The 115,343-nt window shown below is 37.3% G+C and carries 108 protein-coding genes (2 of these 108 cut by a window edge); 84 read left to right on the top strand and 24 right to left on the bottom strand.

The features are described 5' to 3' along the window. Positions 1-1,003: the 3' portion of a citrate/2-methylcitrate synthase gene (locus CLO1100_RS03080; RefSeq protein WP_014312294.1), read on the top strand. 350 nt of this gene lie to the left of the window's left edge; only the last 1,003 of its 1,353 coding nucleotides appear in the window; its start codon lies off the left edge, out of view; the stop codon is at positions 1,001-1,003. Between the two features lie 41 nt (positions 1,004-1,044). Here the strand turns inward: CLO1100_RS03080 and CLO1100_RS03085 are convergent, their stop codons facing one another. Further along, positions 1,045-2,415 (bottom strand): sodium-dependent transporter, encoded by a 1,371-nt coding sequence (locus tag CLO1100_RS03085; protein WP_014312295.1) that lies wholly within the window; start codon positions 2,413-2,415, stop codon positions 1,045-1,047. A gap of 244 nt (positions 2,416-2,659) precedes the next feature. On the opposite strand from CLO1100_RS03085, the gene pyk reads away from it, so the two are divergent. The 6 genes from pyk (at position 2,660) to CLO1100_RS03110 (ending at position 9,387) form a co-directional block, all read left to right on the top strand. After that, positions 2,660-4,402: a pyruvate kinase gene (gene pyk, locus CLO1100_RS03090; RefSeq protein WP_014312296.1), complete on the top strand. Its 1,743-nt coding sequence runs from the start codon at positions 2,660-2,662 to the stop codon at positions 4,400-4,402. Between the two features lie 102 nt (positions 4,403-4,504). Then, positions 4,505-6,847 (top strand): endopeptidase La, encoded by a 2,343-nt coding sequence (gene lon / locus CLO1100_RS03095; protein WP_014312297.1) that lies wholly within the window; start codon positions 4,505-4,507, stop codon positions 6,845-6,847. Next, positions 6,848-7,351 carry an isocitrate/isopropylmalate family dehydrogenase gene (locus CLO1100_RS03100; RefSeq protein ID WP_347456027.1) on the top strand — a complete coding sequence of 168 codons (504 nt, stop codon included), beginning with the start codon at positions 6,848-6,850 and terminating at the stop codon, positions 7,349-7,351. Beyond that, entirely contained in the window at positions 7,344-7,592 is a 249-nt protein-coding gene (locus CLO1100_RS21345) for an isocitrate/isopropylmalate family dehydrogenase (RefSeq protein ID WP_347456029.1), read from the top strand. Before CLO1100_RS03100 ends, CLO1100_RS21345 begins: the two co-directional genes overlap by 8 nt. Positions 7,593-7,773: 181 nt before the next feature. After that, entirely contained in the window at positions 7,774-8,580 is an 807-nt protein-coding gene (locus tag CLO1100_RS03105; RefSeq protein ID WP_014312298.1) for a hypothetical protein, read from the top strand. 39 nt (positions 8,581-8,619) lie between these two features. Next, on the top strand, positions 8,620-9,387 hold the full coding sequence (locus tag CLO1100_RS03110; protein WP_014312299.1) for a PRC-barrel domain-containing protein: 768 nt from the start codon (positions 8,620-8,622) through the stop codon (positions 9,385-9,387). 48 nt (positions 9,388-9,435) lie between these two features. Here the strand turns inward: CLO1100_RS03110 and CLO1100_RS03115 are convergent, their stop codons facing one another. Then, positions 9,436-10,050 carry an adaptor protein MecA gene (locus CLO1100_RS03115; RefSeq protein WP_014312300.1) on the bottom strand — a complete coding sequence of 205 codons (615 nt, stop codon included), beginning with the start codon at positions 10,048-10,050 and terminating at the stop codon, positions 9,436-9,438. A gap of 296 nt (positions 10,051-10,346) precedes the next feature. On the opposite strand from CLO1100_RS03115, the gene CLO1100_RS03120 reads away from it, so the two are divergent. The 15 genes from CLO1100_RS03120 to CLO1100_RS03190 all read left to right on the top strand — a co-directional run bounded on the left by CLO1100_RS03120 (position 10,347) and on the right by CLO1100_RS03190 (position 23,508). Continuing rightward, positions 10,347-10,928, top strand: coding sequence for a Maf family protein (locus CLO1100_RS03120; protein ID WP_014312301.1), 582 nt, complete (start codon positions 10,347-10,349; stop codon positions 10,926-10,928). 130 nt (positions 10,929-11,058) lie between these two features. Further along, positions 11,059-11,748: a DNA repair protein RadC gene (gene radC, locus CLO1100_RS03125; RefSeq protein WP_014312302.1), complete on the top strand. Its 690-nt coding sequence runs from the start codon at positions 11,059-11,061 to the stop codon at positions 11,746-11,748. A 27-nt stretch (positions 11,749-11,775) separates the two neighbouring features. Continuing rightward, entirely contained in the window at positions 11,776-12,798 is a 1,023-nt protein-coding gene (locus tag CLO1100_RS03130; RefSeq protein WP_014312303.1) for a rod shape-determining protein, read from the top strand. A 43-nt stretch (positions 12,799-12,841) separates the two neighbouring features. Further along, positions 12,842-13,702 carry a rod shape-determining protein MreC gene (mreC, locus tag CLO1100_RS03135; protein WP_014312304.1) on the top strand — a complete coding sequence of 287 codons (861 nt, stop codon included), beginning with the start codon at positions 12,842-12,844 and terminating at the stop codon, positions 13,700-13,702. Further along, positions 13,699-14,211 carry a rod shape-determining protein MreD gene (mreD, locus tag CLO1100_RS03140; protein ID WP_014312305.1) on the top strand — a complete coding sequence of 171 codons (513 nt, stop codon included), beginning with the start codon at positions 13,699-13,701 and terminating at the stop codon, positions 14,209-14,211. The genes mreC and mreD overlap by 4 nt, the downstream gene beginning before the upstream one ends. Before the next feature lie 18 nt (positions 14,212-14,229). Then, on the top strand, positions 14,230-16,329 hold the full coding sequence (gene mrdA / locus CLO1100_RS03145; RefSeq protein ID WP_014312306.1) for a penicillin-binding protein 2: 2,100 nt from the start codon (positions 14,230-14,232) through the stop codon (positions 16,327-16,329). A gap of 41 nt (positions 16,330-16,370) precedes the next feature. Beyond that, positions 16,371-17,060, top strand: coding sequence for a septum site-determining protein MinC (minC, locus tag CLO1100_RS03150; RefSeq protein WP_014312307.1), 690 nt, complete (start codon positions 16,371-16,373; stop codon positions 17,058-17,060). Positions 17,061-17,181: 121 nt separating this feature from the next. After that, positions 17,182-17,982: a septum site-determining protein MinD gene (gene minD / locus CLO1100_RS03155; RefSeq protein WP_014312308.1), complete on the top strand. Its 801-nt coding sequence runs from the start codon at positions 17,182-17,184 to the stop codon at positions 17,980-17,982. Between the two features lie 14 nt (positions 17,983-17,996). Further along, complete coding sequence (gene minE / locus CLO1100_RS03160; protein ID WP_014312309.1) at positions 17,997-18,281, top strand: cell division topological specificity factor MinE; 285 nt, start codon at positions 17,997-17,999, stop codon at positions 18,279-18,281. Between the two features lie 24 nt (positions 18,282-18,305). Then, positions 18,306-18,698 carry a methylglyoxal synthase gene (locus tag CLO1100_RS03165; RefSeq protein ID WP_014312310.1) on the top strand — a complete coding sequence of 131 codons (393 nt, stop codon included), beginning with the start codon at positions 18,306-18,308 and terminating at the stop codon, positions 18,696-18,698. A 153-nt stretch (positions 18,699-18,851) separates the two neighbouring features. Next, positions 18,852-19,745: a M23 family metallopeptidase gene (locus tag CLO1100_RS03170; RefSeq protein WP_014312311.1), complete on the top strand. Its 894-nt coding sequence runs from the start codon at positions 18,852-18,854 to the stop codon at positions 19,743-19,745. A 4-nt stretch (positions 19,746-19,749) separates the two neighbouring features. Further along, positions 19,750-20,649, top strand: coding sequence for a site-2 protease family protein (locus tag CLO1100_RS03175; RefSeq protein WP_014312312.1), 900 nt, complete (start codon positions 19,750-19,752; stop codon positions 20,647-20,649). A 145-nt stretch (positions 20,650-20,794) separates the two neighbouring features. Beyond that, positions 20,795-21,640 (top strand): sulfide/dihydroorotate dehydrogenase-like FAD/NAD-binding protein, encoded by an 846-nt coding sequence (locus tag CLO1100_RS03180; protein WP_014312313.1) that lies wholly within the window; start codon positions 20,795-20,797, stop codon positions 21,638-21,640. After that, on the top strand, positions 21,633-23,027 hold the full coding sequence (gltA, locus tag CLO1100_RS03185; protein ID WP_014312314.1) for an NADPH-dependent glutamate synthase: 1,395 nt from the start codon (positions 21,633-21,635) through the stop codon (positions 23,025-23,027). The genes CLO1100_RS03180 and gltA overlap by 8 nt, the downstream gene beginning before the upstream one ends. Positions 23,028-23,067: 40 nt before the next feature. Further along, the gene (locus CLO1100_RS03190) at positions 23,068-23,508 is read left to right on the top strand and encodes a flavodoxin family protein (protein ID WP_014312315.1); all 441 of its coding nucleotides are present in this window, start codon (positions 23,068-23,070) and stop codon (positions 23,506-23,508) included. A 34-nt stretch (positions 23,509-23,542) separates the two neighbouring features. On the opposite strand, the gene CLO1100_RS03195 is transcribed toward CLO1100_RS03190, so the two are convergent. Next, entirely contained in the window at positions 23,543-24,544 is a 1,002-nt protein-coding gene (locus tag CLO1100_RS03195) for a hypothetical protein (RefSeq protein WP_014312316.1), read from the bottom strand. Positions 24,545-24,728: 184 nt separating this feature from the next. On the opposite strand from CLO1100_RS03195, the gene CLO1100_RS03200 reads away from it, so the two are divergent. Together CLO1100_RS03200 and CLO1100_RS03205 are read left to right on the top strand one after the other, a co-directional pair. After that, complete coding sequence (locus CLO1100_RS03200) at positions 24,729-25,451, top strand: hypothetical protein (RefSeq protein WP_014312317.1); 723 nt, start codon at positions 24,729-24,731, stop codon at positions 25,449-25,451. Between the two features lie 169 nt (positions 25,452-25,620). Then, entirely contained in the window at positions 25,621-26,766 is a 1,146-nt protein-coding gene (locus CLO1100_RS03205; RefSeq protein ID WP_014312318.1) for a metallophosphoesterase, read from the top strand. On the opposite strand, the gene CLO1100_RS03210 is transcribed toward CLO1100_RS03205, so the two are convergent. Then, a complete protein-coding gene (locus CLO1100_RS03210) occupies positions 26,750-27,928 on the bottom strand; it encodes an AI-2E family transporter (protein ID WP_014312319.1) in 1,179 nt (392 codons plus the stop codon). The two genes, CLO1100_RS03205 and CLO1100_RS03210, sit on opposite strands and share 17 nt — an antisense overlap. A gap of 79 nt (positions 27,929-28,007) precedes the next feature. After that, positions 28,008-29,321, bottom strand: coding sequence for a M15 family metallopeptidase (locus CLO1100_RS03215; RefSeq protein ID WP_014312320.1), 1,314 nt, complete (start codon positions 29,319-29,321; stop codon positions 28,008-28,010). Between the two features lie 140 nt (positions 29,322-29,461). On the opposite strand from CLO1100_RS03215, the gene CLO1100_RS03220 reads away from it, so the two are divergent. The 14 genes from CLO1100_RS03220 (at position 29,462) to CLO1100_RS03285 (ending at position 44,611) form a co-directional block, all read left to right on the top strand. Next, positions 29,462-29,833, top strand: a complete 372-nt coding sequence (locus tag CLO1100_RS03220) for a sulfite exporter TauE/SafE family protein (protein WP_014312321.1) — start codon at positions 29,462-29,464, stop codon at positions 29,831-29,833. Between the two features lie 29 nt (positions 29,834-29,862). Then, positions 29,863-30,234, top strand: coding sequence for a sulfite exporter TauE/SafE family protein (locus CLO1100_RS03225; protein WP_014312322.1), 372 nt, complete (start codon positions 29,863-29,865; stop codon positions 30,232-30,234). A 67-nt stretch (positions 30,235-30,301) separates the two neighbouring features. Next, a complete protein-coding gene (locus tag CLO1100_RS03230; protein WP_014312323.1) occupies positions 30,302-31,246 on the top strand; it encodes a MoxR family ATPase in 945 nt (314 codons plus the stop codon). Positions 31,247-31,254: 8 nt separating this feature from the next. After that, positions 31,255-32,337 (top strand): DUF58 domain-containing protein, encoded by a 1,083-nt coding sequence (locus CLO1100_RS03235; RefSeq protein WP_014312324.1) that lies wholly within the window; start codon positions 31,255-31,257, stop codon positions 32,335-32,337. Continuing rightward, the gene (locus tag CLO1100_RS03240; RefSeq protein ID WP_014312325.1) at positions 32,337-33,593 is read left to right on the top strand and encodes a hypothetical protein; all 1,257 of its coding nucleotides are present in this window, start codon (positions 32,337-32,339) and stop codon (positions 33,591-33,593) included. The genes CLO1100_RS03235 and CLO1100_RS03240 overlap by 1 nt, the downstream gene beginning before the upstream one ends. Before the next feature lie 71 nt (positions 33,594-33,664). Then, a complete protein-coding gene (locus CLO1100_RS03245; protein WP_242836665.1) occupies positions 33,665-34,366 on the top strand; it encodes a TrmB family transcriptional regulator in 702 nt (233 codons plus the stop codon). Between the two features lie 66 nt (positions 34,367-34,432). Then, positions 34,433-35,683 (top strand): diaminopimelate decarboxylase, encoded by a 1,251-nt coding sequence (lysA, locus tag CLO1100_RS03250; RefSeq protein ID WP_014312327.1) that lies wholly within the window; start codon positions 34,433-34,435, stop codon positions 35,681-35,683. Positions 35,684-35,719: 36 nt separating this feature from the next. Further along, positions 35,720-36,709, top strand: coding sequence for a diaminopimelate dehydrogenase (locus CLO1100_RS03255; RefSeq protein ID WP_014312328.1), 990 nt, complete (start codon positions 35,720-35,722; stop codon positions 36,707-36,709). A gap of 83 nt (positions 36,710-36,792) precedes the next feature. After that, the gene (locus CLO1100_RS03260; RefSeq protein ID WP_014312329.1) at positions 36,793-37,095 is read left to right on the top strand and encodes a hypothetical protein; all 303 of its coding nucleotides are present in this window, start codon (positions 36,793-36,795) and stop codon (positions 37,093-37,095) included. A gap of 167 nt (positions 37,096-37,262) precedes the next feature. Further along, on the top strand, positions 37,263-37,619 hold the full coding sequence (locus tag CLO1100_RS03265; protein ID WP_014312330.1) for a hypothetical protein: 357 nt from the start codon (positions 37,263-37,265) through the stop codon (positions 37,617-37,619). 78 nt (positions 37,620-37,697) lie between these two features. Beyond that, positions 37,698-38,936, top strand: a complete 1,239-nt coding sequence (locus CLO1100_RS03270; protein WP_014312331.1) for an RICIN domain-containing protein — start codon at positions 37,698-37,700, stop codon at positions 38,934-38,936. A 179-nt stretch (positions 38,937-39,115) separates the two neighbouring features. Continuing rightward, entirely contained in the window at positions 39,116-40,705 is a 1,590-nt protein-coding gene (locus CLO1100_RS03275; RefSeq protein ID WP_014312332.1) for an IS1182 family transposase, read from the top strand. A gap of 249 nt (positions 40,706-40,954) precedes the next feature. Next, a complete protein-coding gene (locus tag CLO1100_RS03280) occupies positions 40,955-41,587 on the top strand; it encodes a class I SAM-dependent methyltransferase (RefSeq protein WP_050814133.1) in 633 nt (210 codons plus the stop codon). 186 nt (positions 41,588-41,773) lie between these two features. Then, positions 41,774-44,611 (top strand): hypothetical protein, encoded by a 2,838-nt coding sequence (locus tag CLO1100_RS03285; RefSeq protein ID WP_014312334.1) that lies wholly within the window; start codon positions 41,774-41,776, stop codon positions 44,609-44,611. Positions 44,612-44,617: 6 nt separating this feature from the next. Here the strand turns inward: CLO1100_RS03285 and CLO1100_RS20615 are convergent, their stop codons facing one another. From CLO1100_RS20615 to CLO1100_RS03295, 3 genes are all read right to left on the bottom strand, one after another. Next, positions 44,618-44,758 carry a hypothetical protein gene (locus tag CLO1100_RS20615; protein ID WP_187288905.1) on the bottom strand — a complete coding sequence of 47 codons (141 nt, stop codon included), beginning with the start codon at positions 44,756-44,758 and terminating at the stop codon, positions 44,618-44,620. A 221-nt stretch (positions 44,759-44,979) separates the two neighbouring features. Then, positions 44,980-46,752, bottom strand: a complete 1,773-nt coding sequence (locus tag CLO1100_RS03290) for an MFS transporter (protein WP_014312335.1) — start codon at positions 46,750-46,752, stop codon at positions 44,980-44,982. Positions 46,753-46,797: 45 nt separating this feature from the next. Further along, positions 46,798-47,358, bottom strand: a complete 561-nt coding sequence (locus tag CLO1100_RS03295) for a TetR/AcrR family transcriptional regulator (protein ID WP_014312336.1) — start codon at positions 47,356-47,358, stop codon at positions 46,798-46,800. Between the two features lie 140 nt (positions 47,359-47,498). Here CLO1100_RS03295 and CLO1100_RS03300 point away from each other — a divergent pair, with 140 nt between their 5' ends. From CLO1100_RS03300 to CLO1100_RS03405, 22 genes are all read left to right on the top strand, one after another. After that, positions 47,499-47,864 carry a hypothetical protein gene (locus tag CLO1100_RS03300; RefSeq protein WP_014312337.1) on the top strand — a complete coding sequence of 122 codons (366 nt, stop codon included), beginning with the start codon at positions 47,499-47,501 and terminating at the stop codon, positions 47,862-47,864. A gap of 508 nt (positions 47,865-48,372) precedes the next feature. Continuing rightward, positions 48,373-50,415 carry a methyl-accepting chemotaxis protein gene (locus CLO1100_RS03305; RefSeq protein WP_014312338.1) on the top strand — a complete coding sequence of 681 codons (2,043 nt, stop codon included), beginning with the start codon at positions 48,373-48,375 and terminating at the stop codon, positions 50,413-50,415. A gap of 157 nt (positions 50,416-50,572) precedes the next feature. Beyond that, entirely contained in the window at positions 50,573-51,706 is a 1,134-nt protein-coding gene (locus tag CLO1100_RS03310) for a serine hydrolase domain-containing protein (protein WP_014312339.1), read from the top strand. Between the two features lie 250 nt (positions 51,707-51,956). Further along, positions 51,957-52,217, top strand: a complete 261-nt coding sequence (locus CLO1100_RS03315; RefSeq protein WP_014312340.1) for a hypothetical protein — start codon at positions 51,957-51,959, stop codon at positions 52,215-52,217. After that, positions 52,214-52,756, top strand: a complete 543-nt coding sequence (locus CLO1100_RS03320; RefSeq protein ID WP_014312341.1) for a helix-turn-helix transcriptional regulator — start codon at positions 52,214-52,216, stop codon at positions 52,754-52,756. The genes CLO1100_RS03315 and CLO1100_RS03320 overlap by 4 nt, the downstream gene beginning before the upstream one ends. Positions 52,757-52,973: 217 nt before the next feature. Continuing rightward, positions 52,974-53,984, top strand: a complete 1,011-nt coding sequence (locus CLO1100_RS03325; RefSeq protein WP_014312342.1) for an ATP-binding cassette domain-containing protein — start codon at positions 52,974-52,976, stop codon at positions 53,982-53,984. Continuing rightward, positions 53,959-54,747 (top strand): ABC-2 family transporter protein, encoded by a 789-nt coding sequence (locus tag CLO1100_RS03330; protein ID WP_014312343.1) that lies wholly within the window; start codon positions 53,959-53,961, stop codon positions 54,745-54,747. The genes CLO1100_RS03325 and CLO1100_RS03330 overlap by 26 nt, the downstream gene beginning before the upstream one ends. Positions 54,748-54,750: 3 nt before the next feature. After that, positions 54,751-55,587, top strand: a complete 837-nt coding sequence (locus CLO1100_RS03335) for an ABC-2 family transporter protein (RefSeq protein WP_014312344.1) — start codon at positions 54,751-54,753, stop codon at positions 55,585-55,587. Positions 55,588-55,615: 28 nt separating this feature from the next. Further along, complete coding sequence (locus tag CLO1100_RS03340) at positions 55,616-57,187, top strand: 5'-nucleotidase C-terminal domain-containing protein (RefSeq protein WP_014312345.1); 1,572 nt, start codon at positions 55,616-55,618, stop codon at positions 57,185-57,187. Between the two features lie 25 nt (positions 57,188-57,212). Beyond that, entirely contained in the window at positions 57,213-57,464 is a 252-nt protein-coding gene (locus CLO1100_RS03345) for an acyl carrier protein (RefSeq protein ID WP_014312346.1), read from the top strand. A 25-nt stretch (positions 57,465-57,489) separates the two neighbouring features. Beyond that, on the top strand, positions 57,490-58,629 hold the full coding sequence (locus CLO1100_RS03350; RefSeq protein ID WP_014312347.1) for a BtrH N-terminal domain-containing protein: 1,140 nt from the start codon (positions 57,490-57,492) through the stop codon (positions 58,627-58,629). 16 nt (positions 58,630-58,645) lie between these two features. After that, positions 58,646-60,160 (top strand): class I adenylate-forming enzyme family protein, encoded by a 1,515-nt coding sequence (locus CLO1100_RS03355; protein WP_014312348.1) that lies wholly within the window; start codon positions 58,646-58,648, stop codon positions 60,158-60,160. 15 nt (positions 60,161-60,175) lie between these two features. Further along, a complete protein-coding gene (locus CLO1100_RS03360) occupies positions 60,176-61,333 on the top strand; it encodes a nucleotidyltransferase family protein (protein WP_014312349.1) in 1,158 nt (385 codons plus the stop codon). A 44-nt stretch (positions 61,334-61,377) separates the two neighbouring features. Further along, on the top strand, positions 61,378-62,487 hold the full coding sequence (locus CLO1100_RS03365; protein ID WP_014312350.1) for a hypothetical protein: 1,110 nt from the start codon (positions 61,378-61,380) through the stop codon (positions 62,485-62,487). Positions 62,488-62,573: 86 nt separating this feature from the next. After that, complete coding sequence (locus CLO1100_RS03370) at positions 62,574-63,266, top strand: thymidylate kinase (RefSeq protein WP_014312351.1); 693 nt, start codon at positions 62,574-62,576, stop codon at positions 63,264-63,266. Then, entirely contained in the window at positions 63,241-64,362 is a 1,122-nt protein-coding gene (locus tag CLO1100_RS03375; protein ID WP_014312352.1) for a BtrH N-terminal domain-containing protein, read from the top strand. Before CLO1100_RS03370 ends, CLO1100_RS03375 begins: the two co-directional genes overlap by 26 nt. Position 64,363: 1 nt before the next feature. Beyond that, positions 64,364-65,074, top strand: coding sequence for a thioesterase domain-containing protein (locus tag CLO1100_RS03380; protein ID WP_014312353.1), 711 nt, complete (start codon positions 64,364-64,366; stop codon positions 65,072-65,074). 9 nt (positions 65,075-65,083) lie between these two features. Next, positions 65,084-66,334, top strand: a complete 1,251-nt coding sequence (locus CLO1100_RS03385) for a type III PLP-dependent enzyme (protein WP_014312354.1) — start codon at positions 65,084-65,086, stop codon at positions 66,332-66,334. A 5-nt stretch (positions 66,335-66,339) separates the two neighbouring features. After that, a complete protein-coding gene (locus tag CLO1100_RS03390) occupies positions 66,340-67,689 on the top strand; it encodes an ATP-grasp domain-containing protein (protein ID WP_014312355.1) in 1,350 nt (449 codons plus the stop codon). A gap of 20 nt (positions 67,690-67,709) precedes the next feature. After that, positions 67,710-67,958 (top strand): acyl carrier protein, encoded by a 249-nt coding sequence (locus CLO1100_RS03395; RefSeq protein WP_014312356.1) that lies wholly within the window; start codon positions 67,710-67,712, stop codon positions 67,956-67,958. Between the two features lie 33 nt (positions 67,959-67,991). After that, positions 67,992-69,542 (top strand): hypothetical protein, encoded by a 1,551-nt coding sequence (locus CLO1100_RS03400; RefSeq protein ID WP_014312357.1) that lies wholly within the window; start codon positions 67,992-67,994, stop codon positions 69,540-69,542. After that, positions 69,539-70,207, top strand: a complete 669-nt coding sequence (locus CLO1100_RS03405; protein WP_014312358.1) for a CYTH domain-containing protein — start codon at positions 69,539-69,541, stop codon at positions 70,205-70,207. The genes CLO1100_RS03400 and CLO1100_RS03405 overlap by 4 nt, the downstream gene beginning before the upstream one ends. On the opposite strand, the gene CLO1100_RS03410 is transcribed toward CLO1100_RS03405, so the two are convergent. Then, positions 70,204-70,404, bottom strand: coding sequence for a hypothetical protein (locus CLO1100_RS03410; protein ID WP_014312359.1), 201 nt, complete (start codon positions 70,402-70,404; stop codon positions 70,204-70,206). The genes CLO1100_RS03405 and CLO1100_RS03410 overlap by 4 nt on opposite strands. Positions 70,405-70,753: 349 nt before the next feature. On the opposite strand from CLO1100_RS03410, the gene CLO1100_RS03415 reads away from it, so the two are divergent. The 3 genes from CLO1100_RS03415 (at position 70,754) to CLO1100_RS03425 (ending at position 74,924) form a co-directional block, all read left to right on the top strand. Further along, entirely contained in the window at positions 70,754-72,586 is a 1,833-nt protein-coding gene (locus tag CLO1100_RS03415; RefSeq protein WP_014312360.1) for a diguanylate cyclase, read from the top strand. Between the two features lie 154 nt (positions 72,587-72,740). Next, positions 72,741-73,673: a DUF2935 domain-containing protein gene (locus CLO1100_RS03420; protein ID WP_014312361.1), complete on the top strand. Its 933-nt coding sequence runs from the start codon at positions 72,741-72,743 to the stop codon at positions 73,671-73,673. Between the two features lie 126 nt (positions 73,674-73,799). Then, on the top strand, positions 73,800-74,924 hold the full coding sequence (locus tag CLO1100_RS03425) for an aldo/keto reductase (protein ID WP_014312362.1): 1,125 nt from the start codon (positions 73,800-73,802) through the stop codon (positions 74,922-74,924). Between the two features lie 18 nt (positions 74,925-74,942). On the opposite strand, the gene CLO1100_RS03430 is transcribed toward CLO1100_RS03425, so the two are convergent. Further along, entirely contained in the window at positions 74,943-76,487 is a 1,545-nt protein-coding gene (locus CLO1100_RS03430) for a glycosyltransferase family 39 protein (RefSeq protein WP_014312363.1), read from the bottom strand. A gap of 318 nt (positions 76,488-76,805) precedes the next feature. Here CLO1100_RS03430 and CLO1100_RS03435 point away from each other — a divergent pair, with 318 nt between their 5' ends. From CLO1100_RS03435 to tlp, 4 genes are all read left to right on the top strand, one after another. Continuing rightward, entirely contained in the window at positions 76,806-77,804 is a 999-nt protein-coding gene (locus CLO1100_RS03435; RefSeq protein ID WP_014312364.1) for a 2-hydroxyacyl-CoA dehydratase, read from the top strand. Then, complete coding sequence (locus tag CLO1100_RS03440) at positions 77,804-78,562, top strand: acyl-CoA dehydratase activase (RefSeq protein ID WP_014312365.1); 759 nt, start codon at positions 77,804-77,806, stop codon at positions 78,560-78,562. The genes CLO1100_RS03435 and CLO1100_RS03440 overlap by 1 nt, the downstream gene beginning before the upstream one ends. A gap of 127 nt (positions 78,563-78,689) precedes the next feature. Beyond that, entirely contained in the window at positions 78,690-79,016 is a 327-nt protein-coding gene (locus tag CLO1100_RS03445; protein WP_014312366.1) for a hypothetical protein, read from the top strand. Between the two features lie 32 nt (positions 79,017-79,048). Beyond that, entirely contained in the window at positions 79,049-79,279 is a 231-nt protein-coding gene (gene tlp / locus CLO1100_RS03450; protein WP_014312367.1) for a small acid-soluble spore protein Tlp, read from the top strand. A gap of 40 nt (positions 79,280-79,319) precedes the next feature. Here tlp and CLO1100_RS20430 read toward each other — a convergent pair whose 3' ends face one another. The 3 genes from CLO1100_RS20430 to CLO1100_RS03460 all read right to left on the bottom strand — a co-directional run bounded on the left by CLO1100_RS20430 (position 79,320) and on the right by CLO1100_RS03460 (position 82,011). After that, positions 79,320-79,424, bottom strand: a complete 105-nt coding sequence (locus tag CLO1100_RS20430) for a MetS family NSS transporter small subunit (RefSeq protein WP_004621141.1) — start codon at positions 79,422-79,424, stop codon at positions 79,320-79,322. Then, positions 79,425-80,933 (bottom strand): sodium-dependent transporter, encoded by a 1,509-nt coding sequence (locus CLO1100_RS03455; protein WP_014312368.1) that lies wholly within the window; start codon positions 80,931-80,933, stop codon positions 79,425-79,427. Between the two features lie 262 nt (positions 80,934-81,195). Further along, positions 81,196-82,011: an alpha/beta hydrolase gene (locus CLO1100_RS03460; RefSeq protein ID WP_014312369.1), complete on the bottom strand. Its 816-nt coding sequence runs from the start codon at positions 82,009-82,011 to the stop codon at positions 81,196-81,198. 139 nt (positions 82,012-82,150) lie between these two features. Here CLO1100_RS03460 and CLO1100_RS03465 point away from each other — a divergent pair, with 139 nt between their 5' ends. Together CLO1100_RS03465 and CLO1100_RS03470 are read left to right on the top strand one after the other, a co-directional pair. Continuing rightward, complete coding sequence (locus CLO1100_RS03465) at positions 82,151-82,780, top strand: hypothetical protein (protein ID WP_014312370.1); 630 nt, start codon at positions 82,151-82,153, stop codon at positions 82,778-82,780. Between the two features lie 13 nt (positions 82,781-82,793). Beyond that, the gene (locus tag CLO1100_RS03470) at positions 82,794-83,348 is read left to right on the top strand and encodes a hemerythrin domain-containing protein (RefSeq protein ID WP_014312371.1); all 555 of its coding nucleotides are present in this window, start codon (positions 82,794-82,796) and stop codon (positions 83,346-83,348) included. A gap of 26 nt (positions 83,349-83,374) precedes the next feature. Here CLO1100_RS03470 and CLO1100_RS03475 read toward each other — a convergent pair whose 3' ends face one another. The 4 genes from CLO1100_RS03475 to CLO1100_RS03490 form a co-directional block, all read right to left on the bottom strand. Further along, positions 83,375-83,974 (bottom strand): nitroreductase family protein, encoded by a 600-nt coding sequence (locus CLO1100_RS03475; protein WP_014312372.1) that lies wholly within the window; start codon positions 83,972-83,974, stop codon positions 83,375-83,377. A gap of 123 nt (positions 83,975-84,097) precedes the next feature. Then, positions 84,098-84,343, bottom strand: coding sequence for a phage tail protein (locus tag CLO1100_RS03480; RefSeq protein WP_014312373.1), 246 nt, complete (start codon positions 84,341-84,343; stop codon positions 84,098-84,100). Positions 84,344-84,371: 28 nt separating this feature from the next. Further along, the gene (locus CLO1100_RS03485) at positions 84,372-84,626 is read right to left on the bottom strand and encodes a phage tail protein (protein ID WP_014312374.1); all 255 of its coding nucleotides are present in this window, start codon (positions 84,624-84,626) and stop codon (positions 84,372-84,374) included. A gap of 70 nt (positions 84,627-84,696) precedes the next feature. Then, positions 84,697-84,939: a tail fiber protein gene (locus CLO1100_RS03490; RefSeq protein ID WP_014312375.1), complete on the bottom strand. Its 243-nt coding sequence runs from the start codon at positions 84,937-84,939 to the stop codon at positions 84,697-84,699. A gap of 186 nt (positions 84,940-85,125) precedes the next feature. Here CLO1100_RS03490 and CLO1100_RS03495 point away from each other — a divergent pair, with 186 nt between their 5' ends. Beyond that, positions 85,126-86,469 carry a cadherin-like beta sandwich domain-containing protein gene (locus CLO1100_RS03495; RefSeq protein WP_014312376.1) on the top strand — a complete coding sequence of 448 codons (1,344 nt, stop codon included), beginning with the start codon at positions 85,126-85,128 and terminating at the stop codon, positions 86,467-86,469. Positions 86,470-86,544: 75 nt separating this feature from the next. Continuing rightward, entirely contained in the window at positions 86,545-91,557 is a 5,013-nt protein-coding gene (locus tag CLO1100_RS03500; RefSeq protein ID WP_014312377.1) for a Calx-beta domain-containing protein, read from the top strand. Positions 91,558-91,635: 78 nt separating this feature from the next. On the opposite strand, the gene CLO1100_RS03505 is transcribed toward CLO1100_RS03500, so the two are convergent. Next, positions 91,636-94,347 (bottom strand): M4 family metallopeptidase, encoded by a 2,712-nt coding sequence (locus tag CLO1100_RS03505; RefSeq protein ID WP_014312378.1) that lies wholly within the window; start codon positions 94,345-94,347, stop codon positions 91,636-91,638. A gap of 429 nt (positions 94,348-94,776) precedes the next feature. Then, a complete protein-coding gene (locus CLO1100_RS03510) occupies positions 94,777-96,471 on the bottom strand; it encodes a DEAD/DEAH box helicase (RefSeq protein ID WP_014312379.1) in 1,695 nt (564 codons plus the stop codon). 189 nt (positions 96,472-96,660) lie between these two features. On the opposite strand from CLO1100_RS03510, the gene CLO1100_RS03515 reads away from it, so the two are divergent. Next, positions 96,661-97,326 carry an MtnX-like HAD-IB family phosphatase gene (locus CLO1100_RS03515; protein ID WP_014312380.1) on the top strand — a complete coding sequence of 222 codons (666 nt, stop codon included), beginning with the start codon at positions 96,661-96,663 and terminating at the stop codon, positions 97,324-97,326. 30 nt (positions 97,327-97,356) lie between these two features. Continuing rightward, the gene (locus CLO1100_RS03520; RefSeq protein ID WP_014312381.1) at positions 97,357-98,418 is read left to right on the top strand and encodes an iron-containing alcohol dehydrogenase family protein; all 1,062 of its coding nucleotides are present in this window, start codon (positions 97,357-97,359) and stop codon (positions 98,416-98,418) included. Positions 98,419-98,472: 54 nt separating this feature from the next. Here the strand turns inward: CLO1100_RS03520 and CLO1100_RS03525 are convergent, their stop codons facing one another. Further along, positions 98,473-99,423: an L-lactate dehydrogenase gene (locus CLO1100_RS03525; RefSeq protein WP_014312382.1), complete on the bottom strand. Its 951-nt coding sequence runs from the start codon at positions 99,421-99,423 to the stop codon at positions 98,473-98,475. A 188-nt stretch (positions 99,424-99,611) separates the two neighbouring features. Between CLO1100_RS03525 and CLO1100_RS03530 the strand changes: the two genes are divergently transcribed. From CLO1100_RS03530 to CLO1100_RS03545, 4 genes are all read left to right on the top strand, one after another. Then, positions 99,612-100,757, top strand: coding sequence for a GGDEF domain-containing protein (locus CLO1100_RS03530; protein ID WP_014312383.1), 1,146 nt, complete (start codon positions 99,612-99,614; stop codon positions 100,755-100,757). 91 nt (positions 100,758-100,848) lie between these two features. Then, a complete protein-coding gene (locus CLO1100_RS03535) occupies positions 100,849-101,241 on the top strand; it encodes a bacteriohemerythrin (protein ID WP_014312384.1) in 393 nt (130 codons plus the stop codon). A 135-nt stretch (positions 101,242-101,376) separates the two neighbouring features. Beyond that, positions 101,377-102,711 (top strand): FAD-dependent oxidoreductase, encoded by a 1,335-nt coding sequence (locus CLO1100_RS03540; RefSeq protein ID WP_014312385.1) that lies wholly within the window; start codon positions 101,377-101,379, stop codon positions 102,709-102,711. 132 nt (positions 102,712-102,843) lie between these two features. Next, complete coding sequence (locus CLO1100_RS03545) at positions 102,844-104,325, top strand: MFS transporter (RefSeq protein ID WP_014312386.1); 1,482 nt, start codon at positions 102,844-102,846, stop codon at positions 104,323-104,325. Position 104,326: 1 nt separating this feature from the next. Here the strand turns inward: CLO1100_RS03545 and CLO1100_RS03550 are convergent, their stop codons facing one another. The 3 genes from CLO1100_RS03550 to CLO1100_RS03560 form a co-directional block, all read right to left on the bottom strand. Beyond that, complete coding sequence (locus tag CLO1100_RS03550; RefSeq protein WP_014312387.1) at positions 104,327-104,950, bottom strand: HAD family hydrolase; 624 nt, start codon at positions 104,948-104,950, stop codon at positions 104,327-104,329. A gap of 62 nt (positions 104,951-105,012) precedes the next feature. Continuing rightward, positions 105,013-106,518 carry a stage V sporulation protein B gene (gene spoVB / locus CLO1100_RS03555; RefSeq protein WP_014312388.1) on the bottom strand — a complete coding sequence of 502 codons (1,506 nt, stop codon included), beginning with the start codon at positions 106,516-106,518 and terminating at the stop codon, positions 105,013-105,015. A gap of 105 nt (positions 106,519-106,623) precedes the next feature. Further along, positions 106,624-106,890 carry a DUF1294 domain-containing protein gene (locus CLO1100_RS03560; protein WP_014312389.1) on the bottom strand — a complete coding sequence of 89 codons (267 nt, stop codon included), beginning with the start codon at positions 106,888-106,890 and terminating at the stop codon, positions 106,624-106,626. Between the two features lie 265 nt (positions 106,891-107,155). On the opposite strand from CLO1100_RS03560, the gene CLO1100_RS03565 reads away from it, so the two are divergent. Genes CLO1100_RS03565 through CLO1100_RS03575 form a run of 3 tightly spaced genes read left to right on the top strand, consistent with a single transcriptional unit; the run spans position 107,156 to position 110,252 of the window. Continuing rightward, entirely contained in the window at positions 107,156-107,584 is a 429-nt protein-coding gene (locus CLO1100_RS03565) for an FHA domain-containing protein (RefSeq protein WP_014312390.1), read from the top strand. A 27-nt stretch (positions 107,585-107,611) separates the two neighbouring features. After that, entirely contained in the window at positions 107,612-108,811 is a 1,200-nt protein-coding gene (locus CLO1100_RS03570) for an FtsW/RodA/SpoVE family cell cycle protein (protein ID WP_014312391.1), read from the top strand. Between the two features lie 25 nt (positions 108,812-108,836). Beyond that, entirely contained in the window at positions 108,837-110,252 is a 1,416-nt protein-coding gene (locus CLO1100_RS03575; RefSeq protein ID WP_014312392.1) for a penicillin-binding protein 2, read from the top strand. 91 nt (positions 110,253-110,343) lie between these two features. On the opposite strand, the gene CLO1100_RS20170 is transcribed toward CLO1100_RS03575, so the two are convergent. Next, positions 110,344-110,520: a YjfB family protein gene (locus CLO1100_RS20170; protein ID WP_014312393.1), complete on the bottom strand. Its 177-nt coding sequence runs from the start codon at positions 110,518-110,520 to the stop codon at positions 110,344-110,346. 211 nt (positions 110,521-110,731) lie between these two features. On the opposite strand from CLO1100_RS20170, the gene CLO1100_RS03580 reads away from it, so the two are divergent. From CLO1100_RS03580 to CLO1100_RS03595, 4 genes are all read left to right on the top strand, one after another. Continuing rightward, a complete protein-coding gene (locus CLO1100_RS03580; RefSeq protein WP_014312394.1) occupies positions 110,732-112,489 on the top strand; it encodes a bifunctional homocysteine S-methyltransferase/methylenetetrahydrofolate reductase in 1,758 nt (585 codons plus the stop codon). A gap of 2 nt (positions 112,490-112,491) precedes the next feature. Beyond that, a complete protein-coding gene (locus CLO1100_RS03585; RefSeq protein ID WP_014312395.1) occupies positions 112,492-113,277 on the top strand; it encodes a dihydropteroate synthase in 786 nt (261 codons plus the stop codon). Between the two features lie 84 nt (positions 113,278-113,361). After that, positions 113,362-115,080, top strand: coding sequence for an AMP-binding protein (locus CLO1100_RS03590; RefSeq protein ID WP_014312396.1), 1,719 nt, complete (start codon positions 113,362-113,364; stop codon positions 115,078-115,080). Continuing rightward, positions 115,073-115,343, top strand: partial view of an inositol monophosphatase family protein gene (locus CLO1100_RS03595; RefSeq protein WP_014312397.1) — the start only. It continues 515 nt past the right edge of the window; the window shows 271 of its 786 coding nt (coding positions 1-271); it begins with the start codon at positions 115,073-115,075; the stop codon falls past the right edge of the window. The genes CLO1100_RS03590 and CLO1100_RS03595 overlap by 8 nt, the downstream gene beginning before the upstream one ends.

A 115,343-nucleotide genomic window follows, 5' to 3' on the forward strand; every position in this document is an offset into this window, starting at 1 on the left:
GTTGGGAGGATTAAGAGCATTACCCAATGGCTTTACCGAGGATATGATATTAAAGGCACCCAGCTCGGACATTATGAATAAGCTGGCAAGAAGTGTACTTGCGTCTTATTCATATGATGAAGTACCCGACGGTATAGACCCAAAAAATCTTTTGAGGCAGAGCATTGAACTGATTGCAAGATTTCCAACAATGGCAGCTTACGGATTCCAGGCAAAGTCTCACTATTACGGAGGGCAAAGCCTTTATATTCATAGCCCTGTTCCTGAACTGTCAACTGCTGAAAATATACTTTATATGATAAGGCCGGACAATAAATACACTCAGACTGAAGCTGAAATACTTGACCTTGCTCTGGTACTTCACGCAGAGCATGGAGGAGGAAACAACTCTACATTTGCTGCAAGAGTAGTATCTTCTACTGAAACAGATACATATTCAGCCATTGCTGCTGCAGTCGGCTCTCTGAAAGGGCCAAAGCACGGTGGAGCAAACATTAAAGCAATGAATATGCTTACAGATATAAAGGAACACGTTGAAGATTGGGCTGATGATGATGAAATTAGAAATTATCTCATAAAGATAATCAACAAGGAAGCCTTTGACGGAGCAGGCCTCATATACGGAATGGGCCATGCCGTATATACCTTGTCAGACCCGAGAACAATACTGCTAAAGGAAAAGGCGCATCAACTGGCAATAGAAAAGGGAAGGGAAAGAGAATTCCTGCTGTATGATGCTGTTGAAAGAATCGCACCTGATGTTTTTGCACAGGCAAAGGGTACAACTAAAAATATTTGTGCCAATGTTGACCTTTACTCAGGATTTGTATATGATGCACTGGGAATTCCAACCGAGCTGTTCACACCATTATTTGCAGTTGCAAGAATAGTTGGCTGGTGTGCTCACCGAATTGAAGAGGTAGTATGCATGCAAAAGATAATAAGACCTGCATACAAGAGTATTTCAAAACCACACAAATTCTTGCCGATGGAAGAAAGATAATTATTCTTTTTAATAAGAGATGGGGAGACGCTTTAGTAGCGTTATCCCCAAACTCCTATCATACTCATGAAAACAATAAACAGAAGAACCGGTGTAATATACCTTACCAAAAAGGTATAAATTCTTATAAGTGTCTGATTTTTCAACTCCCCATAATTGGAAAGTTCTGTTTTTATATCCTTTTTATTTATAACATAACCTGCGAACAATGCAATGAGTAGTCCGCCAAGGGGTAACAAAACATTTGAAGAAGCCTGATCAAAGAAATCAAATAAGTTTAAACCGAAGGGTTTTATTTTGCTTATGGGGTTAGCACTGTTCTGAGACAGGGTAACAAATGTTCCTATAATAAGAACTATGGAGGAACATATCAATACTGCTTTTCTTCTGGATACTTTCTTTTCTTCTACAAAGTAGGTAACCACAACTTCAAGCATTGAGAGCATTGCGGTTGTTGCTGCAATGGCCGACAATACAAAGAATAGAACTATTAGTACTCCTCCAAAGGGTACTTTTGAAAATACCAACGGAATAGTTTTAAACAACAGTCCCGGGCCTTGCTGAGGAGTCATGCCAAAGGAGAAAACAGCTGGAAAAATTGCAATACCTGCCAGAAGCGAAACAATTGTATCTGACACGGCAACCCTTCCGGCGGTAGCAATCATATTATTGTCAGAGGTAAAGTAGCTGCCGTAGGTAATAATGGTTCCCATTCCCAAAGACAGTTTGAAAAAAGAAAGTCCTAATGCCATTAAAATAACTTCTTTTGTGACACTGGAAAAGTCTACTTTAAAAATAAAAGCTACTCCTTCCATAGCACCTGGCAATGTCAGCGCACGTATATCACAAATTACGATAAGAATCAGCAACACGGGCATCAACAGTTTGGTCATTCGCTCAATTCCTTTTTTTACACCCAGCACCAGAATTGACGCTACTACTACAATAGCAACAAACTGCCATATTATAGGGGCAACCGGAGAAGAAACGGTTTGATTGAATATGTTGTCCATTTCTTTATAAGAACTGTTTGAAAAAATTCCTGACAAACCCTTGAAAATGTATGAATAGACCCAGCCTGCCACAGAGCTGTAGAAAAAAAGAATAAAAAAAGCCGACAGTATACCCATATATCCAATTATTTTCCACGGCCCTCTGGGTTTGATAGCAGATATAGCACCGATAGGGTTTTTTCTGGTTTTTCTTCCGATATACATTTCACTTATCATAACAGGCAGTGCTACAAGAACAATACATATAAAATATATCAGGAGAAAAGCTCCTCCTCCGTAATTGCCTGTAAGATAAGGAAATTTCCATATATTACCGAGACCTACGGCTGAACTTAATGTTGCAAAAAATACTGCTAATCCTGTTGAAAACCTTTCTCTTTCCTGCGATTTTTTTTCCATTAATTTAAAGTACCTCCAGTGCTTTAGTGATAATTATTTTTTACAGTTTGATAATAATAATACAGATATGTAATTTTAATGAGGTTAAAAATGTGAAACATGGGTATAACCAAAATAACAAAATAATTACATGTGTAGACAAGGAGCAAAAAATAAAATATCATAAATTAGATACTTATGCAATAAAACCGTAGCAATAATAATATATTTAAATCAAAATAAATGGTATATATGGAGGACGAAAATGAGAAGAACAAAAATAATTTGTACATTGGGGCCTGCTTCTGATAATGAGGATGTATTAAGGGATATGATGCTTGGCGGAATGAATCTGGCAAGATTGAATTTTTCCCACGGAACACATGAAGAACATAAAAAGAGGGCAGACTTAGTAAAGAAAATAAGAGAAGAACTTAATCTTCCAATACCTTTATTACTTGATACAAAAGGGCCTGAAATAAGAACTGGTAAATTTAAGGATGGGCAGGTCATACTTGAAGAAAATGATGAGTTTACACTTGTTAACAAGGATATAATAGGTGATGAAACGAAATGTACAATTACCTACAAGGAGCTTTACAAGGACGTTTCAAAGGGAAGCAAGATACTTATTAACGATGGTTTGGTTGAACTTGAAGTTACCGAAATAAAGAACAAGGATATATGCTGCAGGGTTCTTAACGGTGGGGCAGTAGGAAATCACAAGGGAATAAATGTACCCGGTGCGGAAATTAAATTGCCTGCCCTAACAAAACAGGATATTGATGATATCAAATTCGGTATAGAGAACGACTTTGATATTATAGCAGCCTCATTCGTCAGAAAAGCTTCCGATGTTGTAGAAATAAGGAAGGTCCTTGAAAAGAATGGCGGCAAGGATATATTGATAATAGCAAAAATAGAGAATAGAGAAGGTATAAAGAACTTCAATGATATTCTTAAGGTTTCTGACGGGATAATGGTAGCAAGGGGAGACCTTGGCGTAGAAATACCTGTAGAAGAGGTTCCAATTGTTCAAAAGAACATTATTGAAAAATGTTATCAGACCGGTAAACCTGTAATAACTGCTACCCAAATGCTTGACTCTATGATTAGAAATCCAAGACCTACAAGAGCCGAAGCAAGCGACGTTGCAAATGCTATCTTTGATGGAACAAGCTGTGTAATGCTTTCAGGGGAAACAGCTGCAGGTAAGTACCCTCTTGAAACCATTGAAGTAATGGCAAGGATTGCCGAGAAGGCTGAAAGATCCATGGATTACTGGAAGAGATTCACAACTGCACGTTCCGAATTTAATTCCAGTGTCACAAATGCTATCAGTCATGCAACCTGTACCACTGCCCTTGATTTAAAGGCTTCTGCTATAATAACGGTTACACAGTCGGGACACACCGCAAGAATGATAGCCAGATTCCGTCCAGCATGCCCGATTATTGCAACAACAGCAAATCCAAAGGTGCAAAGACAGTTGAATTTGTCCTGGGGAGTACTACCGTATCTGGTAGGAATTGCAAATACTACAGATGAAATGTTTGATAACGGTGTTGAAAAGGCATTGGAATCCGGCCTTGTAAAGAATGGTGATCTGGCGGTAATAACAGCCGGTATGCCTGCCGGGATAAGCGGAACAACCAATACACTTAAAGTGCATATTGTGGGAAAAGTGTTGGTTCAGGGTGTTGGAATCGGTACAGCTTGTGCAACAGGGGAATTATGTGTTGCCCAGAATGCTAAAGAAGCAATGGATAAATTCAGTGACGGTAATATATTAGTTGTTCCATTTACAGATAACTCTATGCTTCCTATAATAAAGAGGGCATCTGCCATAGTTGTGGAAGAACACGGACAGTCATGCCATACTGCAACAGTAGGCTTGGCACTGGATATACCTGTAGTAGTAGGGGCTGAAAATGCTACTAAGATATTGAAATCAGGCTCTGTAGTAACAGTTGATTCTGAAAGAGGCCTCATAATCAGATGTAATTGATAAATGCCTAAAAAAGGGATTTATCAGTTGAACTGGAAAGTCAATAAGGTTATAATAATTAATGCTAATTGGTATATTTTATGGAAAAATGAGAGGATAGACATGGCTGACAAAAGTGAAAAAAAACAGAAAAAGCAATTACCGCTGCTTCCGCTCAGGGGACTAACGGTTTTCCCTTTTATGACCTTGTACTTTGATGTAGGAAGGGATAAATCCATAAAGGCACTCGAAGAGGCAATGATCAATGACCAACTGATTTTTCTTGTTGCACAAAAAGATGCTTCGGCTGATTCTCCCGGTGCTGATGATATTTATTCAATCGGTACTGTATCAAAGGTTAAGCAGTTACTTAAACTTCAGGGTGATACAATAAGAGTTCTTGTTGAAGGCATAAACAGGGCAGAAATAAAGAAAATTGTACAGGATGATCCTTTTTTCATTGCAGAAGTGGTTGAGACAACTATAGAAGAAGAGGACTTCGTCGAAAATGAAGTGGAAGCTTTGAAAAGAAGGTTGGTTTCGGCCTTTGAGGATTATGTAAAACTAAGTGGAAAGGTTTCTCCGGATACAGCCCTTTCGGTTGTGGAGATTAGCAATATAAGTCAAGTTTCTGATATAATAGCAAACAATATACCTCTGAAGGTTGAGCAGAAGCAGGCCATACTTTCAGAATTCCACCCGCTGAGAAGGGTTGAAAAACTACTGGAAATTCTATATCAGGAAACAGAAATACTTGAGATTGAAAAAGATATAAATTCAAAAGTAAGAAAACAAATAGATAAACTTCAGAAAGAATATTATCTTCGTGAACAGATGAAGGCAATTCAAACTGAGCTTGGTGACAGAGAGGGAGTTGCCGGTGAGGTTGAGGAGTATAAGGAAAAACTAAAATCAGCCGGGCTTCCGGAAGAGGTTGAAAAGAAGGTTCAGAAGGAATTGGACAGGCTTTTGAAGATGCCTCAGGGCTCTGCTGAAGGCGGTGTAATAAGAACCTACCTTGATTGGATATTTGATTTGCCTTGGAATAAGTCAACACAAGAGCATATAGATCTGAAAAGTGCAGAAGAAATTCTGGAGAAAGACCATTACGGTCTTACAAAAGTAAAGGAAAGAATAATAGAATATTTGGCGGTTCAAAAGCTGAAGAATAGCCTCAAAGGCCCTATTCTTTGTCTTGTAGGACCACCCGGAGTCGGTAAGACATCCATTGCAAAGTCTATTGCAAAAGCACTGAACAGGAACTATGTACGTATTTCTCTTGGCGGTGTAAAGGATGAGTCGGAGATAAGAGGACATAGAAGGACATATGTTGGTTCCATGCCCGGAAGAATAATATCAGCATTAAAACAGGCGGGCTCAAACAATCCTTTGATACTTCTGGATGAAATAGATAAAATGAGCAGCGATTTCAGAGGCGACCCGGCTTCTGCAATGCTGGAAGTACTGGATGCAGAACAGAACTTTGCTTTCAGGGATCACTATATGGAGCTGCCGTTTAATCTATCAAATTCATTGTTCTTGACTACTGCCAATACTTTGGATACAATACCGAGACCACTGCTCGATAGAATGGAGATAATTAATCTTTCCAGCTATACCGAGGAGGACAAGGCAAATATAGCTATGAAATACCTGCTTCCAAAGCAGATCAAGCTTCATGGACTTACAGCAAAAAGTATAAGATTAGACGAAGGCACTGTGAGAGATATTATCAATTACTATACCCGTGAAGCAGGAGTAAGAAATCTTGAAAGAGAGATAGGTTCTGTTTGCAGAAAGGTTGCAAAGGTTATTGTATCCGAATCAAAAAAATCTGTAACCGTAAACAGAAATAATCTGGAGAAATTTCTTGGAGTTAAGAGATTCAGGTTTGATTATGCAGGGGAAAAGGATGAAATCGGTATTGCCACTGGTCTTGCATGGACTCCTGTAGGCGGTGATACACTTTCAATAGAAGTAAACCTTATGCAGGGTAATGGTAAGTTGGAGCTAACGGGGCATTTGGGCGATGTTATGAAAGAATCTGCAAAGGCTGCTATGAGTTTCATAAGGTCAAGATGCACGGAATTGAAGATAGATGAGAAATTTCACGAAAAAAATGACATACACATACATGTTCCTGAAGGTGCAATTCCTAAAGACGGACCTTCAGCCGGAATTACACTTGCAACTGCAATGGTATCCGCCTTGTCAGGATTACCGGTAAACAGAAAAGTAGCTATGACAGGCGAAATTACACTCAGAGGCAGAGTCCTTCCCATAGGCGGACTCAAAGAAAAGGTGCTGGCGGCGCATAGAGCTGGAATTGAGACAATAATTCTTCCGGTAGACAATAAGAAAGATATAGAAGAAATACCTGAGAATGTAAGACAGTCTTTAAATTTCATATGTGCTTCTGATATGCAGACAGTATTGGAAAATGCACTTGTTCATAAAAAGGAATAGTTGATAAAACTCCTTGAGGGTGCGGAGTGTCCTATAAAGGGAGTAGACCGTAGCCGGATTGACATGATTGTAGTAAGAGAAAACAGTGAGGGCGAGTATGCCGGTGCTGGAGATTGGCTGTTCAAGGACAAGCCTGAAGAAGTTGTACTTCAAACAGGAGTTTTTTCACGCAAAGGCTGCGAGCGAGTTATCAGATACGCATACGAGCTGGCCAGAAAAGAAGGTAAAACTCTCACAAGTATAAGCAAGGCAAACGCTCTCAACTATTCAATGGTATTCTGGGATCAGATTTTTGAAGAGGTAGGAAAAGAATATCCGGATGTAAAAACATATTCATATCTTGTAGATGCTGCATGTATGTTCTTTGTAAAGCAGCCTGAGAGATTCCAGATAGTAGTAACATCCAATCTGTTTGGAGACATTATTACAGATTTGGGTGCAGCAATATCAGGAGGAATGGGACTAGCTGCCGGTGCAAACAAGGACTTTCCCATCTATGTTTGAACCCGTACACGGTTCGGCACCAGACATAGCAGGACAAGGTAAAGCAAATCCTCTGGCGGCAATATGGTCAGTAAGCCAAATGCTTGATTTCTTCGGTTATGAAAATTGGGGAAGTAAAGTATTAAATGCAATAGAGCAGGTAATGGTAGAAAAGAAGTATTTGACTCCGGATATGAGCGGAACTTCAAAGACAAATGATGTTGGAGATGCGGTAATTGAAGTACTGAAAAGATTAGCTTAAAAAACTATAAAAGAACATAATAACTTTAAAACAGCTATGTTGGATGATATTCCCAAATAGCTGTTTTTTCTTTGAAAAAAAATTAAAATAAGAAGGAATTTTATGTATTTATGGCGAATATAATATTTTGGGATAATTATGTTGACAAATTTATAATTAAGAGTTTTATCTGGAGGGCCCTATGACATATAGTATAATAGCTGCTGCAACTATACTAATTACAGCTCTGTTGGCTTTTTACTATCTATATAAATCAAGAGAGCTTGATTTAGGTACTTTTATGTCGATTTCATTAGGAGCGGCTATTCTTGGCATTACTTTCAATCCGGCTTATAATAAAATGTTTGGATACATAGGGAGCTTTAAGAATATTAACCAGAAGGTTGAAATTTTATTTTTTATTATCATAGCTTCTATTTTCTTTTTAATCCTGGTTTTTACCATAAGTATAATAGTTTCTGTTTGCCTTCCTGACAGGCTGAGTTCCATAAATTGCAGCATTGCACTTGAACGATTTTTTGGAAGGACAAAAAGTCATTTTAAACCTGAAATATCGGAGGATAAGACACCTGAAGTTTCCGAGAACGATGAAAACCTTGAGGATTTGTCAGCTGAGGGAGATTGTGAATTGATATCAGCTATCGAAGAAACTGTTGCTTGTGATGAAATTTTGGAAGATACTCCTGAACAAGAAGTTGCCGAAGACACTTGTGCACCTGTTAATGAATCAGAAATTCTTGTATTAAAAGCTTTTGACTGTAAAGTTAAAGGCCAAAAAGAACAGGCTGTTCAGTACTATACAAAGGCTTTGGACTATGGCAGCCTTAGCAATGATATGGTTTTTTGGGTAGTATTGGACATTTGTACCCTGTATAAGGAATTGGGACTTAATGAATTGGCCTGCAGCATCTTGAACAGTGTTGCAAAAAGGTACGGTAATGAATTGAAACCGGAAATCAGAGCGGAAATTATCAAAAATCTAAAATAAGGGAAGATTGTTTTACATTTTTCAAGGAGGTCAGCTTTAATGAAAAAAACTGAAGAGGTAATAGGTTTACCTATAATTAGTATTTGTGACGGTGAAGAAGTTGGTAAGGTAAAGGGAGTTATAGTTAATGCTGCAAAAGGTGCGGTTGACTATGTTGTAGTAGAAAACGGAATACAGATTCTAAATGCAAAAGTTATTTCTGCAAAGGATGTAATAGGAATCGGTGAATATGCACTGACGATTGAAAATGAAGCTGTTATAAATGATATTAGCAAAATACCAGCTGCCATAGACCATCTACAAAAAAATATACCCGTTAAAGGCACAAGAGTTATGACCAAAAAGGGAAGCTTAATAGGTGAAATAGGGGATATCTATGTAGATGAAGATAACAGTTGTTCGATATTTGCGCTGGAGTTCATTTCAATTAAAGACCAAAAAAATATAAGACTAATTCCAAGAGAAAGTGTTATAACCTTTGGTAAAAACCTAATAGTTGTACAGGAAAATGTTGAATCTGCACTCGCTGATGATATTTCAAAGTTAGAATCAGGGATAGAAAACGATGGTTCAGATACAATCCAAACAAACAATACAATTATCGACGAAAATATTGAATCAGGTTCAATGAGTGAGCTTATGGAAAAGAAACACCGTGATTTTCTTAATGGCAAAAGAGTATCGAAAACCATATATGACAATGAGGGAAAAGTATTGATAGAAGAGGATACTCTCATTGACGAGGATGTATTTGATCTGGCAAAAGCATATGACAAGGTAATTGACTTAGTAATGAATAACAAATAAATATAAAACCGGCTGTAGCGAAAGCTGCAACCGGTTTTAATGATTTTATTAAAAGTAAACGTTTAAAGTTTCTAAAGCGTTTTCATGGATAATCCTTTCTCCGTATTCATTCAGATAGCCTTCGAAAAAGTTGGCATTTCCCACATGAGCAGAATACTCATCCATAATTATCTCCAATTGAGGAGAGGATGAAGACCCGGCAAGTAGAAGGTAATAACTGCTTTTAAACCTATAAACAGTACTTTCACCGTTGTACAATGGATAAATCCTTTTTGCCAATTGGCATAAGTCTTCAATTGAATCAAAACAGTATATGTTCAAAGTGGAGCAAACCTTGCTTTTTTTCTTTTTCTGCCTCAAATCAGAATTCTTATATTTGCTTTTGATATATTTTTGAATAGATTCAAATTCGCCGTCTGAGTCAATCTTTGTAATAGTTACAACAAATCCGTCCTCATTTTCCGGAGAGGCTTCAAATACCAGCTGAGAATCAGCGGATGCGAAACCGTACTCTTCTTCGGCACGTTCCATCATATCCCAGAATAATTCCTGGGCGGCAGGTGAATTATAATTCAGAGAAGAAATATCAATATTTCTTTCTTCCAGGTCATTTAATGTGATTGTGACCCTCAGTACATTTTCATTAACTTTTTCTATTCTCATTCAATCACCAACTTACTTTAATTAATTTAATCTGGAAAACCTGCTGAACATTAATTTTTAATAGTTTACTATATTATACTTCGAAAATAAATAGTTGAGAAGTAATATTTATCAATAATATACTTTACAAAGACATGTAATATCTATAAATACAACCATATAATACAATTACTATTATTATACTACAAAGTAAATAATACATTAAAGGTTCATTACAAAGCTACAATACATTTGAAATAATACCTATAAAAATATATAATATTTAAAAATATATGCAATTATAAGAGGAATAATAAATGAGAAATATAGTTTTGGCATCATCGTCACCAAGAAGAAAAGACTTACTGAGACAAATAAAATTACCATTTGAAATTATTCCAAGCGAAATTGATGAGAATATAAGTGAGTTGACAGGTACTCCGGCCCAAAAAGCAGAACAACTGGCATATCAAAAAGCAAGAGATGTTTCTAACAGAGTAAAAAAAGGTTTGGTTTTAGGCGCAGATACAATTGTAGTAATTGACGATGAGATTTTAGGCAAGCCTAAAGACACCGAAGATGCTTATGAAATGCTTAAAAAGCTTAGCGGAAAGGAACATGAGGTAATCACCGGAGTATGTCTGATTGACCTAGATAACAAGATTGAGCTTATACAACATGAAACAACCATCGTACAATTTATAGAGCTGGATGATGAAAAAATCAGAGCGTATATTAAAAGCGGTGAGGCATATGATAAAGCGGGTTCTTATGCAGCTCAGGGTGTCGGGGCAATATTTGTAAAGGGAATAAAAGGATGTTATTCAAATGTTGTCGGGCTTCCGTTAACCAGACTAAGTGATATGTTGGAAAAGCTTCAGGAAAGCGTTATTAAATAAAATTCTATAATACCAGGTTCTTAAAATTACGACTCTAAAACACATAATGACGATGTAATTGGAATAAAAACATGGTATAATGAAAGATATGTGAGTTAGTTAGATCGCTGGAAAATTAACGAGGGAAACAATGGATAGGTTAAAGATAAAAGAGCTTCCCATATGCGAGAGGCCTTATGAAAAAATGTCGGAAGTGGGGGCAGACTGCCTGTCAAACGCCGAATTGCTTGCTATAGTAATTAAGACAGGAACCAGAGCTTACACAGCTGTAGAGCTTGCACAGAAGGTTTTAAAGCTTTCTCAGGACGGAAGACTTTCCTCCCTTAACAACCTCTCTATTGAACAGCTTATGAAAGTAAAGGGAATTGGCCGTGTAAAGGCGATTCAGATAAAAGCTGTGCTTGAGTTTTCAAAAAGAATAGCAACGAGCAACGGAGTTGTACGCCATTTTGTCAAAAGTGCCGATGATGTAAGTAATCTGATGATGGAAGAAATGCGATACTTGAAAAAGGAAATGTTCAAAGCTATTCTACTGGATACAAAAAATAAAGTATTAAAAATAGTGAGTATTTCAACAGGCAGTTTGAATGCTTCCATAGTTCATCCCAGAGAGGTTTTCAGCGAAGCTGTGAAATGCGGCTGCAACAGTATTATATTTGTACATAATCATCCCAGTGGGGATCCGACACCCAGTAACGAAGATATACGTACTACTGACAGACTTGTAAATGCGGGAGACATATTGGGGATAAAGGTATTGGACCATATTGTACTGGGTGATGGAAGATATGTGAGTTTAAAAGAACAAGGCTTTATTTAGCCAAAATACACAGGAGGTACTTTTTAAATGAGTTTTTTTGCAAGAGATATTGGTATAGATTTGGGAACTGCGAATACATTGGTACATGTTAAGGGAAAAGGAATCGTCGTCAGAGAGCCGTCTGTTGTAGCAGTTAACATTAAAAATAACGAAGTATTGGCGGTAGGAGAAGCCGCAAAAGAAATGATTGGACGTACGCCGGGCAATATTGTAGCAATCAGACCGATGAAAGATGGTGTTATAGCTGATTTTGACATAACTCAGAATATGATAAAGTACTTCATAAAAAAGGCTATGTCTCAAGGCAGGTTCAGTAAGCCAAGAGTTGTTATATGTGTTCCGTCAGGTGTTACAGAGGTTGAAAAGAGAGCTGTTGAGGATGCGACTCTACAGGCAGGTGCAAAAGAAGCCTACCTTATTGAGGAACCAATGGCAGCTGCAATTGGTGCGGAATTACCTGTAGAAGAACCGTACGGAAGCATGGTTGTTGATATAGGAGGGGGTACTTCGGAAGTTGCAGTAATATCTCTCGGAGGTATCGTTACAAGTAAGTCACTTAGAATTGCAGGAGATGAATTGGACGAATCAATCGCCCACTACATTAAAAAGGAATACAGCCTTATGATAGGTGAGCGTTCTGCTGAAGAAATCAAGGTTACAATAGGAAGTGCTTTTCCTAAGGCGAAAGAAGAAAAAATGATGATAAGGGGAAGAGACCTTATTACAGGTTTACCTAAGAACATCGAAATAACCTCCACAGAAATAAATGAAGCGTTGAAGGAGCCTGTCAATGCCATAATAGATTCCATAAAATATACCCTTGAGAAAACTCCGCCTGAGTTAGCTGCCGATATTATGGACAGAGGAATAATGCTCACAGGAGGAGGGGCGCTTCTTGATGGTTTGGATAAGCTGATAAAGCAGGAGACAGGTATGCCTGTTTCAATAGCTGAAAATCCTCTTGATTGCGTTGCTTTGGGAACAGGTAAAGTCCTGGAGGAAATAGAGACACTGAAAAAGGTTCTTTTATCGCCACAGAGGTTAAAATAACTAAAAGCTTTAAGTAGGTGGGTTAAGAGAGGAGAAGTATTCCTTGAAGTATTTTAAAAGTAGGGCGTTGGTAGTTACAATAATAATATTAATTCTTATTGTGTGTATAGGCTTGACCGTAAATCCGGCAAGTAACATAAACTGGATAGGGAACTTGATTTCAGTACCCTTTACATCTGTTGAAAAAGCATTTTCGTATACAGGACAGAAGGTTGGGGATGGAATAAATCTTTTTGACAATGTTCAAAAGCTGCAAGCTGAAAACAAGGAGTTAAGAGAAAAAATTGATAAGTTAAATAACGAAAGAACCGAGTATTTAAGGCTGAAAAGGGAAAATGAAGACTTGCGGAAAGTTTTTGATTTGAAAGATCAGCTGGCAGACTCTGATTTTGTTGGTGCCAATATAATAGCTAGAGATGGCGGAAATCTCTTTAATATCTTTTTAACGGATAAAGGGTCTGCTAACGGAATTGATTACAATATGCCGGTTATTACCAGCAAAGGCCTTGTGGGAAAAGTAGTGTCTGCACAACCTTTTTCTTCCAAAATTATAAGTATCATTGAAGATGGAAGCTCTGTAAGTGCCATTGTTGCAAAAAGTGGCGACTATGTTGTTGTAAAGGGAGACATTAAGCTGGAAAAGGAAGGTTTGTGTAAACTGGAATATATTCCCGCAGAGCTTGACCTGATTCAGGGAGATGTAATTGAAACATCCGGAATCGGAGGTATTTATCCAAAGGGTATTACCATAGGAACAGTCAAGGAAATAAGATCAGGAGAAAGCGATCTTGACAAATATGCAATTATTCAGCCTGCAGCCGATTTAAAAAGACTAAATCAGGTGGTAATACTCAGAAATAAAGAAGCACAATCAAAGTCGGAAATGGAAAATGCAGACAAATGAGAAATAAAGTAATTTTATATGCTATACTTATATTCATATTTGTAACTGCACAGGTTACATTATTGAATAACTTTGCAATTTTTGGAGTATCTCCGAATCTTGTTATTATTTTAATAGTGAGTATTTCACTGCTGAAAGGCAAGACGGACGGTGCGGTTGTTGGCTTTTCTGCGGGATTATGCATGGATGCCGTAATAGGTGTTGCCTTAGGGTATCATGCTCTTGTGGGAATGCTTCTCGGACTTGCATTGGGCAATATAAACAAAAGGCTTTTTAAGGAAAATATACTTGTAATGGCTTTTTGTACTTTTTTATCTACATATATTTTCGAGTCTGCGATTATATTTGCATCCTACTTACTGGGCCTAAAAATCGAGTTTATTGCAACCCTCAAAACTGTGATTTTACCGGAGTCGCTGGTGAACTGTGTTTTGGGTATCGTTATATTTGTAATTATCATATTGTTGGACAGAAAATTTTTAGAGGTTGAAGAAAAAAACAGGTACTAAATGAGGTTTAGAGGTTAAATGAAACAGTTTTTTAAAGACAGATATACCATTGTGGGAATAGCTATAGTTCTGATGTTCTCTGTAATTGTCTACCAGTTGGCGAACATGCAGCTGGTTCAGGGCGAAAACTACTATACACAGTCCCAAAGTAAAATAATGAGATCAACGACCATTCTGGCTGAACGTGGGAATATACTTGACAGGTATGGCGTTCCTGTAGCTGTTAATTCCACCAGTTATTCCGTTATATTGATGGATACCGGGCTTGGGTCTAAAAAGCTCAATGAAATGATGTATAAAATTCTTAAGGTTCTTGAAAAGAACGGAGACTCTTACAACAAAACTTTCTCAAAGTATCTGACCTACCCGGTGGGTTTCGGAACTATGCTGAAAAATAATGAAAACCGGAAAAAAACCCTTAAGATTATGACAGGATATGATTTCAAGGGCTTTGATCAGGATTCTACACCGGAAGAAGTATATGAATATGTCAAGGACATGGTGTTCAAGGTTGATGACAAGTACTCCGAAAAGGATGCTTATGATATTATGACACTCAGGTTTCAAGGAATTTCAATGGATCCTGTCCTTGCAGATTCAATCAGTACCAAAACAATTGCAGAGCTGGAGGAACGGAGCGACGAATTTCCGGGAGTAATTATAGAGAGTGTTCCCAGCAGGAAATATGTTGATGCGAAGTATGCAGGGCAGTTAATTGGTCACGTAGGGCCTATAGATGCTGAAGAACTGGCTAAGAACAGCGATGCAGGCTATAAAATGACGGATATTATAGGTAAGTCAGGAGTAGAACTGACTACCGAAGGGTATCTGAGAGGTACTAACGGTTACAGACGTGTTGAAGTAGATGATAACGGAAAGCCAAGAACAGTCAGTGAGGAAGCAGTAAAGCCCGGTAGTGACGTAGTGTTGACTATCGACATGGGACTTCAAAAGGTAGCAATGGATTCCCTTGCAAAAAATATAAAACTTATACGTGAGTCTAGTGATAAAAAAAATCGTCATGACGCATTCGCAGGAGCTGCAGTTGCCATAGATGTGAATACCGGAGAAGTACTTGCACTTGCAAATTACCCAAGTTATGACCCGTCCATATTCATTGCAGACCCTGACGATAAGGTGGCAAATAAAGCAAAAGCAGCCTTGGGAGACCCTAAAAATACAACTACCTCGGAGTATAACAGGGCCATTGCCGGAATTTATACACCGGGTTCAACCTTTAAGCCCTTAGTTGGAATTGCAGCATTAGAGGAAGGAAAAACAACTCCATTTGAAACATATTTTGATAGAGGATACGAGACATTCGACGGTTTGATGCTAAAGTCAATTGAGTACAACCAATACCGTGCCGGTCTTGGAACAGTTAATCTCATAACTGCAATACAAAAGTCGTCTAATCCTTATTTTTACAATCTTGGTAATAAAGTTGGAATTGATAATTTAGTAAAATGGGCAAAAAGGTTCGGTTTGGGCCAAAAGACAGGAATTGATCTCCTGGGTGAAAGTAAGGGGATTATTTCCTCCAGAGAGTATAAAAAGAAAGTTGAGCCATATCCCTGGACTGCTGCTGATACAGCACAAACATCAATAGGACAGATGTATAACAGCTTTACCCCAATACAGCTTGCAAACTATGCAGCTACCATCGCAAATGGAGGTAAGCATTTAAAACCTCACATTATAAAGAGGGTTGTAAAGTTTGATGGCTCTATCGTAACTGAAACAAAGCCTGAATATGAAATAATTCCGGTTAAGAAGGAAAATATGAAAGTAATTCAGCAGGGCATGATTGCGGTTGCCAATGCCACAGATGGAACTGCTGCCGATAAATTCAAGGACTTAAAGCCTATAACGGTTGCAGGAAAAACAGGTACTGCCGAAACAGGAAGGGAAGCAACTCAGTCCTCAAATGCACTGTTTATATGTTACGCTCCGGCCGACAAGCCTCAGATAGCAGTAGCCGTAGTAGTTGAAAGAGGAATTTTTGGTGCTTATACTGCACCCATTGCAAAGGACATACTTAAATATTACTTTGATTCAAACGGAACAGGCAATAAGGATTATACTGTTAAAGCAGATATAGTCCAATTGACCAAGTAAAGTATTTATGCCGCAGGGTAAGGCAGGTGGAGGTTAAAAGTATGGATGAAAGTTCAGTAACTTTTAAAGGGACTGTAAACGGATTGACAATCATTTTAAAGCATGAGCCGGAATTTAGTGAAATTCTACAATGTATGAGGGATAAAGTAAATTCTGCAGGTAAATTCTTCAGAGGTGCGAAACTGGCGGTAAAATATAAAGGCAGAAGCCTCAATGAAGAAGAAAAGTCCCAGTTGTTGGAAATACTTGTAAGAGAAAGCGGAGCCAGGATAGAATCATTTGAAGAGGATAAGGAACAGGTTCAGGCGGTAGCTAATAATGTTTCAACGGACAAGCCTGTTGAAAGAAAGAATCAGATAAAAAAGTATATGTTCTTTAAGGGTATAGAAGAAGGACAGACAAAGTTTTACAGAGGAACTGTACGCTCAGGACAATTGGTAAATTTTGATGGTAATTTGGTAATACTTGGCGATGTTAATCCCGGTGCAGTAATTGAGGCTACCGGAAATATAGTTGTAATGGGCTTGCTCAGGGGAGTTGTTCATGCAGGCAGCGACGGAAACAAGGAAGCTATAGTGGCAGCCTTGGGTTTGAATCCCACACAGTTGAGAATAGCAGACATTATAACACGTCCTCCTGATGAAAAAGGAGGAGTTGGGAATCCTATACCTGAACTGGCTTATATAAAGGATGACACCCTTTACGTAGAACGTTTTTTACCAGCCAGATAGCCCGGTTCAAAAAGGCAGCAATATTGACAAATTGAAAAAACAAATATATAGTTTAATGTGTATAAGTTTGAAATAATTCTCTTTTAATATATTTTCTTCTTAGAATTGGAGGCAATGCTGTATGGGCGAGGTAATTGTAATTACATCCGGAAAGGGTGGAGTAGGTAAGACTACAACAACTGCCAATATTGGTACTGGCCTGGCACTGGCAGGTAAAAAGGTAGTACTTATAGATACTGATATAGGACTAAGAAATCTGGATGTTGTAATGGGCTTGGAAAACAGAATCGTATACGATTTGGTTGACGTTATTGAAGGAGTTTGCAGAGTTAAGCAGGCCCTGATAAAGGATAAAAGGTATGAAGGCTTGTACCTCCTGCCCGCAGCACAGACAAGAGACAAGTCAGCAGTAGCACCTGAGCAGATGATTAATCTTGTAAATGAATTAAAAAATGAATTTGATTACATAATAATAGATTGTCCGGCAGGAATTGAGCAAGGCTTTAAAAATGCTATTGCCGGAGCAAACAGAGCAATAGTAGTAACCACACCGGAGGTTTCAGCCGTAAGGGATGCTGACCGTATTGTAGGGTTGCTTGAGGCAAATGAACTGAGAAATCCAAAGCTTTTAATAAACAGGGTAAGAATTGATATGGTTAAGCGCGGAGATATGATGACCATTGACGATATCATTGATATACTTGCGATTGACTTGATAGGTGTTGTACCTGACGATGAAAAGATTGTTGTCTCTACAAACAAAGGTGAGCCTGCGGTAACTGATGAAAAATCACTTGCAGGACAAGCATACAGGAATGTAACCAGAAGAATACAAGGTGAAGATGTACCCATTATGAACCTTGAAACTGATGAAGGATTTTTGAACAAGTTTAAAAAATTACTGGGATTTAAAAATACATAAGGAGGGTTAGTAGTATGCTGATAGATTTCTCTAAAATCTTTGGCAGATCCAAGCCGTCTAAGGATGTAGCCAAAGAAAGGCTTCAGTTGGTGCTGATTCATGACAGAGCTAACGTTTCTCCTGAATTTTTAGAAATGGTTAAGGGTGAAATAATAAAGGTAATACAACATTACATGGAAATCGACGAGAGTGCACTTGATATACAATTAACCAGAACCAAAAGTGAAGAAGGTGACAGAGTGGTTCCGGCTCTCATTGCAAATATTCCAATAAAAAATGTAAAAAATGCAGGCAAATAAACTCAAAGGCAAGTGATTGGTTAGATGAATATAGCATTTATAGCTCATGATAACAAAAAAGAATTAATGGCAAGCTTTTGTATAGCTTACAAGTCAATTCTTCATGAACATCATATAATAGCGACACGATCTACAGGTATTATGATCAATAAAGCCACAGGGTTGAATGTCAATCTTCTTGCATACGGCAGTCTGGGTGCACAGCAGTTATCTGCCAGGATTGCTTGCGACGAAATTGATTTACTGATTTATTTCAGGGATGCAAATAGTGAAGAGGACCACAATAATTACCTGTTATTCAAGCATTGTGATGTGAACAACATTCCTTTTGCTACCAATATAGCATCTGCCGAGGTCCTTATAAAAGGTCTTGAACGTGGAGACCTTGCGTGGAGGGAACTGCTGAGGCAGGATTAAGAAAAATTTAAAACAGAGTTTTTATTTTAGAAGATATCCTATATATTCCAGGGTATCTTTTTTGTTGGCTATAAAACGCTATCTGGAATATTCCTTTAAATTGGTAAATATAATTTATATAATTATTAATAAGCCAAAGAAAGGGTGGAAGTAATGGACGAAATTATTGAAAGACCGAAATACTCCCGACCGACCGGTACTCCCCGGAGAAACAGAAGAAATACAAACAATGACCTCATTTCAACAATTGCAGCCGCAAAAATGCTGATTGTAGTGGTTTTTTTATCTGCAATAGCCTTGTGCAAGGCAGCGAATACACCTGCAACAGATACCTTTATATCAAAGGTTAAGTCAATTACAACTGTAAACTATGACGTAAATAAATATATTATTAGTGCGGCTACTACATTAGGTGTAAGACTGCCTGAAGGGGGCGGTAAGCTTCAGAAACTGGTGGGAGGCGGAAATAGTACAGATGGTAATGATATTCAGACTTCATCAGTTATAGATAAAACAGATTCAGGTGGTGGGGTTAATCCGGCATCCGGCACAAGCAGCAGTTCTGTTTCTACAGACAGTAAATCAGTATCAGGAAGTGATATGCAGGTGTTGGACGATATTGAAATAAAGAGTATTGCAGATAAATACTCATTTATTGTTCCTATCAAAGGAGAAATAATTTCACCCTTTGGAACAAGGACCGACCCACTAAGCGGAAATCCTCAGTTCCATACAGGTATTGATATAGAGGCAAATATGGGAACATCTATCAAAGCAGCATTGTCAGGAGAGGTTACTGAGGTGGGCTCAAATCCCGAATATGATAAATATGTAAAGATAAAACACAATGACGGTATAATGACTCTTTACGGGCATTGTTCAATCCTGGTTGCAAAAGTAGGACAAAAGGTTAATCAAGGAGATATAATTGCGAAGGTTGGTAACTCGGAGGATGAGGCAAGTTCAAATCTGCATTTTGAAGTATGGAAGGACAACAAGTTGATTAACCCGGGAAAGCTCTTTGACCTTATTAACGGAGGTAACTAAAGTATTGCCACATATCGATTTCCGGCTCAAAGGAACAAGGATTCAGATAGATTTATTGATTATTCCTGTATTTCTGGCGGCAATGATAGGAAAACTTCTTGTTGCATATTCTATGACCTTGGGTTTCATTATTTGTCATGAACTTGGTCATATTGCTACCGGAGCTATGTGCGGGGCCGGACTCAGCAGCTTTAGGCTCTTACCTGTAGGCGTTAATGCAGCTATTGATGATTTTCAATGCAGTAAGTCTCAAAAACTTCTGATATATATTTCAGGCCCTTTGGTAAATGTTGTTTTTGCAATAATCATATATTGTGTACATATGTGGAAGACTCTTGCAGGAGGATTTTTAAATGTAGATATTATGCTGGCCATAACAATAAATTTATGGCTGGCTATTTTTAATTTGATTCCTATCCCTCCCCTTGACGGTGGTAGAATCGCAATAGAACTTCTGGCTGATAAAGTGGGTTTATTCCGTGCAAACAGACTTATGAATATATTTTCATTGTTTTTTTCAATTATGATTATATGTATCGGAACTGTGGTATTAATTAAAAGTAGGTACAATGGGAGTCTTGTTTTAATTGGAGTTTACATTATTTTTCTTTTAAAGAAAAACAAAAAGGAGGCTGCCATCTTAAATATGAAGAACTTCATTTTAAAACGTTCGGCTATTATTAGAAAAGGTATTTTTCCTGTGAGAGAAATTGCGGTATTGGAAGATGTTAAGGTACTGGATTTGGTAAAATCAATGGACTATTCCAATGTATTTCATATAATTAAGGTACTGGATAATGACTTGCATGTTATAAAATCCATAACAGAACAAGATATCCTGAATACACTCATGAAAGGTGTTTCAGATATTACAGTAGGGGAAATACTGACAAAAAATATATAATATTCAAAAGACTTGGTTTACGATAAATGGTATTATTTAAACCTATCGTTTGTGTTGACTTTTAGTACATCATAATTATACAATTACAATTAGAATGTCTTATAGAATGTTATAAAACCATAATATCAAATGGGGGGGAATTTGGATGTTTAAAATAGTAAAAAAACAAGTATTGAATCCTTCAGTAGTTTTAATGTCTATAGACGCACCATTAATAGCAAAGAAAGCTGAGCCGGGACAATTCATCATTTTGAGGATATCCGAAGGGGGAGAAAGAATACCCCTTACTATAGCTGATTATGACAGGGAAAACGGTACTGTTACGATTATATATCAGATAGTCGGTAAGACCACAAGAGAGCTGGCTGAAATGAATGAGGGAGATAGTCTCCTTGATTTTGTAGGGCCTTTGGGAATTGCATCACATCTTGATGGCTATAAAAAGGTTGCTGTTATCGGAGGCGGTCTTGGAAGTGCCATAGCCTATCCTCAAGCCAAAAAACTTCACAGTCTTGGCGCAGAAGTTCATGCAATTACAGGTTTCAGAAATAAAGACCTTATTATTCTTGAGGAAGAAATGGAAAAGGTCAGCAGCAAGCTAATTGTAGCAACTGATGACGGTTCAAACGGAAATAAAGGTTTTGTTACTAATGTGTTGAAGCAACTCATAGATGAAGGAAATAAATATGATTTGGTTATTGCTATAGGGCCACTTGTAATGATGAAGGCTGTCAGCAACCTCACCAGAGAATATGGTATTAAGACATTGGTAAGCATGAACCCGGTTATGATAGACGGAACAGGCATGTGCGGAGGCTGCAGGCTGACAGTCGGAGGAAAAACTAAATTTGCTTGTGTAGACGGGCCTGACTTTGACGGACATGAAGTAGATTTTGACGAAGCAATGAGAAGACAGAATATGTACAAAAAACAGGAGAAAGAATCCACTGATATACATGTATGCAGACTTGGGGGTGCAAATAATGCCTAATATGTCATTAACTAAGGTAAAAATGCCTGAGCAGGAGCCAGACATAAGAAACAAGAACTTTAAAGAGGTTGCACTGGGTTACGATGAGAAGATGGCTATTGAAGAAGCACAGAGATGCCTCAACTGCAAACACAAACCATGTGTTTCCGGCTGCCCTGTTAACGTAAAGATACCTGAGTTTATCCAGCTAGTAGCAGAAGGAAAATTTGAGGAAGCTTATAATAAAATAAGAGAAACCAACAGCCTGCCTGCTGTCTGTGGAAGAGTTTGTCCACAGGAGTCCCAATGTGAAATGGTATGTGTAAGAGCAAAAAAGGGTGAGTCTGTTGGAATAGGCAGACTTGAAAGGTTTGTAGCAGATTGGTACATGCAGAACGTAAAGGCTTCCGTTAACAAGCCTGAAGGTAATGGTATAAAGGTGGCTGTTGTAGGGTCAGGTCCTGCCGGACTTACCTGTGCAGGAGACCTTGCAAAAATGGGATACGAAGTAACAATTTTTGAAGCATTCCACGTCCCAGGTGGAGTTCTTATGTATGGAATACCTGAGTTCCGTCTGCCAAAGGCTTTGGTTCAGCAGGAAATCCAGACAGTGAAGGACCTGGGAGTTGATATACAGACAAATATGGTAATAGGTAGGGTACTTTCCGTTGAGGATCTGAAAGAAGAAGGCTACAAGGCAGTATTTATAGGCTCCGGTGCCGGTCTGCCAAGTTTTATGGGGATTCCAGGAGAAAACTACAACGGAGTGTACTCTGCAAATGAGTTTTTAACAAGAATAAACCTTATGGGTGCATACAAATTCCCAAGTACCGATACCCCGGTATTTGTCGGGAAAAATGTTGCAGTTGTAGGAGGCGGTAATGTTGCTATGGACGCAGCCAGAAGCGCAAAGCGTCTCGGAGCCGAGAATGTTTACATTATATACAGACGTTCAGAAGCAGAAATGCCTGCAAGGCTTGAAGAGGTTCATCATGCAAAAGAAGAGGGGATAATTTTCAAGGTTCTGACCAATCCTAAGCAGATTCTGGGAACAGAGGACGGTTGGGTAAAAGGAATGGAATGTGTGGAAATGGAGCTTGGCGAACCTGACAAGTCAGGAAGAAGGCGTCCTGTAGAAAAGAAAGGTTCAGAGCATATAGTAGACCTTGAAACAGTCATAATTGCAATAGGACAATCTCCAAATCCTCTTATATCATCGACTACACCCGGACTTGACATACAATCGTGGGGCGGTATAATAGTTGAAGAAGAGACTGGTGCAACAAGTAAGAGTGGAGTTTATGCCGGTGGTGATGCTGTTACCGGTGCGGCTACTGTTATATTGGCAATGGGTGCCGGAAAGAAAGCAGCTGAGGCTATAGACAGGTATATCCGGCAGAACCAATAAGTCTTTTACAAACATAACAATATTTGTAGAGGAGATTGCAATGAAGACATGGGTTTTGTATTACAGTAAAGGTGGAAATACCAAGAAGATTGCGGATGCAATTGCAGATGAGCTGGATGATGTATTGAAATCAGAACAGATTCCCCCTGCATATCCGCCTGAAAACGTTGCCTTACTGTTTCTCGGTACAGGTGAATACGCAGGCAAACCTGATTCGAAATTACTGGAATTTGTCAGAACTTTAAACAAGGACAGAGTTAAAAATGTAGCTGTTTTCGGAACTAACGGAAAGGGTGTAGCAGGTTCGGCAATTAATACAATTAAATCTCTTTTAAAAGAAAAGGGTATAAATATTGTTGATGAATCATTCTGCTGCAAAGGAAAGTATTTTATATTTGCAAACAGAAAGAGTCCTGATGCAAACGATATAAAAGCTGCAAAAGAGTACGCAAAAAGAGTTTACAATAGCATTAAAGCATAGCAATCAGAGGCATAACAACTGTTAATTACAGCTGTTATGCTTTTTCTTTTTTCATTTTTTCAAGACACTTGTTAACATCAATGTTTACAGGAACCCAGGCACCGTCTTTCTGTATAAGTGTATTTATTAGAAAATCTGTACCATTGGTCAATTTTGCAAACTTGAACATATATTTATCTCCATTTACTCCGTCAACGACAATTTCCTTAGTAAAATCATTTTGCTGAGGCGGATATTGTTTTTTAATCAAACCGCACCAATTACCGTATACAATTTCAACATAGGATTCTGCATTTTGTGACCAGCCGTGATATGCAGCGCAGAAAAAATCCTCAGGAGTCAGGAAGAGAGAATCAATATAATACCTGTTCTTTGCGTTTATAAGTGAAATCTCTGCAAAAAAATAGTTAAAGGCTGTTCCCCCGGTATTTGTTCCTTCAAGAATCTCCAATTCCAAAAAATATTTGATTTCCTTTAGATTTTCAGTTATTACCGGTATTACTTTAATGAGGTTTATATGTCCTATACCCTGAAAGGAATCCAGATAATCATTGTAGGGCATTGATTTCTTATTACTTTCAGAAAGAAACTGGTATGCTATCGGGTATGGTTCTTTTGCATAACCCACAGTACCGCAACCTCCTGTTTTTTCATCTGTAAGGTTTTCAGCCTGCTGAAGCACACTGAAATAATTGACAATTGTTTTAACTGGAGTATCCATTAATTCTCTCGGAACCGTTCCTCCCTTGAAAGTTTCTGTAAAGGTGTTAAAGTCAATAAAATTGTTATTCAGTGACTTTAGGGAAGATGGCCTGAAATAAGTTTCATTGAAATTATTCCGTTTTTCTTTCATAATGGATACTGTTTGTCTGGATAATACCTCATCAGTTTCTTTAATTTGTGCTAATTCCTTGAAAGACCCTCCGATTATATTTGTTTTGTGATTCTGATTATCTACTCTTATACAAATTGTAGTTATGGCAAGAATTATAAAGAACAATGACACTATAATTCCTGACTTGTATATGTATTTCATAAAAACCCCCAACCGATTATTATTATAAATATATTCAAAATATGCTTATACATTCTTTAAAATTTACTTGTTACATCCTGTTCAAATTTTGTTAACAAAAAGCTCACAATAACTACACAGAGGATGGCTATTCTATAACCATGGATATATTATCCGAAAAAAACAACTGAAGGAGTGATTTTTGTTGAGTAATGCAAAAAAATTAATCGGAATGAGTTTAGGTCTGGCTATTTTAATCAATTCAATGAGTTTTGCTTTTGCTGCTAGTTCCGAAAAATCATCAGATACAGCAAAACCGAAATACCAGAACTCTCAAATGTTTAAGGGAAAGGGTGGATTTAAAAAACCGGCCATTTTGGATAGTCTGGTAAAGGCAGGAACAATAACATCCGACCAACAGAAGGCAATTTGCAAGGCGCTCAAGCCCTCCAAAGACACTCAGAATACAATTAAAGAGAGTCTTGACAGTCTAGTGAAGGCAGGAACTATAACACAGGCTCAGGAGGATGCAGTAGTCAAAGCATTTGATGATGCAAGGGCACAGAAACCTGCCGGCAAAAAAGGTACTTTCAAGGGAAGAAATCAAAAGCATATTAATGTATTAGATAGCCTTGTAACAGCAGGGACAATAACCTCCGATCAACAAAAGGCAATTTGTGAGGCACTAAAACCTTCAAAAGACACTCAGAATACAATTAAAGAGAGTCTTGACAGTTTAGTGAAGGCAGGAACCATAACACAGGCTCAGGAGGACGCGGTCGTTAAAGCCTTTGATGATGCAAAAGCCAAAATGGAAGCCGAAAGAGAAAAGAAGCTGGAAGAACTGGCTGCAAAAAAAGGAATTACAGTAGATGAACTCAAGTCGCAAATGGAGCAAGGAAGAAAAGCTTTCAAAAAGCAAATCTAAATACTTGTGTATAAAAAACCCTGTTTCCTTTTAAAGGAGCAGGGTTTTTTATGCTTGAAAATATGTTTTATATATGTAAAAATTACTATTAATATATTAAGTAGCAGTATTGTTTTTAAAAATAAAGGTAATTATTCTAATAAACATATGAAACAGAGAGGAGAAAAAAATGAGACTAATAACAGCAGGTTTTGCACTTCTTACATATGCTTTTCTGAATTATTACATCGGGTTGAGAGGACTAAAATCCATAAATACAAAGGTTCCTGTAAATAAGTATGCATATTGGGTTATTATTGCAATACTTGCATCTACGTATTTTGTGGGAATGATAGGAGGCAAATACCTACCGGACAGGCTTGGACGTGCAGTTAACACGGTGGGAGGCTACTGGCTGGCAGCATTTGTATACTTTATAGGGATTGTTGTCTTACTGGATGTTTTCAGAATTCTTGGAAAAAAGCTGAATATTCTTCCGGGTTTCCTAAGAGACAGAACCTGGCTTGTGGCAGCGGCGGTAGTATTATTTGTAGGGATTATACTTGCTGTTGGAACATACAATGCTTTTATGCCAAGGATAGTATCATATGAAGTCAATGTCGATAAAAAGGCAGGAGATATGGAGCAACTGAAATGTGCCATGATTTCAGACGTACATCTTGGAGATACTATAGGCAGGGACAGGCTTCGTACGGCAGTAGAGAAGATTAATTCCTTAAATCCGGATATAGCTGTTATAACAGGGGATTTAATTGACAGAGAAATAGAACCTGTAAAAAAGGCAAATATGCTGGAGGAACTAAAAGGACTTAAGACCAGATTCGGTGCTTATGTCATAATGGGAAATCATGAATACTATTCAAATGATGTTGAAGAGATAACCAGAATGTATGAGGAAAGCGGGTTGGTTGTTCTCAGAGATAAATATATTAAGGTTAACAACAGCTTTTATCTGGTAGGGCGTGAGGATTATATGGCTGATACCAGCGGTTACCATAGAGAAAAACTTAGTAACCTTTTGGAGGGTGTAGATAAAAGCCTGCCCGTTATAATGCTTGACCATCAGCCGAAGGACCTATCGGAATCAAGGGCGGAAGGTGTAGATTTACAGCTTTCAGGCCATACTCATGGGGGGCAGTTCTTTCCCGTAAGTCTTGTAACCGGTGGCATTTTTGAAGAGGATAACGGCTACCTCAAAGACGATAATTTTAATCTTATAGTATCCTGCGGATACGGAACATGGGGCCCCACAGTCCGCATCGGAAGCAGGTCAGAAGTCCTCGATATAAATATTAATTTTACTTATTTTTCTTGAAATTGAACTTTGCTGTTTTTTGAGGCTTTTCAGGTTCATTGGGCATGTCGAGGTTAAGTGCTTCTGCGTATTTAGGGTAGTACATTTCAATTATATTTTTAATTGTAATCTTGATTGCGGAATACAGAGGAATAACTATAATCAAACCTATGAATCCAAATATAGGTATTATTCCCATTAATAGCAGAATGACTGTCAGAGGGTGGATGTCCATACTCTTTTTCATTACCTGAGGTGAAATAAAATTATTATCTATCTGCTGAACAATAGTCATTACTATAAATATCTTTATTGCCATGAAAGGGTTGTCTGCCAGTGACAGAAGTATGGCAGGGATGATTCCAATCCATGGGCCGAAGAATGGAATAATACACGTAATCATGGCGAATATTGCCAATAATAGGGAGTATTTCAAGCCTATAATCAGATAGCCGATATACATCAGAAGCCCTATAAAGAAAGCTACCAGAAGCTGACCTGCAATATAATTTGACAGTACAAAATCTATATCCATTAAAATCTTTCTCATATTGTCTTTTTGTGAAGCAGGGAAAAATCTAACTACACTAGGCATGAACTTGTGTCCGTCTTTTAAGAAATAAAACAAAATGACCGGCAAAATAATAATTACTGAACCGATATTTGTAATAGCTCCTATAAAGTTAATTGTGTTTTTTCCTACACTCTTGGCAGCACTTTGCAGAAAATTGGAAACTTTATCTGCTATGTCAGAGGTCTGAAAATTTGAATCATTAAAATAACTTAGCAAATTGCTTGTAAGAAGATTATTTACAGTATTTTCAGCCCTTTCATACAAGAACGGCAGACTTTTTGCAAAGTCGTTAAACTGGGATTTAATAATTGACCCGGTATAGGAACTTAACAGTATCAATGCAGAAAGAACAATAACAAAAGCAAGAACTATTGCCCAAATGTGAGGAATCCTGCCCTTTTCAAGCATTAAAACTATTGGACGCAGGATATAATATAGCAGCCCTCCGAAAAGTATTGGAAAGATTATTGAGTAAACAAAGCTTTGAAAGGGTGAGATAAAGAAATTTATCTTCCCGAACATATATATAATTATTAAAGCAAGAAGCAGGTAACAACCGTATCTGAAAAACTTGCTCCTTAGAACACTGCTGTTATTGTTTGAATCCATAAATTATACCTCTCAAAATATAGTTTTATAGCCTGTCACAGATACATAAATTATAAAATTAAATATATTATTATTCAACCTAAAATTTGGCTATCTCGTACAGAGGCCCTTGCAGTATCATGGGACTTTTATCCTTATCCAACCATTTTACGATTTTTAACAGATTTTGTCTGTCTGCTGAAACACAACCATTTGTATATTTTATAGAGACGGTGGGATTGGCTATATGAAAAAATATCGCACTACCCTTGTTTTTAACTCTGTCGTTATTGTACTCAATATTAAAAAATACATCATAGATACCATTCTTAACTTTGCTGAAGTTTTCAGAGGATTTCCATCTCCCGTTAACAGGCTCACGTTGGTGTGTATTATAATATTTTGACCCCGGATCGTCTACCCATACATCCTTTGAGTCATATTTATAAATATTAAGTCCTGTTTCAAGGTTTGAAGTTTTTGAAAAGCAGGTACCTATATGAAAAGCACCAACGGGTGTTTTTTTATCCCCCTCCTGCTTATTTAAAGAAAAGCCCTTCAAACCTATGTATGCCGGAATTCCCTTATATATGTTTACCCAAACATTGTTTTTCTTTTCATATGTACTGATTACTGCATTTGAAGAATTAATTAATTGGGAGGTTACAACTATTAGCTGAGAAGTACCGCTTTCCTTGATAAACCTGAGATTTTCAATCTTATTTTTGTCAAAGGTATAATTTACTTTGTCAAATTTGCTTAGAGATACATCCTGGGTTTTATAGTTTTTCCAGTCTGTGTCCTCATAATGCCACCACTCGGTACTTATGGTTTTAAAGCCTGAAGAGGTCATAGCCTTGGAGAGAATGGTAAGATTCTTCCTTTGTTCAGAAGTCATTCCCTTGTAGTTGGGAGAAGCCTTTTCGGTGAAATTATCAAAGCCTGTAGGCATTTTCAGCTCCTTTCCCTTACTGTCTACCAGTGTGACATCAACAGCAGCACCTTTGTTATGTTTTGAGCCGGAGCCATAGGGGTTTGCCACGTATTTCTTATCAGGTGTGGCATCCCACATGATTTTCTGAACAGATAGAGGACGGTATGCATCCCAGATTTTTATTTTGTAACCCTGCTTCATAACAAGGGTATTTGCCTTGATAAGTTTATCAAGAGTACCTTTGGTAAGAACGCAGGTGGGAGACGGATAAAGGGTTTTGCCTGTAAAATTGTTACAGGTAGCATATTTCATATCTATGACGAAGTTTTTGGTATGGTCCTTTACAAGAACCAGGTCTTTCTTTGTGACATTTTGACCGGCAGTTGTAGATTGAACATTAATAGGATAAATAAAAATAAATGAAAACAACAATAAAAGAGAAATAAGTGAGCGTATTATGTATGGCTTATGTTTTGTCATATGTAAGGCTCCTTCCATTAATTTATTTTATCATAGGTTGAACAGGGAAAATATCTAATTAACGAATTTTTACCAGTTTATAATCAAATATATTATAAAACAATAACAATGAGAAGTAATTCATTTTTGGAGGTTGTTAAATGGCGTTCTCAAGCAGGACCGCAAGATATCTGAAATACATCCTGATAGGCATAGCCGCAGGAGTGGCAAACGGCCTTTTTGGATCGGGAGGTGGAACTATAGCTGTTCCCGCAATGGTATTCCTGCTGGATGCAGACGAACACAAGGCACATGCTACTGCATTGCTTATTATTCTGCCATTGACAATTGTAAGTGCCTATTTCTATTTGTCTCATAATTATGTTGACTGGAACATAACATGGAAGGCAATGGTGGGAGGTGTTGTGGGAGGTGCTATAGGGGCTTTTCTTCTGAATAAATGTCCTTCAAATATTCTTCGTAAAATATTCGGAATATTTATGATACTCGCGGCAATAAGAATGATTTTTTAGGAATAAACTTAAATCGGAGGGCAAATGCTATGGTAGTTATTTTAATAGGTCTGGCAGCAGGAATAATAAGCGGTATGGGAATAGGCGGAGGAGCTATCCTTATACCTGCTCTTGTAATTTTCGTTAAACCCGAGCAGCACATAGCACAAAGTGTAAACCTGCTTTTTTTCATACCTACAGCTATTGTTGCACTTGTAATACATATAAAAAATAAAAATGTCAACTTCAGAATGGGTATACCAATAGTAATTTCGGGACTTGGGGGAGCAGTGCTGGGCTCAAAGCTTGCACTTTCAATGAACGGGGCGACTTTAAAGCACATTTTTGGAATATTCCTTCTTGTAATGGGTTTATATGAGATATTTGGAAAGGGTAAAGGGAAAAAGGTAAACAAGGCCTGATAATATGTAACCACTTTATAAGATGTGATATAATTATGTGAAAATCTAGAAAAGGTGGTTAAAATATATGGAGCTTGGAGATATTGGACTAATCGTACATAAAATAAAAGAAAATGTTTCAAAAGTAATTGTAGGTAAGGAAGACATAATAGATTTGTCGTTAATTTGCATAATTACGGGAGGGCATATGCTTCTGGAGGATGTTCCCGGAACAGGTAAAACGGTTTTTGCAAGAGCATTGGCCGCTTCCCTTGATTGCAGCTTCAGACGTATACAGTTTACACCTGATTTGTTGCCTTCAGATGTTACAGGTATAAATTTTTACAGCCAGAAGGAAAGTAATTTTACTTTCAGGCCGGGCCCGGTATTTTCCAATATCGTCCTTGCCGATGAAATAAACCGTGCCACTCCCCGTACTCAGTCCTCAATGCTGGAATGTATGGAGGAAAAACAGGTGACAATCGACGGTGAGACCAGAAAACTTGCTACTCCGTTTTTCGTTATAGCTACTCAGAATCCGGTAGAAATTCAAGGAACGTTTCCGCTGCCTGAAGCCCAATTGGACAGATTTTTGATTAAAACTTCAATGGGATATCCCGATACCAAGTCTTCAATAGATATTCTAAAAAGGTTCAAGGAAAACAACCCTCTTGCGGAGTTAAAGTCAGTTGTAACCGCTACTGAAATATGTGAAGCATCGGAGATATACTCAAAAGTAAAAGTTTCAGAGGATATAATGGAGTACATAATAAATATTGCAGAAGCAACAAGGAAACATTCTGGGGTTCATTTGGGTGTCAGCCCAAGAGGTACTTTGTCACTTATGAAAGCCTCACAGGTTCATGCTCTGCTTAAAAACCGTACATATGTTACACCCGATGATATTAAGGCAATGGCAGTTCCTGTTCTTGCACACAGAATAATACCAAAAGGCCTTACAGCTGACAATAGCAATCCAGGTGAGAAAATTATCAATAATATTTTAGAACAGACAGCGGTTCCGCTTGAATAGGAGGAAGTATGTTATTTTTGCAGATTGCACTTGCTCTGCCGCTGCTGATTCTCATTGAAACTATCCTTTTCAAGCGTTTTTTGCTTAAAGGAGTCGTTTACCGCAGAACTATTTCTGAAACCTCAGTTTTTGAGGGTGATAAAATATCAATGATTGAGGATATAGAAAACAATAGTTTTCTGCCCATTGCATGGATGAAAGCAGAATCAAGGATAAGCCCAAACCTTGAATTCAGTGCTATTAAAAATATGCAGGTGTCTCAGGGAGGCTATCACAGAAGTGTTTTTTCCATAATGCCTTTTTATCGGCTGAAAAGAACCCATACAGTCACCTGTCTTAAACGAGGGGAATACAACGTTGGGAATGTGACATTAACGGCCGGGGACATTCTAGGTTTTGTTACAAAGATATTATCATATGACAATGAGGTGAGACTTCTTGTCTACCCAAGTCCTCTTTCTGAAAACAGAATGGTGGAGTGCTACCGTTCTCTCCAAGGGGATGCAGTTGTAAGGAGGTTCATAAACCCAGACCCGTTTCTTGTAGCAGGAGTGAGGGAGTATCAGGCTGGGGATCCTGTCTCGTCAATCAGTTGGAAGTCAACGGCAAGAACCAATTCACTTCAGGTATATAAGTATGACTATTCGGCAGATACAAAGCTCTTGATTCTATTTAATATTGATTCCAGCAGCAGTCAGGACAATTATCCGAATGAGAGGGAATGTGAAAAAATAGAATTGGGTATTCACTTTTGTGCTTCAATTATAGATAAGACAATCAAACAGGGGATATCTACAGGGTTTTGCTGTAACGGGCACTTCAGAGATCAAAAAGAAATTGTCAATATCCCTTCTCGTTGCAGTCAGATTCAGCTTTTTACTATTTTTGAGGCCATGGCGAAACTGCAACTTCACAGAGTGTTATCCTTTTATACAATGATAAAAAACATAAAAAACACTATTCCAAAGGATACAGATATACTTATTGTTTCTCTCTACAATGACGAAAAGATTCAGGAACAGGTTCGTGAACTGAAACGTTCCGGGCATGATGTTGAAACCTGGATTATTTCTGAAAGCGAGGTGGAATAATGTCAAAATTGTTTCTGCTCTCTAATGTATTGCAAGGTTTTGCCTGGATGCCCTTTAATTTTTTTATTATGCAGCTTGTACTTCCTGCGGAGACTGCGGTCGTTTTATCAGTTCTCATGGTGGTGCTTGCCATTCTGGCATCATTGATATGCAGCTTAAATATAAAAGCCTATTTGTATAACCCTGTCTCATTGGCTGTATCAATTTTTATCGGAGTTGCCGGTGCCGGTACTGTCCTTGGCAGGCTTATTGTGACCATAATGTGTATGGTTGTTTTTATCAGTATATGGTATAGCTTAAAAAAAGAAAACGATTTCTCTATGCAGACCGCAGTATTTGCACTTATCATAAATGTCATCTACGGGGTAATGAACAAAGTGGCTGATATAAGTGATAGTGTACGATATGGGAATGCAGCTATATGTATTTCAGTTATCTCCGCAGTTATACTTTTGATAGTAAGGCAGGTAGATGACTCCAGAAGCTTTGGAAAAGCCACCATGGACATAAGCAGAACCCAACGAAAGAATAACCGGATTTTCGGTGGGGTAATACTTTTGGTGCTTGTACTAATGGGTACTTTGGGAAGAGTGTCTGAAATTTATAAGTTTGTATTGAGCTTAATCGGAAAAATATTTAAGTTTTTAGGTATGCTGCTAAGTCCCGGAGCAACTCACGCAGAAGAAAACCAAATGCAACAATTCCCCGGAGTAAAACCAACCTCAAGCCTCTTTGAGCAAATACTGAAGGTAGTCCTTGATGTATTGGCTATAGTTCTGATAGCAGCTTTTACGATTTATCTTTTGTACACAATTTCAAAATTGATAATCAAGCTTATACGCAGTATCGCCGGATGGCTTGCAAACAGAGAAGCGGCGGCCATAATAATAAACGAAAACGGACTCATTGATGAAAAGCAGAGTCTTTACGGTAAAAATATTAAGAAAATCACCAACGGATTCCTTAACAGGGCAAGAGGACTATTTAACAGGGAAGTACCTTATAACAAATTACCTGATGGGAAAGCTAAACTAAGAAGACTGTTCAGAAACTTTGTTGATAAATCGATGCAAATTGGAGTTACCATAAAAAAATCTTCAACCGCAGACGAGATATCAAGGGGTGCTTCGGCTGCAGTACCTTCTGAAACAGAGCTTAACAGTTTAATGTCTGAAAGCTATAATGCTGTTCGTTATGGTGATATGGAGCCATCTCCAGGGGATTTAGAGATTCTGGAAGAAAAGTTTAATAATTAGGTATCCGTTGACAAAAAACTAGAAATAATATATAGTGGTTTTATATAGAACCACTATTTTTATGAAGAGAGATGTTGCAGGTGGATATTATTGACGCTCTAATGCAAGCGGGTTTCACCAGACATGAGTCTGTTTTGTATGTTACTCTCTGCAGGGAAGGTGAGCTGACAGGATACGAAGCATCCAAGCTCACAGGGATTCCACGGTCAAATGCGTATCTTGGCCTTGCCGGCTTGTGCGACAAGGGCGGCGCTTACAAAATAAGCAGTGAAACGGCTCAATATGGTGCGGTGCCTGTTAATGAGCTTGTTGAAAACCTCAAAAGAAGGTTTTCACAGACTATAAAGGTAATTGAGGAGATTCCAAAGGTTAATATACCCAAGGATACTTTTGTAACCATTAACGGAACTGAACAGATAGTTAACAAAATGAAAAACCTGATAAATGAAGCTCAATACAGGATATATATATCAATAGCCAGAAATCAGCTGGAACTTGTTCTCAAGGAACTTATCAGTGCAAAGGAGAGAGGACTCAAAGTAGTTCTGATAACCTCTGATTGTACCGGCATGGAAGGCTTTACATGTTATAGGTCCCAAAAGAAGCCCGGAAGCGTCAGGCTTATTACAGATTCCTCCAACGTTCTGACAGGACATTTAAGTGAATTTGATGCTACAGGATTATTTTCAATGAATAAAAATATGGTTGATGTTATAAAAGATTCTTTAACTAACGAAATCAAACTGATAAATATTGAAAATAATCAGAATTGAAAATAGAACCTATATATCAAAAGAGGTTTATAAATATTACAAATTAAATTAAGAGAGGTGTACATTATGACAGAATACTATTCAACAAAAACAAACTTTTTCGGTAATTCAAATCCGGATAAACTAATAAAGGAATATGGGAGTCCCTTGTATGTCTACAATGAAAAAATATTGAGACAAAAATGCAGAGATATGAAGAATCTTGTGGATTACAAAAACTTCATTCCCAACTATTCTATAAAGGCAAATTCAAACCTTACTATTCTAAAAATTGTCAAGGAAGAAGGCCTTAGAGCTGATGCCATGTCTGCAGGAGAAATCCAGCTTTTGCTTCACGCAGGGTTTAAGCCTGAAAATCTGTTTTTTGTGCCAAACAACGTATCAGAATCAGAATTAAAGTATGCGGTTGACAATGGTGTACTGGTAAGTGTGGATTCACTTTCACAGCTTGAAATGCTCGGTAAAATTAATCCGGGAGGAAAAGCCGCTGTAAGGTTTAATCCGGGAGTTGGAGCAGGACACCATGAAAAGGTTGTAACAGCCGGAAAGAAAACAAAGTTCGGAGTAAACATTGACTGCGTGGATGAGGTTAAGGCAATTGCCAAAAAGTATAATATGAAAATCTGCGGTGTAAACCAGCACATAGGTTCATTGTTTATGGAAGGCGATTCATATATAGAAGGGGTAAAATCCTTACTTGCTGTAGCAGAACAGTTTGAAGATATAGATTTCGTTGATATGGGCGGAGGTTTCGGAATACCTTATAAAAAGCAGGAAGGCCAAGAGCCCCTTGATTTGGCAAGCTTTAAGGAAAAGCTTACACAGGTTCTTGAGCAATGGACTGACAAATATGGAAAGAAGATACTGTTTAAAACCGAGCCGGGCCGTTATATAGTTGCTGAAAGCGGAGTATTACTGGGTAATGTTTATGCCACAAAGGCCAACTATGGAAACAAGTATGTTGGTACTGACATTGGATTCAATGTACTGGCAAGGCCCGTTATGTACGATTCACACCACGACATAGAAGTGTACAGAAACGGAAGTCCTTTAAATGACAGTCAGGTAGAAGATGTAACAGTAGTAGGTAATATCTGCGAGAGCGGTGATATTATTGCAAAAAGCAGAGAACTCCCTGTTATACAGGAAGGAGATATTCTTGGAATAATGGATGCGGGTGCCTACGGTTTTGCAATGAGTTCAAACTACAATATGAGGCTAAGACCTGCAGAAGTACTTATCAAGGAAAACGGTGAGCCTGTTTTGATAAGACGCAGGGATACTTTTGAAGACTTGATAGCAAACTTCAATATATAATAAAAATACAAACTATAGATGGAAAAGAGGATAATAATGAACAAGGTAAGAATAGGTATCGTAGGATATGGAAATATCGGTAAGGGCGTTGAAGCGGCAATAAGACAGAATAGTGATACAGAACTGGTTGCCGTATTTACCAGAAGAAATCCTGAAAGTGTAGTTTTAAAGACTCCCGGAGTCAAGGTAGTAGAGATAAAAGACGCTGATAAATATAAAAACGATATAGATGTTATGATTCTTTGCGGAGGTTCTGCAACAGACCTTCCTGAACAAGGGCCTGAATTTGCAGGTATGTTCAACATTGTTGACAGTTTTGATACACATGCAAAAATTCCTGAGTATTTTGCAAAAGTAAATAATTCTGCTGGGGCGGCAAACAAAACTGCCGTTATATCCGTTGGATGGGATCCCGGGTTGTTCTCAATGATAAGAATGTTATCAGGTGCTATTCTGCCGGAAGGCAACGATTATACATTCTGGGGTAAAGGAGTAAGTCAGGGACATTCCGATGCAATCAGAAGGGTAAGCGGAGTAAAGAATGCAATTCAGTATACTATTCCTATAAATGATGCGGTTGAAAGTGTAAGAAACGGAAAAAATCCTGAACTGTCCACAAGACAGAAGCATTTGAGAGAGTGTTTCGTTGTGGCAGAGGAAGGTGCAGATAAGGCAAAAATTGAGGCTGACATAAAGAATATGCCAAACTATTTTGCAGACTATGATACAGTAGTACATTTTGTAAGTGAAGAGGAACTGAAAAGTAACCATTCCAAAATGCCCCACGGTGGATTTGTATTCAGAAGCGGTAAGACTGGTATAGATACCGTTAACAACCACATTATAGAATTTTCACTCAAATTGGACAGTAACCCCGAATTCACTGCAAATGTATTGGTTGCATATGCAAGGGCTGCTGCACGCATGAACAGTGAAGGCAGCTACGGAGCAAAAACAGTATTTGACGTACCACTGGCATATCTGTCTGCAAAGAGCCATGCCGAGCTTATAAAGGGACTTTTATAATCAGATTTAGAACCAAAACTCATTATCTGCCATAGTATGTAGTATTATTTTTATGGCTGCAGCTATGCGGGTAGGAGGTAGTAATGAGGGGTTCAGCATTAGACAATGTTACTTGGAAGGGCAACAGCAGAAAAATGTATAAAACAGTAATGTCTGCAGTTCCTTCAATTTTCAGATCCATGATAAGACGTGAGATTGAGAGTTGGATTGTGGAGCACAAAGTCAAAGTTGTTACTGAAGAGTTACTTTTGAAAATGTTTTATGAAAAAGCTCCGAAGGGCTATAAACAAAAGCTTGGCCCGAAACTGGAAGCAATGAAAACAACCCGCGGAGAAACACGAGGAGAAACAGAAGAAGAAAATACTGATTCTGAAGATGAAGAATAATTTTACTAATTAAATGGTAGGTATAGCGCACCCATAAGGGGTATGCTGTATCTGCCATTTTTTTGTCCCATACTTGTCCCCAAGCAACCGGTTGTAAATAGTGTCACCAATTTGCCTTATTTTTTAGAAAGCAAATAAGACATTGTTTAAATGGGAGGTAAGTCTTTATGCAGGAAATTTTCACTGAGTACTGGTTTGTTGTATTAATTTTCATAGGGTTTACAGGGTACGTTATTTACCTTATAACAAAACACCGCTGGACAAAGTTAAGAGAAATGGCGTATAAAATGATTGTACAGGCAGAGCAGGTTATTACGGGTACAAAGAAGGGACAGGAAAGGTTCAATGCCGTACTTAATCAGCTTTATAATGTTATGCCTTTGTGGCTAAGGATTTTTATTCCTAAAAACCTTCTTGAGAAAAAACTGCAGGAATGGTATGAACTTATAAAGGATTCACTGGATGACGGAGAAATAAACCACTCCACAGAACATAGAGAAAGTAAGGATATAGATAATTTATAGTTCTTATGGGGCTTATTGATTAACTTATAAAAGCTTGATATTATACCATTAAATGGGAAACGAAGAAAAGGAGATGGTATGCTAATGAAAATCAAGGGCTTGATAGTTGTTTTTACACTGCTTTTGACAGTGGTATTTAATTCAGGTATCTCTTCAGCTGACGGGACGGTGCCGGGGACTTCGCTAATCTATGGTGACTACAACAGTGACGGTAGCGTTAATGCATTGGATATGGTAGGGTTTAAACAATATCTGATGGATTCAGAACGCACATACAATAGTTGTATGGATCTCAATCTGGATAATACCGCAGATTCAGTGGATTATGCTATTTTGAAACAGTATTTGCTGGGCATAGTAACTACACTGCCTATAAATGCTCCGACAACAAATATTAAGACAGGTGTTAATTACAAGATAATAAACCGTAACAGCGGTAAGTTTCTGGAGGTATCCGGCTCATCTGTTGCCGATGGTGGAAATGTCATTCAATGGGGGCTGACAGGTGGGACAAACCAGCAGTGGAGTTTTACGGATGCAGGGGGAGGATACTATAAAATAGTTAACCGTAATAGTGGAAAGCTTCTGGAAATACTTAACTCGTCTGTTGACAATGGCGGTGATGCTATTCAGGGAACAGACAATGGAAGTAGCTCGCAAAAATGGAGATTGGTTGATATCGGTGGAGGATATTATAAAATAGTTAACACGGGAAGCGGAAAGCTTCTGGAGGTGTTAAGCACATCTACAGCCAACGGCGGTGATGTTGCCCAATGGACTGACAATGGAGGTAAAAATCAACAGTGGTATCTTGTTGCTCAAACAACAGGTAACATTACATATACATTGGTTAGAGAACAAAATCCGACAGCTGATCAATCGGATGCATATTCAAAAATAAAAGCCGCTATGGATTCTGCAGTTATGTACTATAATAATCTCACTAGTATCAGTAAGCAGTTAACTGTATATTACAATACATCAGTTTCCACAGCGGATGGAAATATCAACGGAACTATAAGGTTCGGCTCATCAAGAAGTTATATGGATACTTGCACCGCTATGCATGAAATTGCTCATACTGTAGGCGTAGGTCAGAGTTCAGGCTGGTTCTCTTTAGTCAAAAATGGAATTTTTACAGGAACATCTGCCACAGAAGAATTAAGAAATATCACAGGTGTTTTGACAGATGTTTTGCATGGCGACAGTCAGCATTTTTGGCCTTATGGACTGAACTATTCCAGTGAGGTAAAGACTGACGCAGATTACATAAATCATTGTAGAATTGTAAACCAGTTTAAAAAGGATGGGGTATAAGGCCCCATTATTATAACGGTACCAAGTACTCCGTATCCTTGGCTGTATTATCTAAGGGGCTGTTGCACAATGAATAAATTTATTCACTGTGCAACAGTCCCCTTTTTGTCCCTAAAATAGTAAAATGCGGGTCCCGTAGGGCCCGCAAGTGTTGTATAATTTAATTTGTGAAAAAACTTATGCAACATAAAAATTATACCGAATTTAACGGATACTATCAATTAGTTTTGCCTTTAAATTTGGAGATGTTAATACCTGAAGATGATTCTGTCAGACTGTTAAGCCAAATATTGGAGGGATTGAATTACACAAAGTTGTATAAGGCTTACTCTTCTACTGGAAGAAAACCGGCAGTTGACCCAAAGACCATGTTTAAGGTAATAACATATGCAAACTCAAATAACATATACTCAAGTAGAAAAATTGAAACTGCATGTAAAAGAGATATTAATTTCATGTGGTTGCTCCAAGGGGAATCAAAGCCAGATCACTCAACTATAGCCAGATTCCGTAAGGATTATCTTCCAGAGGCAATAGAAGACCTATTCTATCAAATGGTACAGCACCTGCATTCTATCGGAGAAGTTAAATTCGAAAACCTTTTTGTGGATGGTACTAAAATTGAGGCAAATGCAAACCGCTATACCTTTGTATGGAAGAAAGTAGTCAATAAAAACGAAGCAAAGATGTTTGAGAAAATAAAAGCTTGCTTAGAGGATATAAACCAGTCATATTTGACTAACTTTTCAGTATCAAAAGATAGCATATTGGCGGATTTAGAGCAAGTTCTTGAATATTTAAAGGACAAGCAAAAAGAAGATAACATAGAATTTGTTCATGGAATCGGAAAACGTAAAACTCAATTACAAAGATTCACAGAGCAGTTCAAGGAATTTAAAGAACGTCAGGAAAAATACAATGCCCATAACCAGCTGTTCGAGGGGAGAAACAGTTATTCCAAAACGGATACTGATGCAACATTCATGCATATGAAAGATGACCACATGCGTAATACTCAGCTAAAACCTGCCTACAATGTTCAGATTGGAGTTGAAAGCGAGTATGTTACTGGCATTGGAATTTTTCAGGATAGGAATGACATTGCTACACTAATCCCATTTCTAAAAAGTATGGAATCAAACTTAGGTAGATGTTATGAAAACGTAATTGCAGACTCTGGCTATGAGAGCGAAGAAAACTATCTGTATTTGGAAGAAAAGCATCAGAAAAGCTATATAAAACCTCAAACATACGAGATATGGAAGAAGAAAAGCTTCAAGAAAGATATCAGCAAGCGTGAAAATATGCAGTATGATGAAGAGAAAGATGAGTATACGTGCCATAATGGAAAACAATTAAAAATGTCAGGAACAACTCATAGAAAATCAGCAACAGGATATCGTTCCGAGATTAGCATATATGAATGTGAAGATTGCAGTAATTGCCCCTATAAGTCTAAGTGTACAAAAGCCCAAGGAAATCGCAAAATGCAGGTATCTAAGACATTTGTAAAAAAGAGACAAAAATCTTATGAAAACATCTTGACGGAGAAAGGCATTCTTCTAAGGGTAAATCGTTCCATCCAAGTTGAAGGAGCCTTTGGAGTTCTAAAAAGTGATTACAATTTCAGCCGTTTTTTAACACGAGGGAAAAACAGTGTTAAAACCGAATTTATCCTGCTGTGTTTTGGCTATAACATAAACAAATTACACTCCAAAATTCAAAATGACCGATGTGGAAAAGAACTTCATGAAGTAAAAGCCTGCTAAAATTCCAACGAAATCTAATAGGCCTATTAAAGTGCGCTCAAATTCCACAAAATAGGGAATTAACTACAGAGTAATCAACAATTTAACAACAAAAAATATTGGAGCAAAAGAAGGGAGCACCGCTGACTACTTTTTAAGTAGTTTTGCGACACTCCCTTTTTTATGAAAAATAATTCTACTATTACTTGAAAGAATGAAATAAATGTAATAAAATACCATAAAAGGATTAGCATGGGAAGGGGCGAATATATGTTGAAAAATGCACTTCAATCAGGAATAAGAGGTATGTATAAAATCACAACAGCACCTTTTAAAGAGCAAGGCCCACATATAACAAGGTTTTATATGTATGAAAAAATAAAAGACTCGGTAGATGTAAAAAATAAAGGCAGGGTTTTGTCTATCAGTCATTCTATCCCGTTATGTGAATACCTGAGTATGGATGAACTGGAGATTGTGGAAGCAAACTATCCTGAACACAACTTATTAAACCTCGAGGCATTTCAGGAAGATGATTTTGATTATGTTATCTGCGATCAGGTCCTGGAGCATGTTGAAGGAAGTCCGCAAAAGGCTGTAGATGAATGCTACCGTGTCTTAAAGCCGGGGGGAACACTGGTTTTAACAACATGTTTTATCAATCCGATTCATATGGATAGTGATTTTTGGAGATTTACTCCGGACGGGCTTAAAATTTTATGTAAACAGTTTTCGGGGATTGTTACCAGCGGTGGCTGGGGAAATTCATATGTTGGGTTCTTGGAACGGATGGGGCTTCGTTTTGTCAGTATACCAAAATCAACACGTCATCCCATGCACAAATTCGCTACTATTAACCACAAGAAGATTCCTACTGTTACATGGATAATTGCAAAAAAATAGATTCAGTACTTATTAATATAAAAGGCGACTTCAGAAGGAAGGCCCGTAATTTTCGATGGCCTTTCTTCTTTTATTTCAAAATACATATGTTGAAAATGTTGGAAATATATACTAATATGTAAATGTATGTTTCAACCATTCTTCGTAAGAAAGATTCCAAACAAGTATGTAAAGGGGGAATTAGAAGTGAAAGTAAAAGGTATTTTTTCTGTAAAACGGTTTTGTTTAATGATAGTCTTAGCTGCGATTTTCAGCCTGTTCTTTCAGGTAAATCTATATGCTGATGGTGATCCCGGAAATGATGCCACATTGAGTACAGCGTCAACTATAAAAGGGGTTACAATAGCAGACTTGGGAATCCCGTCGGGGTCACTGGAGGGTTCTGTTACACCCGGAAAAGTGCTGTTAAATGGGATTCAGGCAGCGGACACATCAAATGTAGGAGCGTTCATTACACTATTTGCTCAAAATGCCCCGGGGGCAAAGGTAAAGGCAGTCAAGTATAAAGATGGAACATGGACACACTACTTTGAAACGGATGCAGCATATGCAAATGAACCTATATCAAACAATGACTTTTTTATAGTAAAGGTAACATCATCGTACAATACACAAATAAGATACTACAAAATAATTGTGACAGTTGACGCACAGGCACCACAACTGGGGTACTATCCCATGGAAGGCCAGATTCAAGCCGCAGGAACAAAAAAAGCAGAGGTACTTGTAAAGGCTGACGATTCGGGGATGATATACTATATAGTTAGTAAATACGCTCCAAAACCTACTGTCGGGCAGATAATGGCAGGAAAAGACGGATATGGTGACCCGGCTTATGCCTCGGGCAGTACAACTATAACAGCCAACAAAGAAAAGAGTATTATAATAGATAACCTTCCGGAATACTCTACCACATATGATATCTGGTTAGTGGCGGTCGATTCAATTGGTAATATGACTGTACCATACAGGACGGATATCAGAACACCCGGAGAAACTGCCGGCAGCGAAGCAAAATTGGACTACAAGTCTACAATAAAAGGTAACACAATCGGTTATTATAATACTGGAACACCCGCTTCCACTATAGGGAAAATAGTACCCGGATCTGCAGAACTAACTTTGGCTCAGGCAATTAATGAGACCAATATCTGGCCGTATATCACATCTCTAAGAGCAACCTATGCAGAAGCTGATGTTAAGGCAGTTAAGTATGCAAACGGAGCATCAACGGCAAATTTTGAATCAGACCCGGCATATGCAAATGAACCTATAACCAACAACGACTTTTTTATAATTAAGGTGACATCAGAGGATGGTTCTACAGTAAGCTATTATAAAATTATTGTAAAATCAACACTCTTGACTTACAAACTGCCACAGGTGACAAATGTAACATTAGACGAGACAGGTACAGCCAGATGGGATGATCTTGCAAATGAATCAGGCTATGTTGTACAACTATTTAGTGATTGCGGGGAATTAGGTTCACAGATAAATTTGCCATCCGGCACAACCTCCTACAACTTTTTAACAGCTATGAGAGCAGCAGGGGAAGGCAATTACAACGTAACTGTAATGGGAAAAGGAGACGGTATATCATATACAGACGGACCCTGGTCAACTCACTCTGTAGCGCAGACGGTGATTCAACTCTCCACAGTATCTGAGGGTCTCAATTGGGACGGGGACGTGGCAAAGTGGAGCCAAGTACCCTATGCCGTTAGTTATACCGTTCAGGCCTACAGAGACGGAAAGGCATGGATAGTTCCTGTAACTGTGCCTGCTGAAAAAGCATCAGCAGGATTTGATTTCGGGCCATCAATAACTGCTGCGGGACCAGGCAAATATACTTATAAAGTAACGGCAAAGGGAAACAACACACTTATTCTGGATGCGATAGCTGCATCACCGCTATCCAATGAAAACATAAAGTTGTCACCAATCAGCAGTACAATATTAAGTACAGCCTCAACAATAAAAGGTGCGACAATCAGCGACCTGGGAGCTCCAAATACTGATCAAAACCTTGTAACACCGGGAAAGGTAACCATAAGTGCAACCAGAGCTGCTGATACTTCTAATGCAGGATTATATATAACCTTATTTAAGCCAAACGACCCAAAATCAAAGGTGAAGGCAGTTAAGTATGCCAACGGAGCCTCAACGGCAAACTTTGAAAAGGATTTAGCATATACAAACCAGACTATCAAAAATAATGACTTCTTTTTGATTAAAGTAACAGCGGAGGATAATGTAACAATAAGTTACTACAAAGTTGCCGTAACTGTTGAGGGAACAGTACCTAGCATGGGGTACTATCCTGACGCTGGGCCTATACAGGCAGCAGGCACAAAGAAAGTTGAGCTGATTGTAAAAGTCAATCAATCGGGAAGGGTATACTATGTAGTTACAGGGGATGTTGATTATTACGATCCGACTCCTACAAAGGAACAGGTATTGGCCGGTAAAAATGGAAGAGGCGGAGCTGGATTAGCTTCGGGCAGTGTACCGATAACAGCTAATTTAGAGGAGAGAATTATAATAGATAATCTTCCATGGTATTCCACCACGTATAATGTATGGGCAGTGGCTGTTAATGAAGAAGGAAATATGTCTCCACCATACAGAACAGAGGTAACAACACCCGGACTGGCAGCAGGCAGTGAGGCTAAATTAGACTACATGTCAACAATAAAAGGAAATGCCATAGGTTATTATAATGTTGGGACACCTGCATCAACAATAGACGGTGTAACAGCAGGTACAACAGAGCTGACTGGTACGGCTGCGGCAGATGAAACAAATGCCGGATCATATATTACTTTATTCAGAGGAACTTATGCAGAAGCAGAAATAAAAGCAGTCAAGTATGCAGAAGGAGCTTCCACACGAAACTTTGAAACAGATGAAGCGTACGCAAACACTCCTATAGCAAACAATGACTTTTTTATATTAAAAGTAACTTCGGAGGATAAATCCAAGGTAAGCTACTATAAAATCATAGTAACGGTAAAGCCTTGATAATTTTTAGCAAAGTGGCTTTGCAAAAACAGAAAGTTTTTCTGTTTTAACATCGGTACTCCCGTATAAAATTATATCAATGATTGCTTCCAAGATATTTGCAAGAGTTTCTAGCGGCTCATCATAGGATATTTTACCGTCGCTCACATTCATCTTCCATGATTCATTGTTTCGCTAAAACCTACACGATGATATGCTCCCTGTCAAGTAGACAGGGAGCATATCATCGTGTAGGTTTCCCGGTAAAATATCCATGTTCGCCTATAAACATCTGCAAATATCTTTAACCAAGCTTCCATTGATACAAATTATACTCTGAGTACAGGTTAAGAAAGATTTAAATTAATTTTGCAACTGCCTCTAATACTTTATTCAGATACCGTTTTCTTTTTGTTTTTTAGAAGCAGGGCTGCAACCAGTCCTATAATAGCAATAACACCTGCTGTTATAAACATATTTCTGTAGCCTGTGCTTATTGCAGTCTGAAATGTGTTTTCAATATTTGCTCTTGCGCTTTCAATCTTGTTAAGATAATCCAGTTTCCAATCACTGAAAATTTTATCAAAATTGATTTGTGAAGCAGCCCCTTTAGGTGCTGATGACATTGCAGCAAGTATTTTGTCCTTGATTGTTGGTATTACTTTATCAAGCATATTTGAGGAAAAATCTTTCAGAACATCTACAACATTAGTAACATCAGCTGATTTTAGTTTTTCTATGGCATTGCTTGAAATACCGCCTCCGCTTGTCATCTTGGACATGTCAAAGTATCCCGATACATACTGGGAACCGGGGAACGTAGGTGCGGTTGGTTCAGGCATTACTGCCATTACTTTACCCTGAACACTCTTACCGGCTTCAGCTATAAAGTTAATCATTATATTTGGAGAAACGGCAATTCCGATTGACCTTACCAAAGACAAGGTGGATAACGCTGAAGCGGATTCACTTTCACTGACAAATGACAGCATAAGGTAATTAAGCGGAGTACCCATGGTGAAACCCATACCAAAACCTACAAAAACAAGTCCTATCATTATTGAAACAAAGCTTGGGTAAGCTGTAGTAAAAAACGCCAGGAATAAAGTTCCAAAGGCGGTACAAATCATACCGAGAACTGTTACGAGCTTAGCAGAGTACTTGTCAATGAATTTTCCACCAAGTGGTGCACTGATGCCTGCGAAAACCGACATTAATGTAACCAGATATCCGCCGTTTCCTGTCTTAATCTTTAGAATGTTTTCAGCAAATTGAGGGATAAAAACAACCCCCATAAGGCCAACACCTGTTATAAAACCCAGAATAAGAGTTAAAAGAATCTGACGTTCCTTAAAATATCTCAGGTTTAAAATAGGATCCTCCGCTTTAGTTTCTATGAGGATAAACAAAGGTAAAGAGATGATAAATAAAATCAGGAACGGATAAACATCCAAATCCCTTATACTTTGAGTAAAGTGGAAGTAATCCAGGTTTGTAAGGGCATACATAAGGCTTAAAATCATAATACTCAGTACCAGACTGCCTTTTAAATCCATCTTTTTCCCGGTGTCGCCCAGATTCTCATTAAGATTATAGCTTAATGCCAGAATTAACAAGCTTATAGGAATGTTTATAAAGAATATCCATCCCCAATGGTCAACTCCTGCAATATCCAAAATGGATGAACCCATGGTAGGTCCAAGGATTGTGGCAATACCATAAACTCCTCCTACAAAACCCAGTGCTGTTCCTCTTTTTTCAGGAGGAAAGCTGTTCCCTATAAAAGCATTTGCTATAGGCATTATTCCGCCTCCGCCGATAGCCTGAATAACTCTTGCTATAAGGAAAAATGTGAAATTCCCATAAAAATTTGATAAGCCGCATAGAAAGGAACCAACCGCAAAAACAATTATGCTGGTCAGATAGACCTTCTTACGCCCATACCTGTCTGATAGCTTACTAACTATCGGCATAGCTACTGCATATGCCAAAGTGTAAATGGTAACCATCCAGACACTTAAAGACTCGCTGATACCAAAGCTGTTTTTAATTACAGTTCTCGCCGGGGAGACAATACCGCTGTCTATAGCCCCCATAAAAATACCCAACAAAAAAATTGCCAGTACAACAATTCTTTTTTTATTGTCGTTCTTAGTATTCATTTTTTTCCCCTTTCTGAACATTGTTCACTTAATATTAAAAAAATTTTAAATATTCATATGACTATACAATTCGTCAAATGATATATACTTGGTTTTGCTTAGGTATATCAAGTTTGAGACAATAAAATGAGACAAACTGTGCGGTGAAAGCATCGATTTTATTGTTCCGTTTGACTTTTCAATATTTAAAATTCCTTCAACCATGGTATATAGATCTTTCATATCATCGTCTCTTTCAGGACTGTAGCCTTTAAGCATTGAAATTTCGTAGAAAATGGAAAGATACTTATCTACAAAGCCATCCAGATAAATGTATATCTCTCTGATTTTATCCTTTAGGGGTACATTTAAAGATTTAAGGTTTTCCGACAATGCTATAATCTTTCTCCAGTCGTCCATAAATATTTCATGTACAAACTTTTCTTTGTTTTCAAAGTAGTTGTAAAAGGTACCTATACCGATACCGCAATTTTTGGCAATATCCCGTATGTTCAGTTCCTTGTAGCTCTTTTCAATAAGAGTTTTTCTGCCTTCCAATATTAAGTTTTCCTTTATATTCTCAATTATCTTTGGCACATAATCACCTTTTATATGAACGATGTTCATATTATAACACCCGGTAGAAAAAAATAAAAGTTTAAAATTGCACAAAATTAATGTTAATTAACCGGGTATAACTTATTGTATTGCAGGAAATTCATTTTAATACATAGAATATGTGTAGTAGAAAGGGGATGAGAACATAAGTGGAGCAAATAAACGAAAAATACCCGGAAAAGCCCTGGGAGCTTAAACCATGTAATTTTGAAGATTTGGAAAACAAAACAAGGCAAATGATGGGTAATGAATACTGGGAGAAAAACAAAGAAGATTTAATAGAAAAGTGGAAGGAATCCGTAAACATAGAAAACAAAAGGATAAAACTGCTGCGTTTTCTCTCTGAAAAGGATAAGGTTACCTTAAATGAAATTTATGAGGCTATGGGAGAAAATAATACAAACGAAGTTCTTAAAATATTGGCAGTCATGAAATTTCAAAAACTTATAGAAGGTATTGATAATAGGTTAATTACGATTAGTGACCTCGGAAAAGAATATTTAAAAAATTCCTAAAGAAGAGCCAAATGGTTCTTCTTTATTTTTTATGGTTAACGATAAATTTGGAATATATAGTTGAATAACTTGATTTTAATTTAAAAATCATTTACAATATAAACATTAAATGGCAAATAATTCATTAGTTTGGCAAATATATTATTTATTATAAACTTTTCAAAAAAATGTAATATGAAATATCGAATAAATACTTTTTTTGTTTTATTATAGTACAAAAGCCAAATGTCTTAGTTTTAGACATACCTTATAAGCATAAAAGAACTAGTACAAGCTCGGATAGATATAGAAGAGAATGTATCATCAGATAAGATTATTTAAATGCCTTATGTTCATAGCTTTTTAAAGTACAACAATGGTACAACTTTATATTAATTGCAATATGATGTATTAAAGTTTTATAAAGTTACAAAAAGAACACCAAGGATGGGAGGTTTGAAATAATCTATTTAGGTAAGAGTTTAGAGTACTATATTTTAATCTTAATTAGGGGGGCGTGTACTAAAAAATGAAAATAAAATCAAAAATATACATTATATTTTCAGCACTAATTATATCTTATTTGATCGGGGCCATTGTGTTTCTTGGCATATCAAACGGCATATTAGAGGACAACTTCAATAGTCTCACAAATACTTTAAATAAAGATGCAAATCAAAAGGTAAAAGGTCAATTAGAAAACATAACAAGTCAAATAAGCTTGAGTATAGAATCAATAGAAAACCAGGTTGATGAATCAATGCTCAATGCTGCTTATGCACTTCAAGAAATGGATTCTCAGAAAACACTTACAGACAGCGAGCTTGATGCAATTGGCAAGAAGCTGGGAATGAGCGATCTGTACTTGACAGACCAAAATGGCGTATTTATAGCTTCAACCGAAAAAGCTGCAAAAGGGTTATCGTTGTTTTCCATATGGGAAGGATATAAAGACCTTCTCAACGGAAAAGCGCAGATATTACCGTCTACTTTAAAAATTAAAGAAGAAACAGGACAAATATTCAAATTTACGGCAATACCTAGAAGTGGTAATAAAGGTATTATTGAAACTGCATGTGAATCCGGTGTTGTAGAAAAGGCACTAAGCATGTATGTTGACAATAGCAACAGCAACGGAATTAACTCAATTCAGATAGTTGACAGTGCAGGGGTAGCCCTGACACAGAACCTTAAGCAGGGAACCAAGGCGGAATGGCCTAAAGGCAAAAAAGTCGAGAATAATTATGTAAAGCAAGTTTTTAAAGATGGAAAAGCCGTAATTAATATTAGCGGCAAAAACGGTGATATTTATGCTCCTGTCAAATTCGGAAGCGAAATCAGATATGTAATGCATGTTAAACTGGACACCACAATCTACTACAGCAGTGTAAGCCTTGCAAAACAGAGTCTGAATTCCACCGAAAAAAAGGTCAGTTCAAATCTTATAGTATACACTCTTGTTTCATTCCTTGTACTATTATTTTTCCTATTAATGCTTTTCCAATACTTGAGATTTGTACTTAAATCGTTGAATAAATTTGCAAATGTCCTGAAATCCATGGGTAAGAGTAAAACCAATACACTGGAAACCGTTAATGTAAAAGAGGCCGAACTCAATGAAATTCAGGATGGCATAAATGTTGTTACAAAAAGCTATGAGGAAATTATTAAAACCATTAAAACTAGTATTGGTAATGTGTCAGGCTTGCAACAAGAGTACAGTAAAAATATGAACCATGCATTTGATACTATAAAACAGATTTCACAGGCTTCAGGTGAAATGGCAGCCAATAACGAGAAGGAAATGAAGCATGTAGACGAAATTACAAAGGTTATGGGAACCATGATTAATACCTTGAATAACGTAAACAGTGCTACACATTCTCTTAAGGATATGTCCAACAAGACTCATGAGTATGTAAATACAAGTGATGAGGGTCTGAGTAAAATAACAAATGCTATGGAAAGAGTTGAAACGGAAGTTATAAACAGTCACGAAAGTATAAAGCAGCTGATTAACAGTTCAAACGAAATAAGTGGAATTGTTGAGTTTATAAACAGCGTGACTTCACAAACAAATCTGCTGGCACTTAATGCAGCGATAGAGGCAGCAAGAGCAGGAGAAGCAGGAAGAGGCTTTGCGGTAGTTGCCGAACAGATAAGAAAGCTGGCAAATGACAGCTCCGAAGCGACCAGCAGGATAGTCGAAATATTAGGTAACATTAAAAAGGACATACAATCCACTACCGAGGGTAACGAAAAACAGATTGTTGTTATAAATGACAGTAAGTCTGAAATTGACTCGGCAAAGATTGCATTAAAAGGACTGATTGATTTCACTATCAAATCAAGAGAGCAGGTTGAAGAGGTTACAAACAATGTGGAACTTCTCAGACAAAATGAGAAAACAGTGGAAGAGGTTGTAGAAGTAGTTAACCAGGCTATTGAGTCTAATGCCGCAAGCAGTGAAGAACTACAGGCTACAATAGAAAACCTTCTTGGTTCTATGGAATATCTGTCAACATCTCAAAACAGTATAACATCTGAGTTGAAAACACTGGATAAACTATAAAATAATATAAAAAATATACTTTAAGGCTGTGAGTGAACCTTGGTTCATACACAGCCTTTTTCTTGGCCTTTTCACTACTGGAATATATTTTAAATAAATAAGGTTTGATGTAAAATAGATATAAAATGCAAAATAAAAATTTAGGAGGATATTTATTTTGGATAAATCAATATTAGCAGATTATCTGAATTCACTGGAAGCAAAAGGTATACCCGGCTGTGACTGTGTTATTTTTCACAATCACAAGACGGTTTTCCGCCACACTACCGGTTTCGCAGACGCAAAAAAAACAAAGCCCTTAACTTCTGCAAATACATACTGGTTATTTTCGGCAACAAAGCTTATAACATGCACTGCGGTTATGCAGCTTGTTGAAAAAGGGAGAATTTCATTGGATGCTCCCGTAGCTGATTACCTGCCGGAATACAAACATTTAAATGTAAAGTGCGGCTCTGAAGTGGCACCTGCTAAAAATACACTTACTATCAGACATCTTCTTTCCATGCAAAGCGGGTTAAACTACAACCTTCAGGCTCCATCCATCGTGAAGGTGCTTAAGGATACAAAAAATGAAGCTACTACGAGAGAAGTTATACGGGAATTGGCAAAAGAACCTTTAGAATTCGAACCCGGTACCCATTTTCTGTACAGCCTTAGCCATGATGTACTTGGGGCAGTTATTGAAGCAGCTTCCGGACAAAAGTTCGGTGAATATCTGGATGAACATATACTAAAACCACTTGGGATGAAAAATACCGGCTTTGAATTAACACCTGACAGAGAGGCAAATATGTCTGAACAGTTTGAATTCGATATGGATACTATGACATCAAAACCCATGTCCTTAGTCAACTGCTATAAGCTTTCTAATAAATATGAAAGCGGAGGGGCCGGTCTGATATCGACAGCAGACGATTATATCCTGTTTTTAGATGCAATGTGTAACGATGGGGTGAGCGCAGATGGATACAGAGTGCTTACAAGAGAGTCTATAGATTTGATGCGTAAGGATCAGATGAACGACATTTCTAAAAAGGATTTTGATGAATTTGGCAGAATAGGATACAGTTATGGACTTGGTGTACGTACTCTTATTGAAAGGGAAAAGTCAGGAGTTAAAAGCCCCATTGGAGAATTTGGTTGGGATGGTGCTGCAGGAGCCTATGCAGTAATTGATGTTGAAAACAATCTTGCTATTTTTTATGTACAGCATGTACGTAACTGTGGTTATGCATACTCAGATATTCATCCAAAGATCCGAGATCTTTCCTACGAAATGTTAGGGTTATAAATAAATTAGTTATTTAGATAAGCATATTAGCCATAAAAACTACACAAAAGTGTAAGTGGCTAATATGCTTTTTTTATCCGATTACAGAATTAATACATTATGTTAATTATTAAGTTAATCTGGTTAATATTATTAAAAAACTGGTAAACATAACCATTATCACCTTTTATATTGTAGGTATGGTAATATAAGTATATTACATTATAAGTTTTTTGCCGATTTAAAAACTGAATACAGGGGGGATATATGTATGAGATTACAACCAGTAGAAGAAATACTAACGTCATGGAGAAGATGTATTAATTCTGGTTTGATTAATTCAGCTGCTGCTGCGAGTACGTATATTGGTGAAGATGCTTTACAAACTGCATTAAGCGAAGGCAAGCCGTTAATATCATTATTTGATGAATTATGGAGGGAGTTGGAAAACCTTACGGTAAACAAGAATTTAGTTTTTTTATTAACCAGTCCTGAAGGAATCCTTTTAAAAAAAAGTGTTGCAGAGAATTGAACAAGAAAATTGAAAAAATCGGGATTAAAATTGGGATGTCTTTTGCCGAAAGGTCAATAGGAACCAACGCAATAGCCTTATCCATAAAAATGAAAAAACCGGTTTATACCACACCGCTGCACCATTATTGTGACCTACTCAGAGAATTTTATTTTTATTCAGTACCGCTAGAAATCAAAAAAAGCGATATAGGCTATTTGGCTATATGCAGTCTAAATGAGCCTGTTAAGGTTGAACTTGGAGTTATCGCTGACCTTACAGCCTACAAAATTATCAATGAGCTGAAATCAAGTAAAATAAGTTCAATTCTGCCTGACAAGAAGGATTGTTTGTTAAACAAGAAGCAGTTGGCGATTCTAAAGTTAATCGCCATGGGTGTACCCGACAAAACTATAGCACTTGAAGAAGGGATAACCATAAATACTGTTAAGTACCACAAAAAAAGCATTTTTAAGAAGCTTGAAGTAGAATGTTCGGCACAAGCCGTAATTAAATGTTTAAAGCTTAATCTTATGTCTATAGACGAGATTGATTGTTGAAAAAAAGCAAAAGGGATTGACTACCTTTTAAGGTAGTTTGTCCCTTTTTTTATATTTTACTACACTAAGACACAATAGTAAAATCAGAAAATATTATATAAAATGACAATTAATACATCATATTGAATAATTTTCTGATTTTAGTTTAATTGCTAGTACGGTTCTAATTTGTTTCTTTTTGCATTTTATAGTAAAAAACGAGAGAAGGATGCCAAAAATGCCATTTATTGAAGTAAACAATCTGGTAAAGGATTACAAGCTCAATGTAAGGAAAAAAGGGTTATTAGGTTCACTTCAAAGTCTGCTTGTTCCTGAGTACAAAATGAAGCGTGCTGTTGATGATATCAGTTTTTCCATTAACAAAGGAGAAATGGTAGGTTTCATAGGCCCCAACGGTGCCGGTAAATCTACCACGGTAAAAATGTTAACGGGAATACTGGTACCTACTTCAGGCTCCATAACAATTGACGGTCTATGCCCCTATAAGGAAAGAAAAAGAAATGCTATGCGCCTCGGGGTAGTTTTTGGCCAAAGGACCCAACTGTGGTGGGATTTGCCTGTAATTGATACCTTTGAACTACTGAAATACATTTACAAAATACCTGAACCCAGATATAAGAAAAATATGGAATTATTCAATGAATTATTAGACATCAATTCATTTATAAGTCAACCGGTAAGACAGCTCAGTCTTGGGCAAAGGATGAGGGCGGATATTGCAGCTGCTTTGCTGCATGACCCTGAAATCATATTTTTTGATGAACCGACTATAGGACTTGATGTTATTGCCAAAGAAAAGGTACGAGAGTTTATCAGGTACATAAACAAAGAAAAAGGTACAACGATGCTCTTTACTACTCATGATATGCAAGATATCGAAAAGACCTGCCAGAGAATGATAATCATTGACCAGGGTGTAACAATATATGATGGCACGGTAGAAGAAATAAAAGAAAAGTACGGCACCAACAGAACCCTACAGGTAGATTTTTCTGAGAATGTTGAAAAAATAGATATACCCGGAATACAGGTAATTGAAGAGAAGGGAAGCAAAAAGAGATTTAAATTCCGTAAGGATGAAATCCAAATATCCAGTCTTATAAATGAATTAACTCAAAAATATTCTATTGTGGACCTGACAGTTCAAGAACCTGAAATTGAAGGGATAATCAGAGAAATCTATCAGGGGGGGATCAAGTTCGATGAGAGCCTATGTGGAGTTCGCTAAAAAAGCATTCCAGAATAATATTGCATACAGGGCAGATTGTGTAGCAGGCATAATTAATGCCATAATCATGATATTTGTCAATATATGTGTCTGGAAAGCAATCTATGAGGATGAACAGACTGTAGACGGTGTGCAGTTCAAAATGCTGATAACCTATGTTGTTCTTGCTTTCCTCATGCAGTGTATTTATGCCATGGATGAATACCGCATTGAAAACAAGGTACGATCGGGCTCTATTGGCTTGGATTTACTCAAGCCTATTAATTTCAGCGGTTATGTTTTTTCATATAATGTAGGTATCTTAATTTTCAGAGTTGTCATGCAGCTCACACCCGCACTAATTATATCCATAATTCTTTTCAAAATGCTTCCGCCTTTTTCATTAACAATGTTTGCACTTTTTCTGGTTAGTATGATTTTGGGTTATCTTGTATTGTACTGCTTGAATTTCATAGTATGGATAAGCTCATTCTGGTTTTATTGGACATTCAGCCTTGTAACAATTAAGGACGCAGCTGTAATGATATTGTCAGGTGCGTTGCTTCCACTGTGGTTTATGCCTCAGGCAATGGTAAATTTTATAAATCTTACTCCCTTTGCTTCAATATATTATGTACCCATAACAATCTATCTGGGGCAAATGCCAATGGAGGAAATTGCTTTTGCACTTTTAAAACAGCTCATATGGGTTCTTGGTCTGTTTATAGTTGGCAGACTCTTATGGAGATCAGCATTAAAAAAATTGGTTGTTCAGGGGGGATAGTCAGTGAAAAAGAAACCGTTATACAGTCCTATTGAAATGATTATTTTGCTAATAAAGTATGCAAAACTCAGTATAAAATCAATTCTGGAATATAAATTTGACAGGGTATTTATCACAATAGCAATTTTTTGCAGAGAAATGATATCCGTTGTAGTTATGTTTCTCATACTTGCAAGATTTGTACGGATAAAGGGCTGGGAGTATAATCAGATGTTCTTCCTGTACAGCTTTTTGTTTTTATCCTACAGCATATTTGTGTTATTTTTCGCTGGTATGAGAGATTTTGACAATATGATTTATTCAGGGGAATTTGACAGGTTCCTGACTAGGCCTCTTGGGCTTATGTATCAGATAGTTGCGTCAAGGATAGATTTGAGCGCAGCTCTCGGTCACGGAATAGTGGGTATAATCTTATTTGTGAACACTGCATTTTCAGTAGGAATAGACTGGAATGCAAAAAATATTATTTATTACATAGTGGTTCTATTGACAGGGGCAGTTATACAGGCCTCAATATTCTTGTTTTCTGCCTGCTTCAGCTTCTGGACATACAAGGTTGACAATCTGAGGAATATGATATTCTTTAATGCCAGAAGAATTTCCGGCTATCCGTTGAGCTTTTATCCGGGTATCATACAAAAACTGCTCATGTTTGTAGTTCCTTTCGCTTTCGTAAACTTTTTTCCTGCACAATATTTCTTAAAAAAAAGTGAAATGTCTTCATATTGGAACGGTTTTCTCTATATGACACCGGTGGTTGCCGTAATAATGTTTTTACTTGTATATGCATTTTGGAAAAAAGGTGTAAGCCGGTATTCCAGTACAGGTACAGCGATGTGATGAGATAGACTAAAGGGGGATTATTGTTTTGAAAAGCTATAAAAATCTGATTGTTATAGGAGTACTTGTATTCGGGATAGCAGCATTTCTTACGGTAAAATATGTTAACTTTAATGATTTGCTTAAAAGCGTAGGCTATTACGATGAAAAAGTAAGCGTCGTCAGTACCGCAGATATACACGGGCATATTATCTTCGATGAGGAAGCAGGGGGATATTACTCTCTGGATGACGTAAGCGTAATGATGGGTATGCCGTTAATGAAACATTTGATAGACGGTATAAAGGAGAAAAATAAGAATACATTGGTTCTGGATTCCGGAGATATGTTTCACGGAACCAACGAAGCCAATATAAATAAGGGTGAAGGAGTTGTACAAGTAGCCAATTTAATGGGCTTCGATGCAATGACACCGGGTAATCATGATTTTAACTTTGGTTATGACAGGCTGGTTCAAATCAAAGACGAACTCAAATTTCCAATTCTTTCAGCAAATATTTACAAAGATGGAAAACCTGCATTTCAAGAGTACAAAATTGTAGAAGTTGGGGGCAAAAAAATAGGCTTATTCGGAATGACGGAACAAAATGCCCTTATAAATACAAATTCACGGGATACTGAAGGTGTAACCCTTGAAGACCCTGTAAGAATTGCAAAGAATATGGTAACAACACTCAAGGATAAGGTGGATGCAATAGTACTTATATCACATCTTGGGGATGACATAGACAGAGAAGTAGTAAAGCAAGTTGACGGCATAGACTTAGTTCTGTGCGGACACCACCACTTTTTATATGAAAAGGCTGAAAAGGTCAACAATACATATCTGGTTGAGGCCGGAGGATACAGTACCCACGTAGGGTTGGCAGATATGTACTTTAAAGATGGAAAGCTGGCAAAGGTAGTATGGAGCGTTAAAAGAACCAAAGAAAAGGAAAAAGTTGATCCGGTTGTAAATAAGGTGGCAGAGAAATATCATGCAATAGCCCTTGAAGCCTCCAAAGAAGTTGTAGGAAAGACCAAGGAAAAGCTTGACGGTTTCAGAAATAACGTGAGGAGCAAAGAAACAACTTTAGCTAATTTGCTTTGCGATGCAATGCGTGAAACCGCCGGTGCGGAATTAACCCTTATGAATGGGGGAGGAATACGAGAAAGTATTCCAGCTGGAAACATAAATCTGTACACGATTGGAAAATCCCTACCATTTGTCAATTCACTTGTCACAATAGAGGTAAAGGGAGAAAACATATACACCGCAGTTGAAAGAGGTATAAGGCTGTACCCTGACGGAGGTTCCAATGGAGGCTTCCTGCAGGTTTCAGGTATAAAGTATACGTTTGACGCATCAAAACCTGCCGGTAAAAGGCTTGTAAGTATTACACTGAACGGTAAACCGCTGGACAGAGAAAAGTATTACAAAGTTGCAACAAATGACTATCTGTATAACGGCGGAGACGGATACGATGAATTGAAGGAAGGAAAGCTGCTAAGCAAGGGCGAGCTTCTGAAAGATGTTCTTGCTAAATACATAAAAGAAAAGGGTGATGTTTCAGCGAAGGTTGAAGGCAGAATAAAGGTAGTAAATGAGAGGTACAAGTAAAATATTTTAAAGGAGTATAAAACTTATGCAGAGACAGGAAATAGAAAGCAAGGTTTGTGAGGTTGTAAGCAGAGTTGCACAATTTAATAACGAAAATGTGGTGGCAGACAGTGATTTAAGAGACAACTATGGAGTTGACTCAATAGTTCTTGTAGAGCTGCTGGTTGAAATCGAGGATATTTTTGGAATAACCTTTGATAGCAGCTCTCTAACCTATGAAACCTTTTCAACAGTGAATTCTATAACTGATTATGTTGATAATATATTGAATTCCTGAATACACAGTGATAGGACAGGTGACTATGATAAAACAAATGGGCAATGTACCCAGATACTTTGAGCCGTATGTAAATGATTGTTTCCATAATGCTTATTCTGCCGTGCTTTTACATATGGGAATGAATCCCAACATTATTCTTGCTGATTATCTATCGTTCATGTATGACTGTAAAAACGGATATGTTGGAGTGAACTATTTTTACAGGCCCAATACAACGGTTGAGTTTACAGAAGATGAACTGAATACATCCCTTGAATTTGTATACCTGCCACCAACAACCTTATACAGCCAGGCAGCAGTAAAAAATGTTGATATAAGGTACAAAGACAGGGTTCACATCAACATGTACATAGAGGACAAGTCTGATGTGGCATATCAAAGATTGAAGGAACTCCTGTATAACGGAATACCCGTAGTTGCGGCTGTTGATTTGTACTATATGAATTATCACAGGGCATACGGAAAGGAACATGGTTTGCACTGTGTGGTATTTACCGGATATAACGAAGAAGAAGGTTATTTTCACCTGTTTGATAAGTATAAGCTGTCAAGCAGTGAATTTGACGGGATACTGCCTATAGATGAGGTCAACTTGGGGAGAATGTCGGATAATCCCTTGCCGGGAGTAAATGCGACACAAAAAAGACCGGTTCGTAATCTATGGATGGAAATAAGCTCAGATCAGGAATTCAAAGTTACAGAAGAAAAATTACTGAATGTTATAAGTGAAAGCTGCCAGAGAATGAAAGGCCAAAAAGAAGTTCTCGGACATAAATGCGGCTTGGATGCAATTAAGCTATTTTCAAATAGTTTATTGGAAAAGAAAAATGAAAAGCTTGATGATGAAAAAGTGTACTGGTACAGGGTGTATCTGAATGGCAGCCTGAAAAATATTTCAAGAAGCAGGAAACGCTTTAGTGTATTTATTAAAGAAATCAGTTCTCTGTTACCGCAACAAACTGTACCGGGCTTGCATGTTTCATTGGAGGAATCTTCAAAACACTGGGATATCTGTTCCAGTATTGCTTTAAAGCTTGGCATAAGGAAGTCGCTGGATATGATTGATGATTTGGTAAATCAACTTGATATTATCCGTGAATTGGAGAGCAGTATTGTGGAAAGGCTGGAAGGCTATCTGCAAGGCAGAAGCCTAAATAAATAGAAGGGAAGCGACTTAAGTGAAAGAAATTGAATACTCACCATGGAATCTGTTTAACGAGAGCTGTGAGAAGTATAGAGATAATATATTACTTATATATAATGACAATAAATTTACTTATGGCCAGATATACCAAAAGGTTTTGGACTTTTGCACAATTATTGAAGGTTGGGATTTCAAGATCGGCGGAATCTACTTACCGAATTGTACCGAATTCATTACAAGCATGTTGGGTTTAAACCGGCAGAAAAAGGTTTTTGTATCACTTTCGTATCAATTCAAGGGAGATACCCTTACAGATCTTATAAACTACACAGATGTTGAACTTCTGATAACAGATCCCAAAGGGTATAACTCTATTCAAGATGGCATTGAAAAGATGAACATAAGGATAGTACTTGTTTTACAGGAAAACGGTACATTTGAAAAACATGAGTTCAAAAAGGATAAACGTGAGCTTACTGATGTAAAAGAAGATACTTTCGGTATATGCTTTACGTCAGGCTCTACTTCAAGACCAAAGGGAATAGTACTTTCAAATCATGCAATTGTAGGAAATGCACTTGCGGTTGCAGAGCATCTGGGTTTCACCAGTGATGAACGGACTATCCTGCCAAGGTCCCTTGCACAGGCAAGCCCAATATCAGGCGACGTGCTCATGGCAATAAGCCGAGGAGGAGGAATTATCCTTCTGAACAATGTGTTCCATCCGGCAATATTTTTGAAGGCAGTTCAGGAGTATAAGGCAACTAATTTTTACATAGTGAGAACAATGCTTTTACAAATTCTCGAGTATTCTCAGTTAAAAAATTATGATATCAGCTCAGTTAAAAGAGTTCTCATCGGTGGAATGGTAAATCCAATGACAATTTACCGCCGTGCAGCTGAAGCATTCCCGGGAGCAAGAGTTTTCAATGCCTATGGCACATCTGAGGCATCAGCCAGAGTAACCTTCGGTGAACACGAAGATGTAACAACTCTGCCTTGTGTAATCGGAAAGCCTATGAGAGGCTGTGGGGTAAAAATCTACAGGGAAGACGGAAGTGAAGCCCAAGTAGGCGAAATCGGGGAACTATACATAACCAGCGATTACATGATGGATGGCTACTATAATTCACCTGAGCTAACAACAGAAGTTCTTGGGGAAAAGGGCTTCCGTGTAAGAGATCTGGGCTATAAGGACGAAGAAGGACGTTTCTTCGTACTCAGCAGGAATGATGATATGATTATGCAGGGCGGAAGCAGAGCATATCCAATAGATATAGAAGAAGTTATGCTTAAAAATCCGGTAATCAAGGAAAGCGCCGTAATAGGTGTTGATGACGAGAAACTGGGACAGAAAATTGTTGCCATGGTTGTCTTAAAAGAGGGCTGTCATGCAGAAGTAAAGGATATATACAAATGGTGCAACATACAGCTTGAAGACAGGAAAGTACCAAAGGAAATATACATAATATCGGAAATACCGAGAAATGCAATAGGGAAAATAAGTAAAAAGGATGTAAAAGAATTATACCAAAGCTTAAAAAAATGACAGGGGGAAATGTCAATGAAAAGAGAAGAAATATCAAAGGAAAGACAGCTTGTATTACTTACTGCGGTTGAAATGAATGATTCACAGGGCGATGAGCTAAAAAAAATGCTGGATGGCGGTGTTGACTGGTCTGAAGCAATATACCAGATGATTACACATAGAACCTTGCCTATGTTCCGGTACAACCTCAAGAAATTTAATCTTTACGATTCAATGGAAAAAGAACTTCAAAGACTTATGGATACTCAGTGGGCAGTGTTTGGTGAAAGAAACAACTGCTATCTGGAGAAGCTATCAGAAATACTCAAGGAGTTTGAAAAGTATAATCTTGTAGTTCCTGTTCTAAAAGGAAACCTCCTTGCAAGTATAGTATATCCTTCAATCGAATCAAGAATATTCAATGACTTGGATATGCTTATGAATCTGGATGACGTAGGCACTGTAGTAAAGGCTCTTGAAGATCTTGGCTATATACAGGGCAATTACGACGAGGAGAAGGATGAAATAGTAGAAGTACCAAGAAAACAAAAAGTTCTGCACCAGATGGCAACACATGAAATACACCAGTTCCTTAAACTCAGCGATAACAAGTTCGCAAAGCTTGTTGAAGTTGACGTAAACCATGACATTCTATGGAAAGGCAACTGCCCTTACAAGGTAATGACAAAAGACCTTATACAGAGAGCAGTACCTGTTGAAATAAATAATACAAAGGGTTACATGTTGGACTACATAGATAATATTATTCAACTTAGCTGCCATTTGTACAAAGAAGCATGCCTTATGATATGGATAGCCAGCCTCAAAGACCTTAAGATTTACAAGTTTGCAGATTTATTTATGTACATACGCAAATTCTATGACCAGATTGACTGGAACCTGCTTGTAGAGAGAGTTAAAGAATACAAATTAGAAAAAATTGTTTACTATAACTTCTATTATATAGAGCTTATGTTTGGAGAGATAGTACCACAGTTTGTAAAGGACAGCTTCATGCCTGAGGACCTTTCTTATCTTGATGAGTACGCAATTGAAAATAAAGAACCGTCAAAGTGGCCATATGATTTCTTTACAAGGCTTTTTGATGTTAACAGAATTCTGAATATAGATCAGAGCAAAGCTACGGGTATGAATAGGTTCCTTGATGCAAAATTCGGCGAAGGCCAGTCTTGAAATAATTAAAGGCACTACAACTATATGCCAAGGAGTTGAATCCTATGGAAAAAAGAAAAGTGACAATACTCTGCTCAGGTTTTGGACTTGGGTTGTATATTCCGGGACTTCTTATAGACCGTAGATTACGGGAAAAGGGAGTTTCTACTGAGATAGAAGTATTCGAGAACCTTATTTCAAAAGATAAGAGGGATGGCATACAAAAGAGCCGGAAAGCATATCACAGTAATTTTGCCGTCGCTTTAATGTCTGCAAGAATGCCTATGGATATTCGTCAGAGTATTGACAATGAGCTTGCAGATAAGCTGTTGAAAAGCTGGGCGGAAGAAAACAGAAGGGATTTCATAGTACTGTCGGGGCATTGGCTTCACATAATCGACGAATACAGTGCAAGGATAGCACCTGAAGCTGTTAATGCAGAAATACTGTATGTGGACTGCGATCTGCCTCCATCATGGAAAAGCCTTCAGCAGTATAAGCCGGACTATGGTCTTAATTATAAAGAAGTTTGGTTGTACGATTTTGATAACAGTCAAATTCAGTTCCAGATTCCAATTGTAAATGAAGAACCAATCCCATTCCTTAAAAGGCCAGAGAGATTTATTATCCATGGAGGAGGCTGGGGAATGGGAACCTATCAGGGGAAAATCCCCGAACTGCAGGAGAAAGGTTTTCAGTTGGATATTGTACTGTATGAAATTCAGGAAGCTTCAAGAAAAAAGGAAGTAGACAGATGCTTTATGGTTGACCCTTCATGGCGAGCCTGGAATAAAAATGAAAAAGGCATTTATGAGTTTCCGCCCTTAGCACAGATAATACCTGATGAAGAGCCCGTATTTGAAAATAAAGAAGAATATCATGAGCTTTTTGATATTACAGAGAATACAAAGGCAATAATTGGAAAGCCGGGTGCCGGAACCCTTATGGATTCAATATCTTCTGCAACACCAATGATAATGCTGGAACCCTTTGGCGAGCATGAAAAAAAGAACACCCGACTGTGGCAACAACTTGGCTACGGAATTACTTACAATGCTTGGAAAGAGACGGATTTCTCTATGGCAATATTGCGAGAGCTCCATGAAAACCTTGTAAAAGGCAGAAAAGCTGCTCTTGACTACACAGAGAGCTATAAGTTCAGAAATAGCTTGTAGAATGGCAGAAATGCGTTACATGAGGTTCTTCACTTAAAGCAATATTATTTAAGTTTACATAAATAAATTTATGGATGTGAAGGCTTATGCAACAAGAAAAAAGTACATCAAGCGTGAACGGTATGTTGATAGTATTCGAGGGAATAAGCGGCTGCGGGAAAAGCGAGAGTGTAAGGGTTCTCAGAAAGTACCTGACCGATAATGGATATAAAACAAGTGTGTTGGAATGGAATTCAAATAAGGTAATAAGAAACATAATTAAAGCAATTGACTCCAGAAAATTACTGACACCCGGGATTTACAGCTTTTTTCAATGGGTTAGTTTTCTTATAGATTACCTTTTTAAAGTCGTTCCGCTTTTAAAGAAAAATTATGTTTTAATTGCTGACAGATACATATATACAGGTTTGACCCGTGATAGTGTAAACGGGGCAGGGGGGACAATTGGAGGATTCTTGCACAGGCTTGTTATAAAGCCCGCCATGGTGTTCTTTCTGGATGTAAGCCCTGAAGTGTGTGATAAAAGAATTAAAAAAAGAGGAAAAGACCTATTTCACACAAATAAGCTCATCAGGGAAAGCAAGCTTTTGAAAAACAAGGAACTTTATTACCTGACTAAACTAAGGAGAGAATACTTGTTTTTGTTCAACAGCAAAACAATCCAAAATGAAACCAATATTATTACTGTCAATGAAGATACAGATACTGTAGTAAAATGCGTGAATGATTACATTTCAGGCAGAAGGGAGATATATGAATACTTTAAGCCGCTCAATTGACGGAGTACCTCGATACTTTGTACCTTACGTAAATGACTGTTTTCAGAATGCATACGGAGCACTTATAGCACACTTTGGGTTGAAACCGGAGTTGATTTTGGCGGATTACCTGTCTTTTATGTATGATGAAGATACAGGGTATATAGGTTTAAATTATTTACATAAACCCTCACGCTCTTTCGAGTTTTCTGAGGAACAGCTGAACACTTCCCTTGAATACGTCTACTTTCCGGCAGTTACACATTATGGCAGACATGACAAAAGTGAAGTACAAAAATCGACAGACAACAAAATTAAAATTTCATTATATGTTGAAGACAACCCCCATATAGCTCACGAGAGGCTTATTGAACTGATAGACACGGGAATCCCTGTGATAACAGTTGTAGACATGTACCATATGAGTTATCACAGTGCCTACCATAAAACTCATGGGGCACATGCCGTTATTGTAACCGGATATAACAAGGAAGAGGGATATGTTGAAATTTTCGACAAGTACGGTCTTTCCAAAAGTGATTTTGACGGGAGGATGTCTATAGAAGATTTAATATGTGCAAGAAAATCCGATAACGATCAGGGTTCATTTACAAAGCCTATCAGGAATATGTGGATGGAAATCAGCAAGGAAGACAGCTTTAAAATAAGTAATGACAGCTGGAAAAACATTATAGTCGAAAGCTTGACCCGGATGAAGGGCGAAAAGGATATTCTGGGATGTAGATGCGGATTGCCGGCATTGGAGACATTCACAAGGGATTTAATATTCAAAAGGTACACTATGCCCGATGATGAATTATTTTCTCTTTTAAGGTATTACAATACGGCATTTAAGCTCGTGTCAAGGAGCAGGACGAGGTATGTGGTATTTCTCAAGGAAATATCAGCAATGGTTCATGATATAGAGGAAATCTGCCAATGTCTTAAGGATTCTTCAGCGAAATGGGAAATCGTATCCAATTTGTCCCTTCGTTTAACCTTAACAAAAAACAAGGACATTATGACCAATATATGCAGGCAACTGGAACTCATAAAAGAAACCGAAAGCCGTGCAGTTGAAAAGCTTCTTGAATTAAGCTTTAAACAGGAGGCATAAGATGGAAGAAATTAAACTGTTTTGTTTACCGTATGCAGGAGGTTCTGCAGATGTATATGCAAGATGGAGAAATTATTTGAACAGCTCCATAAAGCTTTGCCCCATTGAACTCCCGGGGAGGTCTAAAAGAGCTAAAGACCCATTTTATAAAAGTATGGGGGAGGCTGTGGAGGATATAGCAAGTATTGTTGAAAATGAAACACGTGACAGTGAGTATGCTGTTTTCGGCCACAGTATGGGGAGTATAATAACCTATGAATTGATATGCAGACTCTATGAGAAGGGTTTGAAATTACCAAGGCATGTATTTTTTTCGGGAAGATACCCTCCCTGCATTGAAAAGCAGGGAAAGAATATGCATTTATTATCTGATGATGGGTTGATACAGGAAGCAGTAAGTCTGGGAGGAATACCTGAAAAGCTTTTGAAGTATACACGATTGGTGGAAAACGCTGTTAATACTCTTCGTGCAGACTACACAATTCTGGAGACATATGGTCATAATCCCGATATACAGAAATTTGATATTAATATTTCTGTGCTTTCGGGTACAAATGACGAACTGGCAGCCATTGAAGATATGAAATACTGGGAACAGTATACTGAAAAAAGCTGTACATTTTATAACTTTGACGGTGGGCATTTTTACATTCACAATAATGCCGAAGCAATAGTGGAAATTATAAATAATACTTTGGCAGCCACAGAATAGGAGGGACATATGAACGACAAAATACTCATAGATATTGCAACCAAATATGGAACGCCTGTCTACGTTTATGATACTGAAAAAATCATATCTCAGTATACACTGCTCAAGAAAAGTCTGCCCCAAGAATTTGGGATATTTTATTCTATGAAGGCAAACCCCCTTATGGGAATATGCCAGTTGTTCAAGAAACTTGGCAGCTGTATTGAAACGGCATCTTCCGGAGAATTGCACACTGCACTTACAGCAGGATTTTCACCTGATAAAATCATTTTTACCAGTCCCGGAAAAACATATGAAGAATTGAAATATGCTGTGGAAACAGGCATTTACAGCATCAATATAGAAAGTCTGGAAGAAGCAGAAGCAATTAATGAAATAGCAGCTCAAAAAGGTAGGGTAGTAGACATCTCTATACGGATAAATCCTGACTTTGACATTGCAGGCTCCGGTATTAAAATGTCAGGCGTTGCCTCTCAATTCGGGATAGATCAGATTCATATGGGGAGCGTATTCAATGAATTGAAAACGCTGGCAAACCTTAATGTAATTGGGATACATATATATACAGGGACACAGGCGCTAAATGCCCATAGTATTGTTCAGAGTATGGAGCAAATTATAAAGCTTGCATTGGATACCTCGGAAAAATACTGTTTTAATCTCAAGTTCCTAAACCTTGGCGGGGGCTTTGGTGTTCCTTATTTCAAGGATGACAGTACTCTGGATATGGACATACTCCGCAATGAATTTAGTGAAATATGGGATAAATACAAGGATAGACTTTCTGATACACAGGTTTTTGTAGAAAGCGGAAGATTTCTTATGGCTGAATCGGGAACATATCTTACAAAAGTTCTATATAGGAAAGAATGTAAGGGGAGAAAATATCTGGTGTGTGACGGTGGTTCAAACCAGCATGCGTCGTCTGCTTTCCTTGGAAGGCATATTAGAAATAATTTTCCAATGCATATTCTCAATAAGTCAAGCAATGAAGAACAGGTAAATGTAGTAGGCCCTCTATGCACTCCAACAGACGTTATAGGTCAGAATGTTATGCTGCCCGAAGCTTTTGCAGGAGACATAGTAGCTATTGAAAAGTCAGGAGCTTATGGAATAACACAGAGTCCGGGACTTTTCCTGAGTCATCCGCTACCGGCTGAGGTTCAGTATTATGAAGGTAGAACATATATTCTCAGAGAAAGGTGGGAAAAAGAAGATTTTATGCTAAGACAAAAGCCTCTGGATAAAAATCTTCTTTAAAATGTATGGAAAACGGTTTTAACTTAATAAGCCTTCTTACAACAGAAAGAAGCAAAGGAATCATAGTATGGCTTTGCAATATAGGTGCGGAAAAATACTGGAGTAACTTGAGTACAGGGGTTGTTAACAGGCAGGAGGACATTGCCGTAAACCGTATGGAAGAAATGAATCTTCTCCTATGCAGAGAACAGGATATTATTATTCTTCGTGAAATGCCTAATGAAGATTATCTGGAAAATTTGAAAAAAATGGGTTTTTTTATCCCGACCATCCTATGTCCTGAAAATGCTGATTTGTTAACACCTATATCAGAGTTGGTACTAAAAGATGAAGATTTACTGAATAAATTAAAAGAGGCAGCGGAAAAAAACAATGATTTGTATTTCGTTCCGTATGGAGTCACTCACCTTGAAGAGGAAATTGCCGAAAAGACAGGCATGAGGATAATGGGTGCACCTTCTCATATTAATGCAAAAATCAATGACAAGATATTTAACAGAGAAATATCTGAAAAGCTTGGGTTAACTGTATGCCAAGGCAGGGTGTGCAGTTCTGCCGACGAAATCCGGGAAGAATATGAAAGACTGACAAATAACAAGCCGTTCTTTAGCAAAGTGATTATAAAAGAGCCAAAGGGTGCGTCAGGCAAGGGTTTATACATAGTGGACAGCAAGGAAAAGTTAGAATCAAGCATAAGGATGATAGCACGGTTCTCCAGGGGTAGGACAGACAGTAAATGGCTTGTGGAGGGCTGGTATGACAAGAAAGGGGATATTAATTACCAGATATACGTTTCCCCTGACGGACAGGTAGCTGTCTTTTCTATTAAAGAACAGTTACTGAGAGATACAGTTTACATTGGCTCAAAAATGCCGCCTGAACTGGAGCAAAGAGTTCTTGACAGCTATGTGGAATATGGGGAAAAAATAGGAAGATATTTGTATGAAACAGGTTTTACCGGAGTAGCCGGAATTGATTCAATTATCACAGAACAGGATGTATGTATTCCTATAATTGAAATTAACGGTCGATTTACATTATCTACTTATATTTCATTTGTAAATCATATTTTGAAGGACAAAAAAATACTGTCAAGGTACTTCAGACTAACTCCTGAAAAACCGGTGAACTATACCGATATATGCAGCAAGCTGGATAAAGAGGGATTGTTAATAAACCCCGACACTAAGGAAGGGATATTTGTTTACACCTCCGGTACACTTCCGTATAAGCATCACGACAGCGCTGACTATTGTGTTGGAAGAGCTTTTGCATTAATAGTCTCTAAATCATGGGAGAAAGTCAGTATACTTAATTCTGAGCTTGATAAGATTATGGAAGCTTACTCAAAATAATATAAAAGGGGATATGTTTTATGGAAATAAAAGAACAGATTATTGCTGTAATTGCCTCAGCTTTAAATATTGAAACTGAACAAGTAAACAGCATATCGGTAGATGAAAACCTTAACAGGGTAGGCGTCGATTCAGTTAATTTTATCGAAATTATTATTAGTCTGGAAGATAGATTACATATTGTTTTTGATGATGAGGAACTATTGCTGGATAATCTGAATACATTAAACAAGTTGGAAAAGGTAGTAAGTCAGAAACTTGGAATTTAGTATTATAGATGACAAAAAGAAGGTGGGAGTAAAATGGGGAAGGCCCTGGATATTGACCTGTATAAAAACGGGTTTGATTATAAGAATGTTGACTGCATACAATCTCCGATTGCCGCAGCGACAGGTTATTTTAACCATGACAACTATTTTTATTACTGCTTTTTACATAGTATTGCAGGAGCTTATGAAAATTACTCGCAGTGCGATCCGTCAGACTATTCCAACAAAATCCTATGCAAATTGGGCTTGGAGCTTAAAAAAATTGATTGTAGGGGATGTACCCCTGAGGATGTAATATCTATGACAGCCGAGGAAATTTTGTTTGGCAGGCCTGTTATTATGGTTGTAAAATATAATTCACTATTTTACAACGTGTATTACAAAAATATGGGTTTCAAGCTTAATCACGGATTACTTGTGAATGAGTTTAATGAGTCAAACAAAACATTTTGTATTAAAGATCAGCTTTATAAAGACATTTTGGATACTTATAAAAACGCTTTCTTTCCGCTTCATATTACTTTTGACATGCTGAAAGTAATATGGGAGCACTCAAACAAACAATTCCGAAGGGAATTAGCCTCGTGTGCGGACAGTATTTACAGTATATATCAGAATGAAGAGGTGAATCTTGATACAAACAAAGCCATTAGTATTGCATTATCCATGATGGACGACAAAAACGAATTGATAAATATAATAGAAAATTTTGATGGAACTAAGGATTTTGACAACAATATTGTATTTAACAGGCTGCGTTTCCACGGATGTCTGGAGCCTATATTCCATATACTTTACGAGCAGTGCATAAATAAAAGTCTTGATCTTGCCCGGTTACAGGACACGAAAAAAAAGGTTGAAAATATTAGAAGCAAAGCAATAAATGCTCTTAGCAAGGCCAGTCGCCGCTGTGATACAATAAGTAAAGAGAGAAAAGATGAGTTGTGCAAAATGGTTGCCGAAGGAGATAAAATACTCCTGAACCTTATGAAGACTTTAGTTGTCTGCGAATCCGAAAAAAAGCTGAGCAATTATTTTATAGATATAACAGAACATTATAACAATCAGGCTTTTGAAAATACCTTGAGGGATGATTCCAGAGCTGATATTACAGGAGAAGGAACACACTATATATTCCAGGATTTAGTGGTAAATGAGGAATGGAAAAAGGGTGATTTCTGTTTTAATTACAGCTATTTACCAGCTCAGCCTGATAACATAAGTTGTAACGCTCAGGTAATTTGTATACCGGAAATAAATGCACAATACATCAGTATACTTGGCTGTTCTGAGTTTGGAAGCTATAATGAGAAGCTAGTAATAGAGTATTCTGACGGGTCAAAAAGGGTAATAACTGCTGACTTTTCGGATTTCTTTCAGCCTCCCATTTATGGGGAAAAGGCTTACTGGACCGGGGCAGCAGCAGAAAGAAGAAATGGCAGGACAAGGTATCACAGCTTTAATGCAAGGCTATTTGCAAAGAGGTACCGTATAGAACCCGGATGTGTTGTGAAAATACATTTACCTAAAAAAAGAAATGTTCATATATTTGCGTTGACACTTACTGACGAGGTGTTTTTATGAAAAAGGGAAAAAATATAGAAGTTGAGAAGAAATACGTAATTGATGCACAGAATAGTCTTCTTTTCCATAAAGTCCGGACTGAGTTTTCAGACTTTATGAAAAGTTTCAAGGCAGGGGACATAAAAGTAAAAGACAGTGCTGATGATTATTTTGATACTGACAGTGGAGACTTGTACAGACAGAATATAATACTTAGAATTCGAAAGGATAATAAAAGAAAGCGTATAACAATAAAAAAGGATATTCCTGATGAAACCGTTAGCGGTAGTGACGGGCAGCTGGCAAGATTTGAATATGAAAAAGAGATTGATTCTGAGAATATAGAAGATAATTGGGAATTATTAAAAATATATTGCACGGAACTTACTGAAAGATTCCAACCAAAGGATTTTAATAAAGTTATCAGGATTGAAAAAAACCGTGAGAAAATACTGTTTTCGCAAGATGAATTTTCAGTTGAAGTCGCTTTTGACAGTGTTACTTATGTAAACCTAAAAAACAATGTATCAAAAAAAGAATATCAGATAGAAATTGAGCTGAAATCAGATTACGCTCATAGAGACAGACTAAAGACAGTAACGGATGAAATGGAAAAGAGATATGAGTTTCTTAAACCCAACTATGAATCAAAGTATAAAAGGGCAGTGAATTTGACCTGCATTTAAAAAAGATCTATAGTAAATGGAATTTGTTCTCCGAACAATTCGTTGAAGGTTTTAATGGCTTTTTTGTCCACACTAAGCATAAGGGCTTCATTTGTTGACATTATTACTTCGGCATAACCGATAAAAATATCATCTTTTGTTAAAGCAATTATGCTTCCTTCAGCCATGTTTACATTTGGGGGGATTTTAAGTATCATGATTTTCACCACTCCGGTACTATTTTATATAATATATTTTATTTATTCTCAAATTATGTAAAAAATATACTTTATTAGCTACCAAAGATAAAACCATTATATGCAAAAAGGAACCTGGAGTCCCCTTACTCCAAGTTCCTTTTTGTTTGTGTGTGATATAATATTTATCCTTAGAAGTAATGTTAACATATATGTAATTATTTGTAAATGCCTATTTATTATTAGTTTTGCTAATTTATTATAAAATAAGACCAATTCCTCATTATTAAACCCCTAAATTAAGACGATATAGTATAGTGGAAGAAATTTGTTTACAAAAAGAAAATATGAGTTTTGGAAAGGCTTTTATATGTACGAGGATAATGCTAAGTTTAATGTGGCTTCTTCAATAGAGCAAAGTATTGAACTCCTAATGAAACTAAATCAGGAATACGCAAACCTTACTTCAAAGGTGAAAAATCTTGAAAACAGACTTGCTGCGGTATCAGTACTGATAGATATTAACGAGTATATGGGTAACATCCTGCATTATCAGGATCTTGTAAGCTATCTGAAGGACGTTATTGCTGGGGTTCTTGGTCTGGATTGCAAGATTTTCACTCCCGATGATATTACAAAGATGAATATAGATAGTTCATATCTTCCCAGTACTGATTTATACATACAAGATTTAAAGGCTCAGGAGAAGGAACTCTTTGGATATAACTCCGGTTCCCTTGGCGTACTGAGTATTTCAAAACGTGATTTATATGGTTACCTTGTTATTCACCATGAATTAGCTGACATGATTGACGAGGAAAAAAAGGTTTTACTTCAGCTGATTAAAAGCCAGATATGTATATACTTTGAAAATGCAATTCTATTTTCAAAGCTTAGGGATTCAGCGGAACATGATGGATTGACAGGCCTCTATAACAGATTGTATCTTTCTCAGCTGCTGGATAACTGGGAAGACAAGATGGTTGACATAAATGGTGCGATAATACTTGATTTGGATAATTTTAAGAATATCAATGACAATTACGGACATCTGGCCGGGGATAATGTTATTAGGATGTTGGTGGGTGTTATTAAAAATACTATTAGGAACCTTCCTGTTTATGCTATACGTTATGGTGGAGAAGAATTTCTTTTACTTACAAGGGGAATTGATTCCAAGAATATTGTAGAAATAGCTGAAACAATCCGCAGAGAGTTTAATGTCTTGAAATATGAGAAAAGCAGTCTCAGCGTGAGTCTGGGGGTCTCAATATTAGGTGAATCCTGTGGGGTAGTAGACTATATGGAGCTTATAAGAAGCGCTGATGATGCATTGTATACAGCCAAGAGAATCGGCAAAAATGTGGTAGTCACCTCCGATGAAGACCTTCAGCTATTTGAGTCAGTATCATTCAACATTGCAAAGAATCTGTCAAGATATAACAGATTCAACGTTATAGGAGAAATTTACAGGGTTAATTTTAAATCACCCCATTTATTATCTATAGATGAATACAACAAACTAAAATATTGTATTACATCCTGTTTCAGAGAATATGACGGAATATACGGTTCTGTTTCATTATCATTTGTAGTTTTAACAGATAACCAGATACCTCAGGAACTTATAGAGCATAAAATTAATATGGCTCTGGTAAGCAATGGATTGGATTATATTAGCTTTGAAGTATACTCAAATACCGATGCTTACAGGGAGGTTATGCTCCACAGCGAGAGAGTTGCTGCCATTAGCATTGCGCTTGCAGAGGCTTACGGCCTTCCGGCAGACGAATGTGAAAAGGTAAGGCTTGCTGCTGCGAACCATGATATAGGAAAACTGTATGTGAATCCAAAGATTCTCAATAAACCCGGGAAGCTTACGCCAGAGGAATACGAAAAAATCAAAATGCACGCCTTTTTCAGCTATCAGTATGCTAAAAGTCGTGAAAGCCTTAAATTTGTTGCGGATTACATATTTTATCATCATGAATATGTAGACGGTTCAGGATATTTTAAGAAAAAAGATATTCCACTACATTCCCAAATTATAGTACTGGCAGATATTTTTGATGCATTAAACGAAAACAGATGCTACCGGGCTGCTTTTAGCAGAGATGAAGCAATAAGGATAATGGAGGGCGAAAAGCACAAATTTAACCCGGAATTGTTTGAATTAATGAAGCAGATTGCAAATTATATTTAACTTCTCAAATTATCTTTTCCTAATGTACATTCTTCATGAAGTCTACATACTATATATTGTTATAAATCAAACCCAATCAAAAGTTGGGTTTGATTATTTATGGTAAAATTTATAGGACAACAGCCGGGTATCACGGCTGAGGGGGTAAAATGCTATGACTGAAATGGAGTATGTTACACATTCTATTGAGACAAATCTTTTCTTTTTAAGAATCATTAAGGAACACCTGATATTTACAATTGCTGCACTTATGCCAAGGGATCAAGGGATGGTTCCGGAGTTGGAAAAAACCATTAATAATCTTGAAGAATTATTAAAAGAAACAGTAATGATGGCAAATGGAGTAGTACCAACCCAGAACCTTATGTTCGGAGATGTAGTTACACCATATACTCTAAGTGCTGAGACGGCTACTCAATTCTTAACAGGAATAAAAATCAATACAAATATTACGCAAATGGAAGTTTCTTTATTAAATGGCATCAAACCTGTATCAAAAACAATGCCTCCTAAGGCTGTAAGCATGCTAAACCAGCATATTATGGCACAGTTAAACAAAATTATTCAGTCCCAGAAAATGGTACTTACCAACGTTTTGTCCTGCAAAATGTTTACTACAATTTATCCGTTAATGCTGGATCACGTGACCCGTGAGGCTGAACACTACTTACAGCATCTTCAGAGATTGGAAAGTTCCCATAGTCTTATAGAAACCCCAAGGGATGCAGCGGGTATGGAAGCATTCTGGGATAATATTATGAGTGAACACGGCAAATTCATAAGAGGCTTGCTTGACCCTTCCGAAGAAACCCTGATACAACAGGCCAACGAATTTGCAGAGATATTTACGGAACTTACAAATCAAGCGAAGATGGCTATCAATCAGTTGGAACTCCTTCCTCAGGTTACACGAAGAAGTTTTGAAGCAACTGTAAATATCAAAAATTTTAAAGAGCAGGGTACAGAAGGTCTACTTGATTGTAAAATCAGAGCTATCATATTGCCTCTGCTAAGCGATCATGTATTACGAGAAGCCAATCATTTCTTGAAGGAATTAAGAATGGTAGAAGGGATGGGATTACATTAATGGTTTTGAAAACTATTAATATACTTAAAGTCAAAAAAGAGTAAAAAAGTAAATACTGTAAAATGAATGTAGGAAATGATATAATTGATACATTAACTACAGTCGTCAAACAAGGAGGATAAGTGTATGCAGTACCGCGAATTGGGTAATACCGGGATAAAGTTATCAGCTTTGGGATTTGGTGCAATGAGACTACCGCAAACGAATGTTGGCGGTCAAACGGTTTTTGATACCGAAGAGAGTATTAGGATGATACATAGGTCTTTCGAGTTGGGTGTGAATTATATTGACACAGCACCTTACTATTGTGAAAAGCAAAGTGAGGAGATTGTCGGAAAAGCCATTAAAGGCTGGAGAGACAAAGTTTATCTTTCAACCAAAAACCCAATCGAAGATGATTCCGGTGTACATTACAGAGAAAGACTTGAAAATTCGTTAAAGAAACTTGATACTGATTACATAGATTTTTATCATATGTGGGGAATAAGCCTTGAGGCCTTTGAACAGAAAATAAACGTAAAAGACGGTCCACTTTCAGCTGCATTAAAAGCAAAAGAGGAGGGTTTGATAAAACACTTATCTTTTTCTTTTCATGACAAGGCTGAAAACATGATAAAGCTAATAGATACCGGATACTTTGAGACAGTGTTATGCCAGTACAATATGCTGGACAGAAGTAATGAGGCCGGTATAGCTCATGCACGTGAAAAAGGACTTGGAGTCATAATAATGGGTCCTATTGGTGGAGGAAGACTGGGAGCACCTTCTGAAGTAATCAGTAAATTAATTCCAGGTGGATCAAAAAGCAGTGCCGAACTTGCTTTGAGATTCGTAATTTCTAATCCAAATGTTACATGTGCACTGTCGGGTATGAGTAACATGGCCATGGTTGAGGAGAATGTACAGGTTGCATCAAACGAGGAGCAGCTTACAGACGAAGAAATCATTGCAATAAATGAGGCAATGGAACAAAATAAAAAGCTGTCTGACTTGTATTGTACCGGGTGCAACTACTGTATGCCGTGCCCTAAAGAGGTTAACATCCCTAAAATATTCGAATTTATGAATTATCATCGTGTTTATAAATTGACGGATTATGCAAAAGCAGAATATAAGAGTATCGGAACAAATGAATGGCTTAAAGGAAACCGAGCTGATGCATGTGTAGAATGCGGTATATGTGAGAAGAAATGTCCTCAGAAAATACAAATACGCAAGCAATTAAGGGAATCAGAAAAAGAACTTGCTTAGAAATATCCATATTGAATTTTATTCAGGGTCGGTGGAAAAACTTCCGCTGACCCTTTTCACAATCTGCACTATTGATTGATACGATAATATTATTAAAATCGGGTATAAGCCGAAAAGATATCTGGATTTTACTTCCCAGAAAAAATAAAACCCCAGATAAAGCAGTATGGTGTAAACCAAAAGTTCAGCCTTGAAGTCCCTATATTTTACACAGTTCCAAAGATAATAGGCCAAAAGGGCGAGGGTTATCCAGTTGTACGTGTGCAAATACCAATCAAGGGCTCCCCTCAAGATTTTGTCGCCTGGTTCCGCATATTTTATGAGGGGAGTATTGTAGAGCTTGAAATTTTCGGGTTTAAGAGTTTGGCTTAAACCGTAAAAATTAACATTGTAGGTTCCTTCTGTCCAAGTCCAGAAGGTTTTTTTAATATATCCTTTTAATGTGTTTTTCTTACCTATGTTCTGATATTTATCAATAATATCGTGGATAAAAAATCTGGAAGCCATTTTGGGGTCGCACTTGTAGCGTGAAACAAATATAGATGTATTACGTCCTCCGTCCCAATAACCCAGCTTACTGTCAGATGGGAATCCTATGTTAATCCATCTCCAAATGGGATTTGCATGAATACCAACCGGCTCATCTATAATACCACTTTTAAATCCTATAAAACTGAATAATCTCAGGGGAAGTGAGAACGCTATGATTGCTATGATAATTCCTGCAATGACTTTTTTTGAATTTAGTGCGCACCTGAAAAACTTACTGTTCAGTATCCAATAAACAAGAACAGCAAGCAAAAACAACAGTGCAACACTTCTTGTAAAATTGCCAAGCATAAGGAGTAACGCTGTATATATCACATATTTTACAAGGGAGGTCTTTACAAATTTTACAGAGCTAAGCAGTCCTGCCGTACAAAGGGAAGTACTTATAGTATCGCCGTATGTAAGGTTGTTCAGGATAATTGCAGGCAGAAAACATACAGTAATTAGCAGCACACCACAGGAAGAAATTTTTTCATTGTGGAAAAGCTCTTTATATAGCTTATAAGTCAGCCAGGCAGTCAAAGTTGAAAATATTACATTGCAAAACCTTAGAGTAAGAAGATTATCAGGAAAAAATAAATAAAGAAAAGAAAAAAGTAATGTAATACCTATGTTATTGGGGTAATATCCAAGATAGTTACCTACTCCCAGAGAAGAAAACTTGCCGTGGAGAAATTCCCGTGCAAAGCCTTCTACAATAGCTGCATCTTCATAGGCATTTACCGGAAACATTAAAATATATAATACCTGTACGATGAAGTAAATTGAAAGGATGGTTAATATGGTCCTTTTTTCATTAAGTGGGGTCAATATACGCCCGATACCATAAATACTCAAAAGCAGCAAAAATATAGGTATTGAAAGGCCAATTAGTGTTAATGGCTTTTGAGGCATTATTCTTGGGAGAGGGTTTGATTTCGCCCTAAGCAGCAGAGTCAGCAGCCACATGGAAGAAAAAAACAGCGACAGAAATGTAAAGGCCAGAAATTTGATTTTGTCAGCAATATCTCTCAAGTACTATCCCTCCAAGTGAAAAAATAAGTAAATGCTTTTTCCTGCTATCCTAATGTAACCTATAGAGTTTTTTAAATACGTGTTAAATTTTTGTTTTCTTGAAATCATTGACTTTGCTTACAGCATACTGCTACAATTACAATAAATTCATAAGACAGTTCGTAACCATCCTGTCTGTAAACAAAACTACGGGCCTGCTATCGGAAGGATAGCTTATTTTGTTTACACATGGGCGTATGCCCTTTTTTTATTGTCTAGTAAAGTATAAATTTTCTTGTGGCTTTGCCACCTTTGTTCTTTACTTTTGGAGGATTTTTAATGAGAAAAATTGGAATTACAACTACGGTTCCTGTAGAAATACTGCTTGCAGCAAACTGCAAGGTAATTGACCTGAATAATATTTTTATATCCGGCGATAGCTATTCAGAGGATATAGAAAGGGCGGAAAGAGACGGCTTTCCCAAAAGTTCCTGCGCATGGATAAAAGGGATTTATGGAGCATGTCTGCGCTATGGAATAAGTGAAGTTGTGGGAGTTCAGGAGGGGGACTGTTCCAATACCGGAGCATTGCTTGAGGTTCTGAAGACAAGAGGAATAAAAGTGTACCCCTTCTCTTATCCGTCAACACATAATATTTCAGATATCACTTTAGAATTAAATAAATTTATGAGTGCTTTTAATGTCAGCCGGAAACAGGCAGAAACTGTAAGAATAGCTTTGAATTCCATAAGAAACCGCGCCAAGGCTATTGATGAGCTTACTTACATAGACAACAAAGCTACAGGCTTTGAAAATCATATATCACAGGTAAACTTAAGCGATTTTAACGGTAACCCGCAAAAATGTGCAGAATTCCTTGAAGCAAAAATAAGCGAAATTACAAAAAGACTGCCGAGAAAACAGGTGTTGAGACTGGGTTATATAGGTGTACCGCCAATGATTTGTGATGTATTTGAATATGTCGAAAGGTTTAATGCCTGCTTTGTGTATAATGAGGTGCAAAGAGAATTTTCCTTTCCAAGGGCCTCCCAAGCCAAAAATATTTACGAGCAGTATTATGATTATACATATCCTTATGACCTGAAATTCAGGCTTATGGAAATAAAAAAGCAGATAAGACTTAGAAGGCTTGACGGTATCATCCATTATACTCAATCCTTTTGTCACAGGGCTATACAGGATATAGTAATAAAACAGGAGATTGATATTCCTGTATTCACCATAGAGGGAGACAAATCGAATTGTCTTGATCCACGGTCAAAGCTGAGGCTTGAAGCCTTTTTGGATATGCTGGGAGATTTAAGGGGGTTAAAGTAATGAAAATACTTGGAATTGATATGGGCAGCAGGGAAGTAAAAATAGTTCTCATGGATAAAAATTCAATTATATATAAACAAAAAATAAGTACAATGGCTTTTTATAAAAATTACTGTTCATATAATAGTGGAAAACTGGAGGTTGATGTAAGCAGGCTGGGTATTGGTGAAGAGGTTATTGCAATATCAACGGGATATGGCAGGAATAACACAGATATCAGTATGTTTAGCCGAATAACGGAAATAAAGGCTCATGTATACGGAGCAATTCATCAGACGAATTTGAAAGAATTCATATTGCTGGATGTAGGAGGCCAGGATGTGAAGGTTGTAAGAGTTGAAAAGGGTCTTATAACTGACTTGGAGATGAATGACAAGTGTGCTGCCTCCTGTGGAAGATATCTGGAAAATATGTCAGGGGTTCTGGAAATTCCACTTGAAAAAATGACAGAATACTACGAAGCACCTGTAGAGCTGAACTCCACCTGCTCTGTTTTTTCAGAATCGGAACTCATAGGTAAAATAGCGGAAGGGGTTTCATCGGAGAGATTATGTGCCGGAGTAAATTATTCACTTTACAGGAAACTTAGACCCTTGCTTTTTAAGTTTAAAGGAAAAAGGTTGGTTATGTCGGGAGGAGTAGCAAAAAGCAAATCACTTGCCTATTACCTTGCAAATGATTTTGATGAAATAATAAAGCTGGAAGAACCGCAATTTAACGGTGCAATCGGGTGTTGCAGTTATGGTTCGTTTTTTTGATTTTTTTACCTTTTTACAAAAAAATTTTTTGGACACAATATAAAAAGAATAAATCTATTTTAATTAGTTCTCTTACCACGGCACAGCAAGCAGGGAGGGATTTATTATTAAAATAATAGGTAGATTTTTGGAGCCGGGTCAGGTAGGCGGTGTAGTTGATTCTCTTAGAAACAGCGGAATCAACAGGCAGGATATGATAATCAGCAGTTTTGATGAAGCCAAGTTTCGAAGCATGAATGCTGATGCCATAGATAATCATATAAGTGCCACCGTGAAAACAGAACAGGATGACCCCGGCAGGTTAAAGTCTTTTCTTGAAAGTTTAAACGAATTGAATCATGACAGCGGGATTGTAGTGTTTGTAAAAGCTGCAAGGCACAAAGCTCAGGAAGTAAAGTCGGTTATGGAACAATCAGGAGCCGTCGAGATTAAGATTGATGATGACAAAGACTAAAAAATATTGTAAATCAGAGGGAGGATATTTTTATGAATAAGCCTAAACCGGATGACAGAAGTGATAATGTGGAAAGAATACAAGCCAATATCAATCATACAATCAGGAATATGGAATTAGCAGATGAACTGATTGAAAAAACTGATGACAGGAAAATGGCAAAAACCTTGGAAGAAAAAAATGACAGAAGACGTGATGCACTTGAAGGCTTCAGAGCAGAAATAAGAGATGAAGCCTTGGACCAGAGGCGCAGGGACGATTAAAAAACAAAGGGGCTGCATCAGCAGCCCCTTTGTTTTTTATCTATTTTTTAGTTTCATTTTTAACTGCAATCGTGATTGTTACAGCAAGTCCACCCCAGAGGAAAATCGCACCAAATAGAAAGAAAGCTATGGATGTAGCAGTCATCTACTTCACCTCCTCAGAATTATAAGAGGTAATACTTCTGTCCTTCCAAGGTCTTTGACATAATATCAAAGATAAACCAATTCCTATTATTACTACACTCCAACCGAAGGCTATCAGTGCTTTTTGTGAATATCCTCCGTATGGCTTTAATATTTCATTTATAACGTTAGAAATAATCATGAAGGTTAAGATTAATGGAGTTACAAATTTGACCATGATATTCCACCACTTTCCTACAGAAAAATAGGAAATGGGATTAGTATGTTCTCTTATTTTAGAAGCTCCGAACAACCATCCTATGGTTATTGCTTCAAGTAAGCCTACTGTTACAATTCCGTATGAATTTACAAAGTTGTCTATAATATCAAGGAAATATAACCCTGCCCCTGTAGAATAAACTATACTTATGGCATACCCGACAAGGCAAACCAAGGAAACAACTTTTTTTCTTCCGGCTCCTGTTTTGTCAATCAATGCCGAGGACGAAGCTTCTACCAGAGATATGGAAGAAGTTATTCCGGCAAAAACAAGACATATAAAGAATAATACGCCAAAGAGCTTGCCTATTCCACCCATAACTGTAAATACTTTAGGGAAAGCTACAAATGCAAGTCCGATACCCTGTGAAGCAACCTTATCTACCCCGACACCCTGCATTGAAGCCATGTATCCTAATATTCCGAAAACTCCTATTGCAGACAAGAATTCAAATCCGCAGTTTGCAAAGGCTGTCATAAAGGCACTGTTGTTTATATCCGTCTTTTTTGGAAGATAACTGGAATAAGTAATCATAATTCCCATTGCAAGGCTTAATGAAAAGAAAACCTGACCGTATGCAGCTATCCAGACCTTTGGCTCCAGTACTTTTGACCAGTCCGGTGTAAAAAGTTTGTTAAGTCCAAGACTCGCTCCCGGAAGAGTTACGCCTCTGATAACAATAATTATCATTGCAACTACAAGGGTGGGAAGCAGAATCTTATTTATCTTTTCGATTCCACCGGAAACACCTTTATAGCACACCAACCAATTTAGTAGCCAGATAATAGTGATACCCACAAATACAGGCCATACAAAGCCCCCCAGCTTAAAAGGACTATCAGTCATTTTTAAAAAGTCCTTAAAGAAAAATGAATTGGTATCAGAGCCCCAAGCCTGCGTAAAGCTCAAAAACAGGTAATTGACGGCCCAACTAAGTATTAGGGTGTAGTATGTCAATATAATAAATGAATTAATACTTGGCCACCAACCCAGCCACTCCCACTTTTTATTTGCTCTGGCAAATGCCAAGGGCGGAGAACCTTTGAATTTGTGTCCCAACCCGTACTCCATAATCATTAACGGTATTCCGGCAGTCAATATGGCGAAGAAATATGGAATAAGAAAAGCTCCCCCACCGTTGGAATAGAGTACATACGGATATCTCCATATATTACCCAGCCCTACAGCTGAGCCAATGGCAGCAAGGATAAATCCGGCTTTTGACCCCCACTGATCCCTCTTTTGCGTCATTTTAATACACTCCTTATTAATATATTTTTTTCCCTAATTAAAATAAAAAAATCATTATAGCCACTTTTGTCTTCTAACAGTTTACTACCCTAAATATAGTGACTAGATAATAATAGCAAGGATGAAAAAATATTTCAATTGGATTATATTAATTGTTAGCAAGAAATAATTAACATAATATATTAATAGGAGAATTTTTGTAAAAAAAGAACTGCTTGAAATATATATTCAAGCAATTATTTTTTAACATTTTGACTTAACTCTATAACTGATCGGCGAATCTGACCAATTCCATATTAAACTTATCTTTTTCCTCAAAGAAAAGGCTGTGTCCGCTGTACTCAAAAGGTATGAGCCTTGAGTTTCTAATACTTTTTTTCATGGCTTCTGCCAGAGGAAATAGGCAAACACGGTCATGTATACCGTGAAGTATCAGGGTAGGAACCTTAATTTTGGGAAGGTCGTTAAAAAGGCTTTCGTCCCGGAAGGTTTTGGCACATTCTGCCGTCGCCCAGCTGGCCGCCTTAAAGCCAAGTTGGAAAAACCAGTCAGATAGAGCTTTGGTTATCGGTTTGTAAAAAAACATTGGTGCAGTATCCAGAAGCATTTGCGGACGGTTATCATATACACTTTGGATTATTTTTGTTATATCTTCTTTGAGAAGGCCGTAAGGAAAGTCGGGGCGCATAGTCAGACTTGGTGCAGCAGCAGCAAACAGTGCCAGTTTAGAAACACCATATCCTTTGAAGAGCGACATATAGCGTATAACAGTAGCACCTCCCATTGAGTGGCCTGCCAGAACGAAGTTTCTAAGCTTTAATGCATCAACTACACAACGGACATCTTCAGCCAACCTGTTGTAGTCATAACCCCAAAAAGGCTTACTTGAATTGCCGAAGCCTCTTGTATCCATACCAATACATCTATATCCCAGTTTCGGAAGCACATTGAATTGATATTCAAATGCCCGGTGACTTAAAGGCCAACCGTGTACAAAAAGAATCGCCTTTTTACCATAAGGATTAATATCATTTACATAAATATTTACATCCTGTTCTGTCTTAATGTTGTACTCCATAATTTTTTTCTCCAAATAATACAAGAAATCCTATAATATAATATTCAAAAGGCATTAATTGAGTGTGTTAAATAAAAATTTGCACTTGAGAACAAAATAACTAAGAGACAAATAAATAAAAACTTAAGCGGAGGTAAATATGAGTCTATTTCTTGGTAAAATACATTACTGGCTTTATAACAAAATTATTTGGTATGAAAAAATTGAGATGGATATTATAAAATGGGCTCAGGAAAAGGAATTGCCGGTAGGCACCTGGGTTCAGGATATAAACGAAAAACATGGCCCTCCTTTGGGCCCTGAGCCATTGGAACAATTGATTGATACCTCAAATATACACGGGTGGCTTCAGGAAAGAATAGAAAGTGCAGAATTAAGGCAGGCAGCTATTGTAACTCAGGTATTAAACAGGAGTATGGATTATAAGAAGGATTTGGCTGAGATTTATAAAAATCAGGGAAAAGCTGCCGCGGGAGATTATCAAGGGGATGTAGCTGTACCCGAGGAAGTATTTAATGCTTTGAACGATTACATTCTGGAGGGAATGCCCTGTGACCGTGTGAACGAAATAGTATCAAGCAGCGATAACGAATTTGTATGGAAGTCTGCAATATGCCTTCATACACCATATTGGAAAAAGGTTGAGGGAAATGTAAATAATTTTTATGAACTTAGGGAGGTTTGGGTAAAAGCATTTGTAGAAGAGTTAAACCCTGATTTTTTTTATGCAAGGTCCGCTGATAATACACACAGGATATCCCGTAAGTAGAAAGGAAGATAATATGGATTGCATTGATTTGATGGTAGATGAGCATAAAAATATTAAGCGTATGCTGAAGGTCATCCGAGAATATTGTTACAAGATTTTAAAGGGTGAACAGGTAGAGTATGAGGATTTTTTTACAATAATTGATTTTGTAAGAAATTATGCAGATGCCCACCACCATGGCAAAGAGGAAAAACTTCTTTTTGACAGGATGGAAAAGGAAATGGGGCCAGCCGCACAAAAGCTTGTAAGACATGGCATGCTGGTTGAACATGATCTCGGACGGCTTCATATGCAGGAACTTGAAGCTGCTGTAAAAAGGGTTCTGGAAGGTGATGATGAATCAAAGCTTGATATAATTGCCAACGCTGTTTCATATACTCACCTTCTTTACAGGCATATTGAAAAGGAAGACGGAGTAGTATACACATTTGCAAGAAAAAACCTGATTAAAGAAACAATGGACAAACTAAACTACGAATGTGAAAAGGCAGAAAACAAAGCACAGGAACAGCATTTACAGGAGAAATATCTGAAACTTATAGAAGAGTTTGAACAGAAGATATTATAGAAAAACCGGCTAATCGCCGGTTTTTCTTATTTGAACACTTTAAATCTTGATTCAATTGGCTGAAATTGCTTTTCATCAGGTGATACAGTTGGTTTTCCGAATGGCATCTGGGCAACAAGCCTCCAGTTCAAGGGGATTTTCCATTCAGCTCTGACGGCATCATCTATCAATGGGTTATAGTGCTGAAGAGAAACTCCTATACCTTCAATTTCTAAAGCAGTCCAAATTACATATTGCAGCATTCCGTTTGACTGCTCTGCCCAAACTGGGAAATTATCCTTATACAGTGCAAATTGCTGCTGTAGGGACTCGATAACTGAGTTATCCTCAAAAAACAAAACAGTACCATAACCACTTCTAAAAGAGTTGACTTTTTGCTCCGTTGCTGAAAAGTTTTCAGGCGGTACCACCTTACTTAGAGTATTCTTTGTTATGTCCCACAATTTATCATGGTTAGCTCCCAATAATAATACAACTCTGGCGCTTTGACTGTTAAAGGCTGAAGGTGTGTGGAGAACCGCATCTTTTATAATCTCCTGAATCCTTTCATCGGAAACAGGAATCTGCTTATCAATACCATAGTATGTGCGTCTGTCTTTTACTGCTGTGTAAAAATTCTTGGACAAAACAACATCCTCCCTTATTATTAAATTTGTTACAAATATATTAATATTTAATTTACCAACATTAACATACCAATAAACATATTTTTTACAATAATAAGGTAAATATTCGCCAATAAACTGCTTTTATTGTCTATCGGGATATATTCCTTCAGTTGCAATACAATAGACAGTATTTTGAACGGGCTCCGAGCCTGTCAAATTTGGCAAACAGAATGTAGTACTGCCATTGCCTCCAAATTGAATCCCAAGCAGTGAATATAAGGCAGTATTTGTTTGAACGTTTATAGTAGCACCGTTACAAACCGCCCATCCACGAGGGACATACGAAAACGGAAAGAGTTTTATCATACCTAAAATAGGACAATCCATTATAATAACCTCCCTGAAAATAAACTGTTTAATTGGGTGTAGGATACATGCCGGTCATTGCAATATAATAAGCCATAGGGCGTCTTGTCTGATATGCACTTGCTTTTAACAGATTTGGAACTGCGAAATTCTGACCGGGTGTACCGCCAAACTTATTTCCGATTAATGAGTATAATGCCTGATTCTGTGCAACCTGAAATATTGTCCCATCACACAACTGCCAATCGGTTGGAGCGAATCCTAAGGCAAAAAGCTGAATCTGACCTATGAAAGGAAAATCCATAATAATAGCCTCCCTGAGCCGCAGAACGGCTAAAATAAATTTAAAGTTGAAAATATTTAAACCAATCAACCTAATTCCGTGTAGGATAAAGACCTTCTATTGCTATGTAAAACTTTGTATTCGGTACAGGCTCTGTGCCTAATAAGTTAGGTAGGGCAAAGGTTGTTTGTCCGTCACCGCCATATGAAAAGCTCAGTAACGAAAACAGTGCTTGATTTTGTGCGATGTTTAATATTTGTCCATTGCATAAAAGCCATCCTCGCGGTACAAAGGTAAATGGGAAAAGTTCAATTTCACCTAACATTGTCTCCATATAAACACCTCTCGCTGATTAATATATAGTAATTATATAATAATGTGTAAAAATATGTCAATAGGATGTCATAAATAATGACAATTAGAAAAATTTTGATTGTAATTTTGATTAAGTTACAATATAATAATAATATCAATTAATGTAAAAAAATACAAATTTTAATATAGCGGGGAGGAAATACATATGGGTAATACCGCCTTAACCGGCCTTGTTTCAGCAACCAGTTACATAGCTCCTTTTGAGGCCAAAAGGGCAGTTGACGGGGTATTAAAGCCTGTCAACAGATGGGTTGGAGAAGTACCTTGTTCTCTTAGTTTTATACCAGATAAATTGTATTGTGTAAATCGATGGGTTGTAAATGGCATGCCTTCAGTGGGTTGGGACTCTCAGCAATACTATATGCTGACTTATTCTTTACAGGGCAGCAATGACAATTCTACATGGGTCACTCTAGATATAGTGGATAATACAAATACCAGTACGATATCGTACAGTTCAGACAGAACTTTTATCCCAACCAACGCCTATAAGCTTTATAGAGTTAATGTAACAAAAGGATTAAAATGTAATCCCAACATCGCTTCGATTTCCAATTTCCAATTGTTCTCTGTTGACCCAACAAGCCCATATCTATCAAGCTTGACGATAAACAGCGGTACACTTACACCTGCTTTTGTAAAAACCACATCTGCTTATACTGCTACAGTTGACTATGGAACAACCGGTATTGTAGTAACTCCTACAGCAGAAACTCCAACTGCCTACGGCCAGGATGCAATAATAAAAGTAAATGGAGTTGCAACCAGAAGTGGAACAGGTGCAACAGTGAACCTTGCAGTCGGTGTCAATACAATAAATATTGAAGTCACTTCGGCCGTTGGGTACCTAACCCAGAGCTACACGCTGACTGTCACAAGGCTTAACAGTAACAAACTCACGAGTCTTTCTGTCCTTAATGGAACCACAGTACTTCCGATAGTACCAACTTTTGATAAAAATACTTTCGGCTACACGGTAGAAGTTGATAGTACGGTTCAAAGCGTAATGTTAAATGCTACATGTGAAAACACCGCATCGACACTTACAATAAATGGGGGAGCTGCTGTAAGCGGTCAGCCATACGGGCCAATTGCATTGCAGACAACTGGTGATACAACAGTAAATGTCATAGTATCTACAGCAACAATGTCGCCACAGACGTATACGGTAACAATTAAGAGGAAAGAGGATTTGACTTTGAAGAGTTTGTTTGTTATAGGTGCTTCTCCACTAACTCTTACTCCTACTTTTAGCAGTAACTATTTTACATATACAGCTATCTCAGGTAGCGTAACCACTTTGAAGGTACAACCAACAGCAAATAATTCTGCAGGTGTTATAATCAAAGTAAATGGAGTAGAGACAGCTAGCGGTACAAAGGCTACTGTTAATGTTACACCGGGGCAGGTAAATCAAATAAAAGTTGATGTAATTTCAAAAATATCGGGTAATGTTGTTACATATATATGTAATGTAACAGTTAGTTAGTAAAGTAAAAATAAAAGCCACGCCTGAGGTGTTTAAAAGCCACGGGTGTGGCTTATTATAACTAGGAGGTTAAGTATGAATGGAGTAAGAAGAAAGCTGTTTTTGTTTTTTTGTATATTTTTTATATGTTCTATCTTAAACTGCAACACAGGGACCTTATATGCAGCAACACCAAGTGATGAGAGTTTTGAAACCCAGATACACGGAAGTGGATCACTTGATTATGGTGACTTAACTTTTTTTTCTGATATTGAAGTATATTCTGATGATATATCAGTAATAGGTGTCGACAATTACAAAATCTCAGAAACCGAAGGATTTAAGGGTAATGTTATAGTAAATAATTATAACAATGATTCAAGTGCCAAAAAGTTTACATTTAAATCAAAAGACGGAGGGCGTTTTAAGCTTGAATCCTTTTATGCATTGGTATGTGACAATAATGATAAAAATGGGATAAATTCTGTGACAACCACTTCCATAAACATTTATGGATATCGAGGAACAAATACAGTACCTGTGGCAAGTGTGGAAAATATTAATCTAAGCAGCTCTAATGTAACTATAGGTGATGTTACTTATACCCAAAAGAATAATGCAACCGACGAAGATTGGTTTGGCAAAATATATGGAGGAATTATTCAATTTGGGGATAACTGGTATGATATAGATACTGTTGTGATAACAACTTCAGATGACAGTAAACCACTTTATATCGCCCTTGATTCCCTTGATTTCTCAAACCTTACAGACCTTTCAATAGACAATATATCTGCTAATGAAGGACAAAATGCAACTTTTAAGGTAAATTTAACAAAGGCATACACAAATGATATAACTGTTGACTACTCAATCAATGCTCAAGCTGCAACAGAAGATGATTTAGGTACAACAGTCCTGAATGGCAAAGTAACTATTCCTGCCAATTCAACCTATGGGGAAATAGTAGTACCTATAAAGGATGATACAGACCACGAGAAGGCAGAAGACTTTAAAGTCACGATTTCAAATCCTAGTGTCGGGGGCATTATAAAAGGTGAGGCTACATGCACCATAAACGACAATGATGCCTCTCCAAAAGTAACATTGAGTATTGATAAAAGTAGTATAGGTGAGAATGGTGGTTCTGCAAAAATAACCGCTACTCTTTCAAATAAGACCTATGAAAATGTAACAGTTAATCTTGGTTTTACAGGTGCTATGGCCGGAACTGATTTTAACGCTCCGACCTCAATATCCATACCTGCAAACAGTTTATCCAATTCAGTTAACATAACTTCGCTGGACGATGATATCTATTCAGACGGAGATAAAAACGTAACTGTTGGAATAACCACTGTGGATAAAGGAGATATAGGTACATTTACTCCGCCTAAGCTGACAATTACTGATGACGAAACCGAGCCAAAAGTAAATTTAAGTATAACACCGGGCTCAATATCAGAAAACGGAATTGATGTGGCAAACGTAAAAGCTACCCTTACAAATAAATCAAGTAAGGACGTAACTGTAAAATTGACATTCTCAGGTGCTGTGAAAGATAAGGATTTTACAGTTTTAAGCGATACTATTAGAATTCCCGGCAAACAGACAGAAAGTTCGATACAAATTAAAGGAAATCCAAATAATAAATTCAATAATGCAAGGATACTTACAGTAAGTACCTCCGATTCCGATGTTACAAATGCAACTACGGGAACCGATAAATCAGTGGATTTAACAATTACTAACATTGATCCGAAGCCCAAGGTAACGGTGGAGCCTGTTGAGTTCAATGAAATAGATTCAGCTACCAAAAGGGCGGTATTTACGGTTTCACTGTCACAAGCCAGCGACGAAGATGTAACCGTAGATTATTCAACATCAGACGGGTCTGCAAAGAGTCCCAAAGACTATACAAGTGCTTCTGGAACGTTAACTATACCAAAAGACGAAACAAGCGGCACAATTGAAGTAGGTGTATTAAATGACACGTTGGATGAAGATGACGAAGATTTTTCACTTATGATAAATAATCCTGTGGGTGCAGATCTGGGAACTTCCTCTACCGCAAAATGTACTATAAAGGATGATGATGCTGCACCAGACATAGTTGTATCTAATGCTGAGGTAGATGAAGATGATTCGGGCATTAATACCAAACTAATATTCAATGTCAAACTTTCAGCAGAAAGCGGAAAAACAGTGACGGTAAATTACTCAACTGCTGATGGAACCGCTACTCAAGGAGTAGACTATACAGCTATTTCAAATGGAACTCTGACCTTTAATCCAGGTGGAACAGATACAAAACAAATTGAAGTGACTGTTTTAGGTGACGATATACAGGAGTCAAGTGAGACAGTTACACTTAATTTGACAGCTGCTAATGCCAACAAGCCGGATTATACTGCTACGGGTACAATTAAGGATAACGACAAGGCGACTATATCCATAAACGATGCATCGGTAACTGAAGGCCCTGCGAAAAATATTGTATTCAAGGTATCTCTCAGCAAGCCATGTTCACAAAGCATAACCGTCAATTATAGGACAAAAGACGGCAGTGCGAAAAAGGTAAGCGATTATGTTCAAAGTGAAGGTACTATTACTTTCGCAGAAAATGATATTTCTGAAAAGACTATAACCATTGACATAAATGATGATGAACTATATGAAGGAGTAGAATCCTTCGATGTTGAACTTTATGATTTATCAGAGCCATCCGTAGAAATGGGGAAGGCTACAGGAAAAGGAACTATAAATGACAATGAATCCATACCGCTAATATCCATTGAAAACATTGGTGAAGTAGAGGGTAATTCAGGTAAGACTATCGCTTCTTTTACAGTAACTCTTTCAACAGCCAGTGTAAATGATATATATGTAGACTATGTTACATTAGAGGGAACTGCAAAAGAAGGAAAAGACTATACAGCGGTGACAGGCAAACTGAAAATACCTGCCGGATTAAAAAGTGGAACAATCAATGTAGATATGGTAGGAGATTCATTATATGAGAATAATGAAACATTTTCATTAATTCTTTTAAATCCAGAAGGTGCAGAAATAAACTCTTCAAAGGGAACAGCGGTATGTACAATAAAAGACGATGACCTGGCACCTTCCTTAACATTTGGCGAAAGTAAGGTAAAAGTAGAAGAAGGAGATTCCGGAACTACGCAGATGGTGTTCAATGTAACGCTTTCCGCGGAGTGTGAAAAAACAGTTTCCGTCGATTATGCAACAGAAGACGGAACAGCGACAATTACTGATAACGATTACACTCCGTTGTCCGGCAAGTTGGAATTTGCTCCCGGTCAAATATCCAAGTCGATAACAGTAAATATTAACGGAGACAAAAACGGCGAGCTTAATGAAAATTTCTTTGTAATTTTGAAACCTGAAACCGGCGATATTAAGGCAGAAGGAATTATACAAGACGATGATAGAGCTTTTGTTAAGATGTTCAAAAAGAAAGATGGTACAGAGATTGCAAACGGTAATACCATTAAATTTGAAGATACAAAGACAGGCAAGGAAAGCGAATTGGAGTTTACAATATCAAATACCGGTAACAGTGAACTTGTAGAAGATGGAACAAATAAGTTTATATCAATAACAGGTGCTGATTTCACTTTAAAAAATGAACCCGTAAGTCCTATTGCCGGAAAAACTTCAATCACCTTCATCATAGTATTTAAGCCGTCTGCTGCTGGAGCCAAAACCGCCGAAATAACCATAACTGGCAAAGACGCAGTAAATAGTCCGTTTAAGTTTAAGGTGTCAGGAACCGGCACATCAGACAGCCAGACAGGCGGCGGTACAACTCCTGAAACACCGTTACCAAAAGAAACAATAGACATAAATGTAGGAGACCATTCTCTGAAAAATATCTCTGTTGACGTTCAGAATGAAAATAACACTAAAACCACCACTGTAAATGTGGATGAAACGGAAGTACAGAAAATCCTTAATGAAATGGAAAAAACTGATCCTGACAAGGAAAAGAAGGTAATTATCCCTGTTACTAATAATTCAGATAAAGTTGTCGGGGAGTTAAAGGCCAGTACTTTAAAGGCTATGGCAGATATGGACGCCATCATTGAAATCAAAACGGAAAATGTATCGTATAGCTTACCTGCCAACAATGTCAATATAGATGAGATAGTGGAAAAACTGGGCGGCAACCCTGAACTCAAAGACATTTTGGTTAAAGTCACAGTTACTAAAGCAACTAACGACAAATCAGATAAAATAAAAGATGCAGCAGAAAACAAAGGTTTTGAAGTAAAAGGCAAACCTGTCGAGTTTGAAATATCATTCAAAAATGCAGGCAGGGAAGTTACAGTTTCTTCTTTTAACAATTATGTTGCAAGAACTGTAGCGATACCGGAGGGAATTGACCCTAAGAAAATAACTACAGGTGTTGTGTGCAATCCTGACGGTTCATTCACACATGTGCCGACGGCAGTTAATGTAATCGACAACATCTATTATGCAAAGATAAACAGCCTTACTAACAGCACATATGCACTTATATACAATCCTTTGACATTTAAGGATGTGGAAAAACATTGGTCAAAGAATTACGTAAATGATGCAGGTTCAAGGCTCATAGTCAGCGGAACAGGAAATGGAAATTTCACTCCGGATAGAGCTGTTACAAGGGCTGAATTTGCAGTAATGATAGTAAAGGCTTTGGGTTTGAAGGGTTCTCAGTTTGCTGATAATTTCTCGGATGTGGGCAAGGATAATCCATATTATTCTTATATCTGTACTGCATACCAATATGGAATTATTACGGGTTATACTAACGGTAAATTCGGGCCAAATGATTTGATTACAAGGGAACAATCCATGACAATGATTTCAAAGGCCATGAAAATAGCAGGAATGGACACAGCACTGACAAATACCGATAATCTGAACAAAAATTTCTCCGATTCCGGTAATATCTCAAAATGGGCAAAAGACGGAGCAGCTATCTGCGTCAACAGCAGATTATTTGTCGGAAACAAAGGAAAGCTCAATCCTAAAAACAATGTTACAAGAGCTGAAAGTGCTACAGTAATTATAAAGCTTCTGAAAAATGCACATTTAATTTAAGTCTTTTACAAAAAAAGAGCTTCTGCAAAATTTGTTGTTTTGCAGAAGCTCTTTTAATTTTATATGTATGTTTAGAAATTAGGATATTACGGTAATCGGTTCACTCAAGTAAGATATTAATTCTCCGTTTTCATTGACTTGCCCAACAAAAAACCAATAGCTTCCAATTAAGGTATCGACTGTTGCAGTTGTATTTGTGGTTTCAAGACATTTTTCGAGTAGATCAGCTGAACCTTCGACTTTTCTGTATATTGCATATCTGGCTCCGGAGTTATTAGCTGCATCCCAACTTATTTCTATTTGCAAACCTGATCTGTTTGTTAAACGGAAGTTTTGCGGAGCGTTATATGGAGTCTCAACCAGAACAGAATTGCTTAGGTAGGATATCATGTCTCCATTTTCGTTTATCTGAGCTACAAAATAATTATAGTTCCCGAGTAGTGTATCAAGTGATGCAGTTGTATTTGTAGTTTCAAGACATTTTTCAAATGGATCTACTGAACCTGCAGGCCGTCTATAAATTGCATATCTAGCAACTCCAGGGTTATTAGCTGCATCCCAACTAAATTGTATCAGCAAACCTGATCTGTTTGTTATACGGAAGTTTTGCGGAGCGTTATATGGAGTCTCAACCAGAACAGAATTGCTTAGGTAAGATATCATTTCCCCGTTTTCGTCAATCTGAGCTACAAAATAATTATAGTTTCCGAGTAATGTATTAAGTGATGCAGTTGTATTTGTGGTTTCCAGACATTTTTCAAAAGGATCTACTGAATCTGCAAGCCGTCTATAAATTGCATATCTGGCTCCGGGTTTATTATTAGCTGCATCCCAACTAAATTGTATCAGCAAACCTGATCTATTTGTAATACGCAAATTTTCAGGAGTGGGGAAGGGTAGCGTATAAGTAAGGGGACTACCAAATTCTGAAATCCTGTTTCCATTTTCATCAATAGATGCAATAAAGTAATCATAACTCCCTGATATAGCCTGAACAGTCTCTGTTGTTTTATAAGTCTCCTGAATTTTTTCAGGTTCGGCTGTAGAGCCTGTTTCTCTTCTATATATTCCGTAATGTGAACCTGCTAAGGGGAGCCAAGTCAACTGCAATGACGGACCTGATGCATATACCATTCTCAAATCAAGACCAACCGCACCCAAAGCTTTTCTTACGGTATTTGTTTCAGAACTGTTTGCTCCATATATTGTATCTGACGATTGGAGAAGTGCTGCTGCAAATTGAGGGTATTTCATGTCATAAACCATGTTTCCGTCATTAATGGCATGATAAAATATTATTGCAAGCTTTTCCATCCCAATTGGAGCAACTGTAACATTTTTAAAAGTTCCGCCTAGTGCCATAAGACTTGCGGCTTTTGTAATAACACCACCGCCTTCATGTGGTTTGGGATATTTGAGAGAACGGTCATTTTCACATTCTAACATACGTCTTTTATATTCGCCGTAACTATCAATTACAGGATTGGCACAATCCCTGATAATATCTCCGGTATCTTCACCTATTGTCCAATCAGGTGTCCCCTCATTTGGAAGAAAGTATTCACATATTGTACCAAATACATCGGATATTCCCTCGTGTAAGGACAAACGCTCTGTTAAAGGGGGATTAAATTCAAAGTGTCCCTCATCGAAATCACCTAAACCTTCTGATGTAAGTATTCCATGAGTAAATTCATGTGCCATGGCATCCACCGCATATGAAACAGACTTACCTGCCGAACCTTTTCCGGCACCGATTCTTACCTTATTTACATATCCGTAGGCATTTAAAACATTACCGCTATCTTTTATAATTTCAACTGTGTATTCAGACCCGTTATCATCGTTTCCATTACGGTAAAAAGGTGCACCTTTAAAGAAATTTATAACATTTGTCATATTATAATGTGCATCTACTGCATCTTTCTGATAGTTTGTTCCGGTATCTGAATCAAAACAGTTATCCTGCTCGCTGTATATTCCATCTAATTCGTAGATAGTCTTTAAATTCTCAACGGTGTTTTTCAGATAGTATACATCATTATCCTTTACCATTTTTAACGGCTCTTTTATTGTTCCGGATTGACCAATACCTGAACCTACAGTAGGCTCCTCAAGACTTAATTCCTGATTGTTTTTTCCCAATATGGACAGATTACTTGCATAAATATAATATACATAACTCTTAAATGTCGGATTTCTGAATTCGATGTTTACCTTATATATGTAGTTGTATTTTCCATCTACCGGATATAGAATCAACTGGCTTTTAGGAACTTCAGTATACACCGGCTTAAATCCTAAATCACCCTCAATTACAGAAAAAATCGATTCTTGGGATACTTCGGCGGGCTTAACAGCTAAGGCCAGTCTATCAGCTATATTATATTCATAGTCTCCAATGATATACTCAATAACACCGTCAGAATTGATAAAATAGTTTCTGTCGCTATTTTGAACAGGTACATCGTTATAAGTTTGAATGGTTTTTACTACCGTCCTATTTAATGAATTTACAAATTGCTCAGTTACTTTAAACTGTATTGCTGGCAATTGATACTTTTGAGCTTCTTGAGCAATATACTGCTCAACTATTTGTTGTGGAGTTTTTTTAGACTCTGCTGTTAAATCTCCTGCTATAAACGAAGGAATAACTTCTTTTGATTCAATTGCTCCAATTTTGGCATTACCGTCAGCGTTTTCAGTGTTAGCGTAAACGGATGGAAAACTACTTGCAATAAGTGAAACAGATAGCAAAATAGCACTTAAAATTCTTTTTGCTGATATCATTTAATAAATACTCCTTTTAAAGTTTATAAATTTTCACCTGCCTGTCGTCACAGACAAATAGCGTTTTTTATCTTGCAAGATTGAAAACAATAATACCATTATTTACTGTTTATGTCAAAAAAGGCACTCAATCCCATGTAATAAAATTAATTTGCTATTTGCACAGATTGGGTATATACTTACAGTGTAGTTGAAAGAAGGTGGTAAATTGAATAATGAATCATTGTTGGTAACACCTAGTGTTATCGAAGAATGTTTGGGTGAATCCTTTGATGCTTCTGAAAAGAAACAACCTGAGCATGACAAAACCCAAAAAACATTGAAATAGCCTATAGCAAGAGGCTTTTTTTATTGCCCAAAATAATAAAATGAGCTGTGCACTAGTGAATAATTTGAACTAATGCGACAGCCCGGTTTTGCTTTTATATTTTATTTTGATTTTTTAGGACTACGTCTGTTAGGCGGTGTCGAACGATTAAATGACGATCCCCGTCCGCTTTTCTTTCTTGCATTGGATTTTTCTATATTGATGCGTTTTCCCTTTATAGTATAGTTCTTCATTGATTTCATAACTTCGGGAGCAAAATCCTTTGGAACCTCTACAAATGAATACCTGTCAAATATGTCTATTGCACCTACCAGCTTACCCGGAAGTCCGGTTGACGCCACAAGACTTTCAATTATATGCTTGGGCTGTATTTTGCTCTCGCTACCTATATTGATGAATAATCTGACCATATCCTTACTGCTGCCCGGTTCTACCGCATTGTCAATTTCATTAACCTCACTTGGCAGATTCCCGCTTTGTTCACCATACATTTTCAATAATGCAGCTGCAATATCAAGAGATGTTACAAAGTTTTCCCCCTGTTCTTCCGATTCATTATTGATTGTGTCAATGAAGCGTTCAATGTGGCTGACGAATTTGGAGATGCTTTCATCCTTTAGGTTTTCTTTTAAGGTTTTTAGGATGTTTAACATTTTCTTTTCTTCAACTTCATTGAGACTTGGGGGCTTCATAGGAACAATGGTGGATTTTGTATAACGCTGTATATCCCTAAGCTTGTACATTTCTCTTCCTGAAATAAATGTAAAGGCCTTTCCTGTTCTTCCGGCCCTTCCGGTTCGTCCAATTCTGTGAACATAATATTCTTCATCATTTGGAAGATCATAGTTGAATACTGCTTCAACGTCGTCAACATCTATACCCCTTGCAGCAACATCTGTTGCGATGAGTATATCAAAGTTACCTTTTCTGAAAAGAGACATGACTTTGTCACGGTGTTCCTGACGCATGTCGCCATGCAGAGCTTCGGCAGAAAAACCTCTGGACTGGAGGCTGGCTGTAAGTTCGTCAACTCTCTTTTTAGTATTACAGAATACAAGAGACAGTTTGATATCGTTGGTATCAATCAATCTTGACAAAACTTCAAGCTTTGCAGATTCTTTTACTTCAAGGTAATACTGCTCGATACTTGGAACGGTGAGTTCCTTGTGGGCTATCTTTATATGAACTGGATCTTTCTGATATTTTTTTGTAAGTTCCAGAATCTCTTTTGGCATTGTAGCAGAGAATAATATAGTCTGTCTGTCCTCTGGCACTTTCTCCAAAATAGTATCTATATCTTCTCTGAAACCCATGTTCAGCATTTCATCGGCTTCATCAAGAACTATCATTTTAAGGGCTTCCAGTTTAAGAGTTCTACGTCTCATATGGTCCATAACACGGCCCGGGGTTCCTATAATTATCTGTGGACGTTTCTTTAAAGCCATAATCTGTCTGTCAATTGGCTGTCCACCATACACGGGGAGAATCCTTATCCCATCCTTATATTTTAATACATTTCTCAATTCTTCGCAGGACTGTATAGCAAGCTCTCGTGTTGGACAAAGGACCAAAACCTGAATTGAATCAATCTGTGGATCTATTTTTTCCACTGCCGGTATTCCGAATGCACAGGTTTTTCCTGTTCCGGTCTGAGCCTGACCAATCAGATCATTGCCTTCCAAAATATATGGGATTGACTGGGACTGAATAGGGGTCGCCTCTTCAAAGCCCATATCCACAATTGCACGTTGTACCTCATCCGAGAGAGTTAAATCTTTAAAACTTAAATTTTCCATTTTTATTCCTTTACCTTAATAAATTTATATACTATTCAATAATAATTACTATTGCCAAGTTTTGCAATGATTATTTATCAATAAAGAGTAAAACTAAAATTATATTATAATAATGTTATAGGGAATTATGGTATTATATGAAAGAAAACACTAATGGCATTTATGCTTTATGCCGGAACGGAGCAATGTATGATGAAAAAATTTGCATTTGTATCTGATTTTGACGGAACACTCACTGACAGGGATTTTTATCACATAGTAATGGATAAATACTTAAAGGATTGGGCATGGAATTATTATGATGAATGGAAGAAAACCAAAAAGATAAATGTGGATTTTCTTAATAAAATGTTTGGCTCAATGGACAGAAGTGAAGAGGAAATATTGCAGGATATACTGGAGCTACCCCTTGATCCGTATGCTGTTAAATTTATTCAAATGGTGGAAAACAACGGGGGAGATTTTTTTATATTAAGTGCGGGAACATCATATTATATCAATAAACTTTTGGAGTATTTTAAAATAAAAAATGTTACGGTTATTTCAATGGAAGGAAGGTATCATAACAGGGGAATTGAGATAATGCCTGATCCAAAAAGCGAATTTTATTCGGAAATGTGGGGCATAGACAAGCAAAAGGTTGTCCGTTCATTGAAAGAAAAATATGTAAAGGTGTATTTTGCAGGTGACAGCGAGCCGGATATTGGTGCAGCAAAAGCAGCAGATTGTGCATTTGCAACAAGTTCCCTTAAAGATTGGCTTACAAAAGAAAAGGCTCCATATATAGCCTTTGAGCATTTTAATGAAATTGCAAAATATTTGGTCAGGGAAAAAATACTTACCGATTTTGAGTAAAGCTTATTTCTGGATGGAGGTACTTGAGTGATGACTGCTGTACACAGAATTGAAATTCCTTCAATACTTGAAGTTAGTAATAATATACTGGGAAGTGTGGGGGCATACATTGAAAGGGCTGGAATAAATAATGTTGTAATACTGTTTGGAGAAGGAATCCGTGATTTATTTGGTGAAAAGATTCTTGATTCCATAAAGTCAAGAAAATCTCTTACCGTTCTTGAAACTTATGACTATGATGATATAAAGCTTGAAAATCTCATGCCCAAGGCATTTTCCATACCTTCTAAAACTGATGCGGTTGTTGGAGTAGGTGGAGGAAAGGTACTTGATGCGGCTAAATATATGGCTTTTTTAAACAAGCTCCCATTTATAAGTATACCCACATCAACCTCAAACGACGGTTTTTCCAGCTCCGGCTGTTCTCTGATAATAAACGGCAGACGTACATCAGTGCACGCTTCGATGCCATTTGGAATAATTGTTGATTTAGAGGTTTTAAAAAATGCACCTATGAAATTTATATATTCAGGCCTTGGAGACATTATTTCTAAAATAACCGCCGTATACGACTGGTATTTTGAAGAAAAGAACAATGCTGCAAAAGTTGATGACTTTGCCGCAATGATGGCAAAAAAGTCTGTAAACAGTATTGTTAGAATGCCGTATACTCAGGTAACAGAAAACTTCTTTTTAAAGGAAATGGTGGACTCTCTGACAATGAGCGGAATTGCAATGCAGATAGCAGACAGCAGCGCACCTGCCAGCGGCAGTGAACATCTTATATCTCATGCATTGGATAAGCTTCTGGAAAATCCCCAGCTGCATGGAATCCAGGTGGGGATTGCTACCTATCTGATGAGCAGAGTTCAGGAACACAGATACCAGCGGGTAGAAAAATTCCTGACAGATACCGGTTTCTTTGATTTTGTTGAAACCTTAAAAATGAAAGCTGAGGACTTCGAAAAGGCAATTGACCTTTCACCGTCCATTAAGCCAAGCAGATACACTTATCTCCATGTGCCGGAAAACAGAGAAAAAGCAAAACAGCTGCTTAAAAGTGATGAAATACTTAAAAGGATACTTGTATAAATGAACTTTTTCGGATGCCTGCCTCACCGGCATCGCATCCGAATTAAAGTACATTTACAAATTCAGTCCACTGATAACCTGTTTCAAGGCCTGGGCGGATTTATTAAGTAATCCCGTTTCCTCGCTGCTTAGAGGAACATTTAAAATCCTTGAAACACCCTCCGAATTTACCTGGCTGGGAATACTGAGACATATGTCATTTAGACCGTATTCTCCTTCGAATAGGCTTGATACTGTCAATATGGAGTTTTCATTACGGACAATAGCCTCTACAATTCTTCTTACTGCAAGAGCAACGGCATAGTAGGTTGCATTTTTTCTGTCAATAATCTCATATGCTGCGTTTTTTACCTTGTCGAAAGTATCACGTTTGAAGCTTTCATTGTCACAGGATTTACACTCTTTGCAATAAACATCCATGGGTATCCCGGCTATGGATGCAAGACTCCAGGTAGGGACTTCAGTGTCTCCGTGTTCACCGATTATATATGCATGTACGTTTCTCGGGTCAACCCCCATATGTTCCCCAAGCATGTATTTGAAACGTGCAGTGTCCAAAACGGTTCCTGAGCCTATAACTCTGTTTTTAGGGAAGCCGGACAGCTTGTAGGTTACGTAGGTTAAAATATCCACCGGGTTTGTAACAACAAGCAGGATACAGTCTGTATTATATTTAACGATATTTCCAACTATGTCTTTGAAAATTTCAGTGTTTTTATTTACAAGGTCAATTCTTGTCTCACCCGGTTTCTGGTTTGCACCTCCGGTTATTACAACAATATCTGCACCTTTGCAGTCTTCATAATCCCCGTTATATATTCTGACAGGCCTGACAAATGGCATACCGTGATTCATATCCATTGCTTCGCCTTCAGCTTTTTTTGTGTTTTGGTCTATAAGTACAATTTCTGAAACCAGACCGCTTACCATTAATGTATAGGCAGTAGTTGAACCAACAAAGCCCGTACCCACAATTACTATTTTATTTATAGATTTATTTTTCATAATAAATATCCTTCACTTTCTTAGAGTATTTGCTTAGTATAAAATATACCCTTAATTTGTAAGTTATAACAAAACATTTTAAATGTAAAAATATATACTATTTTGTTGTAAAATCATAAATAATAATGTAAAATATTAATATAATATAACAAAAAGTGGAATAAAAAAGAATAAAGGAGATAAAACTTATGCAAATATTAATTAATCATCAATTGACAATTATCTCTTTTGCAACCTTGTTTCTTTTCTTTATCTATGCTAATTGTGTTTTGGAAAAAAGATCTGTAATCAGAAGACTGTATCTTTCAGCTGCGCTCTTGAATTTATTTCTCACATTATCAAATTTGTTACTAAAGATTTTACTCGAAAATTATACCATTCCATTGATAGTGATAAGAATAATACGGTGTATTAACTTTATAGTGTCTCCTCTTCTGGCTTATACATTTTTGCTGTTTATATGTAATTATTTCGCAAACCCATTCAGGATAAAGAAACAGGCAGGTCTGGTTTTTAATTTACTTTTTTTTGCAAATACTATTACCGCAATCATTGCTTTTAAAACCGATATGTTTATAAATAAATTGGGCTGGGGAGCCTACATTCTCCCATTCTCAATAAGTTTGATTCTGTTATTCTATAGTATTTATGTAATATTTAATAGAAGGAAGCTGCTCTTAAAGGTTGAGTACATTTACATTATGTCAGTAAGCCTAATGATTGTGGCTGTAACAGCCTTTCAGCTTATTTTAAATAAGACAGGCTATATTTGGTGCTTTAATTCACTTGTTCTTATATTTATGTTTATTATTATTCAGCAGGGGGAGCTGTACAAGGATTCCCTTACAGGGGCCAGAAACAGACAGGCATTAAAAAAATGCATTGATTGTTATGAAAGACGTAATTTAAGCCGATTGTCAGCGGTAATGATAGACCTTGACTATTTCAAAAGTATCAACGATTTATACGGGCATTCCGAGGGAGATTTTGCACTGAAGGCATTTGTAAAAATGCTACAAAGAGTCTATCTGAATTCGGGAATTGTTTTCCGCACTGGCGGTGATGAATTCCTTGTTCTTATTGATAATCGTTCAGAACCTCAGATTCATGACCTGATGAAGAAGGTTTCAGGGGTAGTAGAAAAATTTAATGCAGGTGGCAATAAGCCATACAGTATAAAGTACAGTTATGCCTTTGGAACATATAAAAGAACGGATAAAGGAGTCAACCAGTTTTTACATGAAATAGACCTTCAAATGTACAATAATAAAAACGGTAAAAAAAGAATTTTCGGTGAAGGCCTTCAATCAGGCATTTATGCAGGTATTCTATGATAGTTTTAAGTTGAAATTCAATCCTTTGTATTGTTTATATTTCAGGAAGTAGGTATAATCTTGGTATACACTACATTTAAGGAGGGTCCATATGATAGAATGGAGGGACGAATTCATTCTTGGAATCGAGAAAATCGATGAACAGCATAAAAAGTTATTTCAGATTGCTTCAGAAATTTATGCTGTCATGAAAAATCAGCTTATTACGGACAAATATGATGAAATTGTGCACCTTATTACGGAACTAAAAGATTACACAGTTTTTCACTTTACTTACGAAGAAGAATATATGCATAGTATAGGATACCGAAAGCTGCTCTCCCATAAAGTTGAACACCATGACTTTATTGAAAAAATCAATAATACGGACTATAGCAGGATAGATAAGGACCAGAATCAGTACTTAATGGAATTGCTTGATTTTACGGTAGAATGGATTGCAAACCATATAATGAAAACAGATAGAGCTTACACAATCAAATAAAATTTCTTTAAGGTACATTCCAAGGTGGATGTACTTTTTATTTATAAAAAAGAAATGGTATACCGATTCTGTTTATAAAATATATTAGGTGGTATATATGGGATATATTTACATGTAAGCAGAGGAGGATATAGTATGAAAATAGTAGTAATCGGATGTACGCATGCAGGGACGGCAGCAATTAATAATATGGTAAAACTTTACCCCGGTTCGGAAATAACGGTTTATGAAAAGAATGATAATATTTCTTTCCTTTCATGCGGTATAGCCCTTTATGTTGGCGGTGTGGTAAAGGATCCCGAAAGTTTGTTTTATTCATCACCCGAAAAGTTAAAGGAGATGGGCATAACAACCCGGATGCGTCATGAGGTAATGGATATAGATATTGATAAAAAAACCTTGTTGGTAAAAAACATGGAAACGGGCAGTAGCTTTGAGGACAATTATGACAAACTGATAATTTCTTCGGGTTCATGGCCAATTATTCCTGATATTGAAGGTATTCAGCTGGAAGGAGTTCTTCCGGCAAAAAATTATAACCATTCAAAAGAAATAGTAAGTAAGGAAAAATCCGCTCAGAGCATTGTAGTGGTAGGAGCAGGATATATCGGTGTAGAACTGGCAGAGGCCTTTGCCATAAAAGGGAAAAAGGTTACCTTGATAGACACCGAAAAAAGAATACTAAGCAAGTATTTTGACAAAGAGTTTACGGATGTTGCGGAAGAAAAGATGAAAGCAAAAGGTATTACGCTAGCCTTGGGTGAGACTGTAACAAATTTCATCGGAAACAAAAATAAAATTAAAAAGGTTAAAACGGATAAAGCAGAGTATGATGCTGACCTTGCTGTTCTTTGTATTGGTTTTCGGCCAAGCACAGGATTATTTAAAGACAAGCTTGAGATGCTGCCTAACGGGGCCATAATAGTAGATGAGTATATGCAGACAAGCAGAAAGGATGTCTTTGCTGCCGGAGACTGTTGTGCATCCATGTATAATCCTATCGGAATACATAAATATATACCTCTTGCAACAAATGCTGTCAGAATGGGCACACTTGCAGCACTAAACCTTGAACAGCCTACAGTAAAGTATTTGGGTACACAAGGAACGTCAGCAATAAAAATATACGAACTTAATTATGCTGCAACCGGCTTGACTCAAAGTGCAGCAGACTTTCATAATATTGATATAAAATCAGTTACAATCAGAGAGAATTACCGTCCCGAATTTATGCCGGATTATGAAGAGGTATTATTGAAAGTAGTATTTGATGCCAAAACAAGAGAGATTCTCGGAGCCCAGATTCTGTCAAAGGCGGATTTAACCCAGTCTGCTAATACATTGTCTTTAGCAATTCAAAAGAAAGTGACTATTGATGAGCTGGCACTTACAGACTTTTTCTTCCAACCTCATTACAACAAGCCGTGGAATTTTCTTAATACCGCAGGGCTTCAAGCTAAGGACATTTAGACATTGGTTTAAAAAAAAGCAGGCTGTCTTTTAAAGACAGTCTTTTTTTGACTATAATTAAAGTTGATATGAAAAAATTTTTATGTTATTCTAAAATGAATTTGTTTTAATACTTTTTAGATGGAGTTAAATATGGAAAACACGGAGAAACAATATAAAAACAAGGGATTAATCCTTGTAAACATTGTATTATTGACTTTTATGGCATGTCTTGACAGTAGCATTGTAAATGTTGCACTGCCTGTAATGGCAGATAAATTTTCAGTTGGAATGGGTTCTATTTCAACAATCGTATCAACGTATTTGATTGCTATTTCTGCAACTGTGCTGATTTTCGGAAGGCTGGGAGACATTAAGGGGAAAGTAAAAATATTTAAAACAGGTATTATTGTATTTACACTAGGCTCGTTATTGTGTGCCGTTTCGCCCTCCTTAAATATACTTGTATTATCAAGAATTATTCAGGCTATAGGCGCAGCAGCTTTTATGGCAACAAACCAAGGAATAGTTACAAGGGCGTTCCCGGTGAATGAAAGAGGCAGAGCACTTGGTATTACAGGTTCCTTTGTAGCACTTGGTACTCTTGTAGGACCTCCGCTGGGTGGTTTCATTGTTGACGTAGCAAGCTGGCAATATATATTCCTGATAAATATACCTATTGGTATTTTCGCATTCATTATGGGCTTGAAGGTGCTTCCTAAAGACGAGCAGAGCAGTGAATCAAAGTTTGATATAAAGGGTGCGATCCTTTTTCTTATAAGTATAATATCACTCTTTGCCGCATTGCTGTCGGGTGAGCAGATAGGTTTCCTCAAACCAATTATTCTGGCAAGTTTTGCAGTGGCAATTATATCATTTATATTATTTATTAAAATGGAAGGAAGAGTTGAAAGTCCCCTTCTGCAACTGAACATTTTTAAAAATAAGCTTTTTTCACTAAGCATTTTGTGCGGTTTTTTGCTTTTTGTATGTATGAACTGCTCAAACATTATAATGCCATTCTATTTTCAGGATATTATAAAAATGTCACCTTGGTTAACGGGAATATATCTTATGTCATATCCTCTGATACTTCTGGTGGTATCACCAGTTAGCGGATTTTTGTCAGATAAAATAGGTTCTGAAATGCTTACCTTTGTGGGACTGGCGATTTTTAGTGCAGGCTGTTTCTTAATGGCTACTATTAATCAGACTTTTAGTCCTGTAAAAATTATATTGTTTATTTCGTTGATGGCTATAGGAAACGGTATGTTCCAATCACCTAATAATTCGCTAATTATGTCAACTGTACCAAGAAGCCGTTTAGGGATTGCAGGCAGTATTAATGCACTTGTCAGAAACCTTGGTCTGGTAATCGGTGTATCTGTATCGACACTGGTGCTTTACGGAATGATGAGTTTTAAGCTTGGTTATAAAGTAACGAATTTTGTTGAAGGAAAAGAAGCAGAATTCATTTTTGGAATGAGTTTCGCTTATATTTTCATTGGAGCACTTTCCTTGGTTGCAGCAACTCTGACCGCAGTCAGACTATACAGAATCAAGAAAAATGCTAAGTCCAATGACAATTATACTGATGAACAGGATTATGATATAGGAGATATGGAAGCAAAGTAATTTAAAGCTTTAATATTTTAAGCAGATCTGCAGGCTTCTTGAAAAAGAAGTCTGCATTTATATTTTCAGCATTATTTGAGCCCCAAAGAGCCAATGCAAACTTTACTCCGGCTTTTTTTGCACATTCTCTGTCAAATACCGTGTCACCGATATACAACGTTTCGGAAGGAACAGCATTCAGCTTGTCCATGGCAAGCAACAAGGGATCCGGATTTGGTTTATGCAGGGTAGTATCATCAGATGCTACAATAGTTTTAAAATATTTAGTGAATTGCTGCAGACAGCTGTCAACTTCGATTTCATACTGACACCTTGAGGTTACAACACCCATTGGGATATTTAACTCTTTAAGGTTTTCCATTATTTCAGGTATTCCCTCAAAGGCAGTACATTTTTTAAAGCCTTCTATAAGGTACTTGTAGTAATCTTTTAAAGCCGCATCAATATCAGTAAAACCATATCTCTCAAGAGAAACAGGAGTAGGAACACCATAGCCTTTTAAGAGTTCTTCATTGGTAAAATATCTGCCGTGTTTTTTGAAAATAATACTCTGGTATGCATAGTATACTGCTTCTTCGGTATCAATCATTGTTCCGTCAATATCAAATATTATGTAGTTAAACATTTTTGCCCTCCCGGTTATCTGTCTCGATTATACAAGGTATTATAACACCAAAGGAGACATTGTTACCAGTTATGCTTACAATTATAGAATTTTGTCAAATAAAATATAACAAAAAAGCATATACCAACGGACAATATTACATCAAATACCATAAAGTTGTCGGGTATAATGATACTGACTATTCTCATTGCTGCAAAACCGGCAAGTCCGCATATGGCAAGTACAACCCCCCTTGGTAGTGAAAATCTGATCTCACAGGACTTACGTATTTCTAATAAATTTAGAATCAGAGCTGTCAAGGATGTAACGGCAAGTGAGATTCCTATGCCGTATATGTTGATTGAGGGAATACCGGTTAAAATGAAGACAAGCACAAGATTTTCAACGGAAACAATAATGGAATTTTTAAGATTTACATTCTGTTTTCCAAGTCCGTTAAGTATCCCGAAAGAGGCGGAAGCCACGTAGCTTACAAAATTACATACACCGGCCACCATAACCATTTTGCCTAAATCATTTCTTCCGTAAAAGAACAAGCCCAGTTTTCCAGGAATACATATTGAAACAATCAATGTTCCCAACCCTATCATACAGGATATTCGGAGAACCTGTGAAATCCTTTTTTCGGTACCCCACATGTCTTTTTTATTTAGGCTGAGAGACATATCCGGAATTAGTACAGTCATCATGGAGCCTACAATTATAAAGGGAAGGTTTACTGTTGTAAGAGCCATACCCATAAATTTGCCTATTTGCTGTAAAGCTACATCATAGCTTACTCCGGCACTCATTAATCTCCTCGGAAGAATCAGGGTTGAAGCTGTGGTTAGGATCGATGAAATAAAACCGTTCAGGCACAGCGGACAGGATATAACGAGAACATCCGCCAGCAATTGCAGAGGGTTCTGTATCTTAACACCTGAGGGTTTCAGTTTGCGTGATACAAGCTTAAATCCTGTTAATAGAAGCAGCATGCTGATGAATTCTCCTATTGCAAGGGCAAAATACGCTATTGTAACGGTATTTTTTATATCATTGAGCTGTAGCAGAGCTATTGTTGCCAGAAGTATCGAAATTCTTATGCATTTTTCAAGAATATCTATCCCGGCCGGGATAGTGAATTTCTCGAATCCGTAAAAAAAGCCTTTAAATATAGCGGACATTGGGACAAATATCAGCGCCGGGCATATAATTCTCACAGCGCTTAAAGCACGGATATCTTTTATGATATATTTACTGATAAACGGTGCATTGAAAAATACCAGTACGGCTACGGCGATGCTCCACAGCCCCAGAAAGCATATAGCTGCTTTTACACTTCGATGAAGATTCCTATAATCCTTTTTACTGTTATATACCGCACAGGTTTTAGAAATTGCGGTTATAAGACCATCTGTTGTAAGACAAAGCAGCAGGGAATAGACCGGCATAATAAGCCCATATAGCCCAAGTCCTTCAGCTCCGAGTTTTTTTGAAAGAACTATTGAAAATGTAAATCCGATAAAGCCTGTTACCAAGTTTGATAATGTAAGTATTGCTGAGTTTTTATAAAATTTATCAAGTCCCATTAAATAAACCTCGTATTTGCTGTGTTAATTAAAGGTTATTCAAATGGCGACCTCATTATTCCATCATAAGAAGGCATAAAAAAAGAGGCTTCACAATTTAAAACCTCATTTTTTAGTAAGAAAATATATAAAAACAAATTGAGCAATAATTATCAGTGGGATGATCGTCATAAAATACCAATGACGGGTTTTATGCTTGAAAGTAAGTAATCCTATATATACACCGATACTTCCGCCTAGAATGGAAAGAAGAAAAAATGACCTTTCAGGTATTCTCCACAACCTGTTTTTTGCTTTATATTTATCCAGTGAAACCAATGCAAAACCTATTATATTTAAGATAATTACTATTGTAATAAAGTATTTATGCATATAAGCACCTCGTAATTTTTAAACTACACTAAGAGAGTATTATATTTTATATCATACATTATTATACAATTAAAGTGTATATTTTGTTCTATAAAATCTTAAAAATAAGTCAGCACTCCCAATACTGATAAGCCGTAAGGATGGGAGATGCCTCACAAGAACATATAACATTTGGAAAGAAATGTATATTTTTTCTATGCTGATTTGAAAAATGTATTTAGTTTATATATAATAAAGAAAAACTTATTGACTGGAGCAAGAGCTTATGGATTTTAGTTCGCTTTCGGTAGTATTTAGAATAGTATTGGTTGTTTTAATTTTTATAATAATTTTATATGCATTAAAAATAATATCCAAAGATTTAAAAAGAGGCAAACCCGGAAAAAACCTCGGATGGAAGCTGAGAATAGAATATTCTGCTGATAAGAGCAGTCTTGAAGACGGAGAAATTGTCCCAATCGGCAGTAAGCTCACCATTGGAAGAAACAAAAATAATCAAATGGTTTTACCTTCGAGAGCTGTTTCCAACTTCCACGCAAAAATTTATTTTGAGGACGGCAGGTACATGTTGGAGGACCTGGACTCCACAAACGGCACTTTTGTAAACGGCAACAGGGTAGATAAGAAAAGTTTGCAGCCGGGTGACGAAATCAGAATCTCAGAGACGGTTTTTACCGTAACAGACGACGATTAAAACTGTCCGGTATATTAGGAGAACCAAATGACTAAAAAGTTAAGGATGTTTCAATTTTTAATATATGTATTTCTATTTTTCGGATTTCTGAACCTTGGTGTGTTAAAAAAGCCCTTTGACCCAAAGGCAGGAATATTTTTCGGTATATTGGTTGTAATTATAGCGTTGACTACATGGATACTTAAAAGATTTTATCCCATGGGAGACAGAATAATATTCCTTTTATCTATGCTGCTATGTTCAATAGGAATAATTATGCTCTATAGGCTCAATATCAAGCTTGCTACAAAGCAGCTGGGATGGCTTTTATTGGGTATTTTAGCTTTTCTTTTTGTAGTACTTTTCCTTAAAAGAGGACTTAGTCAATTTGCCCGGTTAAAATACGTCTTTCTGGCAGGAACGATAATGTTCATGTCTATGGCAACCTTTATAGGATATGAAATACTGGGTGCTAAAAACTGGGTTAGAATCGGTCCCATGAGCTTTCAGCCTTCGGAATTCGGAAAAATATTTCTGATACTATACCTTGCAAGTGCCCTTTCAAATGTAAATACCAGAAAAAAACTTATAGAACCCGGCATAGTCATTTCAATATCGCTGGGCTTCATGGTAATTCAGAGGGACTTAGGAACTGCACTTATTATATTTGCAGTAGCTGTTACAATGGTGTATCTTGCAACCTCCAAAAAACTGTATGTATTAGTTTCACTGGGACTGTTTGCATCGGGTGGGGCAGCAAGTTATGCGATGTTTGATCATATAAAAAGAAGGATAATGATATGGCATAATCCTTGGCCCTATGTCTATAACGAGAGCTACCAACTGGTGCAGTCCATGTATGCTATTGCTACGGGAGGACTGTTCGGGAGAGGTTTGGGAATGGGTCATCCGGGTTATGTTGCAGTTAATGAATCGGACTTTATTTTCTCTGTAATATGCGAAGAAATGGGCCTGTTAATGGGTTTTGCCATATTGATCCTGCATTTTCTGCTTTTCTACCGTTCAATAAGAAGTGCGATACATGCAGAAAATAATTTTTCAAAGCTTCTCACCGCAGGACTCAGCGTAATGATTGCAACCCAAACTTTAGTTATTGTGGGGGGAGTAACAGGTTTTATACCGTTGACGGGAATAACACTTCCCTTTGTCAGCAGCGGAGGAACTTCCTTATTAATCAGTTTTCTTTCTTTAAGTATTATTCAGAAAGTTTCGGAAGGTGAAGACTGAATGGCAATGGAGGCTTAATTAGCGTATGGATAATTTAACTAATAATATAAAACGTATAATGATAATTTTTCTGGTTGTATTTTTTGTTCTCATAAGTTATCTGGCTTACTTTACCCTTGTTAAGGGCCCTGAAATAGTTACAAGGCCTGATAACAGAAGAATGTGGGATATCAGAAACAAGGTTGTAAGGGGAACCATATACGACAGAAACGGAAAGGAACTTTCCGTCAGTGAGAAAAAGTCCAACAGCAGCGATTACAAAAGGGTATATAACGGCGGTGCAGTCACAGCTCATACATTGGGATATTATGACCCACAGTATGGGATAACAGGCTTGGAAAACCTGTATGACAGCTATTTGTCCAGCAATATATCGGCATCCCTGCTGGCGTGGATTGGAAACGGATTCAAAGAGGTTAATAAAAAAGGTGATGACGTTTACAGTACTCTTGACTACCAACTTCAAAAAACGGCCTATGATGCCCTTGGTTCATCCAAGGGGTCTGTAGTGGTACTCAAGGTTGATACCGGAGAAATACTTGCAATAGTATCGAAACCTTCATACGATCCTAACAACCTTAACAAGAATTGGGAAACACTTGTGAAAAGTAAAAACGTTCCACTGCTTAACAGGTCAGTTTCAGGGCTGTACCCACCGGGTTCAACCTTCAAGGTCGTAACGGCAGTAAGTGCTTTGGAGAATATAGAAGGTATAAAAAATGAGACCTTTAACGACAAAGGTAAGCTGAATCTTGGTGGAGGATATTCTCTCAGCAATGACCATGGGGAAGTTCTGGGTAAAATAAATCTTGAAACGGCTTTAGTAAAATCAAGTAATGTCTTTTTCGGAAACTTGGGTATAAGGCTGGAAAATGATTTATATAAAACGGCACAGGATTTCAGATTCAATAAAGATACACCTTCTGATGGCATTATAATTGATAAAAGCAGATTTCCAAAGTATAAGACTTATGAGAAGGGTAATATGGCGCAAAGCGGAATAGGGCAGGCAGAAGTACTTGCTACCCCGATACAAATGGCTCTTATAGCTCAAACAATTGCCAATGACGGAGTTATGCTGAAGCCTACATTAGTTAACAAAATTACCGATTACAACGGAAATACAATACAGAGTCTTAAATCGTCAGAGGTAGAACAGGTTACATCTGCGGAATATGCAAGTGATATAAGAAAGTATATGAGAGAGGTTGTATCAAAGGGAACAGGTACAAGGGCGCAGGTCAGTGGGATTCAGGTTGGCGGAAAAACGGGAACCGCTCAGCACATTGAAAGCAAAACCCCTCACAGCTGGTTTATCGGCTTTGCACCCTATAAAAATCCTCAGATAGCAATAGCAGTAATAGTTGAAGAAGGGGGCTACGGAGGAGTTGCAGCTGCCAGAATTTCACAGAAGGTTATGAGCAGGTATTTTCATAAATAAGTAGATCAGAATAATACCTCTTTCTAAACAGAACAAGAGGCAGGCTTATTGAAAGAGCCTGCCTCTTGTTGAACAAATTTTGCATCATAGTTTAAATACTAACATCAAAATTACTACCCAAACCCGGATTTACGCTAAGCTCCATCATTTTCGTCAAATTCGCACCTGTCTGGTTCATACTGTTCATCGCCAGCTTAGCAACGGCAATATTAACATTTTGGGCTAATGAAGCCTGAGACATTGAAATTGAAACAGCTGCAACATCCATTTCAAAACACTCCTCTCATAAACAGTCATGCATATTTTATTCGTATAATATTAAATATATTTTACATCTTTAATATCAAAAGTTCAAATTTTCTGTATTTATGCAAAAGAACTGTATCCTTGACTGCTTTAATAACAAAAAGTATAATAATTTCCATGAAGGGTGGCTTATACACCCGGCTATTTTATAAAAAACAAAAGGTAAGGAAGACATGAATATATTCATCAACAGAGATTATTTCCTTTTTGATGGTGCCATGGGTACCTACTATTCATCAAAGAATAAAAACAATACTCCCTGTGAATTTGCTAATATTAGTGAAAGAGAAAATATTTTAAATATTCATTTAGAGTACATACAAGCCGGTGTAAATGCCATTAAAACAAATACATTTGGTGCAAACCGTTTTTCACTGGGTTGTCAACAGTCGGAGGTTGACAGAATTATAAAATCGGGATATGACATTGCCGTACAGGCTTGTTCAGGACAAGAGGTAGCGGTTTTTGCAGATATTGGCCCGATACCTGACGGAAAAGGAGCCAATCCCGAAGAAGAATATAAAAAAATCGTTGATATTTTCATGGAATGCGGGGCAAAAAACTTTTTGTTTGAAACCTTTTCAAGTACTGATATCTTGACGGGGGTTGCAGCCTACATACGTTTACGTTTGCCTGATGCGGTTATTATTACTTCTTTCGCAGTTTATCCCGACGGCTACTCAAAAGAAGGACTTTTTTATATTGATATAATGGAAAAAATGTATGCCAGCGGTCTTGTAGATGCGGTTGGGCTTAACTGTATCAGTGGCCCTGCTCATATGTACCGTCTAATTAAAAAAGCGGATATCAGGGGTAAAAATATTATTATAATGCCCAATTCGGGATATCCGGGCACAGAGAGAGGCAGAACCGTTTATTATGACAATTCCGAGTACTATGCCGAAAAACTTCTGGATATAATGAAGTTGGGAGTTAAAATTCTTGGTGGCTGTTGCGGAACCACACCACGTCATATAGCTGCTGCTGCAAAGTTATTAACCAGCCCACAACCTGTCGAATCCAACACAGATATAAGCACTCATATGGAGATATGCGACCTTGAATATGAAAATATTCTGGACAGACTTGTTAAGAATAAAAAGCCTATACTGGTAGAAGTGGACCCTCCCTTTGATACTAATTGGGAGTACATGCTCAGGGATACGCTCATTCTTAAACAGGCAGGGGCAGATATTATTACTATTGCTGATTCACCTCTTGCAAAAGCAAGGGCAGAAAGTACCATTATGGCTGCAAAAATACAGCGGGAAGTAGCTATACCCGTTATGCCCCATATAACCTGCAGGGATAAAAATCTTCTGGGGATAAAGGCATCACTTTTGGGTGTGCATATAGAAGGAATACGGAACGTGCTTGTTATTACAGGCGACCCTATTGCAAATATCGAAAGTAGCAGGATAAAAGGAGTTTTCAGTTTTAATTCTTCCAATCTTGCAAATTATATTAAAAGCTTAAATAGTAATGTTTTTTGCGGACAGGACATTAAAATAGCCGGAGCTTTAAATGTAAATGCAGTAAATTTTAGTGCCGAGTTAAAAAAGGCTTTTACTAAAATCGAAAACGGCATCAGCTGTTTTCTTACTCAGGCAATTTATACAAAAGGTGCGGTTGAAAATTTGCAAAAAGCGGTTGAAGCCCTGAACGTACCCATATTCGCAGGATTTATGCCTATAGTGAGCTACAAAAATGCTCAGTTTATAAATAATGAGGTTCCGGGAATAGATATAGATATCGAAACAATAGAAAAATTCCGGGATAGAAGCCGTGAAGAATCAGAAAAGTTGGGAATGGAGATTACAATGGATATTGTTGAGGAAATTTATCCTCATGTCTCCGGCTTTTATCTTATGACTCCGCTTAAAAGAACGGGTGTAATATGTGAATTGATAAAAAAAATTAAGGAGATATAAAAATGATAATAGTTGGAGAGAAGTTAAACAGTTCCATACCTAAAATGTTTGAAAAAATGAAAGCCAAGGACACCGAAGCTATCAGGCAAATAGCTATAAGTCAACAGGAGGCAGGGGCAAGATATCTTGATATTAACACAGCAATATTCAGAGAAGATGAGTTCGAAATGCTAAAATATATTCTGGATATTGTTCTGGAAAATACAGACTGTGGAATCATGCTTGATTCACCCTCGCCTGTTGTAATAGAAAAGGCCCTGCCTCTTTTATCGGGCAGGGATATAATAATAAACTCCGTAACTCTTCAGGACAGAATAAATGATCTGCTCCCGTTGGCTAAGAGTTACAAGACAGGGGTTGTAGGGCTGCCTATCGATTCCGAAGGTATTCCCAAAACGGTGGAAAAAAGAGTGGAAAACTCACTTAAGTTAATTGAAATAATGAACAAGGAAGGAATTAAAAATACCGACATATACATTGACGCCCTTGCAGAAGCGGTAGCTGTGGAGAGTGAAGCGTCAGCCATAACAATAAGAACAATAGAAGGGGTCCGGAAAGCTCATTCTGATGTTCACCTTATTTGCGGAGTTTCAAATGTTTCCTTCGGACTTCCTAAAAGGACAGATATCAATTCTGTTTTCCTTTCAGCTGCAATTTTTGCGGGACTTGACAGCGGTATTGTGGACATAACCAATGAACAGATTAAAAGTACTATTTATACTGCTGAAATGATAGCAGGCCTTGACGAATATTGTATGGAATACTTGGGTTATATTAGAAGTAAATAATAAAAAAATAGTTGCAGAATAAACGTAGCATATATGATAAAATATTTTATAAAATTCATAAAAAATCCGGGAGAAGGTAGCATAGTGAAAAGCAAACCATTATACGAAGTAAGAAAAATATCAAATCTTAAAGACATGATAGAGCAAAGTGCAAGCCTGTACGGCTCCAAGCCTGCTTTTCTGGTTAAACAAAAAGGAAACTCTGTATATACTCCGATTACTTTTAAAAAGTACAAGGACGATATTGATGCACTTGGAACTGCACTTATGAGTCTGGGATTGAAAGACAAAAAGATTGCCTTGATTGGTGAAAACAGATATGAGTGGGCCACTACTTATTTAGGTGTGTGTAATGGTACAGGCATTATTGTGCCCTTGGATAAGGAGTTGCCGCAAAACGAGATTGAAAACTGTCTTTTACGAAGCCATGCGGATGCTATAATTTTTTCAGGTTCTGTGTCAAAAAACATATTGAGTATTCTAAAGAATATCACTACCTGTAAATATTATATAAACATGGATATTGATGAGGATGCAGACGGACAGATGTCATATGGCCGATTACTTGAAAAGGGATATGACCTTATAAGGAATGGAAACAGAGATTTTCTGGATGCTGTTATAGACAATGAGAAAATGAATATCTTGTTGTTTACATCAGGTACAACTGACAAGTCAAAGGCTGTTATGCTGTCTCACAGGAATATTGCAGAAAACCTGATGGCTATGTGTTCTATGCTTTATATAGATGAAAAGGATGTTTTTCTTTCTGTTTTACCTGCACATCATACATACGAATGTACCTGTGGCTTCCTGTGTCAGATGTACAGGGGATGTACGGTTGCATTTTGCGAAGGTCTCCGCCATATTGTCAAAAATCTCAGCGAATCAAAGTGTACGGTAATGAATGGTGTACCGTTGGTTTTTGAGTCTATATATAAACAATTGATGCATCAGGTTTCCAAAAAGCCTGGAGGGGCAAAAAAATTAAAGTTTGGAATTAAGCTCAGCAATGCTCTTAGTAAGTTGGGAATTGATGTGAGGAGGAAGCTTTTTGCAGAAATTCATCAAGCATTGGGAGGACATTTGAGACTGTTCATCAGCGGAGCAGCTGCTATTGACCCGGAAGTATCAAAGGGTTTCAGAAATATTGGAATACAGCTTGTTCAGGGATATGGTCTTACAGAGTGTGCACCTATTGTGGGTTTAAACAGAGACTGCTGGTTTAAGGATGATGCTGCAGGATTACCTTTGCCCGGATTAAAGGTGGTAATAGATAAACCGAATGCCGAGGGAGTAGGAGAAATAAAGGTTTCCGGGCCAAGCGTAATGCTGGGCTACTACGAGAACAAAGAGGCTACGGATGAAGTAATAAGAGACGACTGGTTTTATACGGGAGATATGGGATATCTGGATTCCGACGGATTTATTCATATTACCGGCAGAATGAAAAATGTAATCATAACAAAAAACGGTAAAAACGTTTATCCTGAAGAAATTGAAACGCTCCTTAACAGAAGTGACTATATAAAGGAATCTCTGGTTTTTGGAAAAAATGATAATGATGATGTAGTTGTATGTGCCCAGATTGTGCCTGAAAGAGAAAAGATTGAAGAGGACTTTAAAAACGGTGTACTTGGCAGCAGTGATGCTGAAGCTGTTATAAACCAAGAAATTAAACGGATTAATAAGGAACTGGTAACATATAAATATGTAAAAGAGTTTACTCTCAGGGATACAGAGTTTGAGAAAACTACAACTAAAAAAATAAAGAGGTATCAGGAGCTGAATAAAGGTGAGTAATATAATAGAAACAGCAATAAGTGATGCTGTAAAAATGGTTCGTGAGGCGGGAGAACTTTTGCTGCAAAGTATGGATGACAAGAAAGTCATTACAAAGAATGGTACGGCTAATTTTGTTACTGAAATAGATTTGAAGGTTCAGGAGATACTATTCGGTAAGTTGATTAAATTACTTCCTGAGAGTAATATAATTGCTGAGGAAACGGCAGATAATAAATTTACCCTAGAAAAATACACATGGATACTTGACCCAGTTGACGGAA

It is taken from the genome of Clostridium sp. BNL1100 (genome assembly GCF_000244875.1).
Classification (GTDB): domain Bacteria; phylum Bacillota; class Clostridia; order Acetivibrionales; family DSM-1351; genus Ruminiclostridium.

Bases quoted from the DNA above. Each gene is read 5' to 3' on its own strand.
- CLO1100_RS03545 (WP_014312386.1), top strand. From the start codon at position 102,844: ATGGAAAACACGGAGAAACAATATAAAAACAAGGGATTAATCCTTGTA.
- minC (WP_014312307.1), top strand. From the start codon at position 16,371: ATGGATGAAAGTTCAGTAACTTTTAAAGGGACTGTAAACGGATTGACA.
- CLO1100_RS03330 (WP_014312343.1), top strand. From the start codon at position 53,959: ATGAGAGCCTATGTGGAGTTCGCTAAAAAAGCATTCCAGAATAATATT.
- CLO1100_RS03265 (WP_014312330.1), top strand. From the start codon at position 37,263: ATGCAGGAAATTTTCACTGAGTACTGGTTTGTTGTATTAATTTTCATA.
- CLO1100_RS03130 (WP_014312303.1), top strand. From the start codon at position 11,776: ATGAGTTTTTTTGCAAGAGATATTGGTATAGATTTGGGAACTGCGAAT.
- CLO1100_RS03345 (WP_014312346.1), top strand. From the start codon at position 57,213: ATGCAGAGACAGGAAATAGAAAGCAAGGTTTGTGAGGTTGTAAGCAGA.
- CLO1100_RS03395 (WP_014312356.1), top strand. From the start codon at position 67,710: ATGGAAATAAAAGAACAGATTATTGCTGTAATTGCCTCAGCTTTAAAT.
- CLO1100_RS03325 (WP_014312342.1), top strand. From the start codon at position 52,974: ATGCCATTTATTGAAGTAAACAATCTGGTAAAGGATTACAAGCTCAAT.
- CLO1100_RS03260 (WP_014312329.1), top strand. From the start codon at position 36,793: ATGAGGGGTTCAGCATTAGACAATGTTACTTGGAAGGGCAACAGCAGA.
- mrdA (WP_014312306.1), top strand. From the start codon at position 14,230: ATGAAACAGTTTTTTAAAGACAGATATACCATTGTGGGAATAGCTATA.
- CLO1100_RS03235 (WP_014312324.1), top strand. From the start codon at position 31,255: ATGTTATTTTTGCAGATTGCACTTGCTCTGCCGCTGCTGATTCTCATT.
- mreD (WP_014312305.1), top strand. From the start codon at position 13,699: ATGAGAAATAAAGTAATTTTATATGCTATACTTATATTCATATTTGTA.
- pyk (WP_014312296.1), top strand. From the start codon at position 2,660: ATGAGAAGAACAAAAATAATTTGTACATTGGGGCCTGCTTCTGATAAT.
- CLO1100_RS03220 (WP_014312321.1), top strand. From the start codon at position 29,462: ATGGCGTTCTCAAGCAGGACCGCAAGATATCTGAAATACATCCTGATA.
- CLO1100_RS03420 (WP_014312361.1), top strand. From the start codon at position 72,741: ATGACTGAAATGGAGTATGTTACACATTCTATTGAGACAAATCTTTTC.
- CLO1100_RS03390 (WP_014312355.1), top strand. From the start codon at position 66,340: ATGGAAAACGGTTTTAACTTAATAAGCCTTCTTACAACAGAAAGAAGC.
- CLO1100_RS03405 (WP_014312358.1), top strand. From the start codon at position 69,539: ATGAAAAAGGGAAAAAATATAGAAGTTGAGAAGAAATACGTAATTGAT.
- CLO1100_RS03575 (WP_014312392.1), top strand. From the start codon at position 108,837: ATGGATAATTTAACTAATAATATAAAACGTATAATGATAATTTTTCTG.
- CLO1100_RS03350 (WP_014312347.1), top strand. From the start codon at position 57,490: ATGATAAAACAAATGGGCAATGTACCCAGATACTTTGAGCCGTATGTA.
- CLO1100_RS03535 (WP_014312384.1), top strand. From the start codon at position 100,849: ATGATAGAATGGAGGGACGAATTCATTCTTGGAATCGAGAAAATCGAT.
- CLO1100_RS03530 (WP_014312383.1), top strand. From the start codon at position 99,612: ATGCAAATATTAATTAATCATCAATTGACAATTATCTCTTTTGCAACC.
- CLO1100_RS03580 (WP_014312394.1), top strand. From the start codon at position 110,732: ATGAATATATTCATCAACAGAGATTATTTCCTTTTTGATGGTGCCATG.
- CLO1100_RS03275 (WP_014312332.1), top strand. From the start codon at position 39,116: ATGCAACATAAAAATTATACCGAATTTAACGGATACTATCAATTAGTT.
- CLO1100_RS03245 (WP_242836665.1), top strand. From the start codon at position 33,665: ATGTTGCAGGTGGATATTATTGACGCTCTAATGCAAGCGGGTTTCACC.
- radC (WP_014312302.1), top strand. From the start codon at position 11,059: ATGGATAGGTTAAAGATAAAAGAGCTTCCCATATGCGAGAGGCCTTAT.
- CLO1100_RS03315 (WP_014312340.1), top strand. From the start codon at position 51,957: ATGAGATTACAACCAGTAGAAGAAATACTAACGTCATGGAGAAGATGT.
- CLO1100_RS03115 (WP_014312300.1), bottom strand. From the start codon at position 10,050: ATGAGAATAGAAAAAGTTAATGAAAATGTACTGAGGGTCACAATCACA.
- CLO1100_RS03440 (WP_014312365.1), top strand. From the start codon at position 77,804: ATGAAAATACTTGGAATTGATATGGGCAGCAGGGAAGTAAAAATAGTT.
- CLO1100_RS03230 (WP_014312323.1), top strand. From the start codon at position 30,302: ATGGAGCTTGGAGATATTGGACTAATCGTACATAAAATAAAAGAAAAT.
- CLO1100_RS03500 (WP_014312377.1), top strand. From the start codon at position 86,545: ATGAATGGAGTAAGAAGAAAGCTGTTTTTGTTTTTTTGTATATTTTTT.
- CLO1100_RS03375 (WP_014312352.1), top strand. From the start codon at position 63,241: ATGAATACTTTAAGCCGCTCAATTGACGGAGTACCTCGATACTTTGTA.
- CLO1100_RS21345 (WP_347456029.1), top strand. From the start codon at position 7,344: ATGTTTGAACCCGTACACGGTTCGGCACCAGACATAGCAGGACAAGGT.
- CLO1100_RS03490 (WP_014312375.1), bottom strand. From the start codon at position 84,939: ATGGAGACAATGTTAGGTGAAATTGAACTTTTCCCATTTACCTTTGTA.
- CLO1100_RS03410 (WP_014312359.1), bottom strand. From the start codon at position 70,404: ATGATACTTAAAATCCCCCCAAATGTAAACATGGCTGAAGGAAGCATA.
- CLO1100_RS03165 (WP_014312310.1), top strand. From the start codon at position 18,306: ATGAATATAGCATTTATAGCTCATGATAACAAAAAAGAATTAATGGCA.
- lysA (WP_014312327.1), top strand. From the start codon at position 34,433: ATGACAGAATACTATTCAACAAAAACAAACTTTTTCGGTAATTCAAAT.
- CLO1100_RS03565 (WP_014312390.1), top strand. From the start codon at position 107,156: ATGGATTTTAGTTCGCTTTCGGTAGTATTTAGAATAGTATTGGTTGTT.
- CLO1100_RS03570 (WP_014312391.1), top strand. From the start codon at position 107,612: ATGACTAAAAAGTTAAGGATGTTTCAATTTTTAATATATGTATTTCTA.
- CLO1100_RS03365 (WP_014312350.1), top strand. From the start codon at position 61,378: ATGGAAAAAAGAAAAGTGACAATACTCTGCTCAGGTTTTGGACTTGGG.
- minE (WP_014312309.1), top strand. From the start codon at position 17,997: ATGCTGATAGATTTCTCTAAAATCTTTGGCAGATCCAAGCCGTCTAAG.
- CLO1100_RS03520 (WP_014312381.1), top strand. From the start codon at position 97,357: ATGACTGCTGTACACAGAATTGAAATTCCTTCAATACTTGAAGTTAGT.
- CLO1100_RS03460 (WP_014312369.1), bottom strand. From the start codon at position 82,011: ATGGAGTACAACATTAAGACAGAACAGGATGTAAATATTTATGTAAAT.
- CLO1100_RS03585 (WP_014312395.1), top strand. From the start codon at position 112,492: ATGATAATAGTTGGAGAGAAGTTAAACAGTTCCATACCTAAAATGTTT.
- CLO1100_RS03425 (WP_014312362.1), top strand. From the start codon at position 73,800: ATGCAGTACCGCGAATTGGGTAATACCGGGATAAAGTTATCAGCTTTG.
- CLO1100_RS03215 (WP_014312320.1), bottom strand. From the start codon at position 29,321: ATGACAAAACATAAGCCATACATAATACGCTCACTTATTTCTCTTTTA.
- CLO1100_RS03560 (WP_014312389.1), bottom strand. From the start codon at position 106,890: ATGCATAAATACTTTATTACAATAGTAATTATCTTAAATATAATAGGT.
- CLO1100_RS03170 (WP_014312311.1), top strand. From the start codon at position 18,852: ATGGACGAAATTATTGAAAGACCGAAATACTCCCGACCGACCGGTACT.
- CLO1100_RS03480 (WP_014312373.1), bottom strand. From the start codon at position 84,343: ATGGATTGTCCTATTTTAGGTATGATAAAACTCTTTCCGTTTTCGTAT.
- CLO1100_RS03385 (WP_014312354.1), top strand. From the start codon at position 65,084: ATGAACGACAAAATACTCATAGATATTGCAACCAAATATGGAACGCCT.
- CLO1100_RS03465 (WP_014312370.1), top strand. From the start codon at position 82,151: ATGAGTCTATTTCTTGGTAAAATACATTACTGGCTTTATAACAAAATT.
- CLO1100_RS03380 (WP_014312353.1), top strand. From the start codon at position 64,364: ATGGAAGAAATTAAACTGTTTTGTTTACCGTATGCAGGAGGTTCTGCA.
- CLO1100_RS03540 (WP_014312385.1), top strand. From the start codon at position 101,377: ATGAAAATAGTAGTAATCGGATGTACGCATGCAGGGACGGCAGCAATT.
- gltA (WP_014312314.1), top strand. From the start codon at position 21,633: ATGCCTAATATGTCATTAACTAAGGTAAAAATGCCTGAGCAGGAGCCA.
- CLO1100_RS03280 (WP_050814133.1), top strand. From the start codon at position 40,955: ATGTTGAAAAATGCACTTCAATCAGGAATAAGAGGTATGTATAAAATC.
- CLO1100_RS03110 (WP_014312299.1), top strand. From the start codon at position 8,620: ATGAAAAAAACTGAAGAGGTAATAGGTTTACCTATAATTAGTATTTGT.
- CLO1100_RS03550 (WP_014312387.1), bottom strand. From the start codon at position 104,950: ATGTTTAACTACATAATATTTGATATTGACGGAACAATGATTGATACC.
- CLO1100_RS03255 (WP_014312328.1), top strand. From the start codon at position 35,720: ATGAACAAGGTAAGAATAGGTATCGTAGGATATGGAAATATCGGTAAG.
- CLO1100_RS03180 (WP_014312313.1), top strand. From the start codon at position 20,795: ATGTTTAAAATAGTAAAAAAACAAGTATTGAATCCTTCAGTAGTTTTA.
- CLO1100_RS03105 (WP_014312298.1), top strand. From the start codon at position 7,774: ATGACATATAGTATAATAGCTGCTGCAACTATACTAATTACAGCTCTG.
- lon (WP_014312297.1), top strand. From the start codon at position 4,505: ATGGCTGACAAAAGTGAAAAAAAACAGAAAAAGCAATTACCGCTGCTT.
- CLO1100_RS03470 (WP_014312371.1), top strand. From the start codon at position 82,794: ATGGATTGCATTGATTTGATGGTAGATGAGCATAAAAATATTAAGCGT.
- CLO1100_RS03195 (WP_014312316.1), bottom strand. From the start codon at position 24,544: ATGAAATACATATACAAGTCAGGAATTATAGTGTCATTGTTCTTTATA.
- CLO1100_RS03400 (WP_014312357.1), top strand. From the start codon at position 67,992: ATGGGGAAGGCCCTGGATATTGACCTGTATAAAAACGGGTTTGATTAT.
- CLO1100_RS03190 (WP_014312315.1), top strand. From the start codon at position 23,068: ATGAAGACATGGGTTTTGTATTACAGTAAAGGTGGAAATACCAAGAAG.
- CLO1100_RS03305 (WP_014312338.1), top strand. From the start codon at position 48,373: ATGAAAATAAAATCAAAAATATACATTATATTTTCAGCACTAATTATA.
- CLO1100_RS20170 (WP_014312393.1), bottom strand. From the start codon at position 110,520: ATGGATGTTGCAGCTGTTTCAATTTCAATGTCTCAGGCTTCATTAGCC.
- spoVB (WP_014312388.1), bottom strand. From the start codon at position 106,518: ATGGGACTTGATAAATTTTATAAAAACTCAGCAATACTTACATTATCA.
- CLO1100_RS03370 (WP_014312351.1), top strand. From the start codon at position 62,574: ATGCAACAAGAAAAAAGTACATCAAGCGTGAACGGTATGTTGATAGTA.
- CLO1100_RS03515 (WP_014312380.1), top strand. From the start codon at position 96,661: ATGATGAAAAAATTTGCATTTGTATCTGATTTTGACGGAACACTCACT.
- CLO1100_RS03270 (WP_014312331.1), top strand. From the start codon at position 37,698: ATGCTAATGAAAATCAAGGGCTTGATAGTTGTTTTTACACTGCTTTTG.
- CLO1100_RS03295 (WP_014312336.1), bottom strand. From the start codon at position 47,358: ATGAACATCGTTCATATAAAAGGTGATTATGTGCCAAAGATAATTGAG.
- CLO1100_RS03360 (WP_014312349.1), top strand. From the start codon at position 60,176: ATGAAAAGAGAAGAAATATCAAAGGAAAGACAGCTTGTATTACTTACT.
- CLO1100_RS03415 (WP_014312360.1), top strand. From the start codon at position 70,754: ATGTACGAGGATAATGCTAAGTTTAATGTGGCTTCTTCAATAGAGCAA.
- CLO1100_RS03085 (WP_014312295.1), bottom strand. From the start codon at position 2,415: ATGGAAAAAAAATCGCAGGAAAGAGAAAGGTTTTCAACAGGATTAGCA.
- CLO1100_RS03435 (WP_014312364.1), top strand. From the start codon at position 76,806: ATGAGAAAAATTGGAATTACAACTACGGTTCCTGTAGAAATACTGCTT.
- CLO1100_RS03455 (WP_014312368.1), bottom strand. From the start codon at position 80,933: ATGACGCAAAAGAGGGATCAGTGGGGGTCAAAAGCCGGATTTATCCTT.
- minD (WP_014312308.1), top strand. From the start codon at position 17,182: ATGGGCGAGGTAATTGTAATTACATCCGGAAAGGGTGGAGTAGGTAAG.
- CLO1100_RS03505 (WP_014312378.1), bottom strand. From the start codon at position 94,347: ATGATATCAGCAAAAAGAATTTTAAGTGCTATTTTGCTATCTGTTTCA.
- CLO1100_RS03525 (WP_014312382.1), bottom strand. From the start codon at position 99,423: ATGAAAAATAAATCTATAAATAAAATAGTAATTGTGGGTACGGGCTTT.
- CLO1100_RS03225 (WP_014312322.1), top strand. From the start codon at position 29,863: ATGGTAGTTATTTTAATAGGTCTGGCAGCAGGAATAATAAGCGGTATG.
- CLO1100_RS03510 (WP_014312379.1), bottom strand. From the start codon at position 96,471: ATGGAAAATTTAAGTTTTAAAGATTTAACTCTCTCGGATGAGGTACAA.
- CLO1100_RS20430 (WP_004621141.1), bottom strand. From the start codon at position 79,424: ATGACTGCTACATCCATAGCTTTCTTTCTATTTGGTGCGATTTTCCTC.
- CLO1100_RS03205 (WP_014312318.1), top strand. From the start codon at position 25,621: ATGAGACTAATAACAGCAGGTTTTGCACTTCTTACATATGCTTTTCTG.
- CLO1100_RS03495 (WP_014312376.1), top strand. From the start codon at position 85,126: ATGGGTAATACCGCCTTAACCGGCCTTGTTTCAGCAACCAGTTACATA.
- CLO1100_RS03485 (WP_014312374.1), bottom strand. From the start codon at position 84,626: ATGGATTTTCCTTTCATAGGTCAGATTCAGCTTTTTGCCTTAGGATTC.
- tlp (WP_014312367.1), top strand. From the start codon at position 79,049: ATGAATAAGCCTAAACCGGATGACAGAAGTGATAATGTGGAAAGAATA.
- CLO1100_RS03290 (WP_014312335.1), bottom strand. From the start codon at position 46,752: ATGAATACTAAGAACGACAATAAAAAAAGAATTGTTGTACTGGCAATT.
- CLO1100_RS03120 (WP_014312301.1), top strand. From the start codon at position 10,347: ATGAGAAATATAGTTTTGGCATCATCGTCACCAAGAAGAAAAGACTTA.
- CLO1100_RS03210 (WP_014312319.1), bottom strand. From the start codon at position 27,928: ATGGATTCAAACAATAACAGCAGTGTTCTAAGGAGCAAGTTTTTCAGA.
- CLO1100_RS03240 (WP_014312325.1), top strand. From the start codon at position 32,337: ATGTCAAAATTGTTTCTGCTCTCTAATGTATTGCAAGGTTTTGCCTGG.